111 protein-coding genes and 6 tRNA genes (2 of these 117 only partly in view) are annotated in these 115343 nt (G+C 30.8%); 59 read left to right on the top strand and 58 right to left on the bottom strand.

Annotated elements, in window-relative coordinates:
• The 4 genes from DTL3_RS02395 to DTL3_RS02410 all read right to left on the bottom strand — a co-directional run.
• Positions 1 to 141, bottom strand: the 5' portion of a protein-coding gene (locus DTL3_RS02395) for a ComEC/Rec2 family competence protein (protein ID WP_045087363.1). 1191 nt of this gene lie to the left of the window's left edge; only the first 141 of its 1332 coding nucleotides appear in the window; the start codon lies at positions 139 to 141; its stop codon lies off the left edge, out of view.
• Positions 142 to 158: 17 nt separating this feature from the next.
• Positions 159 to 247 (bottom strand) — tRNA-Leu (locus tag DTL3_RS02400).
• A 215-nt stretch (positions 248 to 462) separates the two neighbouring features.
• On the bottom strand, positions 463 to 900 hold the full coding sequence (locus DTL3_RS02405) for a hypothetical protein (RefSeq protein WP_045087364.1): 438 nt from the start codon (positions 898 to 900) through the stop codon (positions 463 to 465).
• 14 nt (positions 901 to 914) lie between these two features.
• Positions 915 to 1118 (bottom strand): helix-turn-helix transcriptional regulator, encoded by a 204-nt coding sequence (locus tag DTL3_RS02410; RefSeq protein WP_045087365.1) that lies wholly within the window; start codon positions 1116 to 1118, stop codon positions 915 to 917.
• Between the two features lie 212 nt (positions 1119 to 1330).
• Between DTL3_RS02410 and wecB the strand changes: the two genes are divergently transcribed.
• The 4 genes from wecB to DTL3_RS02430 all read left to right on the top strand — a co-directional run bounded on the left by wecB (position 1331) and on the right by DTL3_RS02430 (position 5428).
• Positions 1331 to 2437, top strand: coding sequence for a non-hydrolyzing UDP-N-acetylglucosamine 2-epimerase (gene wecB / locus DTL3_RS02415; protein WP_045087366.1), 1107 nt, complete (start codon positions 1331 to 1333; stop codon positions 2435 to 2437).
• 22 nt (positions 2438 to 2459) lie between these two features.
• A complete protein-coding gene (locus DTL3_RS02420; RefSeq protein WP_045087367.1) occupies positions 2460 to 3140 on the top strand; it encodes a lipid-binding SYLF domain-containing protein in 681 nt (226 codons plus the stop codon).
• Between the two features lie 35 nt (positions 3141 to 3175).
• Positions 3176 to 4114 carry a class II fructose-1,6-bisphosphate aldolase gene (gene fba, locus DTL3_RS02425; RefSeq protein WP_045087368.1) on the top strand — a complete coding sequence of 313 codons (939 nt, stop codon included), beginning with the start codon at positions 3176 to 3178 and terminating at the stop codon, positions 4112 to 4114.
• A gap of 111 nt (positions 4115 to 4225) precedes the next feature.
• Entirely contained in the window at positions 4226 to 5428 is a 1203-nt protein-coding gene (locus DTL3_RS02430; RefSeq protein WP_045087369.1) for an acetate/propionate family kinase, read from the top strand.
• 41 nt (positions 5429 to 5469) lie between these two features.
• On the opposite strand, the gene rpoD is transcribed toward DTL3_RS02430, so the two are convergent.
• The 4 genes from rpoD to nadA form a co-directional block, all read right to left on the bottom strand.
• The gene (gene rpoD / locus DTL3_RS02435; RefSeq protein WP_045087370.1) at positions 5470 to 6741 is read right to left on the bottom strand and encodes an RNA polymerase sigma factor RpoD; all 1272 of its coding nucleotides are present in this window, start codon (positions 6739 to 6741) and stop codon (positions 5470 to 5472) included.
• Between the two features lie 126 nt (positions 6742 to 6867).
• Positions 6868 to 7533, bottom strand: coding sequence for a histidinol phosphate phosphatase domain-containing protein (locus DTL3_RS02440; RefSeq protein WP_045087371.1), 666 nt, complete (start codon positions 7531 to 7533; stop codon positions 6868 to 6870).
• Positions 7534 to 8104: 571 nt separating this feature from the next.
• Complete coding sequence (nadC, locus tag DTL3_RS02445; protein WP_045087372.1) at positions 8105 to 8947, bottom strand: carboxylating nicotinate-nucleotide diphosphorylase; 843 nt, start codon at positions 8945 to 8947, stop codon at positions 8105 to 8107.
• A gap of 76 nt (positions 8948 to 9023) precedes the next feature.
• The gene (nadA, locus tag DTL3_RS02450; protein ID WP_045087373.1) at positions 9024 to 9929 is read right to left on the bottom strand and encodes a quinolinate synthase NadA; all 906 of its coding nucleotides are present in this window, start codon (positions 9927 to 9929) and stop codon (positions 9024 to 9026) included.
• Between the two features lie 225 nt (positions 9930 to 10154).
• On the opposite strand from nadA, the gene ribD reads away from it, so the two are divergent.
• The 5 genes from ribD (at position 10155) to DTL3_RS02475 (ending at position 14354) form a co-directional block, all read left to right on the top strand.
• Positions 10155 to 11246: a bifunctional diaminohydroxyphosphoribosylaminopyrimidine deaminase/5-amino-6-(5-phosphoribosylamino)uracil reductase RibD gene (gene ribD, locus DTL3_RS02455; RefSeq protein WP_045087374.1), complete on the top strand. Its 1092-nt coding sequence runs from the start codon at positions 10155 to 10157 to the stop codon at positions 11244 to 11246.
• Between the two features lie 14 nt (positions 11247 to 11260).
• The gene (gene ribE, locus DTL3_RS02460; protein ID WP_045087375.1) at positions 11261 to 11911 is read left to right on the top strand and encodes a riboflavin synthase; all 651 of its coding nucleotides are present in this window, start codon (positions 11261 to 11263) and stop codon (positions 11909 to 11911) included.
• 11 nt (positions 11912 to 11922) lie between these two features.
• Positions 11923 to 13149 carry a bifunctional 3,4-dihydroxy-2-butanone-4-phosphate synthase/GTP cyclohydrolase II gene (locus DTL3_RS02465; RefSeq protein WP_144403460.1) on the top strand — a complete coding sequence of 409 codons (1227 nt, stop codon included), beginning with the start codon at positions 11923 to 11925 and terminating at the stop codon, positions 13147 to 13149.
• Positions 13150 to 13632 (top strand): 6,7-dimethyl-8-ribityllumazine synthase, encoded by a 483-nt coding sequence (ribH, locus tag DTL3_RS02470; protein ID WP_045087376.1) that lies wholly within the window; start codon positions 13150 to 13152, stop codon positions 13630 to 13632.
• Between the two features lie 221 nt (positions 13633 to 13853).
• The gene (locus tag DTL3_RS02475; protein WP_045087377.1) at positions 13854 to 14354 is read left to right on the top strand and encodes a gamma carbonic anhydrase family protein; all 501 of its coding nucleotides are present in this window, start codon (positions 13854 to 13856) and stop codon (positions 14352 to 14354) included.
• Between the two features lie 131 nt (positions 14355 to 14485).
• Here the strand turns inward: DTL3_RS02475 and sufU are convergent, their stop codons facing one another.
• The 6 genes from sufU to DTL3_RS02505 form a co-directional block, all read right to left on the bottom strand.
• A complete protein-coding gene (gene sufU, locus DTL3_RS02480; protein ID WP_231854034.1) occupies positions 14486 to 14914 on the bottom strand; it encodes a Fe-S cluster assembly sulfur transfer protein SufU in 429 nt (142 codons plus the stop codon).
• Positions 14902 to 16128, bottom strand: a complete 1227-nt coding sequence (locus DTL3_RS02485) for a SufS family cysteine desulfurase (RefSeq protein WP_045087378.1) — start codon at positions 16126 to 16128, stop codon at positions 14902 to 14904. The genes sufU and DTL3_RS02485 overlap by 13 nt, the downstream gene beginning before the upstream one ends.
• A complete protein-coding gene (sufD, locus tag DTL3_RS02490; protein WP_231854035.1) occupies positions 16106 to 17332 on the bottom strand; it encodes a Fe-S cluster assembly protein SufD in 1227 nt (408 codons plus the stop codon). Before sufD ends, DTL3_RS02485 begins: the two co-directional genes overlap by 23 nt.
• Positions 17333 to 17362: 30 nt before the next feature.
• Positions 17363 to 18778 carry a Fe-S cluster assembly protein SufB gene (gene sufB / locus DTL3_RS02495; protein WP_045087380.1) on the bottom strand — a complete coding sequence of 472 codons (1416 nt, stop codon included), beginning with the start codon at positions 18776 to 18778 and terminating at the stop codon, positions 17363 to 17365.
• A gap of 4 nt (positions 18779 to 18782) precedes the next feature.
• Positions 18783 to 19556, bottom strand: a complete 774-nt coding sequence (gene sufC / locus DTL3_RS02500) for a Fe-S cluster assembly ATPase SufC (RefSeq protein ID WP_045087381.1) — start codon at positions 19554 to 19556, stop codon at positions 18783 to 18785.
• Positions 19557 to 19736: 180 nt separating this feature from the next.
• Complete coding sequence (locus DTL3_RS02505; protein ID WP_144403461.1) at positions 19737 to 20156, bottom strand: hypothetical protein; 420 nt, start codon at positions 20154 to 20156, stop codon at positions 19737 to 19739.
• 271 nt (positions 20157 to 20427) lie between these two features.
• On the opposite strand from DTL3_RS02505, the gene DTL3_RS02510 reads away from it, so the two are divergent.
• Positions 20428 to 21579, top strand: coding sequence for a GLUG motif-containing protein (locus DTL3_RS02510; protein ID WP_045087383.1), 1152 nt, complete (start codon positions 20428 to 20430; stop codon positions 21577 to 21579).
• 54 nt (positions 21580 to 21633) lie between these two features.
• On the opposite strand, the gene DTL3_RS02515 is transcribed toward DTL3_RS02510, so the two are convergent.
• The 3 genes from DTL3_RS02515 to DTL3_RS02525 form a co-directional block, all read right to left on the bottom strand.
• Positions 21634 to 22203 (bottom strand): DJ-1 family glyoxalase III, encoded by a 570-nt coding sequence (locus tag DTL3_RS02515; protein ID WP_045087384.1) that lies wholly within the window; start codon positions 22201 to 22203, stop codon positions 21634 to 21636.
• A gap of 180 nt (positions 22204 to 22383) precedes the next feature.
• The gene (locus DTL3_RS02520; protein ID WP_045087385.1) at positions 22384 to 22749 is read right to left on the bottom strand and encodes an HIT family protein; all 366 of its coding nucleotides are present in this window, start codon (positions 22747 to 22749) and stop codon (positions 22384 to 22386) included.
• A 63-nt stretch (positions 22750 to 22812) separates the two neighbouring features.
• Entirely contained in the window at positions 22813 to 24105 is a 1293-nt protein-coding gene (locus DTL3_RS02525) for a D-serine ammonia-lyase (protein ID WP_045087386.1), read from the bottom strand.
• 318 nt (positions 24106 to 24423) lie between these two features.
• On the opposite strand from DTL3_RS02525, the gene DTL3_RS02530 reads away from it, so the two are divergent.
• The 4 genes from DTL3_RS02530 to DTL3_RS02545 all read left to right on the top strand — a co-directional run bounded on the left by DTL3_RS02530 (position 24424) and on the right by DTL3_RS02545 (position 30340).
• A complete protein-coding gene (locus DTL3_RS02530; protein ID WP_052670291.1) occupies positions 24424 to 25305 on the top strand; it encodes a thermonuclease family protein in 882 nt (293 codons plus the stop codon).
• A 127-nt stretch (positions 25306 to 25432) separates the two neighbouring features.
• Positions 25433 to 28360: an Eco57I restriction-modification methylase domain-containing protein gene (locus tag DTL3_RS02535; protein ID WP_045087387.1), complete on the top strand. Its 2928-nt coding sequence runs from the start codon at positions 25433 to 25435 to the stop codon at positions 28358 to 28360.
• Positions 28361 to 28383: 23 nt separating this feature from the next.
• Positions 28384 to 29166 carry a DUF2238 domain-containing protein gene (locus DTL3_RS02540; RefSeq protein WP_052670294.1) on the top strand — a complete coding sequence of 261 codons (783 nt, stop codon included), beginning with the start codon at positions 28384 to 28386 and terminating at the stop codon, positions 29164 to 29166.
• Between the two features lie 94 nt (positions 29167 to 29260).
• On the top strand, positions 29261 to 30340 hold the full coding sequence (locus tag DTL3_RS02545; RefSeq protein WP_231854036.1) for an aldose epimerase family protein: 1080 nt from the start codon (positions 29261 to 29263) through the stop codon (positions 30338 to 30340).
• Positions 30341 to 30406: 66 nt separating this feature from the next.
• Here DTL3_RS02545 and htpG read toward each other — a convergent pair whose 3' ends face one another.
• Complete coding sequence (gene htpG / locus DTL3_RS02550; RefSeq protein WP_045087389.1) at positions 30407 to 32284, bottom strand: molecular chaperone HtpG; 1878 nt, start codon at positions 32282 to 32284, stop codon at positions 30407 to 30409.
• 551 nt (positions 32285 to 32835) lie between these two features.
• Between htpG and DTL3_RS02555 the strand changes: the two genes are divergently transcribed.
• From DTL3_RS02555 to DTL3_RS02565, 3 genes are all read left to right on the top strand, one after another.
• Positions 32836 to 35436, top strand: a complete 2601-nt coding sequence (locus DTL3_RS02555; RefSeq protein ID WP_045087390.1) for an ABC transporter permease — start codon at positions 32836 to 32838, stop codon at positions 35434 to 35436.
• Entirely contained in the window at positions 35437 to 36138 is a 702-nt protein-coding gene (locus DTL3_RS02560; RefSeq protein WP_144403462.1) for an ABC transporter ATP-binding protein, read from the top strand. It begins immediately after the preceding gene.
• Between the two features lie 49 nt (positions 36139 to 36187).
• A tRNA-Ala gene (locus DTL3_RS02565) sits at positions 36188 to 36262 on the top strand.
• A 70-nt stretch (positions 36263 to 36332) separates the two neighbouring features.
• Here the strand turns inward: DTL3_RS02565 and DTL3_RS02570 are convergent.
• The 7 genes from DTL3_RS02570 to mazG form a co-directional block, all read right to left on the bottom strand.
• Positions 36333 to 37622, bottom strand: coding sequence for an ABC transporter substrate-binding protein (locus DTL3_RS02570; RefSeq protein WP_045087391.1), 1290 nt, complete (start codon positions 37620 to 37622; stop codon positions 36333 to 36335).
• Between the two features lie 80 nt (positions 37623 to 37702).
• Positions 37703 to 38290 (bottom strand): dephospho-CoA kinase, encoded by a 588-nt coding sequence (gene coaE, locus DTL3_RS02575; protein WP_045087392.1) that lies wholly within the window; start codon positions 38288 to 38290, stop codon positions 37703 to 37705.
• A gap of 3 nt (positions 38291 to 38293) precedes the next feature.
• Positions 38294 to 39667 (bottom strand): glucose-6-phosphate isomerase, encoded by a 1374-nt coding sequence (locus tag DTL3_RS02580; RefSeq protein ID WP_045087393.1) that lies wholly within the window; start codon positions 39665 to 39667, stop codon positions 38294 to 38296.
• A 245-nt stretch (positions 39668 to 39912) separates the two neighbouring features.
• Positions 39913 to 40440, bottom strand: a complete 528-nt coding sequence (locus DTL3_RS02585; protein ID WP_045087394.1) for an adenine phosphoribosyltransferase — start codon at positions 40438 to 40440, stop codon at positions 39913 to 39915.
• A gap of 40 nt (positions 40441 to 40480) precedes the next feature.
• Positions 40481 to 41467, bottom strand: a complete 987-nt coding sequence (gene galE, locus DTL3_RS02590) for a UDP-glucose 4-epimerase GalE (protein WP_045087395.1) — start codon at positions 41465 to 41467, stop codon at positions 40481 to 40483.
• Between the two features lie 15 nt (positions 41468 to 41482).
• Complete coding sequence (locus DTL3_RS02595; RefSeq protein ID WP_045087396.1) at positions 41483 to 42565, bottom strand: DUF933 domain-containing protein; 1083 nt, start codon at positions 42563 to 42565, stop codon at positions 41483 to 41485.
• Between the two features lie 162 nt (positions 42566 to 42727).
• Positions 42728 to 43489 (bottom strand): nucleoside triphosphate pyrophosphohydrolase, encoded by a 762-nt coding sequence (mazG, locus tag DTL3_RS02600; RefSeq protein WP_045087397.1) that lies wholly within the window; start codon positions 43487 to 43489, stop codon positions 42728 to 42730.
• A 418-nt stretch (positions 43490 to 43907) separates the two neighbouring features.
• Here mazG and DTL3_RS02605 point away from each other — a divergent pair, with 418 nt between their 5' ends.
• The 7 genes from DTL3_RS02605 to fabG are packed head-to-tail and all read left to right on the top strand — an operon-like array spanning position 43908 to position 49695.
• Positions 43908 to 44552, top strand: a complete 645-nt coding sequence (locus DTL3_RS02605) for a TetR/AcrR family transcriptional regulator (RefSeq protein ID WP_045087398.1) — start codon at positions 43908 to 43910, stop codon at positions 44550 to 44552.
• A gap of 16 nt (positions 44553 to 44568) precedes the next feature.
• The gene (gene fabF / locus DTL3_RS02610; protein WP_045087399.1) at positions 44569 to 45801 is read left to right on the top strand and encodes a beta-ketoacyl-ACP synthase II; all 1233 of its coding nucleotides are present in this window, start codon (positions 44569 to 44571) and stop codon (positions 45799 to 45801) included.
• A 15-nt stretch (positions 45802 to 45816) separates the two neighbouring features.
• On the top strand, positions 45817 to 46668 hold the full coding sequence (locus DTL3_RS02615; RefSeq protein WP_045087400.1) for a DegV family protein: 852 nt from the start codon (positions 45817 to 45819) through the stop codon (positions 46666 to 46668).
• Between the two features lie 7 nt (positions 46669 to 46675).
• Positions 46676 to 47104: a 3-hydroxyacyl-ACP dehydratase FabZ gene (gene fabZ / locus DTL3_RS02620; protein WP_045087401.1), complete on the top strand. Its 429-nt coding sequence runs from the start codon at positions 46676 to 46678 to the stop codon at positions 47102 to 47104.
• Between the two features lie 14 nt (positions 47105 to 47118).
• Entirely contained in the window at positions 47119 to 48036 is a 918-nt protein-coding gene (locus DTL3_RS02625) for a nitronate monooxygenase (protein WP_045087402.1), read from the top strand.
• A gap of 14 nt (positions 48037 to 48050) precedes the next feature.
• Positions 48051 to 48926 carry an ACP S-malonyltransferase gene (gene fabD / locus DTL3_RS02630; RefSeq protein ID WP_045087403.1) on the top strand — a complete coding sequence of 292 codons (876 nt, stop codon included), beginning with the start codon at positions 48051 to 48053 and terminating at the stop codon, positions 48924 to 48926.
• 22 nt (positions 48927 to 48948) lie between these two features.
• Complete coding sequence (gene fabG, locus DTL3_RS02635; protein ID WP_045087404.1) at positions 48949 to 49695, top strand: 3-oxoacyl-[acyl-carrier-protein] reductase; 747 nt, start codon at positions 48949 to 48951, stop codon at positions 49693 to 49695.
• 58 nt (positions 49696 to 49753) lie between these two features.
• Here the strand turns inward: fabG and DTL3_RS02640 are convergent, their stop codons facing one another.
• Positions 49754 to 51922 carry a sodium-translocating pyrophosphatase gene (locus DTL3_RS02640; RefSeq protein ID WP_045088566.1) on the bottom strand — a complete coding sequence of 723 codons (2169 nt, stop codon included), beginning with the start codon at positions 51920 to 51922 and terminating at the stop codon, positions 49754 to 49756.
• A 416-nt stretch (positions 51923 to 52338) separates the two neighbouring features.
• On the opposite strand from DTL3_RS02640, the gene DTL3_RS02645 reads away from it, so the two are divergent.
• Together DTL3_RS02645 and DTL3_RS02650 are read left to right on the top strand one after the other, a co-directional pair.
• Positions 52339 to 52956 (top strand): cyclodeaminase/cyclohydrolase family protein, encoded by a 618-nt coding sequence (locus tag DTL3_RS02645; protein ID WP_045087405.1) that lies wholly within the window; start codon positions 52339 to 52341, stop codon positions 52954 to 52956.
• A gap of 360 nt (positions 52957 to 53316) precedes the next feature.
• Complete coding sequence (locus DTL3_RS02650) at positions 53317 to 53505, top strand: hypothetical protein (RefSeq protein WP_045087406.1); 189 nt, start codon at positions 53317 to 53319, stop codon at positions 53503 to 53505.
• A 9-nt stretch (positions 53506 to 53514) separates the two neighbouring features.
• Here DTL3_RS02650 and nadD read toward each other — a convergent pair whose 3' ends face one another.
• Genes nadD through DTL3_RS02665 form a run of 3 tightly spaced genes read right to left on the bottom strand, consistent with a single transcriptional unit; the run spans position 53515 to position 56427 of the window.
• A complete protein-coding gene (gene nadD, locus DTL3_RS02655; protein WP_045087407.1) occupies positions 53515 to 54078 on the bottom strand; it encodes a nicotinate (nicotinamide) nucleotide adenylyltransferase in 564 nt (187 codons plus the stop codon).
• Positions 54079 to 54102: 24 nt separating this feature from the next.
• A complete protein-coding gene (obgE, locus tag DTL3_RS02660) occupies positions 54103 to 55425 on the bottom strand; it encodes a GTPase ObgE (protein ID WP_045087408.1) in 1323 nt (440 codons plus the stop codon).
• Between the two features lie 15 nt (positions 55426 to 55440).
• The gene (locus DTL3_RS02665) at positions 55441 to 56427 is read right to left on the bottom strand and encodes a cation diffusion facilitator family transporter (protein ID WP_052670297.1); all 987 of its coding nucleotides are present in this window, start codon (positions 56425 to 56427) and stop codon (positions 55441 to 55443) included.
• 186 nt (positions 56428 to 56613) lie between these two features.
• Between DTL3_RS02665 and DTL3_RS02670 the strand changes: the two genes are divergently transcribed.
• Positions 56614 to 57660 carry an NAD(P)H-dependent flavin oxidoreductase gene (locus DTL3_RS02670; protein ID WP_231854038.1) on the top strand — a complete coding sequence of 349 codons (1047 nt, stop codon included), beginning with the start codon at positions 56614 to 56616 and terminating at the stop codon, positions 57658 to 57660.
• 51 nt (positions 57661 to 57711) lie between these two features.
• On the opposite strand, the gene DTL3_RS02675 is transcribed toward DTL3_RS02670, so the two are convergent.
• Genes DTL3_RS02675 through DTL3_RS02685 form a run of 3 tightly spaced genes read right to left on the bottom strand, consistent with a single transcriptional unit; the run spans position 57712 to position 60601 of the window.
• A complete protein-coding gene (locus DTL3_RS02675; protein WP_045087409.1) occupies positions 57712 to 58947 on the bottom strand; it encodes a BaiN/RdsA family NAD(P)/FAD-dependent oxidoreductase in 1236 nt (411 codons plus the stop codon).
• 35 nt (positions 58948 to 58982) lie between these two features.
• A complete protein-coding gene (locus tag DTL3_RS02680; protein ID WP_045087410.1) occupies positions 58983 to 59831 on the bottom strand; it encodes a methyl-accepting chemotaxis protein in 849 nt (282 codons plus the stop codon).
• On the bottom strand, positions 59828 to 60601 hold the full coding sequence (locus tag DTL3_RS02685) for an oxygen-binding di-iron domain-containing protein (protein ID WP_045087411.1): 774 nt from the start codon (positions 60599 to 60601) through the stop codon (positions 59828 to 59830). The genes DTL3_RS02680 and DTL3_RS02685 overlap by 4 nt, the downstream gene beginning before the upstream one ends.
• Before the next feature lie 96 nt (positions 60602 to 60697).
• On the opposite strand from DTL3_RS02685, the gene DTL3_RS02690 reads away from it, so the two are divergent.
• Positions 60698 to 60769: transfer RNA gene (locus DTL3_RS02690), tRNA-Arg, on the top strand.
• A 15-nt stretch (positions 60770 to 60784) separates the two neighbouring features.
• Here the strand turns inward: DTL3_RS02690 and DTL3_RS02695 are convergent.
• The 4 genes from DTL3_RS02695 to DTL3_RS02710 form a co-directional block, all read right to left on the bottom strand.
• Positions 60785 to 61123: a YraN family protein gene (locus DTL3_RS02695; RefSeq protein WP_045087412.1), complete on the bottom strand. Its 339-nt coding sequence runs from the start codon at positions 61121 to 61123 to the stop codon at positions 60785 to 60787.
• A gap of 5 nt (positions 61124 to 61128) precedes the next feature.
• The gene (gatC, locus tag DTL3_RS02700) at positions 61129 to 61419 is read right to left on the bottom strand and encodes an Asp-tRNA(Asn)/Glu-tRNA(Gln) amidotransferase subunit GatC (RefSeq protein ID WP_045087413.1); all 291 of its coding nucleotides are present in this window, start codon (positions 61417 to 61419) and stop codon (positions 61129 to 61131) included.
• A gap of 61 nt (positions 61420 to 61480) precedes the next feature.
• On the bottom strand, positions 61481 to 61873 hold the full coding sequence (locus tag DTL3_RS02705; RefSeq protein ID WP_045087414.1) for a hypothetical protein: 393 nt from the start codon (positions 61871 to 61873) through the stop codon (positions 61481 to 61483).
• A gap of 14 nt (positions 61874 to 61887) precedes the next feature.
• Positions 61888 to 62340, bottom strand: coding sequence for a hypothetical protein (locus tag DTL3_RS02710; RefSeq protein WP_045087415.1), 453 nt, complete (start codon positions 62338 to 62340; stop codon positions 61888 to 61890).
• A gap of 239 nt (positions 62341 to 62579) precedes the next feature.
• Between DTL3_RS02710 and DTL3_RS02715 the strand changes: the two genes are divergently transcribed.
• From DTL3_RS02715 to rplT, 7 genes are all read left to right on the top strand, one after another.
• On the top strand, positions 62580 to 63296 hold the full coding sequence (locus tag DTL3_RS02715; protein WP_045087416.1) for a hypothetical protein: 717 nt from the start codon (positions 62580 to 62582) through the stop codon (positions 63294 to 63296).
• 11 nt (positions 63297 to 63307) lie between these two features.
• Positions 63308 to 63955 (top strand): N-glycosylase/DNA lyase, encoded by a 648-nt coding sequence (locus tag DTL3_RS02720; RefSeq protein ID WP_045087417.1) that lies wholly within the window; start codon positions 63308 to 63310, stop codon positions 63953 to 63955.
• Positions 63956 to 64069: 114 nt separating this feature from the next.
• Positions 64070 to 64330, top strand: coding sequence for an FmdB family zinc ribbon protein (locus DTL3_RS02725; RefSeq protein WP_231854039.1), 261 nt, complete (start codon positions 64070 to 64072; stop codon positions 64328 to 64330).
• 104 nt (positions 64331 to 64434) lie between these two features.
• A tRNA-Lys gene (locus tag DTL3_RS02730) sits at positions 64435 to 64510 on the top strand.
• Positions 64511 to 64760: 250 nt separating this feature from the next.
• The gene (gene infC, locus DTL3_RS02735) at positions 64761 to 65270 is read left to right on the top strand and encodes a translation initiation factor IF-3 (protein WP_045087419.1); all 510 of its coding nucleotides are present in this window, start codon (positions 64761 to 64763) and stop codon (positions 65268 to 65270) included.
• Positions 65271 to 65557: 287 nt separating this feature from the next.
• Positions 65558 to 65758 carry a large ribosomal subunit protein bL35 gene (locus DTL3_RS02740; protein WP_045087420.1) on the top strand — a complete coding sequence of 67 codons (201 nt, stop codon included), beginning with the start codon at positions 65558 to 65560 and terminating at the stop codon, positions 65756 to 65758.
• Between the two features lie 43 nt (positions 65759 to 65801).
• Positions 65802 to 66161: a 50S ribosomal protein L20 gene (gene rplT / locus DTL3_RS02745; protein ID WP_045087421.1), complete on the top strand. Its 360-nt coding sequence runs from the start codon at positions 65802 to 65804 to the stop codon at positions 66159 to 66161.
• A gap of 38 nt (positions 66162 to 66199) precedes the next feature.
• On the opposite strand, the gene DTL3_RS02750 is transcribed toward rplT, so the two are convergent.
• Both DTL3_RS02750 and DTL3_RS02755 read right to left on the bottom strand, forming a co-directional pair.
• Positions 66200 to 67534 carry a TldD/PmbA family protein gene (locus DTL3_RS02750; protein WP_045087422.1) on the bottom strand — a complete coding sequence of 445 codons (1335 nt, stop codon included), beginning with the start codon at positions 67532 to 67534 and terminating at the stop codon, positions 66200 to 66202.
• Entirely contained in the window at positions 67534 to 68946 is a 1413-nt protein-coding gene (locus DTL3_RS02755; protein WP_052670301.1) for a TldD/PmbA family protein, read from the bottom strand. The genes DTL3_RS02750 and DTL3_RS02755 overlap by 1 nt, the downstream gene beginning before the upstream one ends.
• A 209-nt stretch (positions 68947 to 69155) precedes the next feature.
• Here DTL3_RS02755 and fsa point away from each other — a divergent pair, with 209 nt between their 5' ends.
• Positions 69156 to 69824, top strand: a complete 669-nt coding sequence (gene fsa / locus DTL3_RS02760; protein WP_045087424.1) for a fructose-6-phosphate aldolase — start codon at positions 69156 to 69158, stop codon at positions 69822 to 69824.
• Positions 69825 to 69868: 44 nt separating this feature from the next.
• Here fsa and groL read toward each other — a convergent pair whose 3' ends face one another.
• A complete protein-coding gene (gene groL, locus DTL3_RS02765; protein WP_045087425.1) occupies positions 69869 to 71494 on the bottom strand; it encodes a chaperonin GroEL in 1626 nt (541 codons plus the stop codon).
• Positions 71495 to 71511: 17 nt separating this feature from the next.
• Positions 71512 to 71781, bottom strand: coding sequence for a co-chaperone GroES (gene groES, locus DTL3_RS02770; RefSeq protein WP_045087426.1), 270 nt, complete (start codon positions 71779 to 71781; stop codon positions 71512 to 71514).
• Positions 71782 to 72203: 422 nt separating this feature from the next.
• Between groES and DTL3_RS02775 the strand changes: the two genes are divergently transcribed.
• The 7 genes from DTL3_RS02775 to DTL3_RS02805 all read left to right on the top strand — a co-directional run bounded on the left by DTL3_RS02775 (position 72204) and on the right by DTL3_RS02805 (position 80733).
• Entirely contained in the window at positions 72204 to 73136 is a 933-nt protein-coding gene (locus tag DTL3_RS02775) for an aldo/keto reductase (protein WP_045087427.1), read from the top strand.
• 293 nt (positions 73137 to 73429) lie between these two features.
• A complete protein-coding gene (locus DTL3_RS02780; RefSeq protein WP_045087428.1) occupies positions 73430 to 74383 on the top strand; it encodes a carbohydrate kinase family protein in 954 nt (317 codons plus the stop codon).
• A 514-nt stretch (positions 74384 to 74897) separates the two neighbouring features.
• A complete protein-coding gene (locus DTL3_RS02785) occupies positions 74898 to 75653 on the top strand; it encodes a copper homeostasis protein CutC (RefSeq protein ID WP_045087429.1) in 756 nt (251 codons plus the stop codon).
• A gap of 37 nt (positions 75654 to 75690) precedes the next feature.
• Positions 75691 to 76971, top strand: a complete 1281-nt coding sequence (locus DTL3_RS02790) for a homoserine dehydrogenase (RefSeq protein ID WP_045087430.1) — start codon at positions 75691 to 75693, stop codon at positions 76969 to 76971.
• Positions 76971 to 78032 carry a threonine synthase gene (gene thrC, locus DTL3_RS02795; RefSeq protein WP_045087431.1) on the top strand — a complete coding sequence of 354 codons (1062 nt, stop codon included), beginning with the start codon at positions 76971 to 76973 and terminating at the stop codon, positions 78030 to 78032. Before DTL3_RS02790 ends, thrC begins: the two co-directional genes overlap by 1 nt.
• Before the next feature lie 76 nt (positions 78033 to 78108).
• Complete coding sequence (locus DTL3_RS02800) at positions 78109 to 79545, top strand: aspartate ammonia-lyase (protein WP_045087432.1); 1437 nt, start codon at positions 78109 to 78111, stop codon at positions 79543 to 79545.
• A gap of 15 nt (positions 79546 to 79560) precedes the next feature.
• Entirely contained in the window at positions 79561 to 80733 is a 1173-nt protein-coding gene (locus tag DTL3_RS02805; RefSeq protein ID WP_045087433.1) for an NAD(P)-dependent malic enzyme, read from the top strand.
• 44 nt (positions 80734 to 80777) lie between these two features.
• Here the strand turns inward: DTL3_RS02805 and DTL3_RS02810 are convergent, their stop codons facing one another.
• The 4 genes from DTL3_RS02810 to DTL3_RS02825 are packed head-to-tail and all read right to left on the bottom strand — an operon-like array spanning position 80778 to position 85122.
• Complete coding sequence (locus DTL3_RS02810) at positions 80778 to 82022, bottom strand: Gfo/Idh/MocA family protein (protein ID WP_045087434.1); 1245 nt, start codon at positions 82020 to 82022, stop codon at positions 80778 to 80780.
• A gap of 23 nt (positions 82023 to 82045) precedes the next feature.
• Positions 82046 to 82873, bottom strand: a complete 828-nt coding sequence (locus tag DTL3_RS02815; RefSeq protein WP_045087435.1) for a sugar phosphate isomerase/epimerase family protein — start codon at positions 82871 to 82873, stop codon at positions 82046 to 82048.
• A gap of 25 nt (positions 82874 to 82898) precedes the next feature.
• Positions 82899 to 83924: a Gfo/Idh/MocA family protein gene (locus DTL3_RS02820; RefSeq protein WP_045087436.1), complete on the bottom strand. Its 1026-nt coding sequence runs from the start codon at positions 83922 to 83924 to the stop codon at positions 82899 to 82901.
• 28 nt (positions 83925 to 83952) lie between these two features.
• On the bottom strand, positions 83953 to 85122 hold the full coding sequence (locus tag DTL3_RS02825; protein ID WP_045087437.1) for an ROK family protein: 1170 nt from the start codon (positions 85120 to 85122) through the stop codon (positions 83953 to 83955).
• A gap of 515 nt (positions 85123 to 85637) precedes the next feature.
• Between DTL3_RS02825 and DTL3_RS02830 the strand changes: the two genes are divergently transcribed.
• From DTL3_RS02830 to DTL3_RS02865, 8 genes are all read left to right on the top strand, one after another.
• A complete protein-coding gene (locus DTL3_RS02830; protein WP_045087438.1) occupies positions 85638 to 86876 on the top strand; it encodes an ABC transporter substrate-binding protein in 1239 nt (412 codons plus the stop codon).
• Between the two features lie 168 nt (positions 86877 to 87044).
• Positions 87045 to 88448: an alkaline phosphatase family protein gene (locus DTL3_RS02835; protein WP_045087439.1), complete on the top strand. Its 1404-nt coding sequence runs from the start codon at positions 87045 to 87047 to the stop codon at positions 88446 to 88448.
• A 217-nt stretch (positions 88449 to 88665) separates the two neighbouring features.
• On the top strand, positions 88666 to 89907 hold the full coding sequence (locus DTL3_RS02840) for a carbohydrate ABC transporter permease (RefSeq protein ID WP_052670303.1): 1242 nt from the start codon (positions 88666 to 88668) through the stop codon (positions 89905 to 89907).
• 2 nt (positions 89908 to 89909) lie between these two features.
• The gene (locus DTL3_RS02845; RefSeq protein WP_045087440.1) at positions 89910 to 90746 is read left to right on the top strand and encodes a carbohydrate ABC transporter permease; all 837 of its coding nucleotides are present in this window, start codon (positions 89910 to 89912) and stop codon (positions 90744 to 90746) included.
• A complete protein-coding gene (locus tag DTL3_RS02850) occupies positions 90747 to 91859 on the top strand; it encodes an alkaline phosphatase (RefSeq protein WP_045087441.1) in 1113 nt (370 codons plus the stop codon).
• Positions 91856 to 92617 (top strand): endonuclease/exonuclease/phosphatase family protein, encoded by a 762-nt coding sequence (locus tag DTL3_RS02855; protein WP_045087442.1) that lies wholly within the window; start codon positions 91856 to 91858, stop codon positions 92615 to 92617. Before DTL3_RS02850 ends, DTL3_RS02855 begins: the two co-directional genes overlap by 4 nt.
• A 30-nt stretch (positions 92618 to 92647) precedes the next feature.
• Entirely contained in the window at positions 92648 to 93754 is a 1107-nt protein-coding gene (locus DTL3_RS02860; protein WP_045087443.1) for an alkaline phosphatase family protein, read from the top strand.
• Positions 93738 to 94499 carry a PHP domain-containing protein gene (locus DTL3_RS02865; RefSeq protein ID WP_045087444.1) on the top strand — a complete coding sequence of 254 codons (762 nt, stop codon included), beginning with the start codon at positions 93738 to 93740 and terminating at the stop codon, positions 94497 to 94499. The genes DTL3_RS02860 and DTL3_RS02865 overlap by 17 nt, the downstream gene beginning before the upstream one ends.
• 59 nt (positions 94500 to 94558) lie before the next feature.
• Here DTL3_RS02865 and DTL3_RS02870 read toward each other — a convergent pair whose 3' ends face one another.
• Positions 94559 to 95734 (bottom strand): type III PLP-dependent enzyme, encoded by a 1176-nt coding sequence (locus DTL3_RS02870; protein WP_084217114.1) that lies wholly within the window; start codon positions 95732 to 95734, stop codon positions 94559 to 94561.
• A 209-nt stretch (positions 95735 to 95943) separates the two neighbouring features.
• Here DTL3_RS02870 and DTL3_RS02875 point away from each other — a divergent pair.
• The 4 genes from DTL3_RS02875 to DTL3_RS02890 all read left to right on the top strand — a co-directional run bounded on the left by DTL3_RS02875 (position 95944) and on the right by DTL3_RS02890 (position 98895).
• Positions 95944 to 96031, top strand: a tRNA-Leu gene (locus DTL3_RS02875).
• Positions 96032 to 96081: 50 nt separating this feature from the next.
• Positions 96082 to 97305: an MFS transporter gene (locus DTL3_RS02880; RefSeq protein ID WP_197539541.1), complete on the top strand. Its 1224-nt coding sequence runs from the start codon at positions 96082 to 96084 to the stop codon at positions 97303 to 97305.
• 21 nt (positions 97306 to 97326) lie between these two features.
• Positions 97327 to 98274, top strand: coding sequence for a GAF domain-containing protein (locus tag DTL3_RS09680; protein WP_045087446.1), 948 nt, complete (start codon positions 97327 to 97329; stop codon positions 98272 to 98274).
• A gap of 12 nt (positions 98275 to 98286) precedes the next feature.
• Positions 98287 to 98895 (top strand): NUDIX hydrolase, encoded by a 609-nt coding sequence (locus tag DTL3_RS02890; protein ID WP_045087447.1) that lies wholly within the window; start codon positions 98287 to 98289, stop codon positions 98893 to 98895.
• Here the strand turns inward: DTL3_RS02890 and DTL3_RS02895 are convergent.
• Together DTL3_RS02895 and DTL3_RS02900 are read right to left on the bottom strand one after the other, a co-directional pair.
• Positions 98892 to 100139 (bottom strand): glycerate kinase type-2 family protein, encoded by a 1248-nt coding sequence (locus tag DTL3_RS02895; protein ID WP_045087448.1) that lies wholly within the window; start codon positions 100137 to 100139, stop codon positions 98892 to 98894. The two genes, DTL3_RS02890 and DTL3_RS02895, sit on opposite strands and share 4 nt — an antisense overlap.
• 16 nt (positions 100140 to 100155) lie before the next feature.
• On the bottom strand, positions 100156 to 101100 hold the full coding sequence (locus DTL3_RS02900; RefSeq protein WP_231854040.1) for a sensor domain-containing diguanylate cyclase: 945 nt from the start codon (positions 101098 to 101100) through the stop codon (positions 100156 to 100158).
• 310 nt (positions 101101 to 101410) lie between these two features.
• Here DTL3_RS02900 and DTL3_RS02905 point away from each other — a divergent pair, with 310 nt between their 5' ends.
• Positions 101411 to 102379, top strand: a complete 969-nt coding sequence (locus DTL3_RS02905; protein WP_045087450.1) for a potassium channel beta subunit family protein — start codon at positions 101411 to 101413, stop codon at positions 102377 to 102379.
• 123 nt (positions 102380 to 102502) lie between these two features.
• Here the strand turns inward: DTL3_RS02905 and DTL3_RS02910 are convergent, their stop codons facing one another.
• Genes DTL3_RS02910 through DTL3_RS02920 form a run of 3 tightly spaced genes read right to left on the bottom strand, consistent with a single transcriptional unit; the run spans position 102503 to position 104620 of the window.
• Positions 102503 to 102868: a DUF4180 domain-containing protein gene (locus tag DTL3_RS02910; RefSeq protein ID WP_045087451.1), complete on the bottom strand. Its 366-nt coding sequence runs from the start codon at positions 102866 to 102868 to the stop codon at positions 102503 to 102505.
• A 47-nt stretch (positions 102869 to 102915) separates the two neighbouring features.
• A complete protein-coding gene (gene lpdA, locus DTL3_RS02915) occupies positions 102916 to 104274 on the bottom strand; it encodes a dihydrolipoyl dehydrogenase (protein WP_045087452.1) in 1359 nt (452 codons plus the stop codon).
• Between the two features lie 4 nt (positions 104275 to 104278).
• Positions 104279 to 104620, bottom strand: a complete 342-nt coding sequence (locus tag DTL3_RS02920) for a carboxymuconolactone decarboxylase family protein (RefSeq protein ID WP_045087453.1) — start codon at positions 104618 to 104620, stop codon at positions 104279 to 104281.
• Between the two features lie 142 nt (positions 104621 to 104762).
• On the opposite strand from DTL3_RS02920, the gene DTL3_RS02925 reads away from it, so the two are divergent.
• A tRNA-Pro gene (locus DTL3_RS02925) sits at positions 104763 to 104838 on the top strand.
• Positions 104839 to 104912: 74 nt separating this feature from the next.
• Here DTL3_RS02925 and DTL3_RS02930 read toward each other — a convergent pair.
• Positions 104913 to 105881 carry an adenine nucleotide alpha hydrolase family protein gene (locus DTL3_RS02930; RefSeq protein WP_144403463.1) on the bottom strand — a complete coding sequence of 323 codons (969 nt, stop codon included), beginning with the start codon at positions 105879 to 105881 and terminating at the stop codon, positions 104913 to 104915.
• 455 nt (positions 105882 to 106336) lie between these two features.
• Here DTL3_RS02930 and DTL3_RS02935 point away from each other — a divergent pair, with 455 nt between their 5' ends.
• Complete coding sequence (locus tag DTL3_RS02935) at positions 106337 to 107227, top strand: AEC family transporter (protein ID WP_052670306.1); 891 nt, start codon at positions 106337 to 106339, stop codon at positions 107225 to 107227.
• Here DTL3_RS02935 and DTL3_RS02940 read toward each other — a convergent pair.
• The 7 genes from DTL3_RS02940 to DTL3_RS02970 form a co-directional block, all read right to left on the bottom strand.
• A complete protein-coding gene (locus DTL3_RS02940; protein ID WP_045087454.1) occupies positions 107224 to 108894 on the bottom strand; it encodes a hypothetical protein in 1671 nt (556 codons plus the stop codon). The genes DTL3_RS02935 and DTL3_RS02940 overlap by 4 nt on opposite strands.
• The gene (locus DTL3_RS02945) at positions 108863 to 109615 is read right to left on the bottom strand and encodes an ABC transporter ATP-binding protein (RefSeq protein ID WP_045087455.1); all 753 of its coding nucleotides are present in this window, start codon (positions 109613 to 109615) and stop codon (positions 108863 to 108865) included. Before DTL3_RS02945 ends, DTL3_RS02940 begins: the two co-directional genes overlap by 32 nt.
• 63 nt (positions 109616 to 109678) lie before the next feature.
• Positions 109679 to 110911 (bottom strand): peptidase U32 family protein, encoded by a 1233-nt coding sequence (locus DTL3_RS02950; protein ID WP_045087456.1) that lies wholly within the window; start codon positions 110909 to 110911, stop codon positions 109679 to 109681.
• Positions 110908 to 112263, bottom strand: coding sequence for a hypothetical protein (locus DTL3_RS02955; protein ID WP_045087457.1), 1356 nt, complete (start codon positions 112261 to 112263; stop codon positions 110908 to 110910). Before DTL3_RS02955 ends, DTL3_RS02950 begins: the two co-directional genes overlap by 4 nt.
• 16 nt (positions 112264 to 112279) lie before the next feature.
• Positions 112280 to 113257 (bottom strand): AI-2E family transporter, encoded by a 978-nt coding sequence (locus DTL3_RS02960; RefSeq protein WP_231854058.1) that lies wholly within the window; start codon positions 113255 to 113257, stop codon positions 112280 to 112282.
• A gap of 47 nt (positions 113258 to 113304) precedes the next feature.
• Positions 113305 to 113859 (bottom strand): DUF4416 family protein, encoded by a 555-nt coding sequence (locus tag DTL3_RS02965; RefSeq protein ID WP_045087459.1) that lies wholly within the window; start codon positions 113857 to 113859, stop codon positions 113305 to 113307.
• The gene (locus DTL3_RS02970) at positions 113846 to 114448 is read right to left on the bottom strand and encodes a hypothetical protein (protein ID WP_045087460.1); all 603 of its coding nucleotides are present in this window, start codon (positions 114446 to 114448) and stop codon (positions 113846 to 113848) included. The genes DTL3_RS02965 and DTL3_RS02970 overlap by 14 nt, the downstream gene beginning before the upstream one ends.
• 175 nt (positions 114449 to 114623) lie before the next feature.
• On the opposite strand from DTL3_RS02970, the gene DTL3_RS02975 reads away from it, so the two are divergent.
• Positions 114624 to 115343 carry the 5' portion of an acyl-CoA mutase large subunit family protein gene (locus DTL3_RS02975; protein WP_045087461.1) on the top strand. It continues 960 nt past the right edge of the window, so the window shows 720 of its 1680 coding nt (coding positions 1-720); the start codon lies at positions 114624 to 114626; its stop codon lies beyond the right edge, outside the window.

Consider the following 115343-nt stretch of genomic DNA (forward strand, 5'->3'; position numbering starts at 1 on the left):
CAAAGCTTTACTTAAATGTGAAAGCACTATTATCAAAGCTGCAATTAAAAATAATTCAATGAAAAAAGGTGGCGTTACACTCTTACTTCTTTCTATATTGATTAACAGCTCCTTTAAAAAATAAAAGGATCGTAATAACACGATCCTCTATCTTTCTTTGGTGCCGGGGGCGGGACTTGAACCCGCACGAGTGCGTATACTCATATGGCCCTCAACCATACGTGTCTGCCAATTCCACCACCCCGGCAATCATTACTGCTAATTAATCAAGTTAATTATACACTACACAATTTCCTTTGTCAAGATTTCACATTAGATAGAATTAAATTCCTTGTATCTCGCTTTGATGCACAATGTTTTTTTCTTTTTTTCTGTACAATAGAAAAAGCCAGCCAAAGAAATCTCTAATGAGTTCATAACCCGCAGATAAACATCTTGCTCTTAGATATTTATCAATGAATATTACATAATTTTCATATATATTAGTTTTATTACCAAAGATACTAACAACTGACACACCGAAGTAATAATCAGTACAGTAAAAATTGTGAAGTTAAAATAACCTGCAATCACTCCTGCAATCATCATAGCTAAAGAAGTTATAAGTAGAATAGGCATACCTGCTTTAGCTTTAATTGCCTTCATTCGTTCATCATTCTCTTTGTTATATTGAATTTTCAATTCCTTTTCGTTGTGTAAAAGTTTCTTATAACGTATAAGAAAAATAGCGGCCAAAATACCCAATGCATCTATAACTCCAGATTGAAAACCATATATTGTGCTTTCTTTCATTTCATCAGACGCCCAGAATACATCAAATATTGCCAATCCTACAGCTAAAATTACTATAAATGACAACATCCATATTCTACTCTTTACAACTTTTTTGTAATTTTCCATTTTATTACCTCCTCTCATCCTAAATATTCAGTCAAATCAAAGACTTCTTCTATGGTCAACCCAAAATAATGTGCTATTTTATAAGCCAACGGTAATGATGCAACGTATTTACCTGTTTCAATAGAAGAAATCGTTTGTCTGGTAGTCCCTACAGCTAAAGCTAATTCCTCTTGTGAAAGTTTCTGTTCTTTTCTAAGTTCTTTAATTCGTGTATACAACTACTATCCTCCTTTGTTAAATTGCAAAGTTTACTTTACTTTTTAAGTATAGCACACTTTGCAAAATATAACAAGCTTACTTTACAATATAAAGATAGAAAATAAGTTATGGATTTTAAAGTTTAATAATAAATACATCTTCATGGTATAATATAATTAATGAAAATTGATTTGTGTAAAATGATTAAATAATCGTTGTTGGGAGGAAAATAATGAGAATTGGATTAATATTTGGCACACGTCCTGAAGCAATAAAAATTGCTCCCATCTATTTAAAACTTAAAGAAATGAATCAAGACACACTTGTTATCATCACTGCTCAACATAGAGAAATTCTCGATCAGGTATTACAATTATTTCAAATTAAACCAAATTATGATTTAAATGTTATGAGCGACTCTCAAACACTACCAATTTTATCTCAAAAACTTATTTACGAACTTGATAATCTCTTACAAAAAGAACCTTTAGATTATATATTAGTTCAAGGAGATACAACTACCGCTTTTATAGGGGCTCTCATAAGCTTTTATTATAAAATTCCAGTTGCTCACATAGAAGCTGGTCTAAGAACAAATGACAGATACAATCCTTTCCCTGAAGAAATAAATAGGCGATTAATCAGCGTTATAGCTTCTCTCCATTTTGCTCCTACTCAAAGAGCAAAAGAAAATCTGATGAAAGAAGGAATTAATGAAACTTTAATAAAAGTAACTGGAAACACAGTCGTGGACGCACTTCACTGGATCATAGATAATAAAAAGGACAACATGCATCAAACAAGAGTAAAATACGATTTAGATAATAAGAGATATATTTTAATGACAATGCATCGGAGAGAAAATTGGGGAGAACCTATGATTAATGTTTTAAAAGCAGTGAGGAGATATCTAAGCGAAAATCCAGATATGTATTTGGTTTTTCCAATACATCCAAATCCCATTGTTAAAAATATAGTTTACGATAATCTTCAAGACCTTGAAAATGCTATTTTATTAGAACCCTTAGAATACTTTGAGTTAATTAGTTTAATGGACGGGTGCATTTATATAATGACTGATTCAGGCGGAATACAAGAAGAAGCTCCTTCTTTTGGCAAACCCGTTTTAATTTTAAGAGACAAAACGGAAAGACCTGAGATTTTAGAAACTAATTTAGCAAAATTAGTGGGTACAAACACTCAAACTGTTTATGAATATATGAAAAAGTTTGAAAACTATAAATTAGAGAATGTTAACTTTCAGAACCCTTTTGGCGACGGTAAGGCAAGTCAAAGAATAACAGAATATTTAATAGAAGCATTATATAGTACCAAATAAAAAGATTGTGGAGGTGAGAATAATGAAAAAAAGTGTGACTATTTTTATATTAGTATTGTTGATATCTTTCAGCGCATTCGCTGCTGTTGCAGATATTATAACCCAATCTAGGATAGCTATAGAAGAACTTCTTTCAAAACAAGATAGTGGTTCTTTCGTGCAATTAGTTGAACAGGGACAAGGGGTTGTGATTTTTCCTACTTTTTATAAACTTGGTTTTGTATTAGGTGGTCAATATGGTGAAGGCATTGTTTTAAGAAAAGATCCACAAACCGGAAAATGGTATGGACCTGCATTTGTAAATATTTACGGTTTAAGTGTTGGGGCTCAAGCAGGTATACAATCAGCCTCGTTAATCTTAGTTGTAATGAATGAAGAAGGTATAAACGGTTTTATGGGGGATAACTTTACGCTAGGAGGTTCTTTAGGTGTAGCTGCTGGACCTTTAGGAAGACAACTTTCTGCAGATGTGGATTACAGACTTAAAGCATCTATATATTCATATTCTGTTGCAAAAGGTTTTTATGCTGGTGCATCTATCGAAGGTGCATATATTAAAACAAATGATCATGCTAACGAAGCTTTTTATAAAGGTCAAATATCTCCCGAAGAGATTTTAAAAGAAAAAACGGTTGAAGGAGAAGCTAAAAAGATAGTTGAGCTCCTTGAAAAAGCCATTGAAAACTTGCATAAAGAAAATTAATTGTTTCAATAACTTTAAAAAAGGAGGTAGTAAATATGCCTTATGTTAACACAAAAGAAATATTAGAAAAGGCTAATAAAGAGTATTATGCAGTTGCAGCATTAAATATTAATAATCTCGAGTTTTTGCAAGCTATATTGGAAGCAGGAATTGAGAAAAAATCTCCACTTATCATCGAAACAAGTGAAGGGGCTATAAAATATGCAGGAACGGGAGATCCTTTACGAGGAGCAAAGTTTTTTGTAGATATGGTTAAAGGATTCGCAGATACATTGGACATCCCCGTTTCTTTACATTTAGATCATGGAAAAGATTTTAAGTATATCGTATCTGCCATAAAAGCAGGATATTCTTCTGTAATGATTGACGCATCTGATAAACCTTTTGAAGAAAACGTTAAAATAACTAAAGAAATAGTAAAAATTGCACATTCTGTTGGGGTATCTGTGGAAGCAGAACTTGGAAAATTAGCGGGTATTGAAGACAATGTTTCTTCTGCAGAAAGTGTGCTTGTAAATCCAGATGAAGCAAAGAAATTTGTTGAAGAAACACAGGTCGATTTTCTTGCTCCAGCAATAGGGACATCTCATGGAGCTTTCAAATTTAAGGGAGAAGCTAAATTAGACTATGATAGGTTAAAACAAGTAAAAGAATTAACAGGCATTCCTTTGGTACTTCACGGGGCTTCTAGTGTAGTTGAAGAAATTGTTGAAATTGCAGAAAAATATGGCGCAGATTTTGGTGGATCAAAGGGAGTTCCTTCTGAGATATTAAAAGAAACTGTTCAATTAGGAATAAACAAAGTCAACACGGATACAGATCTTAGAATGGCATTTGTAGCTGGGCTTCGCGAATACTTACATAATAATCCAAAGGAATTTGATCCCAGAAATTATATGAAAAAAGGAAAGGAATATGTTAAAAAAGTTGTAGCAGATAGATTAGAACTTTTAGGTTCTGCAGGTAAAGCCTAAACTTAATTAAATAATATATTGTTAAGTATAAAAACGCTTAACATATAACAAATAATTTTTTCAACAAAATTATTAATACTTTTAAATAATGCAGGAGGTTAAGCAGCAGAAATGAAAATACTTGTGATAAACTCTGGGAGCTCTTCTTTAAAATATCAAGTTATAAACATGGAAAATGAAAAAATATTGTTGAAAGGTTTAGTAGAAAGAATAGGAGAAAAAAAATCCAGCATTAAACACGAAAACGGAACTTCAAAGTACACAGAAGAATTGAAGATCACAAATCATGAAGAAGCCTTAAAAAAAGTGATGAATTTATTAATTGATCCTCAATATGGGTGTTTTAAAAGTTTGTCTGAAATTGACGCTATTGGACATAGAGTACTTCATTGTGGTGAAAAATATGTTTCATCAGTATTAATAGATGACAACGTTATTAACGCCATAGAAGAACATGCGGTTTTTGGACCTCTTCATAATCCACCTAACCTTACTGGAATATTAGCTGCACAAAAACTCATGCCTGATGTTCCTCAAGTTGCTGTCTTTGATACTTCTTTTCATCAAACAATGCCACCTAAAGCATTTTTATATGGACTTCCATATGAATTCTATGAAAAATACAAAATCAGAAGATACGGTTTTCATGGAACAAGTCATAAATACATAACCATTGAAGCAGCAAAAATGCTTGGTAAAGATATAAAAGAATTAAAATTAATTAGCGCTCATTTAGGGAATGGTGCCTCTCTAGCTGCAGTAAAAGGTGGAAAAGTGGTTGATACTTCAATGGGTCTTACTCCTTTAGAAGGACTTGTTATGGGAGGAAGAAGTGGTGATGTAGACGCCACAGTACCTTTGTTCTTATTGAGACAGGGTTATTCTATAGATGAAGTTGATAATATTTTAAATAAAAAGAGCGGCGTATATGGAATAAGTGGAATAAGCAACGATATGAGAGATATAGAAAAGGCTATAAAAGAGGGACATAAACGAGCTCAATTAGCTTTTGACGTATATACTTATAGAATAGCAAAATACATTGGAAGTTATGCAACAATTTTGAATGGTTTCGATGCATTAGTGTTTACAGCAGGTGTTGGAGAAAATGATCCAGAAGTTAGAAAAACTGTCTGTGACTATTTAGGTATATTTGGAGTAAAATTAGACGATGAAAAAAATATCAGTTTAAACAGAATAGGGGGTATAATATCCTCGGATGACTCCAAAGTTACAGTAATGGTAATAAAGACAAACGAAGAATTAATGATAGCTCGTGATACAAAAGAAATTGTTGAAAACCAAAAAAAATAAGAAAACCGCCTCAAAGAGGCGGTTTTATATATATCTTACTACTATAAACTCTCAACAATATCTCTTAATTGAGCCATCCTGTTTGGATGTCTTAGCTTTCTTAAAGCTTTAGTTTCAATTTGCCTAATTCTTTCTCTAGTGACATTGAAGTACTGGCCAACTTCTTCTAAAGTTTTTTGTTTTCCATCTAAAAGCCCATATCTCATTTTTATAACCAAAGCTTCTTTAGTGCTTAATGTATCTAAAACCTCTTCAATTCTTTCTCTCAATATCATTTTTTGAGCTTCCTCTTCTGGAGTAGTGTCTTCAGAACTTACAAAATCACCAGTTTCTGATTCTTCATCATCACCAGTTCCGCTGGAAATAGGAGAATTAAGGGACAAAACATCCCTAGCACTCATTAATATCTCATTTATTTTTTCCTCTGGTTTCTTCATTATTTTAGCAAGTTCTTCAGTAGATGGATATTCTCCGTGTTCTTGTAAATATTCTCTTATGACTCTATTCATTCTATTTATGGTTTCAACTAAATGTACCGGTATTCTTATAGTTCTAGCTTGATCGGCTATTGCTCTTGTAATTGATTGCCTTATCCACCATGTTGCATACGTGGAAAATTTAAATCCTTTCCTCCAATCAAATTTGTCTACAGCTTTAATTAAACCTATGTTTCCTTCCTGTATTAAATCTAAGAAACTTAATCCTCTACCAGTATATCTTTTTGCAATACTTATTACAAGTCTCAAATTGGCCTTGATTAATTCATCTCTGGCTTTTTTATCTCCTTTTTGAGCCCTCATAGCTAATTGTCTTTCCCTTGAAGGACTTAAAAGCTCAATATTACTTATTTCTTTGAGATATATTTTTATTGGATCACCAAGTGATATATTGTCATACATCTGTAGTTCAGTATCTGCAAATAATTCGTCAAAATCTTCTCCTTCAATTTCTTCTTCTTGGTCTACAAGCACATTTTTAACATTTTCTTCTTCGTTTTCATCTTCTTCTATGATTTCAATACCTTCAGATTCTAAAGCCTCATATATCTTATCTATATACTCATTATCAATTTCGTCTGAAAGTTCAATAGGAATAGCCTGGTCAATATCTGAATATGATAATTTATTATTTTTCTTTTTAGCTTTTGTCTTTAAAGTTTCAATTATTTTGTCTATGGACTGAATATTTTTTTGACTTTTTTTAACTTTTAATTGGACCATTCCTTCTTCTTCTTTTAATTCTTCAAAATCAACGTTCTGTAGACCCTCCATTATTTCGACTTTTTCTTTTTCAGTTATTTTATTTTTATTCATTTAACCCCTCCCTATAATCTGGGTAATTTTTTCTTTTCCAAAAAACCACGCATTAGTTTAGACACCAAAAAACGGATTTGGTTCAAAAAAAGGTATATTTTAGAATAATATTTGGTAAATTTTTTATTAATAACACCTTTTTAATAGAAGTTCTGGGTTTTTCTCTAAAATTTCTATAGCTTCCTCATACTCCACACCACAAGATATAGCAATTTTAAAAGCAAATTCATAATTTAAAAAATCGTCTGGTTCATGTGCATCACTATTTACTAACAACTTCACACCAAATTTTTTGGCTAATTTACATACATGCCCATTTGATAAGCTATGACCATTTCTTGCACTTAATTCTAAGAACACTCCATTACTTGCTGCCTCTTTTACATCTTCTTCTGAAATGATACCTGGATGTGCTAATATATCTACGTATTTAGACCTAACTGCATAGTGATTTGTTCCTTCATAAACTGGCTCTACTATAGTTTCACCATGAACAACTACAATTTTGGCACCTTTTTCTTTTGCATATCTTGCTATATCATTTATAATAACAGGCGGGACATGGGTTACCTCTACTCCAGGAATTATTTCTATATTTTTGAAATATTTTTTTTCAGTATCAATAAACTTATTTAAACTATTTAAAATGAAATCAATATTAGATGCATCAACATGATCTGTTATAGCAATAGCTCCATAATTATTAATTTGCGCATGCCTTATCTGTTCACTACAAATTAATGCTCCATCACTAAGTAAAGTATGGGTGTGAAAATCGTAAACTTTTTTCATTAAATAGTTACCCCCTTACCAATTTATTTTTTGACGCTTGTTGGAATAATAAAATATACATTTTCGAAAACATTTTAGATTTTGATTTATAAATGCTCATTTAGAATTTATTTATGAACACTTCTTAATTATCTATAATTTTTAACTTTTATATTTATCTCAAAAGCAAAGTTGGTTACTTTTCCGAATTACCTTCTAAAATCATCATCGTTTATTTTAAAAGATTTTTTATTATATAAATAATTTGTATATCATATTTATGAATCAACATTGAATGCGGAGACTTTCTTGTTGTTCTGTTACCATATTTATCCAAAAATAATTTTTTAATAACAAAAGTTTTTGAATTTTAACCTAAGTAAATTTAATAGTAACTTATTTGCCTTGAAGATTAACATAATTTGTTTTATAATGGTATTGAAAAAAGAAAGATCCCCCTATCCCCCTGAGATAAACCCAGACATTCTTGCCGGATCCACATGGATCCGGTTTTTTTTATGCTTTCAATCTAAAAAACGTATAAATTGATTTTACCATTTTTTTTATTAATAATACCATATTTATTAAAAAATTATTCAATTATCATATTTATATCTAATGCTTTCACTGAGTGAGTTAATGCTCCACATGATATGATATTAACTCCAGTTTCAGCAAAGGAAACTATATTAGACTCATTTATATTACCTGAGGCTTCTAAAATAACCTTTTCTTGTGCAACTTCTACAGCCTTTCTAATAGAATCAATACTCATATTATCTAAGAGAATAATATCTGCACCATATTTTAAAGCTTCTTGAAATTGATTTAAATTTTGGACTTCTATCTCAATTTTTTGTGTATGAGAAGCTTTCGCTTTTACTTTTATTAACGCTTCTTTTATACCTCCTACTAACTTTATATGATTATCTTTTATTAATATGGAATCAGATAAGTTATAGCGATGATTTACACCTCCACCTATTACAACTGCATAACGGTCAAAATATCTTAATCCTGGTACTGTCTTTCGTGTATCGGTAACTTTAGCTTTATATGGCTTGATTAAATTACAGAGATGTCTAGTATATGTAGCTATGCCACTCATTCTTTGCAGTAAATTCAGACATAATCTTTCTCCCTTTAGAATCTTATTAATAGGACCTTTTACTTCTGCTATAATATCCCCAGACACAACTTCATCTCCATCGTTAATCTTTTTAATAAACGTAATCGATGAATCTAAAAGTTGAAAAATAACATCTAAAACATCAAGACCGGCTATTACACCTTCTTCTTTTGCTTTTATAGAGGCAGTTGTTTTAATATCATGATCTATAAGCAAATCTGTGGTAATATCACCCCATCCAATATCTTCCTCAAGAAAATTTTCGATATATTTTTTAATTACAAACTTATCAACTAAAGGTATCATTTATTTACTCTCCTCTAAAAGAATTTAGCAATTCTACATCTTTAAAGAAATACTAACTATTCAAGTAATTACTTTGTTATATGTTCATCATTCTAGATATAGGGGAAAAAGCCTTAGAACGAATTTCTTCTGATATAGTAATTTTAGGTTCCATTGTCTCTAAAGATATCAATACATCTTCTAAAGACGTTAATTTCATGTTTTTGCAAACAAAATTAGAACATGCACTATAAAATTTTTTTTGGGGACAGATCTTTTTCATTCTATTTATAACTCCACTTTCAGTACAAATAATATATTCTTTGAAAATACTATCTTGTACATAATTTACCATTGAACTTGTGCTTCCCACAAAATCTGCTAATTTAAGAACATCCATTCGGCATTCCGGATGGGCTAATACTAAGGCCTCAGGATGCCTATTTTTAGCGGACTCAACTTCTTCCACAGTTAATCTGTTATGAATAGGACAATAACCATCCCATAAGACAAGATCTCTGCCTGTTTTTTCTTTTATGTATAGCCCTAAATTTTTATCTGGAACAAAAATAATTCTACTATTCGAAGAAATAGAATTAACAACCCTCTGGGCATTTGAAGAAGTACAGCATAAATCGCTAAGAGCTTTAACCTCTGCTGTAGTATTAACGTAGCTTACCACTTTGGCATCAGGATAAAGTTGTTTTAATGATTGAAGTTCATTTGCAGAAATCATATTCGCTAACGGACAGCTAGCGTCTGTTTTTGGCAAAAGAATTGTTTTACTAGGTGACAAAATATAGGCTGTTTGGGCCATAAAATCTACCCCACAAAATACTATAACTTCTTCCTGTGCTTCTGAAGCTATACGAGCTAATTCCAGAGAATCCCCAACAAAATCAGCTACCTCTTGAACCTCTGAACGTTGATAAAAATGGGAAAGTATCAACGCATTTTTTTCATTTTTTAAACGTTTTATTTTATAAAAAACTGATTTTTTCAAATTTACACCTCTTTGTATTTTTGTAAATTAATCAGAATTAGTATTGACTCTATTTTACTACATAGAAATTGAAAAAAACAAATATATCTGAAATTAATATAATTAACCATAAACAATATGTTATAATCAAGTAATATTCTATATAATTCTAAATTTGTGGTTTTAGAAATAAGGATTTTGGAATTTCTAAAGATGTTATAATCCCAAATTTTAAGGAGGCAACTGATGTTACATGAAATATACATGCAACGTGCCTTGGAATTAGCTAGACGCGGATGGGGAACAACTAATCCCAACCCTCTTGTTGGAGCAGTAATAGTAAAAAATGGTGAGATAATAGGAGAAGGATATCACAAAAAACCCGGGGAGCCTCATGCCGAAATAAATGCTCTTGCACAAGCTGGCAAAAAATCAGAAGGTTCGACTTTATATGTCAACCTTGAACCGTGTAGCCATTTTGGAAGAACCGCGCCTTGCACTGACACTTTAATAAAGGCTGGCATAAAAGAAGTCGTTATAGCTATGCAGGACCCTAATCCTGAGGTTTCAGGTAAAGGCATTAAAAAACTTAAGCAAGCTGGTATCAAAGTAATTGAAGGAATACTAGAAGAAGAAGCTAAAAAGCTAAATGAAATTTTTATCAAATATATAACTTCTAAAATGCCTTTTGTAGTCTGGAAATGCGCCATGACTTTAGACGGAAAAGTGGCTACAGCTTCAGGAGATTCAAGATGGATAACAAATGAGGTATCAAGGGAATATACTCACTGGTGGCGATACAGGGTTTCATCAATTATGGCTGGAATAGGAACAGTTCTAGCAGATAATCCTAACCTCACAGTAAGATTACCAAATATAAATGTCGAAAAACAACCTATAAGGGTTATAGTAGATAGTTTTGGAAAAACCCCTTTAAATTTTAATGTATTAGATACAGATCTATCTCCAACTATAATTGTTGCTTCTGAAAACATTGCAAAATCTAAAGTTGAACTTTTCAAATCTAAGGGTGCTGAAGTAATAATTACTAAATCAAAAGATAGGGTAAACTTACCCGAATTAATGGCAGAACTTCATAATCGAGAAATTGATAGTCTGCTTGTAGAAGGGGGACCCACCCTTGCAGCTTCATTTTTGGAAGATAACCTTGTAGACAAAGTGATGATTTTTATAGCCCCTAAAATTGTTGGTGGAAGAAAAGCACCTTCCGCTGTTGGAGGAAAAGGTGTTGATAAACTTGTTAATGCTTGGAATCTCAAAAATATTTCTATTAAACGCTTAGGGGAAGATATATTAATTGAAGGTTATTTTATTTAGTGGAGGAATTAAGATTGTTTACTGGTATCATTCAAGAGATTGGAAAGGTACGAAATATAATTAAAGGTTCAAAATCAATTCGTCTTGCAATAGAGGCTCCTAAATTAGCCCCTAAAATAGCTATAGGGGATAGTATATGTACAAACGGGGTATGTTTAACAGTATCAAAAAAAGAAGATAATATATTTTGGGCAGATGCTACCCCAGAAACAGTAAAACGAACAAATCTTTATGACCTAAAGCAAGGAAATTATGTTAATCTTGAGCCTTCTCTTAAACTCCAAGATTTAATAGGAGGACATTTAGTTAGTGGACACGTTGACGGAATTGGTATAATAAATAGAATATTTCAGGAAGAAAATTCCCTATACATTACAATACATGTTGAACCAATAACACTCTTCTATATTGTCGAAAAGGGGTCTGTTGCCGTCGATGGAATTAGTTTAACCGTTGCTAATATTGATGAAAAAGGATTCACAGTGTCGATTATTCCACACTCCTTACAAAACACCACCTTAAAATATAAAAAAACTGGAAGCAAAGTGAATATAGAATGTGACATGATTGGCAGGTATGTAGCAAAATTTATAGATAATATGGGAAAAAACAATAAAAGTAATATCTTAAACGAAGAATTTTTAAAAAATAACGGATTCATTTAAGGAGGACCTATATGAATCAAATTAAGTTTAACTCAATAGAAGAAGCTCTAGAAGATCTTAAAGAAGGTAAAATGGTAATAGTTGTAGACGATGAAGATAGAGAAAATGAGGGAGATCTCCTAATGGCAGCTGAATTCATAACTCCAGAAGCCGTAAACTTTATGACTAAGTTTGGCCGTGGGCTAATCTGTGCTCCTATGACCTCTCAAAGATTAAAAATGCTTGATATTCCTCAAATGGTTTTAAACAATACCGAACACCAACGTACAGCCTTTGCAGTCTCAGTCGATGCAAAATCTGTTAAAACGGGCATTTCAGCACATGAACGTGCTTTAACCATAAAAACACTGGTTGATCCAAAAACTACCTCAGAAGATTTAATAAAACCCGGCCATATATTTCCCCTTCAAGCAAAAGAAGGCGGAGTATTAATACGAACAGGTCATACTGAAGCAGCTGTAGATCTTGCAAGATTAGCGGGTTTATACCCTGCTGGAGTAATATGTGAAATAATGAACGATGACGGAACTATGGCTCGTTTGCCCCAATTATCAGAATTTGCCAAAAAACATAATTTAAAATTAATTACTATAGCAGATCTTATAACTTACAGAAGAAAAAATGAAAAACTAATAAAACGAGTAACTGAGCCAATAAGCCTGCCAACAAAATATGGAAACTTTGCTGCAGTTGCATATGAAAGTTTAATAAACAAAGACCACCATATTGCTTTAATTAAAGGAAATATTTCAGATGGAAATCCAGTACTAGCTAGAATACATTCAGAATGTTTAACTGGGGATACTTTTGGATCTTTGCGCTGTGATTGTGGTGATCAACTGCATAATTCGATGAGACAAATAGAAAAAGAAGGCAGAGGTGTATTACTTTACATGCGTCAAGAAGGAAGGGGCATAGGTCTTATCAACAAATTAAAGGCTTATAAACTTCAAGAAGAAGGACAAGACACCGTTGAAGCAAATTTAACACTGGGTTTTGATGCTGATTTAAGAGATTACGGTGAAGGTGCTCAAATATTAGTTGATTTAGGGATAAAAAAACTAAGACTATTGACTAATAACCCCAAAAAAATAGTTGGACTAATGGGATATGGGTTAGAAGTTGTTGAGAGAGTACCTATAGAAATACCCCCAAATGAAGTCAATAAGTATTATATGGAGACCAAAAAATCAAAAATGGGTCATATATTAAATTATTTTGATACGGAGGAAAAGTGAATGAAAATATATGAAGGCAATTTAATAGGTACTGGATTGAAAATAGGCATTGTTGTAAGTCGTTTCAATGAATTCATAACTAGCAAATTGTTAAGTGGTTCACTAGACACATTAAAAAGGCATGGAGTAGCTGAAGAAGATATAAAAATATCATGGGTACCAGGTGCCTTTGAAATCCCTTTAATTGCCAAACAAATGGCTCTATCAGGAAAATATAATGCTATTGTTAGTTTAGGTGCAGTAATTCGAGGGGCAACACCTCATTTTGATTACGTAGCATCAGAACTGTCAAAGGGAATTGCCCAAATATCACTACAAACAGGTATACCTATTGCTTTTGGTGTATTAACCACGGATAATATTGAACAAGCCATAGAAAGAGCCGGTACCAAAGCAGGCAACAAAGGTTCGGAGGCAGCAATTACAGCTATTGAAATGGCAAATCTTATAAAAACTGTCAACCACCCACCACTTAAACTCTGACGAATTTTGAAGTGGGAGCTTGTAAAAGCTCTATTTTAAAGGATAGAAGGATGGGGTATCCTGTGCTTAAAATGGATGTATGTTAGGTCTTTAAGAAATGAGGATTTCCTAAAAGTGAGCTTTTGAACTTATAACGGGTCCAGGGCGGAGCCCTCCCCCTTCCATAAGGATTTTGGAATTTCTAAAGTGGGTAAAATAAATATTTTTAGGAGGTTTGATAAATGATTCACGAATTTAAGAATAAAAAACCTATTATTGCAGATGATGTTTTTTTGGCACCAGGATGTCAAATAATAGGAAATGTTAAGATAGCCAAGGGATGCAGCATTTGGCATAATGCAACTTTAAGGGCAGACATTGGGCCCATAACTATTGGTGAATACACTAACATTCAAGATAACGCAGTTGTACATATTGATTATGATTATCCTACTATAATTGGCAATGGCGTTACAATAGGTCATGGTGCAATAATTCATGGTTGTACAATTAATGACAATTGCCTTATTGGTATGGGAGCTATAATTCTAAATGGAGCTGTAATTTCTGAAAACTGTCTTATTGGTGCAGGAGCATTAATAACAGAAAACAAAGAAATTCCACCTAACAGTTTAGTAGTAGGCGTTCCTGGAAAAGTACTACGTAAGTTAACAAAAGAGGAAATTGAAAAACTTAAAGAATCAGCAAAAGAATACTACTATTTATCAAGACAATATTTATAAATGATATACCCTTTGAATAAATAATTAAAAAATGTTCCTAATAAAGGAACATTTTTTAATTTAATGACTAGCTTTTATTCGTCCTTTAAAATTAAACTTTATTTATTATTTAGCATATTATGCCCTGAAATTCAATCTTGATTATTAATAGCTTCTTCTAAAGTATGCCACGAAAGTGTGAAGCATTTTATTCTCATTGGAAAGTTTGAAATATCGGAAAAAACCTCCATACCATCTATTAAATTCTTATCGTACTCTTTTCCTTGAGACATTTTTATGACTTCATTCAAGATCTTTTCTGCCTCTTCAACGGTTTTTCCTTCTATTATTTCACACATCATAGCAGCAGAAGCTTGACTAATAATACAACCATGTCCTAAATACGATGCTTCAACTATTTTACCTTTATCAACTTTTACAAAAATCGTTATTTCGTCTCCACAAGACAAATTCTTCCCTTCTGCCTTTTTACTAGCGGGAATTTCTTTTCTATACTTACTGTTTTTGGCATAGTCTAGAATTATATCTGAATAAAGATCTTCAATTCCTATTTTAACCACTCCCAAACTTTTTTTAAGCCTTCAATTAAAATGTCTATATCTTCATTTTGATTGTAAATATAGAAGCTAACTCTACATGTAGATCTAACTCCAAGTTCAGTCATCATTGGTTGCGCACAATGATGTCCACTACGAATTGCTACTCCAGCTATTTCATTTAATAAATGTGCTACATCATGCGGATGAATACCTTTTACGTTAAAAGAAATGATAGAACTTTGTAGATTATTTTTTGGGCCATAAATCTCTAAAAAATCTAACTTTTTCATCTTTTCTAAGGCATATTGAGTTAATTCATTGTCATGTTGGGCTATATTATTCATGCCAATTTGTTGTAAAAAGTCTACAGCTTTTGCAAGACCAATACTTCCTTCTACGTTGGGAGTACCAGCCTCAAATTTATAAGGGAGTATGGTAAAAGTTGTATCTTCCATACTTACCTTATCAATCATTTCTCCTCCATATAGGAATGGAGACATTCGTTCTAAATACTCTTTTTTCCCATATAATATTCCTATACCTGTAGGTCCTAGCATCTTATGACCAGAAAAAGCTAAAAAATCAATATCTAATGACTTTACATTAACAGAAATGTGAGGTACATATTGTGCACCATCTACAATAATTATTATATCTTTTCTTATTTTTCTTGCTTTTTCTACAATCATATTTATAGGTATAACTTGCCCTGTAACGTTAGATATCCCAGTTATACTGATTATTTTTGTTTTTAAATTTATATATTTTAAATACTCATCTAATTCAAATATACCTTTTCTCAATGGGAAATATTTGATTTTAATATTGAAGATCTTACCAATTTGCTGCCAAGGTACAAAATTCGAATGATGTTCCATGGTAGTAATTAATATTTCTTCATTTGGTTTAACGATCTTAGAGATAGCTAAAGAATAAGCCAATAAATTTAAGGATTCTGTTGTTCCTTTAGTAAAGATAACTTCTTCTTCTTGTGCGTTAATAAATTTAGCTATTTTTTGTCTGGATGACTCAAACATCTCAGTTGCCTCAGAAGCTAATGTATGGGTCGATCTGTGAACATTGGCATGATGATTCAAACTATATTCAGTAACAGCTTCCATAACTTGCTTGGGCCTCAATGATGTAGCAGCGTTATCCAAATAAACTAATCTATGACCATTTATTTTTCTCTTTAATACAGGAAATTCTTCTTCATATTCGTTGGAAGACAACATTTCGTACCTCCTGACTAATGTCTTCCCCATACCTATTTAGCTTATCTACTGCTGGTTCGAAAATTCCATAAGCAATCATTTTTTTGGCAGCTTCTCTAGAAAATCCACGCGTCATTAGATAATATAATTTATCTGATTCTATAGTTCCGATGCTTGCTGCGTGCGATGCAGTCACCTCATTTTCATCCACTGTTAAACTTGGTATTGCTTCGGCTTTGGACTTTTCAGACAAAGTTAAGGTATAGCTTGATTCAGCAGCATTAGTGTCTTTTGCCCCTCTCTTAATATCAAGAAAACCCCTAAATACAGCTTTAGAGTTATCTTTTATAATTCCTTTACCATTAATACTTCCTGTGGTTTTTGGTGCATAAAACCTCATTAAATAAAGCATATCTATAATATTATCATTAGTTGCTAAATAATAAGGATTAACAGTAGCTACTGAATTTTTCCCTGAAAATCTAAAAATAAAATGAGGAGCAGTAATTTTTCCGCCTATATTAATATCTATTACTTCAACTTTTGAATTTTCCTCTAATTCTATAAAGATATTATCTATATTGATATCATTATTTCCGTTTAGATTTATGTTAACTAATTCTAAAGAGGCATTTTTATGGACAATTATTCTATTTGAAGTTGTTCTAAAACCTTTTCCTTGATCATTGGATCTTAAAATTCTTATAACTGTAGCTTTTGAAAAAGGTTTTAAATTGTAAACAGACATTTCATATATTGGAGCTTTCAAATAATAGTTAATTATTATAGGTTCTCGTGTTTCTCCTTCTTCTGTTTTAAGATAAAAACCAGTATTGGAAAATGCTTCTGCCATTAACAAAAACTTCCTATGAGCCCCTTCAAAATCGTATTTTGCAAGGATTTCAATCCCATCTTCATCTATACCATTTATACCAAAAATTTTTCCTTTAACTGCTGTTGGAGCAAAAGATATGTATTTTTCAGGTTCATAGCCATTTAATTTAGTTCGTTTCCATTTAGGAAAACCCCAATTTTTGTATGCTTCAAATCTATAACTTTTAAAAGTTTTTAAGTAATCGTTAGATATATGCTCTAACGAAGATTGAAATTCAAAATCTCCATAATCTTTTTTTGCTTGTATCTGCGGAACTTGCCATTCTACAGCTTTTATATTATTATGTTTCATATCTATTGTTTTTTCAAAAATTGTGTCCAACTTTTCCACCTCTTGTTGTTAAATTGAGTAATTAAGCTTTTAACCTATAGAAGATTCTATTTCTAAATTTATAAGTCTATTTAGCTCTATTGCATATTCAAGTGGAAGCTCTTTTGAAAAAGGTTCGACAAATCCTCTTACAATAAGCGCCTTGGCTTCTGCTTCCTTCAAACCCCGACTCATCAAGTAATATATCTGTTCTTCTCTAATCCTTCCTATCCTAGCTTCATGTCCTATATCGGCTTCATCAGTATATACCTCAATTAATGGAATCGTATCACTTTTTGAAATGTTATCCAACATTAATGCTTGACAAGATACAGAAGCTTTTGCACCTTTGGCATTTCCTCCCACTCTAAGCCAACCTCTATAAAATGCCCAACCTCCACCAATACTTATACTTCTGGCATCAACATTGGCGCTTGTGTAGGGAGCTAACATGAACACCTTAGAACCTGTATCCATATGTTGCTTCGGACCTGCGTAAGTAATTGCTTTAGTTTCAGTTTTTGCACCCTTACCTCTTAAAATAGAAGCTGGGTAAATCATAGATTTCTCACTACCCATCGAACCCGAAGCCCACTCCATTATTCCATCTTCATCAACTATGGCTCGCTTTGTATTTAAATTGTAAGTGTTCTTACTCCAGTTTTGAATAGTAGCATATTTTACTCGTGCACCTTTTTTTACATATATTTCTACCGCCCCTGCATGTAGATTTGTTATTTCATAAAATGGGGCTGAACAGCCTTCAATAAAAACAACTTCACTACCTTCATCTGCAATAATTATAGTATGCTCCATCTGTCCCATACCTGGATTATTCATTCTAAAATAAGCCTGAAGTGGTAAAGGAACTTTTACTCCTTTAGGAACATATAAAAAGGTGCCTCCGCTCCAAACTGCACCATGAAATGCCGCATATTTATGATCTGTAATAGGAATAGCCTTCATAAAATATTCTTTTACTAAGTCAGGATATTCTCGTACGGCACTTTCCATATCCAAAAATATTACCCCTAATTTTTCCATTTCCTTTTTTATGTTCTGATACACAATTTCTGAATCGTATTGAGCACCTACTCCAGCTAAAGCTTTTCTTTCAGCCTCAGGAATCCCCAATTTATCAAAAGTGTCCTTTATCTCTGAGGGAACTTCTTCCCAAGATGTAGCTTTTTTTGCATCGGGTTTAATATACGCAACAATTTTACTAACATCTAAGTCAGATATATCAACACCAAATCTGGGATCCCTCCATGTTTCAAAAACTTCTAAACTTTTTAATCGAAGATCTCTCATCCATTTTGGTTCTTGTTTTTGATCAGAAATTGCTTCTACAACCTGTTTATTTAATCCTGGTATTGTTTTATATGCATATTTGACTTGGCTTTTGAAATCAAACTTACTTTGATCTATTAATAAATCTTCTATATTAAATTCTTTATCTCTAGACATTTTTTCACTCCTCGTTTATATTGATTCCTAGTTCTCTTTCTATTATCGAATACCCCATTTCTTCAATTTCTTCAGCTAATTCCTTTTTACCAGTCATTACTATTCTTCCATCAATATAAACATGAACAAAATCTGGAACAACGTAGTTTAAAATCCTTTGATAATGGGTAATAAGTAAAATCCCCATTTCTTCTGTCCTAAAACTGTTTAAACTTTCGGATACAATTCTTAAAGCATCTATATCTAATCCGGAATCTATTTCATCAAGAATGCATAATTTTGGTTTAAGAAAACCCATCTGTAAGATTTCACTTTTTTTCTTCTCTCCACCAGAAAAACCCGTGTTAATATATCTTTCTAAAAAATCTTGATTTAAATCTAACTTTTGCGTAAGTTCAGATATTGATTTATTCAAATCTAAAAGAGTTCTCTCATCTTTTGAATGAATGTTTCTATATGAATTTATCAAAAATTGTCTCATCTTTATACCTTCAATTTCTTCAGGTATCTGAAAAGATAAAAATAAACCTAATCTCGCCCTTTCGTCAGTTGAAAGATTCAATATTGATTGACCTTCAAATAATATATCTCCTGACGTAACCCTGTACTTTGGATTACCCATTATAACATGAGCCAAAGTAGATTTACCTGAACCGTTAGGACCCATTAAGGCATGTGTCTCGCCTTTATTAATAATTAAATTAACACCTTTTAATATTTCAACCCCTTCTCCTATGACTTCTGCTCTCAAATCACGAATTTCTAACAGTGCTGTCATCAATTCTCCTCCTCAATATCCATTTTAAAAAATTAATTCCTAATTGGTTTTTAAATTCTACCATATTTGTCCACTTTAAGTCAAGGCTAAACAGAGTATCTTAAAAGGCTATTAAAATACCACACAATATTTAAATAATAATGAAAAATACTCACTCAATTCAATAACATAATACCTTTACTAAAAACCTAATGCAAAATGTGTCTTAAATGTTATACTATTTATATCAAAAAGATTTTGAATTTCTTTATTAACCAAAGATACTTCCGTGCTATTTTCAATAATCCTTGTGTTCAAACCAAAACCTAAACTCGCTTTCCAATAACCAAAATTCTTTTCTATACCTAAAGACAATGGCATAAATTCTAATAAAGAAGTTTTTAGCTTTATTCCCCAATTGATCAACTTACTTTCTAAATAAAGTTCTCCATAAGGAATAATATCAATAACTAATACAGGAATCCTAAAAAAGGCTGACAAACCCAGTGGAAAAGAGTATTCTTCTCTAGATAATTCTATAACTCCATTCTCATTAGAAATTGAACCTTTAAAAGTATCCCCTTCAAATTTTAAAGTTTCTTGATGATGTATTTTATACAAATAATGAATTAAAAATTGTATAGTATTGAGAGATATAAAATTAATTAATTGTATCACATACTTATAATATTTATATATATGAATAATAGTTAATTTCTAGATTCAATATAATATAAATTTATAGTTACAAACAAATTTGTAAAAGATGATATAATAAAATTAATTCATAATTAAATTTGAAGCTAATTATACTTAATTAATTTAAGTTAACTTCAACTATTATTAAATTCTTTTTTGTTGTTTTACTATATTATATGTGGGGGGTATTTATATGTTTAGAAGAAAGTTTTTGTTTATAGGTATCTTAATTGCTGTGTCTTTGTTCTCTTTTTCTAATTCAGTAGATTTTGCAGGAGGTTCAGGAAGCAAAGAGGATCCATTTTTAGTATCAAATTCAAACCAGTTATATAACATACGGCATTTTTTAGATAAACATTTCAAACAAATATCTGATATTGATTTAAGTACTTATGAAGATTGGGAACCTATTGGGAACAATACTTCACCGTTTTCAGGGACATATAATGGGAATGGTTATAAGATATTAAATGTGCAAATGAATAAACCAACGGATAAACCAAAAGGAGATATCATAGGGTTGTTTGGATATATGTCCGGTAATTCTAAAATAGAAAATGTATGTCTAGAAAATGTAAATATAGTTGCAAGAGCAGACGTTGGTGGACTAATTGGCTATGTTTATAGTGGTACAATTAGCAACTGTTTTGTAAGCGGTAATATATCTGCGGATAACAACGTAGGTGGTTTAGTAGGTGGGAACTTTACTGGCGTAATAGAATGGAATAGAACAGATGTAACTATTCAAAGAAAATCACATATTGGCGGACTTGTTGGTCATAATAGAGGAAAAATAAGCAATAATTGTGCTTTTGGAGATGTACAAAGTGATATCTATACAGGCGGTTTGGTTGGATATAACAGGGGCGAAATAGAAAACAGTTTTTCATTAGGTAATGTAAAAGGTGAAAATTTTTCTGGAGGTCTCGTTGGATACAATGTTAGTGGTATCATTAAAAATTGTTATTCAATAGGAGAAGTTTCAGGTGTAAGTAAAATAGGTGGACTAGTAGGGGAAAATTCTCTTGGTGGAGTAATAGAAAATTGTTACTCCACAGGAAATGTTTCAGGTATTACATATGTAGGTGGCCTTGTCGGTAACAACAATAGTAGTAAAATAGAAAATTGTTACACATGCGGAAATACCACTGGAAATAATTTAGTGGGTGAGGTTGTAGGATTTGGCTCAGGATCTGAATTTAGAAAAACAGAGATCGAATTAATGACGAAAAAAGATACCTTCAAAGATTGGAATTTTTTAAGTATATGGAGTATTGAGGAAAATATAACTTTTCCTTATTTCAAATGGCAAGATAATATATCACACAATTATTTACCCAAATAGATATTACTCAAAAAAAGGCTACAAAGATGTCAGACTTTTTATCTTATTGTTATTCTAATTGTTAGCCTTAAGATATTGATATAAAATATCTTTTTTTAGTTTCTGGGCTTTTTCTTCTCCTGCCAGATACTTTATTATCTCTATTGCAAAATCTACTGCTAACGCCGGTCCACGTGAGGTAATTATATTTTTATCTCTAACAACTGGTTTTTCTACATATATACCATCCTTCAGTTCATTTTCAAATCCTGGATAAGAAGTTACCTTTTTCCCTTTTATTATTCCAGCTTTTGCAAGAACTATTGGTCCCGCACATATTGCTGCAACTAATTTACTTGATTCGTTCATTTTTTTTACTATATCGATAACTAAATTATTATCTCTTAGTTTTTCTGAGCCAGGCATCCCTCCCGGGATAATAACACCATCATATGAAGATATATCTTTCAATTCATCAATCTTTTTATCTGCTATAACAGTTATTTTATGAGAACCCTTCACTTTGTTATCATTCGTTATTGACACTGTATCAACTTCTATTCCTGCTCTTCTGAGATAATCTACTACTGTTAATGCCTCTACCTCTTCAAATCCTTCAGCTAAAAAAACCAAAGTTTTCATAATACCACCCCCTAGTTTAATAGTAAAGTATTGTTTTGTAGATTCTAATCACCTGTTTTTATCTTCTTCTTTAGTTTGACCTAAAAAGAGAATGAAAGTTCCGCGTTGTACCTAGTTTAAATTGAAAATCTCTGAAAATGAATCCTTTCTAAAATGGGTAGGTTCACAGACATCATATTTCTTTCAATCTTTAATATGTCTTATCCCACTACCAATCGGATGTGTAGTATCCCCTTTGTAACGAGGAATTAAATGTATATGCAAATGAAAAACCGTCTGTCCTGCATCGTATCCAACATTTACCCCAACATTATACCCGCTTGGTTTAAACTGTTCATCTATGATTTTTTTGCATTCATTAATAAGTTGATATAAACGAACTATTTCTTCTTCAGTCGCTTCAAAAAAACTATCAAAGTGTCTTTTTGGAATTACAAGTATATGGCCTTTGCTAACCGGGTGTTTATCGTATATAGCAAAAGCTAATTCATTTTGCACAACTATATTATCTGGATTATCTTTTATATCACAAAAAATACACCGACTCATTAAATCAACTCCTTAACTCATTTTACCACATCAATATAATTATACTATATTTGAAAATTAGCATTATTGACTTTTCAACAAACTTAACGCTTTTTCATAGTCTCTTTTCTTTTCATATGTTGGAACTAAACTTCCTCCTGTAGCCCAGCACATATGACAACAGTTTTCTATATCTGAAAAATAAATTGGACCAAAAAATCCTGCGAAAGCAGAAGGTTCCAAGTATATATTTTCTTCATCAACTGATGCTTTTAAAAATGTGTATAGCCTTTTATCTTCTATTGTAAATACTCCATCAACCACCCTATCCATCATTCTCGTAGCTAGAGAAGAAGCTCTACCAACTGCCAAGCCATCAGCTTCTGTTTTATTATCTAATCCAAAATCGGTTACAGAAATTTTATCAAACAAACCTGTAACTAAAGCAACTAACATTGCTGGGGAATGGGTTGGTTCGGCAAAAAAGCAATGAACATTGTCTCCATAAACAAGCTTCAAACCAAAAGTTATACCTCCAGGAGAACCTCCAACACCACAAGGTAGATATACATACAATGGATGATCTTCGTCAACTCTTACATTTAACTGAGATAATTGTTGTTTAATTCTTATACCTCCAACCGCATATCCTAAAAACAAATCCTTAGAATTTTCATCATCTACAAAATAGCTGTTAGGATCCTCTTTTGAACGTTTCCTTCCTTCTTCTATAGCTACTGAAAAATCCCCATCATACTCAACTACTTCAACTCCTTTACTTCTTAGAAGTTCTTTTTTCCATTGCTTTGCATCTTGAGACATATGTACGATTACCCTAAAACCTATTTTGGCGCTTATAATACCTATACTTAAAGCCAAGTTTCCTGTACTTCCAACTTGCACTGTATAATTTGAAAAGAACTTTTTGTACCTTTCTTCCGATAAAACACTATAATCATCTTCAATAGAAAGCATACTATTTTCTATAGCTAACTTCTCGGCGTGTTTTAACACTTCATATATTCCACCTCTTGCTTTGATTGACCCAGCTATTGGAAGCAAATCGTCTCTTTTTAGAAATAGTTTACCTTTTATTTTTCTTGAATAATCGCATTCAAGCCTCTTCTTCATATTATTAATTTCATAAATTGGAGATTCTATAATGCCGTTCCTAACTTCTGGAAACTCTTTTCTAATATATGGTGCAAATCTTTGTAACCTAGCTTCTGCATCAATAACGTCTTCATATGATATAGGTAAATCATCAAGAATTTCGTTAAACTCCTTTTTATTATCATTTATCCACAAAACTTCTTCCGATGACTTTATTTTAGAAATTAATATAGGATCTTCTCTTGATTTGAAAACATTATTCATCTTTAATCTCCTTTTTAATTTTTTATAAATTGCCTAGCTTCTTTTTTAAATGATTTTAGGTATCACTTAATTCCATTAGGAATGTGAATCTTTCACTTTTAAATTACCATAAATTATTATACCTGGAGGAATTAAACAATCAAAAATACTAATTGTTACAAAAAAATGACCTCATTTCTATAGTTAAACTTCAAGTTGTATTATTCACATTGTGGTATAAGAACAGTCGTGATATAATTTATTTGTATATTAATAAAATATCCATATAACAAATAATTATTAAATAATAATCATAAAGTTTAGGAGTGAGATTATTTTATGAAAAAGTTTATCACTTTTTTCACATTAATAATATTTACCTTCACATTATTTAGTCAATCATTATTTGACATTACTTCCATAGAGTCTAATATAGAAAGATTAAAAGCATATGAGGAAATTGTAGAACAATTAAATGAAATAGAAAGCGAAGAAAATGATTTAAAGAAATTAGACTTGTACGACAAGTTTTTTGAAGAAAAACTTTTGAAAATACCTATTAGCTTGGAAAAAGGTGTCGTTACAAGGGTAATAGATGGAGACACTGTCGAAATTGAAATCGATGGAAAAATATATAAAACAAGATTCATTGGTATAGATACACCTGAAAGCACTACAAAAATTGAACCTTTTGGTCTTGAGGCCTCCCTTTTTACTACCAAAGAATTATTAGGTAAAACTGTATATCTTGAAAAAGATGTTTCAGAAACAGATAGGTATGGAAGACTTTTGAGATATATTTGGCTTGAACCACCAAATGAGATAAATGACTTGGAAATACGTACAAAAATGTTTAATGCTATTCTTCTACTAAACGGATTCGCAAAAATTTCAACTTTTCCACCTGATGTCAAATATGAAGAATATTTTTTAACTTATTCGAAAGAAGCTCAAGATAACAATTTAGGATTGTGGGCTTTAAGCGAAAAATTAACTAGTGATGCTACTAATTTTGCTACATTAACAGATACCTCTACTCCTACTCAAAAGGTTTACGTTGATACTGAAGGAAAAGGGCTCATCAAAGGGAATATTAATTCTAAAGGAGAAAAGATCTATCATATGCCTGGAGGATTATATTATGAACAAACTATTCCTGAAATATGGTTCAAAACGGAACAAGAAGCCCAATCTGCTGGTTTTAGAAAATCAAAAAAATAAATAAATATGAAAAAATTAGTAATTTCATTTTTTATATAATTTCTGGATTTTACCTCTTGTGTAAATTTTGTTTAGTAAAATATCTCATAATTAAAATAATTTTAAAAAATGCCTTGGGGTGACAGTTTTGATTAGTTTAGCCAAAAAGATAACGCCAAAGTTAAAAAATCTTATATTAGAAGAAATTACAAAAGATGAGACTATTTCGCTACAACTATTTCTTAGTTTCATAGTCATTAAGGTTCTAGAGGCAAAAGGCCTAATAAAAAAATCTATGAGGATTTTTGAAGATGACGTCAAAAATCCTAGTCTTTTATCTAAATACCTTTACCTAATTCAAATATTACATAATAATTTTAATAATTTTGATGCAATTTTTTCTATAATTCATAAGATTACAGAAAAAAACCTAAAAAATATAGTTTTTTTATTTAAAGAAACATCCGATGAGAATTGGAATAACGAAGAAATAATATCTTGGTGCTATGAATATTACAACTATCCTTCTGAAAAAAAAGCGGTTGATAATTCACAATTTTATACCCCAGCATGGATAGTAGAATTTCTGATAGAACATACCTTGACTAAAAATTTTGTAGATAAAAATAATATCTCTATCGAAAAAATTAGGATAATAGATCCTGCTTGTGGATGTGGGAACTTTATTATTCAAATATATGATGCATTAAAAAATATATATTTATCTAAAGGTTATGAACCTAAAGAAGCTTCAAAAATGATAATTACTCATAATTTATATGGTGTAGATATAGATGAGATTGCTGTTGAAATAACAAATCTGATTTTAAAAATAAAAGCAATGGAAGACGGTGTATTAAAAATACGGGAGACAAATTTTGTTTCTATTCCAAAATTAAAGTCAGGCCACCCACTCTTTAAAAAATTAGAGGTTATGGGAAGCTTGATTACTCAATCTGATCTTAAAATATTAAAAAAAATGAATATTCAAGATAATTATCTTTCAAAATTAATAAAAATTTTAACTCAAAAGTACGATATTGTTCTAACCAATCCTCCATATCTTGATTCATCTGATTATAAAGATGATCTAAAAAAATATATAAATGAAGACTACAGGGATTTTAGAAAAAATCTATACTCTTGCTTCATAAAAAAGAATTATGAACTGCTGAAAGATAATGGATACATTGGAATGATAACTCCTCAAACATTTATGTTTATTAGTAGCTATGAACAAACACGTAAGTTTATTATAAACAACATGAATATAGAAAAATTGGTTCATTTTGGGTTAGGAGGTGTCTTCGATTCGGCTCTCGTAGATACAGCAATGTATGTTTTAAAAAAAAGTAAGAAAAACAATCCTGGTGAATATATACAACTCACTTCATTTAATGGAAAAGATGAAAAAAAGAAGATTTTAGATGCAATATGGAAAGACCAAAATCAAGACTTAATGAATAGATATGTATACAAAGTTGATAAAACTATTTTCTCAAAAGTTCCTCGATCCCCTTTTATTTATTGGATAAAACAAGACATAATTGATATTTTTGAAAATGCTTGTTTAGAATCATGCGCTGATGTGAGACAGGGAATCGCAACAGGAAATAATAAAAAATTTTTAAGATATTTTTGGGAAGTTAGAAAAGAGGATATCAGCTTTAACCATAAAAAAGATGGTAAAAAGTGGGTTCCTTATACTAAAGGAGGACCTTATAATAAATGGTTTGGCAATTTATGGTGGGTAATTGCCTTTGATGAGGAAAATTATAATATCTTAAAAAACATGGGAAACAATCTTCCTAATAGGAAATATTATTTTAAAAGAGGAATTACCTATACCATGACAACTTCCAAGGGGGCTACTTTTAGATATCTCCCGGAAAATTTTTTATTTGATTGTAAGGGAAGTTCTATATTTTTTCACGAGGATAAGTATATTTTTAGATTTCTAGGTCTGCTAAATAGTGCATTCTTCTCTTATTTAGAGAAATTTGTTGCTGGAAGTGTAGATCTAGAGGTTGGAGATCTAAAAAAATTACCTGTACCCACAAATATATTTATTGATTCTGAAAATATTAAATATCTTGAATTATTATCCAAAGTGAATATAGCAATAAAAAAACATAATACTCAAATTTATCCAACTGAGCTTCATTTTGATGAAACATTATTTTATGAACCTTCTAAATTCCATCTCTATTTACATACCAAGAATGCACTTGATACTTACTTGTTACTATCTAATGGTTTAATAGATATAATTGTGTTTGACTTGTACAATCTATCACCTGATAGTATCAATGAAGTATATCAAAGCGAAGGAATTCCTTCTGCATTTTTTGCTTGTGAAAAAAAAGTTTTTGACAAGCTCCCTCCGTTGGCATCTTTATTAGATGAAAAGGATATCAACGAACTCTTGTTAACTAAAGAAGATCTTAACAGTGTTGAATTTTTTATAAAAAAATTTTATAAAAACAACGTTCATCGTTTTGAAGTTATTTCTTGTGAAAAAAAAGCTCTTCCTGAGGAGTACTATAACAATTATGTCGAAAGTTTGAGCAAAAAAACTTTACAAAACCCTGCATTAATTTTTAATCACATGAAAATTGCTGCGTCTGAATTAAAACAGATGGCTTGTTTAAAAATAGACAATGATATTAAAAATTACCTATTAGAATCCGAAGAAGGCTTTATTAGCTATGGCTTTTCAAACAAAAATGAAGAAATATTATTATCTAAAATTTTCAAAGATCGATTTTTGTTAGAAGATACAATAAATACAGATTTAAAAACTTTTATTAGAAAAGATTATTTTACATTTCATAATAAATTATATAAAAATCGTCCTATAGTGTGGAAGTTAGGAAACAATAATTTTGGTTTTTTAATCCACTATCATAATATAAATGAAAAAACCAAAAAGAACATCCTATCATTTTTAAAAAAACAAAATGATAAATCTAAAGAAATGACAACATTTACAAAAAAAATACAATTGATAGATTTTAATATTAGGATAGATGATGGTATTTTGATTAATAAAGAAATATTCTACAACATTTTTTAAATAATAACTTACTAAATGAGGTGATGAAATTGAATCCACCTGTTTTTTCAAAAACTTTAAAGAAAGCTCAAGCAGAATTCAACAAGATTCATAATTTTTTGATAGGGGATCCTTTAGTAAAAGAAACACTTTTTACTTCTGATTCTAGACTATTTAAGGCTTTAAGAATCATTAATATTTTCTTTTCTTTTGTAGTATTTATTCCCATAATCGCCACTATTTGGGATTTTAACCTTCCTCATTTTCTAGGATATCTGTTATGTGCATTTGGAGTTTACTTAACATGGGTATTTGAATGGACTACAAAGTCTCCCATACTCGAAGAAATAAGAACTTTTACAATTATACAGATTTCTCTCCACGGCGTATTCGGAATGTGGCTTGAATTTTACAACAAATTTGAAATATACGATTTCATCTTACATATAACTGGTGGCATGTGGTTAGTATTTCTAATTTTTCCTTTAGTAATTGGTATTGAATTACTTTCCGCTGATTCAAAAAGCCCATTTTTTTCATTTAAGATTATAATCATAACTTTAACAATCGTAACTACTTTAGGGGTTTTTTGGGAAATTGGAGAATTTATTTCTGATCTAATTTTTAGAAATTACCCTGGATACAGGCTAGCTCAAGAAGATAGTCTTTTTGATACTATGACCGACTTTATAGCTAATCTTATTGGCACGATAACGGGTTTGGGAGTTTTTTGGATGAATCTCAAAAAGCTCAATAAATCCAGGGATATGGACTCATTATTTGAAAGAATGGGAAAAGCCTTAAAAGATTATGTAAACCAAGAATAACTATAATTGAATCGATAAATTTATTATTTTATTAATAATTCCTATAAATATGCTAAAATATACTCAAATCTGCAAAAAATGGAGGCGAATAGAGTTGAACAGTTGGACTTTGGGATTTATTGAAAAATCATCTTGGGGATGTACTAAAGAAGGAATACCTATAGACTTGTTTACTCTTTTAAATGAAAATGGACTTATGATGAAAATTACAAACTATGGAGCAACGATAGTGAGTTTATATGTTCCAGATAAATTTGGATCTTTATCAGATATTGTACTAGGCTTTGACTCTCTTTCTGACTATGAAAAATATTCTCCTCATAACCCCTATTTTGGAGCAACAATAGGTCGTTATGCAAATAGGATAGCTTTAGGACAATTTTCTTTAAATAATAAAATTTATTCTTTAGCTCAAAATGACGGATTAAACCATCTTCATGGAGGAATAAAGGGATTTAACAAACAAGTTTTTACCGCTATTCCAATGAAAACCTCAGAAGGGCCTGCAGTACGCTTAAAACGATTAAGTCACGATGGAGAAGAAGGATATCCGGGTAATTTACAAGTCAGTGTAACTTATACTCTGACTAATAATAATGAAGTCAAAATAGATTATTGCTGTACTACAGATAAGCCTACAATAGTTAATTTAACTAATCATAGTTATTTTAATTTATTGGGAGAAGGAAAAGAAAACATTTTGGATCATGAAATAACTATTTTAGCTAACAGATATACTCCTGTTGGTAAAGATCTAATCCCTACAGGAGAAATCATTGATGTTCGTGGAACCCCTTTTGATCTAACACAACCAGTTACTCTAAGAACTCAGCTTGAAAAGTTTTCTAATATTTCTTTTAAAGGTTATGACCATAATTTTGTTCTAAATAATGACCAAGATGGCAAGTTAATACTTGCAGCAAGAATAAAGGAACCTACCAGTGGAAGAATTATGGAAGTGTATACTACTGAAGTTGGAATTCAACTTTATACAGCTAATTCTGTCAATACTTTCGGAAAGGAAGGAAAACACTACGGCCAATATTCTGGAATGGCTATAGAAACACAGCATTATCCAAATTCTCCTAACAATCCCAATTTCCCTTCTGTTGTTTTAAATCCAGGTGATACTTATTCGTCTACAACTGTCTACAAATTTTTAAAAGAACATTAAAAAATTATTGTGCATTTTCTTAAATAATTTAAGGCCCCTTTCTGCGGGGCCCTAAATTTGTTTATTTCAATTTATAGCTTTTATCATTAATTTATTGATTAACTTTATAAATCTATCTATATCCTCTATTTCCAATCCTTCAATTAATAAAGACTGATCATATAACAATTCAGCATATTCTTTTAATTCTTCTGATTCTGGATTTTCTTGAAAGATTTTTTCCATTACTTTAAAAATTTCATGGTTTGGATTCAATTCCAAAATCTTTTCTGCTCTAAATGGTATTTGCTCAAAATTCTTAAGAGTTTTTTCCATATTTAAAGAAATAATCTCATCTGCACTTACTATACAAGCCGGAGATTCTTTTAACTTATCAGTTAATCTTACTTCTTTAACCTTCTCCCCTAAATGTTCCTTAATTTTATCTAACAAGTTCTTACTTTCTTCTTCTTTTGATTGAAAATCATCGTCTAATTTTATATCTGAACTACTAATAGATTTAAACTCTTTTCCTTCATAATCGTGCATTAATTTAATTAAAAATTCATCTATTTCATCTGTTAAATAAAGAACCTCATAATCTTTGTCTTTATATACCTCCATTTGAGGTAAATTATCAATGGTTTTTTTATCTTTTCCAACAGCGTACAGTATATAATTCCCTTGATCTGCTTTCATTCTATTTACATATTCATTTAGAGTTATCTTATCTTGAGAAGAAGAACATTCAAACAAAAGGAGATCTTGTATTTTTGATTTTTCATGTATATTTTGGTATAATCCCGCTTTTAAAATAGGTCCAAACTCTTTCCAAAATTCCAGATATTTTTGTGGTTCTTTCTCAAGAATTGATTTTAAGGCATCTATAATCTTTTTTTCAATATTCTTTTTAATTATTTCTAACTGTTTGTTTTTCTGAAGTATTTCTCTAGAGATATTTAATGAAAAATCAGGCGAATCTATTAACCCTCGAACAAAAGAAAAATAGTCTGGAAGTAATCCTTCACAATTATCCATTATAAATACATTTTTAGAATATAATTTTAAACCTTTTTTATATTCTTTAGAATAAAATGCAAAAGGAACCTTTGAAGGAATGTATAATAAAGCTGTAAATTGTATTGACGTGCCCTCTGCTTTAAAGTGTATTACTTCTAAAGGATCGTTCCAATCATAAAAATTTTCCCTGTAAAATTGCTTATATTCTTCTTCTGTGATTTCTTCTTTATTCTTGACCCATAAAGGTACCATCGAATTAAGTGTTTTATCGGTGATTTTTATGATTCCTTCCTCGGTCTCTTCTTCCCATTTTATTTTTATAGGATATTTTATATAATTTGAGTATTTTTTAATTAAATTCTGAATTTTATATTGATCTAAATAATTCTCTTCCTCTTCTAAATCTTTCTTCAAAAATAAAATAACCCTAGTTCCTCGTTCTTTTTTATCAATTTCTTCAATTGTATAAGTTCCACTTCCGTCAGATTCCCACCTAACGCCTTTTTCTTTGTCCCATCTTCTTGTTTCTACAGTAACTTTATCAGAAACCATAAAAGATGAATAAAATCCAACTCCAAACTGACCTATAAGACTAATAATCGCATTTTCTGTTTTAGCCTCTTCAAGTTTATCTAGAAAAGCCTTGGTCCCCGATTTAGCTATAGTACCTAAATTCTCTATTACTTCTTCATAAGACATTCCTATTCCATTATCTTCTATAATAAGGCAATTATTATCTTTATCTATATCTATTCTTATTTCTAACTCTCTATCTTCTCCCAAGACACTTGGGTCTTTTAAAGAAATAAATCTCATTTTATCAAGTGCATCAGAAGCGTTTGATATTAATTCTCTTAAAAAAATGTCTCTATGAGTGTATATTGAATTAATCATCAAATTCAATAATTGCTTTGTCTCAGCTTGAAATTCCTTTACTTCAGACATTTTCTCTCCTCCCACTTTTTAATATAATTTTTATTGATTATACAAGCTAGGATTATAGAATTGACAAGTTTGTAAAATCTATCTTTTTAATTATCTAGTTGAAAGACCTTTTAAAACTTGTAAGATAGGTGTTAATTCTATAGTTTATTAGTTAAAATTATTGAGATTTTCCATGATATATCTCTTTTCTACAATTCGTATATAGCAATTTTTGTCTCTTTGCGATATAATATTCAATAAGTCTGATATAATTTCATTGAGAACTACACTTCCTTATCTATACAAAGGAATTCATTGTAAGATTAGGCACACGCAGTATTTGTTTTTGTAGTAAAAAACGTTTAATCACTCTTAACTCTTAATTGCTAATATTATTATAACACACTTTTTGGTACTTTTATAAAATTATTTCATATCGTTTTATTTTTTAATTTTTGTTTTACAAATATTTAATATGAAAAAACCGACTTTTTTGTTTAACATGTAGAATTTTTCCTATTAATTTGATAAAATAAAGAGTAGCAAAATTAATTATCTCAGGAGATGATTCTGTGTTTACGCTGAAATTCGCCTTGCGGAATTTCATAAAGAAGTGGGAACTTACTCTTTTATTGATCATCGGCGCGATAATTCCCTCTCTTTTAACTGTTTCATCCCTCTCGCTTAATGATTCGATTCAAGCTTATAAATATTCTCAAATTGAGAAAAATTTTGGAGAAGTTGACGCTTATATTGCTAATAATAAATCAAGCCTATTTTTTTCTTTTCCCCTATCTCAAATGATTTTAGATAATTTACAAGAAAATAAAAATGTTAATAATATTCTTGCTGTTTCAGAAAATATGGGGAGAATAGAAAAAGATAATAATTTTCTGGAAATTTTAATCATTGCTGCTAAAGAAGAGGACCTTATCTCTTTTGTTGGAAAAGATATAGGTTTAAAACCTGGAAAAGTAGTGATAAGTAACAGTATTGCTGAAAAACTTTCTATTGGTCTAAACGATAATGTAACCGTTCATATGGCTGGCGGAAGTAAAAACTTAGAGGTTGCATATATAGGAGAAAATGGTTTTCTCAATTACAAAGGCGATTTGGGACAATATCCTGGAACAGCTTTTGTTTGTATTGAAGATTATGCCAATAGTCTTATTTTTCCTTCAAAAGCTTACATAGATTTTGTTGACATAGACAAAATCAATGTTGAAGAACTAAGCTTATCACCAAACTTAGAAATAGTATTTTTGAAAGATCATTTTTTAAATTCACCAATAAACGAGGCTCTTGGTTATATAATGTTTTCTTTTAATTCCTTTGCACTTTTAGCAGGTATAATTTTAATAATAGTATTCGGAAACAGTTTAGCTAATGAACAAGAGAAAAATGTAGGTGTGCTTAGAATTTTAGGTTTAAAGAGAAATAAAGTAATGTTTATCTTTTTTATTCAAACGTTATTTTATTTTGGTTTTTCTTCTATAATAGGTTGCATATTAGGAGGTCAAATTGGCGAGCACCTTTTAAATAAATTAGTTGTCATTGCTAATAGTATACCTTATGATTCTAGAGGAGGATTTACTTTGCCTCCATTTGTTGTAAGCTCAAAAACAATTGTTATTGGTATGTTAATAGGCATAATAATTCCTCTTATTATATTTATAAAAAAAGGTATTGAAATTACTTTCAGTTCCCCTATTGATTCTTTAAGAAAAGATATAGAAGAGTTTATTCCCCATCGTTCTATTAACTGGCTAAGTCTAATTTTAACTTTAATCGGTATTATAATTATTATATTGTTTAAAGAACTGGCTATTTTAGGATTGATTTGTGTATCGTTAGGCATAGTAATTTGGTTCAAGAATCCTTATTTGAATGTAAGTATATCTATCTTATTTATGATTCTTAGTAAAACAATATTTAGTATAACTACAAACACACTCTCCCTTATTTTTGTATTTCAAAGGGTAGTGTTACTAATAATTAGTTGTATCTTATTTTTTACTTCAATTATACCTATACTAAAAAAATTATCAAAATCATTTTTCTCAAAAAAATCTTTGCCTTATCTTTTAGGATTCTCTTATGTTGAAAGATTTCCTATAAGGGTCTTGCTTATGTCTCTTATGTTTGGTACTGTAATTTTTGGTTTAATAGTAATTGCGTCGGTACCTTCAAACTTGGTAAAATTTGTTGATTCATATACAAGTCAAGGATTATTTGGATATAATTATATTGTCGTTTCAAATCCCATCAAAAGTTTTGGAGATAGCCAAGAGCTTTATGTTCATGAAGGAATAATTCACCCTTCTAAAGTAAATGTTGCTATGTTAGATTCTGAATTAGTTGTTTTTGTAGACGATACTTTCCTTGAAACTGTGGAACTTCCTTTTGAAGGTAATCCTCAGTGGAGAGAAGAATTAAAAAAACCTGGATCTGTTATTTACGGTAAGTTTGATGCAAATGAAGAAATTCCTGATAAAATAGAGGGGGTGTTAAGCTCAATATTTCCTCTAGGTGGAAATATCAGAGCTTCTTATAATGTAATAGGATACTTTGAGTTAAATGATATTGTAATCCCCATAAAATATGTTACTCATGTCAATAATAAACCAGCAAATATAAAAGGCCTTGAGATACTCTTAGGAAACGTTAATGGCTCGGGTATTGACATAATTAATAAAAGTTATATGTCAAATTTTGATTATCCAATTTATCTAGATGATATTCTTAAAAATGTTTTTAATGGAATTGATAATTTTATTTCTTTAACAAGTAGCATGCTTTATCTTGGTTTAATTAGTGGTTTTTCTGGACTAGCATTATATTCATTTAGGTCTTGTAAACTTAGAAGTCGAGTGATTGGAACTTTGATAGCTATTGGAGCGAATTCTAGAGACATAATTCACGGTTTCATGATTGAAAACTTTACTATAGTATCAATTGGATCTCTAATAGGTTTATTTGGAGGTTATCTGGTTGCTAAGGATCTTGTTTTTTCGATATTCAAATTTATGGGATCTATTACCTTTTATTTTCCTACTGTAAAAGTATTTATTATCATTATTTTAGTTTATTTGATTTCTTTTTTTACTTTATTGATACCCTCTCGACAGGTATCAAAAATATCACCTGCAGAAAGCATGAAGGAGCTTGAATAGATGTATAGTGAAAATTCGGTTCTGATTAAAGCGATTGATTTGAACAAAATTTATAACGATAAACGTGTTAAAGTAGAAGCTTTAAAAAATGTTTCTTTGACTATTCATAAGGGGGAATTTATAGCTATTTTGGGACCTTCAGGATCAGGAAAAACTACTTTATTAAATTGTTTAGCTGCTATAGATTATCCAACAACAGGGGAAATATTTTTCAAAGGAATTCCTTTTCAAAACTTGAAAGAAGAGGAAAGAACTGCTTTCAGGGCTAAAAATATGGGGTTTGTGTTTCAGTTTTTTAACTTGGTACCCGTTTTGACAGTTTTAGAAAATGTTGAATTACCTTTATTGATACTCGGAAACAAGAATAAAGGCGCAAAAGAGAAAGCTTATGAGGTTTTAAAGAAATTGAGACTAGAAAGTAAAGCTGATAGATTTCCCTATGAGCTTTCTGGCGGAGAACAGCAGAGAGTAGCCATAGCAAGAGCAATCATTCATTCCCCGGAAGTTATTTGGGCTGACGAACCTACAGGAAACCTTGATTCTGAAACGGGTGAAAAAATAATTGATCTATTAGAACAAATCCGTGAGGAAAATGGTACAACACTTGTAATTGTTACTCATGACCTGAATATTGCTAAAAAAGCTGATAGGATATTATTTATTAGAGACGGTGTTTTAAAAGAGCATTTTGAGGTGGGCTAGTTATAAATCGTTTTTTCATATTTTTTTATATCAATTGCTTTTTCATTTAGGGGTTGTAGCGCAGCGGGAGCGCGTTGCCTTCGCAAGGCAAAGGCCGTGGGTTCGAATCCCATCAACTCCACCAAAATAAAAAACCTGGGCTATACTATTTTATAAAGTATAGCCCAGGTTTTTATTCTATCTTACAATAGCATTTATTGAGCGAATTCTCCAGATTCTTTGAGTAAAGTTTCCATAACTTCCACCATAGAATCATATGTTTCATCAATAGTTGCATAATCATTTAGGAAATTCGCAAATATCGTACTAATTTTACTTCTTATTTCATCCCAAGCAGCTGGTTTGGGATCGGGAATAGCTGTTTCCAGTTCATTAAGTGCTATGGTTGGTTTTACATCGTTAGCAGTATAAGCTTGCCATTGTGGGACATTTACTACGTCCCTTCTAATAGGAACATATCCCGTATTAATAGACCAATATACAACATTAACCGGATCCATTAAAAACTTAAGAAATCTCCAAGCTGCATCTTTTTGCTCTTGAGTTATCCAACTAAACATTATTAAATCAGTTCCAGCTATAGGAGAATGAGGAACACCATCTACAGAGGGGAGTGGTGCCCAAGATACTCCATGTTTACCCCTTGAAGATTGTTCCGCATATGTCAAACCTGCGACTGTTCCCATATATGCAGCAATTTCTCCAGCGCCAAAAGGTTGGTCTAAATAAGCATTTTGGAAGATAGCATAACCTGAATCTTTAAGATCCTTTATCAATTTTAATACTTCTTTGGTTTTTTGCTCATCCAAAATTATCTTATATTTTCCTTCTCCAACATATTCTAAAAATGTTACGTTGTGAGAATATAAAAATATTTGAAGATCATCAATAAACGTTCTTACTCCTAATCCATAAATATCTACAGTACCATCAAAATCTATATCTAAAGTTAAAGTTTCAGATACCTCCCATAATTCATCTATAGTTTTTGGTGGTTCTAATCCAAATAAATCAAAAAGGTCTGTGTTGTAATAATATGTATACACAGATTTATTAAATGGAACACCATATACTGTGTCTCCCCATGTGACCATATCCTTTAAAACAGAAAATATTTGATTTTCCCATGCATCCTTCATCTCTGGATCGTTTTCTATATATTCATTGAGAGGTTCAACTACATTTGAAAATAGATATTTTGCAGTCCAGTTTGCATAAGCTTGAGAGATTGCAGGAAGATCCGTCTTACTTCCTTGACTGTAAGCTGTTATAGTAGAAAGAAGTTTTTGGTTTAAGGCACTATAGTTCCCAACATAAATAGGGATAACTTGAATATCTGGATTCTCTTTATTAAATGTTTCAACCAAAGAGTTCAAAGTCTCTCCAAGCTGAGCACCCATAGCGTGCCAAAACTCTATCTTAACCTGAGAAACACCAAAAACACATAACGCAAGTACCATCACCATTAATACTACTTTTTTCAACAGACACACCTCCTATAAATGTAGAGTTTGTCTCTTTGTATCATATTTAAAAACTCTATAGTACGCTGTAAAACAAAATTCTATCCCTCTAATATTTCTTTTAAAACCTTAGTAATTTCTTGATTTAATTTATCAAGATCAGAATCATTACATATTTTAAAATCATATGGCCCAAATTCTTCTTCATATTGTGAATTTATAATATTTCTAGCCTTATTTAAGGGTAATCCTCTTTCTTTGTGAAGTCGTTCAATTCTTTTGTCTTTTGAAGCGTCTACATAAATAATTTTATCACACAGGGAATTTAATCCAATTTTGTATAGAAGAGCTGCATCTAGAATAATTATACCATTTTCCTTAGATAATTTCTCTATCTTTTTGCTAATTTGTTCATAAATTACGGGATGGACTATTGAATTTAGCTTATCCAATTTATTTTTATCTGAAAATACAATCTCACCCAATTTGTTTCTAGAAACATTCCCATTTTCGTCAAAAACATATTCACCAAAATTTTCTTTTATCTTATTTTTAATAAAAAAAAGGGTTAGGACTTCATGTCCAACCCTATCAACATCTATAATTTTAACATGTGGCACCATTTTTTTTATTAAATTACAAACAGTACTCTTTCCGGAACCAGCAGGTCCAGTTACACCTATAACCATATGTTAGATAATCACCTGCTTTTTACTTTTAGTTTGTTTTTCTACGTTGTCTCTTAATTCCTCATATCCCAACCTATTCATTAAAGCAAAAGTAACTTTTTTGCCCAACTCAACACCTGGCTGATCATAAGGATTTATCTCTAATAACTTTCCCATAACTACTGTTTGAAATTCATACGAAAAGAAAAATTGACCAATATTATATGGATTAGTTTGAGGAAAAATAACTTTTAAATTAGGTCTATTATTATGAGTTAAAGCATATTCGGTAGCAGCAAGTTCAGCATTTAAAAGTGTAGAAAGAGATTTTCCACCTAAGTAAGACAGTTCGGAAAAATTGTCATGAATTTTTGGAATAACAATATTTCTTTGAAAATTTTCTAATTGTAGAAAAGTTATTATTTTATCATAGGGACCTTCATTATAAAGCTGTACCTGAGAATGTTGATCTGTAGTTCCTAAAGCCTTTATAGGAGTTTGACCTACATTAACTACTTCTCCATTAACATTATATTTCTTACCTAAACTCTCCGCCCACAATTGGCGATACCAATCAGCTAAAAGGAAAAGCTTGTTTGAATACGCCATCATCACAGATATATTGTAACCTCTTTGATAATATAAATAATGAATCAAGGCGTTTAATGCAGCAGGATTTTCCCATAAATTTGGATTAGTTACTTTTTTATGCATATCTTTAGCACCATTGTATAAATCAATTATATCTATTCCACTTGCTAAAGCTGATAGTAAACCTACAGGTGTCAATACACTGAATCTACCGCCTATATGTGGTGGGATATCTAACGTTCGGATGCCCTCTTCTTCAGCTATCTTTTTCAAAACACCTCTTTGGGGATCTGTAGTAAATAAAAAGTGAGATTTTGGATCCAAACCATAACTTTCAACTATCCCTCTTGCAACTAGATAATTAGCCATTGCTTCTGCAGTGGTACCAGATTTTGAAATAACGTTAAAAAGCGTGGTCCTAGGATCTATTTGATCTAAATTAGAAGCAACGAAATCGGGATCAATGTTGTCAATTATGAATATCTTAGGTGTTTTTCGTATTTCTCTTGGCAACACATTATAATTCAAAGGATTAAGAGCTACTTGCAAGGCTTGGTTACCTAAAGCAGATCCTCCGATCCCTAAAACTACCACACTTTCAAAACTTTGAACCCAATTTTTAAGGTCCAAGACCCTGTCTATATATACTCTAGTAAAAGGTAAACTTAAAAATCCTGGATTTTCTTCAATTATTTTATTTACTATTTCTCCTATTATATCTTTATACTGATTTATTTCATCTTCATTTAGACCGTTTTCTATATTTGGCTGAAAAACATTTGAAAAGTCAAATTTTATTCCTTTCATCTTTGAGCACCTCCTCTTGAGTATTTAATACTCATTTTATAAATTATAAAGCCTAGTTTTTATCAATGTTTCAAAACTTATTTTTTAAAAAATAACTCATCATTTCTATTTCTAATTAACTAGTGTTTCCCCCTACTTATTCTAAAAAGAGCGACTAACTTTATTCTGTACCCAATATAATACCTAAACTATATATACACTTTTATATATTATAACACTATCTTTATAAGACTAAAATATTCTTTTTAATATTTTATTACACTCGCTATTTCAAAATTAGTCAAAGTTTGCCTTGGATTCAAATATGTAAGCTCAGCCAAACAAGCAACTCCAACAACAATTCCTCCCGCTTTTTCTACTAGTTCTATAATTGCTTTAGTAGTCCCGCCTGTTGCTAATACATCATCTACTATTATAACTTTTTCACCTTTATCTATAGCATCGACGTGCATCTCCAATGTTGATTTTCCATACTCTAATTCATAAGAAATAGAATACGTTTTATAAGGCAGTTTACCTGGTTTTCTAACTGGTACAAATTCTTTCTCCATTTTATAAGCCAAAGGAGCAGCAAAAATGAATCCTCTTGATTCTGGAGAAACAATACAATCAAAGTCCCATTCATCGATTAAATCTGATATTTTATCCAGCGAGATTCTAAAAACTCTCGGATTTTTTAAAAGAGGGGTAATATCTTTAAAGATAACTCCCTTTTCTGGAAAATCTGGTATATCTCTTATCAACCTCTTGATTTCGTTTATTTCAGTTTGCATTCAGTTTCCTCCTATTTGCTAAATCATAAATTTTAGTATGCTAAAATATTGTTTCTTTCTGCTCAAAATTTTTATGCCATTTCCAAGCATCTGAGATAATTTTCTCTAATTCCGGACTTTTTGGGGTCCATCCTAAAACTTTTTTTGCTTTTTCACATGAAGCCACTAAAACTGCAGGATCCCCTGATCTTCTTGCAGCAATCTCATATTTGATATCTTTCATAGTTACTTTTTTAGCAGTTTCTATTACTTCCAATACAGTAAATCCTTTTCCATTACCTAAATTAAAAACGTCTGATTTATTATTAGATTTCATCCATTGCATTGCTTTGATATGAGCATCTATCAAATCCATGACATGTATATAATCCCTAACAGGTGTCCCATCTTTTGTTGGATAATCGTTTCCATAAATATAAACTTTTTCTCTTTTCCCCAAAGCTGTTTGAAGCACTATTGGAATCAAATGCGTTTCAGGATCATGTGCTTCACCAATGCTTCCATCATAATAGGCACCTGCAGCATTAAAATATCGCAAAGCAACATATCTTATCTTGTTTAATCTAGAAAACCATTCCAAGACATTTTCTATCATAAGTTTCGATTGGCCGTAAACATTTGTTGGATTTTTGGGCTGATCTTCAGTTATTGGTATTTTCTCAGGATTTCCATATACAGCTGCACTAGAAGAGAATACAATATATCTGACATTATTTTCAGTCATAACATCAATCAAATTTAGAGTTCCACAAACATTACCCTTGAAGTATTTCATAGGGTCTTGCATCGATTCTCCAACAAGTGAATATGCAGCAAAATGATACACTTCTTCTATATCAAAATTATTAAAGACCTTTTTGATGTCCTCTTTGTTTCGTAAATCACCTTCAACAACCTCTACGCCTTTTACAGCCCATTTATGACCTCTTTCAAAATTATCAAATACTATGACTTTTTCGCCGTCTTCTTTTAATTTTTTTACAAGATGAGATCCTATGTATCCTCCTCCACCAGTAACAAGAATCATAATTCCACCTCTCTTTTACGCATTAGCTCTAATAGTTAATATGTATCCATCTTCAACAATCTCATCTTTACCAGCTAATTTCCAAAGACCTTTTTCTTTTAATTTATCTTCACTTCTATATTTCACTAAATCTTCGAATTTCATTACTTCTGCTCTAATAAAATTCTTTTCAAAATCTGTATGTATCTTACCTGCTGCTTCCTTCATAGTAACTCCTTTTTTTACCGTCCATGCCCTCACTTCATCTTCTCCTACAGTGAAAAAAGAAATAAGCCCTACATGATTATAAACTATTTTTGCTAACCTTTCAATACCTGGTTCTTCAATAGATAATTCATTCATAAACAATTCTCTCTCTTTTTCGTCTTCTAATTCGTTTATTTCAACTTCCATTTTTCCATCTAACTCCATGTAAGCAAAAAGTTGTTTTGCACATTCATCCATTACTTTTTCCTTACCTTCATATTTCTTTGTCAATAATTGATTATCATCAACATTTACACATACTACTGTTGGCTTTAAAGTAAACAAGGCTAAAGAACCTATTAGCTTTTGTTCTTCATCACTCAGTCCCATTTTTGATACAAATATACCTTTCTCTAAATTATCCTTTATTTTATTTAACAGTTCTTCTTCTTTTTCCTCTAAAAAAGAAACTTTTCCCTTCTTTCTTTGATTATCTAATCTAATCAATCTATTTTCAACAATTTCCAAATCACGAATAATTAATTCTGTTTCTAAAATTTCTAGTTGTTTTACGGGATTATCTGCACCTTCTGGCCACGGAACAGCTGAATTATTAAAAGCTCTCAAAATTATCAACAACGCATCAACATTTTGAATCATTTGAAAAATCCTTGACTTTTCCTTTGGATCGCCTCTATAATCAAAACTTGGTATATCTATAAAATCTAAGGTGGCATATACTATTCTTTTTGGATTATAAATTTTTGCAAGTTCATCCACTCTTTTATCTTTAATTTTTGCGGTCCTTTTCACCGCTTCTCTTTTATAACTTTCTTCAATTTCAGCATTAGTTAGAAGTTTAAAAATAGTCGTTTTTCCTGATAAAGCAAGACCAAACAAACCAATCTCCACTGCTATTCACCTCTTTTGAATTACAAAAAATATTAAAACGATTTTTTCTTCTCAAATAAAAGGAGGCAGAAGACATCTTAGCTTCTGCCAATTTACCTTTTGTTAAATTTATTATAACACAAATAAATCGAAAAAAGAATAAATAATCTAAATTTTATAAATTTATTCTTCTTCTTTTTTCACCATATTCCAAAAATTATCTAATTCTTGTAAATCTAGGTTTTCAAAATCTTCACCAAGACCCTCTATTTTTTCTTCCATTTTCTGAAACCGCCTTACAAATTTTTCTGTCGCCTTTCTCAAGGAAAACTCGGGGTCTATATTCAAAAATCTTGCTAAGTTTACCAAAGCAAATAATAAATCTCCAAACTCCTCCGCTATCTCTTCGTCATTTTTGGCTTCCTTAAGTTCCTTTATTTCTTCCTCAACCTTATTCCAAACATCATTTATGTCATCCCAATCAAAGCCAACTGTAGCTGCATTTTCTTGCACGCGTCTTGCTGAAGACAAAGCTGGTAATGCTTTGTTTATCTTTCCTACACGACTATATTTTTTTTCACCTTTTTCTTTGGCCTTTATTTCTTCCCAACGTGCATAAGAATATCCCTTTTCGTCCCCAAAAACATGTGGATGCCTTCGAATTAACTTTTGAATTAAATTTTCTATTACTTGAATCGTTGTAAATTCCTCATTTTCTTCTGCTATAACTGAATGAAAAATCACTTGTAATAAAATATCACCTAATTCTTCTTTCATTTTTGAATTATCTTTCTCATCTACAGCTTCTACAAATTCATATGCTTCTTCTATTACATACGATTTCAAACTGTCATGCGTCTGAACCTTATCCCATTCACAACCATTAGGCCCTCTTAAATCCTTCATTATTTGATAAAGTTCTTCAAATTTATCTCCTAATTGCATTTCTTTCCTCCTAAATATTATATTATATAATAACTTGAAAAATTATGAAACCAAGATTCTATAGATGTTTTGAATTTTAATTTTTTAAAAATACCTCCATAGTTCTAATACTCACTAATTATCTATACTTTTAACTTCTATGATACATGTAACCAAAAAGAGGAGTGAGGACTCCACCCTAGACCAATTATAAATTCAAAAAAAATTTTGAAAATCCTTTATAAGGATAATTATAGCACAGATACTTTTATTTAAATTTAATCACCTTCATTAATCAAATACAAATACTTTATATGCTACTTTTAATCATGCTTATTGAACTTTATAGTAATACTTGATATATTCTCATATTTATGATATAATTTCTTCAAAGAATAATGACCGACGGTCATTTTTTATTTTATAAGGGTGAATAATAGTGAAATATAATAAAATTGATAATAAAAAAGAAAAAAAGAAAAACTTGATAATGGATGCTGCGGAGAAACTATTTATACAAAAAGGTTATCAAAATACTACAATGACCGAGATAGCTAAGAAATCTAAGTTAGCAAAAGGTACTTTATACCTGTATTTTTCAAGTAAAAAAGATCTCTATTTTACATCTGTTGAGCGAGCTCTTAGAACTCTTAAAGAATTGATAGATGAAGGAATTAATAACTGTAAAAATGGCTTTGAAAAAGTTGTATCTATGGGAAAAACATATGTGAATTTTAGTATTAACTATGAAAATTATTATCGACTCATTTTGGATTACGAAACACAAGAAACAAAATTTGATGAATCAGATCCAAACGTTAAAAAGGCCTACGAAAAAAGCGAAGAAATATTTAATTTATTGGTTTCGTCAGTTACAGAAGGTAAAAATGATGGTTCTATTGATAAAAATTTAGATACAACAAAAATATCTATTGTATTATGGGCTGAAATAACCGGGCTAGTTCAGCAAGTTAGTCTTAGAAGAGATTTATACAAAAAATGGACTGCCTTGAACCCAGGTCAAATATTTGACTATTACATAGAAGTTACTCAGAGAATGTTATCAGCACAGAAATCATATTAATCTTAGGAGGTAGATTATGACTAAAGTTGTTGTAACTGGTATTGGAACAGTAAATCCTATTGCAATGAATACTAATGAATTTGTTGAATCTTTAAAAGAAATGGCTATTGGAATAGACTATATCACTCAATTTGATACATCTGATCAGAAAGTAAAAATTGGTGCAGAAATTAACAATTTTGACCCAGAACAATACCTTGATAAAAGAACAGCGAAAAGATACGATAGATTCCTACAGCTGGCTATAGCGGCAGCAGATGAAGCAATAAAAGATGCAGGTTTATTTGAAGAACAAAAATGGCGTGAAAATGCAGGTGTTGTTATAGGTTCGGGAATAGGGGGGTTCAAGACATTATATAGAGAGTTTCTTGTAATGAATGAAAAAGGTCCAAAATTTGTCAGTCCTTTCTTAATTCCCATGATGATAGCAGATATGGCCAGTGGGGTTGTTGCAATACATTACGGCTTAAAAGGTCCTAATTTTTCTACCGTTAGTGCATGTGCTTCTTCAATTCATTCCTTAATAACTTCTGTAATTCTTATACAAAGCGGAGAAATTGATATTTGTGTGACTGGTGGTTCAGAAGCAGTCATCGATCCTATGCCTATTGCAGCTTTTGCAAATATGATGGCACTTTCGCAAAGAAATGATGAACCAAAAAAAGCTTCACGTCCCTTTGATAAAGATAGAGATGGCTTTGTTATGGGTGAAGGTGCAGGTATTTTAATTCTAGAATCTGAAGAGCATGCAAAGGCACGAGGAGCAAAAATTTATGGTTACATAGAAGGCTTTGGAATGACTGGGGATGCATACCATATAAGTCAATCAGAACCAAATGGTGAAGGAGCTGCTAGGGCCATAAAAAGGGCTCTAGAAATGGCTAATTTAAATCCTTCAGACATAGATTTAGTTAATTGCCATGCAACAAGTACCCCTGTAGGAGACACATCTGAAATAAGAGCGTTAAAAAGTATATTTGGGCAGCAAATTTCTAGACCTTTCATCCAGTCTACTAAGACACTACTAGGTCACACTTTAGGAGCTGCGGGAGCTATTGAATTAATTGCAGCTATTTTGGAGACTCAACATAATTTTATTCATGGAATGCCCAATTTAGATAACCCTGACGAAGAAATGATAAATCTTAACATACCAAAAGAAACAAAAAGTGTTAAAATTAACAGAGTTTTGAAAAATTCTTTTGGTTTTGGAGGCCATAATGCCTCTATCATTTTCGTCAAATATTAAAGGAGGAAGCTAACTATGTCTAAAAAAATAGGATTAGTTACTGATAATACCTGTGACATCGATTTAAAAACATTAAAAGAAATGGATATAGGTTGTGTATCCCTTTACGTAAAGCAACAAAATAAATTTGTAAGAGCTGTAGATATTGACGTAGAAGATTTTTACGATAGTTTGAAACAAAGCAATTATATTCCTGCAACTTCTCAACCATCCACGCAAGACTTTGAAAATGTTTACAAAGAAATGCTAAAAAAATACGATGAATTAATTTCAGTTCATATACCAGCGAAGTTAAGTGGAACTTATAATGCAGCATTATTAGCAGCTAAAAGTGTAAATGAAGAAAGAATCCATGTAGTAGAAGGCTACGAAACGACTTGGGGATTAGGATTTCTGGTCTTAGAGTTAAAAAAACTTATAGATTCCGGAAATTATGAACTTGACGAACTTATTAATTTTACTGAGCACTTCCATGAGAAAGTAAATGTTTATTTCACTGTTGGTGACTTAAACTATTTATATAAAGGAGGAAGAATAGGAAAAGCTTCTGCTTTTTTAGGAAGTATGCTAAACGTTAAACCTTTACTTCAACTTGCAGAAGGTGAGATTATTCCTGTTAAAAGAATAAGAGGATATAACAAAGTTATCAAAGAAATAACAACTGCAGCTATGCAAGAAAAAGGAAATGGTGATTTAAAAAATATTGCTGTAGTACATACTGGAAGTTTAAAAGTCGGTGGAGATTTACTGGATGAAGTAGTAAAACTAGGTATTCCTAGAGAAAAAATAATTTTTGAACCTATGGATATCATAATTGGAATGCACTTGGGCCCAGAATCTGGTGGAATTATAACCACTTGGGAGTGATTATTCTATGAATATTGATACAATACTAAAAATTTTGCCACATAGATACCCTTTTTTACTTGTTGATGGGGTTATCGAATTTAGTGATAATAGCATAAAAGCTTTTAAAAATGTAAGTATAAATGAACCTTTCTTCCAAGGCCATTTCCCAGATTATCCCATTATGCCTGGCGTTTTGATTATTGAAGGAATGGCTCAAACAGCTGGTTTACTTCTTTTAAACCAACAAGATGATCAAAAAGAAGGGTTAATCCCACTATTTGCTGGAATTGATAAAGCAAGATTTAAAAAAGAGGTAAGACCTGGAGATAAATTAATTTATGAATTAGATGTTTTACAAAAAAAAGCTAATATTTATAAATTGAAAGGAACTGCTTTCGTAGAAAACGTAATTTGTGCGCAAGCGGAAATTATGGTGGGAATCAAAAAAAGTTAGCCGGAGGTGCTGAATTGGACTTATCAAACAATCGAGTTACTAAACTTTTAAAAATTAAATACCCTATTCTAGAAGGCGGAATGGCATGGGTAGGGACAGCCAAATTAGCTGCTTGTGTCTCTAATGCTGGTGGTCTAGGTACAATTGGATCTGGAAATATGGAAGCATCAATATTAAAAAAACAAATAGAAACCATAAAGCAATTAACTGATAAACCTTATGCTGTAAATGTAATAATGCTTAATCCCCACATTGATGAAGTAATTGATTTACTAATTGAAGAAAAAGTACCTGTAGTAGTATTAGGAGCTGGGAATTCTAGTAAATATATCACAAAACTTAAGCAAAATGGCATTACAACGCTAGCTGTTGTTTCTTCAGAAAATCTTGCTCTAAGGTTAGAAAATGCTGGTGTCGATGCAATAATTGGAGAAGGAATGGAAAGTGGTGGACACATTGGAGACGTTACAACGATGGTATTAATACCAAAACTTAAAAGTCTGCTAAAAGTTCCAGTAATTGCAGCAGGAGGTATTGCAGAAGGAAGAGGTGCCTTAGCAGCTTTTGCTCTTGGGGCTGAAGCAATCCAAATGGGCACTAGATTTATCGCTACATATGAATGTGAAGCACATGAAAATTATAAAAGAAAAATTATTGAGGCTGGGATAAGAGACACCATAGTTACAGGATTAAAATTTGGCAATCCCGCCAGAATTATAAAAACTCCATTTGGTAAAAAAATTGCAAAATTAGAATCATCTTCACCTGAAGAGGCTGAAGAAGCTCTCGTAGGAAGTTTAAAAAGAGCCTTTCTGTATGGAGATGAGGAAAGCGGATCTTTTATGGCAGGGCAATCTGCTGGCTTGATAAATGAAATTAAAAGTGTCAAAGAAGTCATCGATGAGATAGTTTTTTACCTGGAACAACATTAGCAGGGGGTGAAAAAATGCGCTGTTTTGTCTTTACTGGACAAGGTTCACAATTTTTAGGAATGGGAAAAGACATTCTGGAGCTCAAACCCGAATACAATATTTACTTCGATAAAGTAAAAGAAAAAATAGGTATTGATATTAAACAAATAATTTTTGGTGACGACGAAAAAGAATTAACCCTAACCCAAAATGCTCAAGTAGCAATACTCACCATAAGTTACATGAAATATCTTTACGCACTAAGTCAAGGAATAATTCCTGATGTTGTAGCGGGGCATTCCTTAGGGGAATGGACTGCAATATTAGCTGCAGAAGTAATAAGTTTTGAAGATGCAGTTGAAGCTGTATATTATAGAGGACTGTATATGAGTGAAGCGATTGAACCTGGAAAAGGTGGTATGGCAGCAATTTTAGGTTTGGATTTATCAGAGATTGAAAGAGTTTTAAAAAACTATCCAAACGTCCAAATTGCTAATTACAATTCTCCTGCTCAAATAGTAATTAGTGGAGAAATGGAGGAACTTTTAATATCAATGGAAAAATTGAAAGAAAATGGAGCAAAAAAAGTCATCCCTTTAAATGTTAGCGGACCTTTTCATTCTAAGTTTTTAAAAGAAGCAGAAGACCGACTAAGGAAAAAAATTGAAACATTAACCTTTAATAATCCAAAAATCCCAATAGTCCAAAATGTGAGTGCAAAATTTGAAACGGATCCTGAGGTTATTAAAGAAAATATAATTAAACAAATAACATCTCCTGTGAGATGGATAGAATGTGTGGAAGAATGTATTAAAAATGGTGTTGATGAATTTGTAGAAATTGGTCCAACACAGGTACTAACCAAATTCATTAAACAAATAAATAAAAATGTAAAATTAGTAAACTTTTAAACAAATAATGGGGGTGTACCCTTTGAAATTGGAAGGAAAAGTAGCAATTGTAACTGGTGGTTCTCGAGGCATCGGTAAAGAAATTTCTAGACTTTTCATAAAAGAAGGCGCAACAGTTTTTGCCTTAGCAACAGAAGATGTTCCTCTAATTGATTCCGATGAAATAAAAGATTTTCCTGAAGATAAATACTTTTATTATAAAGCTGACATTACAGATGCAAAATTAGTATCACAAATAGTAAATGAAATATTTGAAAAAACAGATAAAATAGATATTTTAGTTAATAATGCAGGAATAGCAAGAGATAACTTTCTTGTTATAATGAAAGAAGAAGATTTTGATAAAGTTATAGAGGTTAATTTAAAAGGTACTTTCGTTATGACTAAAACAGTAGCTAGATATATGAGAAGGCAGAAATATGGTAATATAATAAATATGGCTAGTGTAGTAGGAATCGAAGGAAACATAGGTCAAACAAATTACGCTGCAGCTAAAGCTGGAATAATAGGAATGACAAAATCTTGGGCTAAAGAATTAACAATGAGGGGAGAAAATATTCGAGTTAATGCTATTGCACCTGGCTTCGTCCGAACAGGTATGACAAAGGATTTAAAGGAAGATCTGATAAAATATGTAATAGAAAATACATGCTTAAAAAGATTGGGTGAACCGGAAGATATTGCAAAACTTGCTTTATTTCTAGCTAGTGATGACTCTTCGTTTATAACAGGACAAGTAATAAGAATCGATGGTGGTTTAAGAATATAAAATCTAAAACAAAATTCCGAGTACTTAATTAAGTACTCGGAATTTTACTTTTTAATCTCTAAAATAAATGAAATACCTTGAATATAGATACAGTTATAACCGAAGTAACTGCCATTATTTTTATCAAAATATCTAATGATGGTCCTACTGTATCTTTTAGAGGATCTCCAACGGTATCTCCAACCACTGCAGCCTTATGGGCCTCTGTTCCTTTAGCTTCACCTTCAATTTCTCCAGCTTCGATTCTTTTTTTAGCATTATCCCAAGCGCCACCAGAATTTGCAGTAAATACTGCTAACATAGCAGCACTCAATGTAGTTCCAATTAATATTCCTCCAACAAAATCTGGTCCAAGGAGAAATCCGGCAATTATAGGAGTTAGAACAGAAATTAATGCTGGAACAGTCATTTGCCTTAAGGCACCCTCACTACTTATTCTGACACATCTTTCATAGTCAGGGTTTGATTTTCCTTCGGCCAATCCTGGGATTTCTTTAAACTGTCGTCTAACTTCATCAACAATCTTATTCGCAGAATTAACCACCGCATTTATCAAATATGCACTAAAAAAGTATGGTAAAGCTGCGCCAAAAAGCGCACCTGCAAGAGTTCGTGAATCAATTATATTTAAAAACATTATTGATGTTAAATGGCCAATTCCAGCGTCGCCTATCCCTGCTTGAGCATATATATATGACGCAAAAAGGGCTAATGCAGCCAATGCTGCTGAACCTATAGCAAAACCCTTTCCAATAGCAGCTGTGGTATTTCCTACAGCATCTAGTTCATCAGTAATCTTTCTAACCTCGTGCGGCAATTTGGCCATCTCACATATTCCACCTGCATTATCTGCAATTGGTCCATAAGAATCAACAGAAACAGTAGTTGCTACAAAAGAAAGCATTCCAATAGCTGCCATAGCAACACCATATAATCCTGAAATTTCAAAAGACAGAAGTATTCCTAACATTAACAGAAAAATCGGGACCAATACACTTTGCATTCCAAGTGCCAAACCCTTAGTAATAATAATAGCTGGTCCACCTTTACTAAACTCAGATAACTCTTTAGTTGGTTTATATTTTTCATTTGTGTAATATTCAGCAACAAAGCCCATAAGAATACCATCTATAATTCCTATAACCGCACCTATCCATGGTGAATAAATGCCTAATTTAAAACCTAAGCTTTGAAACTCATTACTAGGCATACCTTTCAAATAAAAAATAGAAAGGAAAAAAGTAGTGATAATTGTCAAAAATGCAGAGGTCATTAATGAGATATTTAATTCTTTATGAGGATCGTTAGAAACTCTCTTCACCACTACATATAGAATTCCTAAAATAGAAGATATTAATCCTAAAGAAACAAAATATATCGGATAAAAAGTAAGTTTCAACGTAGATTCATAAGATAATGCATTTGAGCCAAGAAGAAAATAGGAATATAAAATGAGAATTACTGAAGATATTATTGCGCCAACATAACTTTCTAAAAGATCTGCTCCAAGCCCTGCTATGTCTCCAACGTTGTCACCAACATTATCTGCAATAGTAGCCGGGTTTCTTGGGTCATCTTCAGGTAAATCTAATTCCGTCTTTCCTACTAAATCTGCTCCCATATCTGCTGCCTTAGTATAAATTCCTCCTCCAACCCTATGAAACATAGCAATTATGGAACATCCAAGAGAATAACCTGATACTGTCATAGTAAATGGAATATAACTTATTCCTAACCAGTTAACCTTGAGGGTTAGATTCTCAAAAGCAAGCTGATTTAACCAATTTCCGAATACTATATACACTATAAATAGTCCTAGAAGACCAAATCCAGCCACTGATAATCCTGTTACACTACCACCTTGAAAAGCAACCTTTAAAGCTTTTCCTATACTCTTTTCTGTTCTAGCTGTGTTACTTACACGTACATTGGCCTGTGTAGCCATCTTCATACCAAATCGTCCTGCCAAAGTACTCATAAAAGCCCCAATTAAAAATGCAACTCCCACATACCACTCTACAACTAAAGTCAAAATAATTGCAATAACTATAGCATAAATAGAAATAACCCTTGTTTCATAGTTCACGAAGGCATCTGCTCCAACTCTAATTGCTTCAGCTATATGCTTCATTTCAGCAGTCCCTTCATCAATTGCCACAACTTGCTTATAATTAATAGATGCAAAGATTAAAGCAACGACCGGAACTATTGCAAAAACCCAAAACATGCCCACTGCGTCACCTCCATTAGATTATTGGTAAAACTTTGTTCTATTTTTTACTTGTTTTTAAATACATGTTTATATTAAAAAAAATAAATATATAAGTATAAGGCTTTGCTTTATCTTTAAAAACAACTTCCATTATATAATATCATATTTTTATAATAAAATCATTCATGAAAGTATTAAATGAAAGGCATTTATAGTTAATTAAATTTGATTATATCAGTTTTTCTTTATAATTCATAGAATTGAAATTTCATTTAAATTTGGTACAATTCTATAAAGCACAAATTATAATCAAAATATTTTTTTCAATTCTTATAATTCTGTTATTCAACGTTTGAAACAACTGAAAGTTATTTTATTAATATTGTTTTTAAATTTATATATAAAAAACTACATAAAAGGGGGAATATTAGTTGTTATCAGAAATGTCCATTAGAGCGTTTTTAGAAAAATTATCTTCTAGTGATCCAGCTCCTGGTGGGGGAAGTGTATCTGCATTATCTGGTGCTTTAGCAGCCAGTTTGGGGAATATGGTATCAAATCTTACAATTGGAAAGAAAAAATATAAAGATGTTGAAGAGGAAATAAAGAAAATAAATGAAACTTTAGAAAAATATCGAGATACATTTTTGGAAGAAATGGAAGAAGATGCAAAAGCATTTAATGAAGTAATTAATGCCTTAAAGCTTCCTCGTAATACGGATGATGAAAAAAAAGTTAGGAATACAGCAATACAAGAAAGTACCAAAAAAGCAACATTGGTTCCGTTAAAAATTGCAAAGAATGCTCTAGAAGTAATGGAATTAATAGAGGTACTAGTTGAAAAGGGAAACAAGCAAGTATTAAGTGATGCAGCAATTGCTGTAATCATGGCTAAATCAGCCATTATGGGTGGTATTTATAATATAAAAATTAATCTTCCTAATATTATGGACGAAGATTTTGTCTCAGATCTGGAAAAACAAATAAGAAATATGGAAATAGAAGCATGCATCTTAGAAGTAAAAATTTTAGATAAAATTAAATTGTGATTTTTATTTAAAATAATAAATTAGCGTCAAAAAAACAGAATAAGAACCGATTATACTACTTTATCTCTTTATTCTTAAGTTTTGAATTTATAATGGATAAAGTTATAATACCAACAGAAGAGCTATTTTTGTAAAGTTTTATGTGAAAAAAAGAACTTAACTGATTTATAATGGCTCAAGGGTGTGACCTTCGCCTCTGCCTCGGTACAAAGTATCAAAAAGTTGAAAAAATTTAGACTTATTGAGGATTAGAAGTAGAAGGTATTTTGTAAAAAAATCAAATACGAAACATATATATAATTGCAAATTTTAGAATTTCTAAAGTAAGTAAAAAATTAAGTAAAAGGAGGTTAATTAGAAATGAAGGAAAAAGAAAAAATAAGAGAAGAATTGTTAAAAAGGAAGCATATACTAGAAGCCCAAAGGAATTCAATTGCTAAGTATATGGGACCTTTTGAACATGATGAATCTTTAAAAAGGGAATGGGAATTAATCAACAAAGAATTACAAGAAATTGAGAACAGACTAAATGAGTTCGAAACTGTTTAAATATTCATATCAAATGACATTTTTATATGTTGCAACAACATCTTCAACAATACTATCATCAACATATCCTTTAACTGTTTTTCCTTTTTCAATGCGATCTCTTACATAAGATGATGATATGTCAATTATTGGGCAATAAAGTCTCACAAACTCCAGCTTGGAACTTTTAAAACCACTCTCATCAAAAAAGCGTGGATAAACTAGCAATCTTGCAAGATTTAAAATTTCTTCCCATTTATACCATTTTTTAAAATCTCTTAGAGAATCTTCGCCTATTAATAGCCAGATATCACTATAATAGTTGCTAAAAAATTGCAAAGTTTGAAAAGTGTAAGAGGGAACTGGCAATTTAGCTTCTATATCACTTACAGTAAAATAGCTTCCCCAAAAAACCCTCTTACACCAATGATATCTTTTATCAAAGCTAACAAGCTGTGTTGCACTTTTATGTGGAGGATTTGGAGTAGGTAAAATAAAAAATTCTTCAGGTTTCATTTCATCATATGCTGACTCTGCAACAATTCTATGACCCACATGTGGAGGATTAAAACTTCCTCCAAATAAAATAATCATATAATCTCCTTTTATTTTTAATTTTTATGGAATATATTCAAATGCAAAGTCACCAATATATACTGTGTCTCCTTCTTTTACACCAGCATTTAAAAGTAATTTGTTTAAACCATTTTTTTCAAGAGTTTTTAAAATCAAAATTCTAGAATCCTTTTGATAAATATCATACCTAGACAATAATTTGTCTACACTGTCTCCAATAACTTCATACGTATCATCTTCCCATTTAATAACACTCATGTTAAAGTAGAAATCTGGTTCGAATTTTATCGGTTCTATCTTTATCTTAGGTTTTTCCTGCTTTTTTAACTTTTTAGATAACATATTTAGATATTCTATCTTTTCTTCTTTTATTAAATCCCACATTTTATTTACAAGATATTCCAAATTTTCGCCTGTATACGCTGAAATAGGAATAATTTCTTTATTTGTTCTTTTTTTAAAATCAGCTACTCTTTTTTGAATCTCTTCCTGGCTTAAAAGATCTATTTTATTTGCAACTACAATTTCTTTTTTTTGAGAAAGAGAAGGAGAAAATTTTTCTAATTCTTTCCTAATAATATAATAATCGTCAACAGGGTCTTTTCTTTCTAATCCTGATATATCAATAAGATGAACTATTGCATAGCATCTTTCTATATGTTTTAAAAACTTATCTCCTAATCCTTTTCCATCGTGAGCTCCTTCTATCAAACCAGGTATATCTGCAACTACAAAAGAATTTCCATCTTTATATTTTACAACACCTAAATTTGGTATTATTGTGGTAAAAGGATAGTCAGCTATTTCAACTTTGGCTGCTGAGATCTTTGATATTAATGTTGATTTCCCAACATTAGGATATCCGACTAATCCTACATCCGCAACCATTTTTAACACTAACTTCAAAGTTTTAGATTCTCCTTGGACTCCTTTTTCTGAAACCCTAGGTGCTTGCAAAGTAGAGGTAGCAAACCTTGCATTTCCCTTCCCCCCTTTTCCGCCCGCAGCAACAACTATATATTGTTCTGGATATTTTAAATCTGATATCAATTCACCACTCTTACTATCATAAATACATGTTCCTACTGGAACTTCTATGATAATATTATTTCCAGATTTTCCAGTTCGTTTTTTATTTTTTCCATGTTCACCATTTTCTGCTTTGTATATTTTTTTATATCTGAAATCTATTAATGTATTTTTATTAATTGTCGACTTAACAATGACCGATCCGCCATTTCCTCCGTCTCCTCCATCAGGTCCACCTCTTTCTACAAACTTTTCTCTTCTAAAACTAATTGCACCATCCCCACCTTTTCCGCCTTCCACTTTTATAATCGCTTCATCTAAAAAATCTCCTGTCAAAAAAAACACCTCCGCTTACTTATTACCAAAAATTCTTTTAATACTTTTTTCATCTAGTCCGTAACCCTCTTTTTCTTTATTTCCTAAGGGTTCTACATGTATTATCACATCTTTTATGTACGGATTAACTTTTTTTATTTCTTTTTCAACCTGAGAAGCTATGTCATTAGCCTCTCTGATTGTCATTTTTTCATCAACCTCAATGTGCATTTCTACAAAATACACATATCCTGCCTTTCTAACCCTGATTTTATGAGGATTAAAAACATTATCAAATTTCTTCGTTGCCTCTAATATATTTGAATAAATTTCACCTAATTCACGAGAACTACCCATAAACTCGTCAGACGTTTCAATAAACATCCTAATACCTACTCTAAATATAAACATAGAAACTATAATAGCTACCAAAGGATCTACCCAAGTAATATCAAAAAGCAAATAAAAAATTATTCCTATAAAAACCGAGAATGAAGTTAATATATCATTTCTCATATTTAAAGCATCTGCAATAAAAGAGGAACTTTTTATTCTCTTACCTACTCTATATTTGTATTTATATAAACCATATTTAGTAAAAATAGAAATTAAAGATATCCAAAGTACTAACTTGGCATTTTCAATCATATAATTGCCTATAATAAGGCTTTGAATTGCATTTTTTAAAACCTGTATTCCAGCATATATTATAACTAAAGACAGAACTTTAGTCACTATTGTTTCTGCAGGTTCATGCCCAAATGGATGACTTTCATCTGCAGGTTTATTGGATATTTTTGACGCAATCAATGTAAGCAGAGAGGTAATTATATCAGTTGCAGTATCAATTCCATCAGCTAAAATGGCGATGCTTCCTGTAATAATCGCTATGAAGATTTTGAAAAAAGAAAGAGCTCCATTTACAATCATACCAATCATTGATGCCTTGATCGCCATTTGTTCTCTATTTTGTAATTCGTTTATTGCAAGTTCTCTATCGGAGTTTTTGCTTGAACGATCCATAAAAAATGTCCTCCCTTTAGTATACATTCGGGTATATATTATATCATAAGTACTTAATTTTTTATTTTATCTATATTAAAATATAAGGCTTATTTGTTATTTTTATTAATTTCATCATAAAATATCTTTGTGGTATAATTAATAATATTTCACAATGAGAAAAAGGAGTTGGTTTTTATAAAGACATTGAACATTGATGGACTAATACCCAAAATTCCGTTAATTCAAGGTGGAATGTCTGTAGGCATATCTTTAGACAACCTTGCTTCTGCAGTTGCAAACGAGGGTGCAATTGGAATAATTGGAACAGCAGGAATAGGACTTCTTGAAAACGATAAAGTAAAAAATGTAAAGGAAGCAAATATTGAAGGTTTGAAGAAAATTATAAGAAAAACAAAAGAAAAAACAAAAGGGATAATTGGAGTTAATATAATGGTAGCACTAAGCGATTACGCAGAACTGGTAAAAACAGCTATAAAGGAAGAAATTGATTTGATAATTTCAGGTGCAGGACTACCTTTAAATTTACCTTCTTTTTTAGAAAAAGATTCTAAGACAAAACTGGTTCCCATTGTTTCATCTTTGAAAGCTGCCCAAGTAATCGTTAAAAGATGGTGGCAACATTATAAATATCTTCCAGATGCCATAATTGTTGAAGGTCCAGATGCTGGAGGACATTTAGGATACAAAAAAGAAGATTTGCAAAAAGAAGAAGTTCAACTTGAACACACACTACCACAAGTAGTAAAATTTGCTGAAGAATTAAAAAAAGAGCACAACAAAGATATTCCTATTATTGCAGCAGGGGGTATTAATTCCCCAGAAAAAGTAAAAAAAATGTTTTCGTTAGGAGCCAGTGGCATACAAGTAGGCACTCCTTTTATTGCTACACATGAATGTGACGCAGATATTAAATTCAAACAAGCTCTAATCGATGCAAAAGAAGAAGATATAATAATTATTGATAGCCCTGTAGGTCTTCCAGGACGAGCTATCAAAAATAAGTTCTTAGAAGAGGTTGAAAAAGGAGAGAGAAAACCTTTTATTTGCAACTTTCACTGTATTAAAACTTGTAATTTTGTAGATGCCCCTTATTGTATAGCTCAAGCTCTTTTAAATGCTGCTAGAGGAAATTTAGATGAAGGTTTTGTTTTTGTAGGAAAATACGGATATAAAATAGACAAGATTACCTCAGTTAAAGAAGTAATTAATAACTTATTTCAAGACATATAAGGTGGGATGATATTTTCATCCTACCTTTATGTCAATATTAATTGTATTGTCTTACTTATGGGAGGAGGCACTTTCTCCTGCAATATATCCTGTCGACCAAGCCCACTGTAAGTTGTATCCACCACTTTCACCAGCAACATCCATGACTTCACCTGCAAAAAATAATCCTGGTATTATTTTGGATTCTAAAGTGAGCGATTCTATCTCTTTAGTATTAATTCCTCCTATACTAACTTGTGAAGATTCCCATTCAGCTGTAGTGATGATTTCAAATTTCCAGTATTTTAATCTGTTTGCAATTAGCGCTATATTACTTGTCTTGAGAGAATCACTAGGTTCCATCAGATCATTAATTCCAAGACTATTTAAAAAAGAAGGGATTAACTTTTCATCGATCATGCTAGTAAATAGTAAATAAATTGGTTTTTTGGGCCTAAGATTAATCTTTTTTAATATAATTTCTTCTAATTGATTTTCTGTATAAGAAGGAAAAGGATCAATATGAAGATATATTGGAATCTTTTCATCTAAATACCTATGAACAAAATTACTAATTTGGAAGATTGGAATTCCTGTAAGCATTTCATTTTTAAAAATAATTTCTCCAAAATATTTTTTAGACATTTCTATTCCCTGGGCATTTTCTAATACAACTGTCCCTGATAATTTTGCCCCTAAATTATCCACAGAAAAAAAATCATCGTTTATAATAATGGGAACTAGCCCGGGCTTTAACTCTATCAGGCTATGACCTAAAGTACAAAGTGATTGAAAAATACTTCCATTGGATCCAAATTGGGGTGCAGACATCCCGCCTGTAGCAACTATAACCTTTTCTGATTCAAAGGTTTTATATTCACTCTTTAAATAAAATAATTTGTTTGAGTTTGAATATACAATATCATTTATTTGATAGTTAAGAACAATTTCTACATTGTTATTTTCTAATTCATGTATAAAACATGTCAAAATATCCTTTGACCTTTCGGTATAAGGAAATAATTTGGAATCAAAATTCTTAACCATTAACCCTATCTCTTCAAAAACACTCAAGGTTTGAAAAATCCCACACCTGTCAAGAACTTTTTTTACAAAAGATGTATCATTAGTAAAATAATGGGTTTCATCTAATTTAAGATTAGAAAAGTTTCCTCGTCCATTACTAGCTGCTAGTAATTTTTTCCCTAATTTTCCTTTTCTCTCAACTATTCTTACTTCAGCTCCATTCCACGAAGCTATCATTGCTGCCATTAATCCTGAAGGTCCTCCACCAATAATAGTAATCATTGGACAACCTCTTTCCTAACTTTATTATATAATTACTATATTTTGATCTCTTTGATTTTATTTTGCATCTCCAAAATCGCATATAAAACCTTTTGAAGAGAATTAATATCCATCATTAGTCTATTAATCTCAACCTTTGAATTTTCCAAGTTTTCAACATTAAATTTTAACTTTTCTTTTTCTGTTAATAAATCTTGTGTCATCTTTTTCATGAAAACTAAATTCTCATTGAGCATTTTCATTGCATCTTCAATCGACCCTGTAATCATTTCAAATATTGTATTTAAATTATCTATAACAATCTTAACTTCTTCAACTTCTTTTTCAATTCTAGCAACTTTATTTGAAATTTTGTCTGATGCATTGTTGGTCTCTGAAGAAAGTTTCTTTATTTCTTCTGCAACTACTGCGAAACCTCTTCCTTGCTCTCCGGCTCTAGCAGCCTCAATAGAGGCGTTTATTGATAAAATGTTAGTTTGCTTGGCTACATTCTTTATGATACTTGTAAGTTCATCTATCTCCTTAAAACTGCCTATTATATTACTTACTGTTTTCAATGATTTTTCAACATTTTTCTCTAATTCATCAAAATCCTTCCCAACAAAGCTTAATCTAGATACTATTTCTTGATTTTTTTTTGAAATACTCTCAATTTCGTTATTTCCGTTATTAACTGTTTTTTCCAATGTTTCAGAAGATTTTTTTATACTACTTATTAAATTTACAATATTTTCCCCTACTACTTTTGTTGACTCGTTTGATTTCTTAAATCTTTCACCCAATACTTCTTCTAATCTATCAACAAAGGACACCAATAGGTTTTCATGATATACACTTTGGGATAAATTATTTATTGTCTTTTTATATCTTTCATGATTATTCATTTTCTTTCATCCCATCCATATATTTTATCTATTAAATCAATCCCACATTGTAAGTTATCAAACCATTTTAAAAACTCTTTAAATTCGTTCTTCTCATATATAGCTCCATGTTGAGGAGCCATTTGTTCTATTTCATAATTATTAATAATATTTACCCATTTTTTACAAGCTTTATTTGAAGCCATGTATCTTTTATGAAAATCTTCAATATATTTAATATGTTTTGAAAAATTATCTACATAGAGTTTTTCTTCATTTTTTGGAAATACAGAAACTCCTATATCTCCAGAAAATAGTATTTTAGATATAGGATCATACAGAGTAAAATTGCCAGTAGAATGTAAAAAATGCGCAGGTATTATCTTTAATTCAACCCCATCTCTAAACCTTATTGTTCCACCTTTATCTTCTATTACAACCATTTTTGAATTATCAAAAACACCAAAGTGCGGTAAAAATCTTTCCCAAAGTTTTGAAATATAAAAACGTGCATCTAACACACTATCCCACAAACTTATACCAGATGATACATCAGGATCCTGATGAGTATAAAATACATATTTTATAGAATCCAAATCAATAAACTCAACTACATTAGCTAGCACTTTAGGAAAAACATGTACTCCTCCGGGATCTAATAATACCCCTTCGTTTTTATGAATAATCAAAAATTGATTTGTGGGTATACTTTCAATATCTTTCTTTTCAGAACCTAAAAAAATAAATTTATGTTCTCCATTATCAAATAGAACCTGAGTATCGTTATACATAAGTATTCATCCCCTTATTCTGAACTTATATGATTTATTAATTGTTGACACAAATTAAAAATTTTGTTATAATAAAAGTTGTAATAATCATGAATAGCCCCTGTAGTTCAACGGATAGAACGGCGGATTCCTAATCCGCAAATGAAGGTTCGACTCCTTCCAGGGGCACTATTTATTTTTTCCTTATAATCTTTGTGATGGATAATAATTTATTTTTCCATCATCGGTAATTGAAATAACATCAATTTGAACCTCTTCAAAGGAAAGTTGTTTATTAATAGAAATGAAGAAATCTCCTACCTTCATTATTTTTTCTAGTTTTTTATAATTAACTCGGTATGCGGGATCTCCAAAGGTATCTTTTCCACCTTTAACCTCTATAAAATGCAAGATTCCTCCTTTGAGTGCAATTATATCTATTTCGCCGAGTTTGCACGAAAAGTTCCTTGAAATTATTTTGTAACCCTTTATATTAAGAACGTTGGCTGCAATATCTTCATATTTTTTTCCTTTTGTATTCATCTTTTCTAAATGTGAATACCTGGTATCCTCAATAGGTTATCTTTACTTTCAGGGAAATTTTTTATTATATCTTCAATGTTTTCAAATTTTTTAACTTGATCCTGTCTTAAAATAGAACTGTTTACTTTAATTGGTGATACCATTTCTTCTATCCCTTCAGTATCCACATTTTCCAATATTTCCATGTATTTTAATAAATCGTTTAAATCATTTTTTATTAATTCCTTTTCACTATCTTTTAAATCTATGTTAGATAGTTTTTCTAATCTAATTAACAATTTCTCGTCTATTTCCACAAAAAATTACCTCCTATTCAAAAGTTTTGTGATAATTACTGATTAAGATCCGGTTTAATAATTAGTCTATAATACCCAATTTTATTCTTAAAATCCCATTTTCAATTTTAAACTCGTTAATGTGAATATTTTTCAATATATTGTTAGTAGGTATCTTAACTAAAATTAGGTTATCTTCAATTTCTACAAATTCTGGAAATTCTTGATCTTTTAGCATTTTAACCGGAATGTTATGCTCGAATACATAAACTCCTGAAATAGTCTCTGGATAAGATTTGATCTTTACATTGAAACTAAATAAAAGAATATCTAATATAATTTTATTATCTTTAAATTTGAAAGAAGAAATATGCTTAAATAAGTTTTTTAAGAAAGGTATTTTGCTGGTAGCTAACACTTTTATAAGTAAATCTTTCGCCATATCCTCGTCTAGTTCAAAAATAAATTCACCCATTATTATATTATCTCCTATTTCATTAGTTCTAAAGATAATTCAAATCTGCCTTCTTTCAGTATTAGTTCAGTTATTTTAATAGATTTTAAGATTGAATCTATAATTGGGTTTATTCTCATTTTACTAAAATCGATCAATATCTCAAAATCTTTTGCAGAAAAAGCCTCACTATATTCTGAAATTATAAAGAAAACGCCTTCTAATATTTTTCTAACTCCTTCATTACCGCTTAATAATAGCCTCAATTTCCCATGTTCTAAATCTTCAGGCTTTTCTAGAATTTTGATAAGAGATTCAAGAGTAGTCGTTTTTCCTAGTAATTCTAATTCCATCTGAAATTTTATCCCATCTTCTCTTAATTGTACATTTAAATTTTTTAATCCTTGAATTTGCGCTTTTTCTTCAATTGTCTTATCTATTAACTTGTTTATAAACTCCTCATCGACATGAATTTTTAGATTTCCCATCCTTATACCTCCATAATAGTAAAAGACCATGAATTTCATTAATTTATTATATCATAAACAAATCAATTTATTTTGATGTGTATGTGTTAAAATATCTAAGTAACTTGTGTAGTGAAAATTTTTATTGTCTTTATTATATGAGAATAATTATCAGAAACTTTATAAATGATGTTTAACGAAAATCAAGTTTTTTAATTTTTTAATGAAGTTATATCTTTAACCAAAGGGAGGTTGAGGTAATGTATATTCAAGATTTTGATTTTAACAATGTCTTTGCAAATCTTTATTATTTACTTACTAATTCTATATATATTATTTTGCCTATTTCAATATTTCTTCTATTTTTTTCAAAAGTCTCGTCTAAAATATCCATATTTTTAATTGGGGTTTACGCTTCTTATTCTGTCCTGATACCGTATTTATTAAAAATTGAGTTTGTTGGTAATTTTATTAACAATTTTTATGATTATTCTTTTTTTATTTACTTAATTCTAAGTGTTCTTTTTGGATTTATATTTTATCAGTTATTTAAGATAGGATTTTTCATTGGAGGCTTTTTATTAGGAGGTTTAGCGGGATATTCTATAGGAACATTAATTATTTCAACCAACAACGAGTGGTTAAAAAATATTCCTTTCCCCATTTCATATATTCCTTGGATCATTTTTTTAATATTAGGTTTTGTAATAGCTTTCGTTTTCGCAAAAAACTATGAGATAATTCTTGCAGTACTTTCTGTATTATTTGGTGCATTTATACTATCGTTTTATATAATATATTTGTTAGAAAAATATGCAGGGATCATTATTGGAAATAACTCCTTAATTAAAAGTTTCACAGAATTGAGTCAACCTGAATTTTTAAGTATGTTAATTATATTCATTATTTTAATATCTGTTGGCTTTTATATTATATATAAAACAAATCAAAAAGCCCACAATAAATATGCAAAGTAAGGAGTTTTTTAATGGAAAAGTTATTGACAGAACACAATTTAATAATAGAGGTAGAAAAACTAAAAAAAATCATAAAAGATAAAGTAGAGCAACGATTTCTAGAATTTAAGAAGTTAGGTGAAGAAGGAGATGAACTAGATTTATATAGTGAGTTATGTTTTTGTATTTTAACTGCAAATTGGAAAGCCAAAGGAGGAATTAAAGCTCAAAAGCTAATTACAAAAGTTGGTTTTGCCGAATACCCCGAAGAACAACTAGTATCTTTATTAAAAAAAATAGGACACAGATTCCCAAATACAAGAGCAAAATATATAATTGAAAACAGATGGATTATAGGCGATTTAAAAAGCCTTATTCAGCAACATTATGTAAATGCAAGAACTTTTCTTGTTGACAAAATTAAAGGCATCGGATGGAAAGAATCAAGTCATTTCCTTAGAAATACAGGAGTTGAAGATGTAGCCATTTTAGATAAGCATATTCTAAAAATTATGAAAACTTATCAACTTATTGAAGACTTTCCAAAACCGGGTTGGAACAAAAGTAGTTACTTAAAGCTAGAAAAAATTCTTAAAGATTTTGCAGAAAAAGTTAAAGAACCTGTGGGAAAATTAGATCTTTATCTGTGGTACCTTGAAACTAATAGTATAGACAAATAATAAAATGTTAACACACATATTATAATTAAATTCATAAAAGTTTTGTATTATTTTCATTAGAAAAATAAATTGTAAACAGTATAGTTCTTACAATAGTAAATAAAGCTTAGGAGGATGATGACATTGCCAATGTACAGGTATAAATGTAAAAAGTGTGGTCACGAATTTACTGTTTTACACTCCATGAATGAAAATCCCGAAATTCACTGTGAACTCTGTAATGGAGCTGCTCAAAGGGTTCTTAGTAGAGTTGCTGTTATTTTTAAAGGTGATGGTTATTATATAACAGATTCAAAAAAAGAACATAATCACTTAAGCAGTGAAGAAAATAATTCTCATAATAATTGCATGAATTGTGAACATGTTGTAGATTAATATAATAAACTAGAAATAACGCTAAAGCAAGTATATTTTGAGCTTTAAACATCGTTTACCTTGACAAAACGGCCTGTGTCATGTATAATATAGGTTAGAGCCTAGGGCCATTAGCTCAGTCGGTAGAGCGACTGACTCTTAATCAGTAGGTCGTGGGTTCGAATCCCGCATGGCCCACCAAAAAATAAAGATTTAAGTTATATAAAGAGGAAGTCACCCTTTAGACACTTCCCACCTCGGGCAATTAAGCCGACAGGGGTTAAAGAAAATAGATTTATAAATATTATAGTGCTTGTAAAAAAGCATAATTTTATATTAACTAATAAAAAAGGGTGACAGAAATGTCATCCTTTTTTATTGAATGGTAAAAAGGAAAAATTAGAAATTGTTGTAAAATCTAAAAGGATGGTGATACTGTATAAGCGATAAAATCGCTAAAAATGAAGAGATAAAAGTCAAGAAAGTTTTATTAATTGATCAAGATGGAAACAAAATTGGAGAAGTCAGTACAAAAGAAGCTTTAAAATTAGCTCAAGAAGCTGGACTTGATTTGGTTCTAGTTGCCCCTAATGCGAGACCTCCTGTTGCTAGAATGATGGATTACGGAAAGTATCTTTACGAAAAAGAAAAAAAGGAAAAACAAGCTAAGAAAAAACAAAAAAAGCAAGTTGTTAAAGAAATGAAGTTTAGATTGAGGATCGACGATCATGATTTCAACACTAAATTAAAGAAAATTAGAGAATTTCTAGAAGATGGTTATAAAGTTAGAGTTGTTGTGATGTTTTTGGGAAGAGATATTATGTTTAAAGAACAAGGTACCGAGTTATTGAATAGAATTATAGCCCAAACATCAGATTTAGCAACTGTAGCGCGTGGGCCAAAGTTGTTAGGTAAAGATATGGATATAATTTTAGAACCTTCAAAAGATCCAAAAAAATAAAATAATATCAATAATATTTTCCTTTTTACTATAACAATATATTAATATACTTTATAGAATTATTGATCAGATAATTGGGTTAAGGGCAAAGCCCTTTCCCAGTGTCTTTACTGGAATATATTGTTATTTTTATTAAAAAAGTTTTTAATTTAAGGTTATAAACTACGTTATAAACACTAAATCAAGTCCTTATAACTTTTTGTTATTTACTAATATAAAACTTTAGTACAACATAAGTTTTTATAATCTAAAATGACTAAATAAATCCAATTTAGGAGGAATTTTACATGGCTAAAATAAAAACAAAAAGTTCTGCCAAAAAAAGATTTAAAGTTACAAAAAGCGGTAAAATACTAAGACATAGAAATAATGTTGGCCATAACACTGGTTCAAAAAGAAGCAAACACATGAATAGACTTACTAAAGAAGTTGAGGTTCCAAAATCCCTAAAGAAAAAAGTTGAAAAAGCTTTGGGATTAAAAGGTTAACTACATACAAAATTTGACTTTGTTGAAGAGGGAGTGAATACAAATGAGAGTTAAAAGGTCTCTAAATGCCCGAAAAAAGCGAAAAATGTACCTAAAAGCAGCAAAAGGGTATAGGGGTTCATTAAGCAGAAGATACAAACTTGCAAGACAACAATATTATAGATCAGGGCAATATGCTTACAGCGGAAGAAAACAGAAGAAAAGTGATTACAGAAAACTGTGGATTACTAGAATAAATGCAGCCTCTCGGGCTCAGGGATTAAAATATAACGAGTTCATTCATGGCTTAAAGTTAGCTAATATTAATATCAACAGGAAAATGCTCTCAGAACTTGCTATTAATGATCCTGATAGTTTCAACGAGTATATGAAGATTGCAAAACAAACCCTTGCAACCAAATAATATTAATTAATATAAAAAGGGCGTTTCACGCCCTTTTTTTATTTTCCACCTACACTTAAATTCCTTATAAGTGTTGTAGAGCCTGCTACGTTTCCGAAATATTTAAAATCCGACCCAACTGACTCAAGATTGTTTAATAATTCCTGTAGTGTCCCTGCTAAAGTCATTCCTCTAAAACTACCTACAAATTCTCCATTTTCAATAACTCTTCCACTAATCTGAACTGAAAATCTACCTGAAATAGGATCCGCTGTATGTAAACCCATTATATTTGTAACATAAAGAGCTTTCGGGACATTTATGATTTCTTTTCTTGTCTTATTAGATATAAGATGCATATTAATGGTTCCTATAGAAGGATTAGGACTCTCAATATACGCAAATGAATTACCTGTTGGTTTGGTGTTAAATTTATTTGCAGAATAAATACTGTGTAAATAACTCTTTAAAACTCCGTTTTCAATAATATTAAAGCGAGATGTATTTGTTCCTTCATTATCAAAAGAAGCTATGAGAGGCGCAGAACCATTCATAGGATCGTGTATTAAGTTTACAACGTTATTTGCAACTTTCTCTCCCAGACGGTCTTTTAAAAACGATTTACCCTTATATACATTTTCTCCTGATAGAGGAGTAGTTAGCGTTGAGATTAACATTCCAGCTGCAACTGGGCTTAGAATTATATCGTATCTACCGGACCTTAATACTTCTGCACTTAACCCAGAGATTGCCAAATCGACAGAATTTCTTACTATTCTATCTATTTCTATTAATCTGGCGCTTTGAGCCACCTCAAAATCAAATCCCATAGCAGAATTCTGATCATCTATTGCAGCCAAACTAATAGAAGCGCCTGCGTTTGTAAACAAAGCATTTTTATATAAACCGTTGGTATTTGCAAAATATATTCTTGTAAGAGAGGTTTCATAACTTGCCCCACGAACAAATTTAATTCTTGGATCGCTTTTTTTTGCTTTCTGTTCAAGGTTTTGAGCTAATTCCATAACTTCGTTTAAGCTCATATTTTTGGTATCTACATCAAAAGCCCAATCAATATAAGTAAATTCTTCTTCATCAGAAACATCATGAGCTTCATCTGGTTGAGTATATTTAACCATTTGTATAGCCTTTTCTACAGCTTGGTTAATCCCTTTTTCCGATAAAATATTTGTTGTTGATGTTGCTATTTTTCCTTCTTTACTAATAATTTTAATTCCAACAGATCCTTGTTCTCCTTCAGAAAGTTGTTCGAGTTTTCCACTGCTAAAAGAAGCATTTTTATTCTCTACAGAAAAAACATTAATCTGACCTTTACAATCATTATTTTTTATAAGTAATAAAGCCTTTTCTAAAATTTGTTGTATATTATTCATCATTCATTTCCTCCTTTAACTATTCCCCCAACAACCATTTTTGGAATTCTAATGGTTGGCTGAGCGTCTGAAACAGGTGCTGCTTGACCATCTTTTCCGCACGTACCTACCCCATAACCAAGATCATTTCCAACCATATCTATACTTTCAAGTACTTTAAGACCATTACCAACCAAACTTGCTCCTCTAATTGGTTTTGTTATCTCACCATTTTTTATAATATATCCTTCGTTGATTCCAAACTGAAAATCACCGCTTATAACGTCTACTTGTCCTCCACCCATTTTTCTTACAAAAATACCGTAATCTACGGACTTTATAATATCTTCAGGATTATCCTCTCCAGGTAAAATCAAGGTATTTCTCATTCTAACTATTGGTAAAACCATATAAGATTCCCTTCTCCCATTTCCTGTTGGTTCAGCAGAAAACTTTTTAGCAGTTATTTTTGAATGCATGTATCCTTTTAAAACACCTTTATCAATTAATACTGTTCTTTTTGTAGGTGTACCTTCATCATCATAATTTAGAGTACCTCTTTTATTCATAATTGTTCCGTCATCTACAACTGTAATTTTCTCAGATGCAATCTTTTGACCAATCTTATCTCTATATACAGAACCTGATAAAACTAAGTCTGCCTCCATACCATGTCCACATGCCTCGTGTATCATAGTACCTCCTGCTTCGGATGAAATTACAACTGTAAATTCTCCTGCTGGAGCGTCTTCTCCTTCAATCTGTGCTATAACTTGTCTTACAGCGTCTTCTACAACTATTCTAATCATTTCATCTGTGAAAAATTCAAATCCTGCATTTGCTGCGTCTCCTGCATATCCCATAAATAGGTTACCTTCTTCATCTTCACCTATAACCGTGACTCCATAACGAGGATAATTTCTAATATCTTCTGCTATAATTCCTTCTGAATTAATAACTTTTACTTTTCTGCTGCTATCTGAATATGAAACTGTAATTTGTTTTATCCTACTATCTGCATCTTTTAATAAATTAACACCTTTTAGAACTTTTTCAACCTTTTTATCTATTTCAACTTGATCAAAAGGAATTTGAAAAGGGGAAAAATCTCTTTTTTCACACTCTTTTAATTCTTTAACTTTTAATATTTCGCGATTATCGAATCTTTCTGAGGCTATTTTTTTCAAGGTTTTTGCAAGATCCATAAGGTTTTCAAAAGTAGGTTCGTTTGTGTGAGCAAATATAGTTTCTTCTTTGGATACAACTCTCAAACTAGCCCCACTACTACTAGAGAAATTGACTTTTTCAATTTTTCCATTATCGTACAAAATATTTGTTCCATAACTGTTTTCTAAAAAGATCTCTGAATATTCACCCCCACTAGAGAGAGAATGATTTAATATTTCTATGTACTGTTCTTTGCTTAATTCCACTTTAATCCCTCCTATAAATTTCTAATTAGAACCCTCTTTACAATTATACACATATAAATATCTAAATTTCAAAATTTTTATAAAAAATCATAAAATGTTACTTATCTTTGTTTTTTGAATTTAAACATATCTGAGATATAATTAAAGAGATTGTTTTTAATCTAAATATAATCTATAATCTTACAAAATAATCATTAGGAGGGAATACTATGGAAATATTTTTAGACACAGCAAATATTGACGAAATTAAAAAAGGTGTTGACTGGGGCATAGTTGATGGTGTAACTACAAATCCAACCTTAGTTTCAAAAGAACAAGCTCTATTTGAAGAAAGGATTAAAGAAATATGTGATGTTGTTCAGGGTCCAGTTAGTGCAGAGGTAGTTTCAACAAAATATGAAGGAATGGTTGAAGAGGCACAAAAATTAGCTAAATTAAGCGAACATGTTGTAGTTAAAATTCCATTGATACCGGATGGAATAAAAGCTATCCGAACTTTATCTAGAAAAGGCATTAAAACTAATGCTACTCTTGTTTTTAGCCCTTTACAAGCTTTACTTGCTGCAAAAGCGGGAGCTAGTTATGTTAGTCCTTTTATAGGAAGAATGGATGATATAGGTAATACTGGCATGACTATTGTAGAAGAAATAATGGACATTTTTATTAATTATGGTTACGATACTAAAGTAATAGTTGCTAGTGTCAGACATCCACAACATGTATTAGAAGCGGCTTTAATTGGAGCAGATGTTGTTACTATGCCATTTGGTGTTTTAGAAAAAATGTTTAAGCATCCTATGACAGATATTGGTCTTGAAAATTTTCTTAAAGACTGGGAAAAATATCAGGAATATCTCAAGAATAAAGATAAGAATTGAACAAAAAAACGTGCCTTTCGGCACGTTTTTTATTATTTCTGTGATTAATACATCATATCTGGAGACTCTGGCATCGCAGGTGCGGTTTCTTCTTTAGGTTCTTCTACTACCAAAACTTCGGTTGTAATTAACATTGACGCAATAGATGATGCATTTTGTAGTGCACTTCTTGTAACTTTTGTAGGATCAATTATACCTGCTTCATACATGTTAACATATTTCTCTTTCAAGGCATCAAAACCAAATGCAATGTCGTTGTTTTCTAATATTTTCTGTAAAATAGGCGCAGGTTCCAATCCAGCATTAATTATAATCTGTCTGATAGGAGCATCCAAAGCTTTAGCCACTACCAAAGCACCTACTTTTTCATCTCCAGATAGTTGGTTAGCAAACTCCTCAACTACTTTGCGCGCTCTTAGTAAAGTTACTCCACCACCAGCAACAATACCTTCTTCAACAGCAGCTCTTGTTGCAGATAAAGCGTCTTCTATTCGATGTTTCTTTTCTTTTAATTCTGTCTCTGTTGCAGCACCAACTTTAATGACAGCTACTCCTCCAGACAATTTTGCTAATCTTTCTTGTAAAGTTTCTTTTTCATAATCAGATGTCGTATTCTCAATTTGTGCTCGAATTTGTTTAATTCTATCTTTTATATCCTCTGAATTCCCTTTTCCACCAACAATTATAGTGTCTTCCTTACCAACTCTAACAAGATCAGCTTGTCCAAGATCATTCAAAGTGATATTTTCAAATGTAAGTCCAAGCTCTTCTGTTACAACTGTTCCACCTGTTAGTATAGCTATATCTCGCAGCATTTCTTTTCTTCTATCTCCAAAACCAGGAGCTTTCACAGCAACCGATTCTAAAGTTCCTCTTAACTTATTTAATACTAGGGTAGATAGCGCTTCTCCTTCCACATCTTCAGCTATTATTACTAAAGGTTTCCTGGTTTGAGCAACTTTTTCTAGAAGAGGTATTAACTCTTTAACAGCAGATATTTTTTGTTCGGTTATTAAAATATATGGTTCTTTTAATTCAGCTTCCATTTTTTCAGCATTTGTTACAAAATATGGAGATATATATCCTCTATCAAACTGCATACCTTCTGTAAATTCAACGTAGGTATCCAATGTTTTTGAATCTTCAACAGTAATAACTCCATCTTCCCCAACTTTATCCATAGCTTCTGCAATTAAACTTCCAATTTCTTCACTATCTGCAGAAATTGCAGCAACATGAGCAATTTCATCTTTACTTGAAAGTTTTCTACTTGAGTTGCGAATGTGTTCGACAGCTTTATCAGTAGCTTTTGCAATACCATTCTTCATTAAGATCGGGTTTGCCCCTGCAGCAACGTTTTTTAACCCTTCTTTAATCATTGCTTGAGCTAAAACTGTGGCGGTAGTTGTTCCGTCTCCTGCTACATCGTTTGTTTTAGAAGCAACTTCTTTTAATAGCTCTGCACCTAACGCTTCAAATTTATCCTTAAGTTCAATTTCTTTAGCAATTGAAACTCCATCATTTGTTATTGTTGGTGATCCCCAACTTTTTTCAAGTACCACATTTCTTCCTTTTGGACCTAAAGTTATCTTTACAGCATCTGCTACTACGCTAGCTCCTTTTTCCAAGGCTCTCCTAGCTTCTTCATTGAATTTTAACATTTTTGCCATTACCTACACCTCCCACTTTATTCTTCTATTTTTGCTAGTACATCGTCGACGTCAATAATAATATATTCTACGTCATCAATTTTAATTTCTGTACCTGCGTACTTTGAAAATATCACTTTGTCTCCAACCTTTAAATCAAAATCTTCTTCTAATTTACCAATTTCTATGATTTCAGCTTTCTGAGGCTTTTCTTTTGCAGAATCTGGAAGTACTATTCCACCTTCAGTCTTTTTTTCTTCCTTTACTGGTTTGATAAGTAATCTGTTTCCTAATGGTTTTACATTCATTTGCTAATACCCCCTTTATGTATTTTGTTAAAATATTTTTTGTTTTTTTAGCAATCAAACGTTAAGAGTGCTAATCCTTTAATATGATAACATTTCTAGACAAAATAGGCAAGATTGAAAAAAGCCGATTATTGACGAATAAATACAAATAAAACGAATTAAAAACGATTATAAGCAAAAATCTTTAATTTTCTCGGTTTTTCTCGTTTTTCCTATCTGTATATCCTGTTTTTAAATGAAAAGTAGATAAAATGATTTAAGATATTAACATAATTCCCACTATTTGTAACTATATAATTCTTTGTATATTTAAAAATTGATATAATTATATTGATTTTATTTATACAAATATCTTCTAACTGTTTATAATTTTAAATATTCAACACACTTGATAATAATCTTTTGAAAAAGGGGTGAGTATCTTGAAATACAAGCAATTTGGTAGAACTAACATGAATGTTTCTGTTGTTGGTTTAGGTGCATGGGAAATTGGAGGAAACTGGGGCCCAATAGAAGAAGAACATGCTTTAAAATTGTTGAATTTAGCTTATATTAATGGAGTTAATTTTTTTGATACTGCTCCTGTATACGGCTTTGGTAAATCAGAAGAGGTAATAGGAAAGTTTTTAAATCAAATACCTCGGGATAAAGTTTACATTGCTACTAAGTGTGGTTTAGAATGGGACAGCAGGGGTAGAATTAGAAACAACTTAAAAAAAGATAGAGTGTTGAAAGAAATTGATGACTCTTTAACTCGGTTAAATACAGATTATATTGATCTTTATCAAATTCATTGGCCGGATCCGAATACTTCACTAGAAGAAACTTCAGAAGCTCTTCAAAAAATATTAGATGACGGAAAAGCAAGATATATAGGTGTATCGAATCTAAATGCTCATCAAATAGAAGAATTATGTGAATACATAGATATAGTTTCTACACAAAATTACTATAACATGTTAGTTAGAAATGTTGAAAAAGAACTGTTCCCTATTATTAACAAATTCAACCTAACTCTCATTCCCTATAGTCCTTTAGCTAAAGGACTACTTACCGGGAAAATGACCGAAGATTTTGAACCTTCAAAAAATGATCCAAGGTCAGGAGATAGAATATTTTGGGATAAAAAATTGTTCTTAGAAAATCTTGATAAGGTTGAAAAAATAAAAGAAATTTCTAATAGACTTGGAAAACCACTCTCGCAAATTGCTATAAATTGGCTATTATTTCATGAAGAAGTAAGTACTGTTATAGCAGGAACCAAAAATGAAAAACATTTGATTGAAAATATCAAAGCTAGTGATTGGGAAATGACTAAAGATTTAATTGAAGAAATAAATAAAATTTTGTTTTGATTTTGTATTTGTAATGGTTACAGTAGTTCAAAGAGTGACTTTAGAATTTAAGATTTTTAAAAAATGTAATTTTGAATTAATATTGGGCCTAAAACGATACCTTCCTTCTTTCTTAGCTATAAGTACTAAAATGTTGAAATAGTTGATTCGTGTTTTTGAATTTAAAAGGGTAACAGGGCGCAGCCCCCCTCTTTACCAGTTACAAGTGCCTAAAAGTTAAATGAAACATATATATAATACTGATTTTAGAATTTCTAAAGTGGATCTGAAATCACATCTTAGGAGGAAAAAATATGGCTATTCTCTGTGCAGGTGAAATCCTTTATGATTTTATATCTCAATCTCCAAATAAGGGATTGGGGGAGACCAAAATATTTGAGAAAAGGCCGGGTGGTTCTCCTTTTAACGTTGCTGTAGGTTTAGCAAAATTAGGAGCGGACGTTTCTTTTTTGAGTAAAATAGGTTCTGATGAATTTGGAAAATCACTTTTAAAATACATTAAAGAAAATCATATAAATACTGATTGTATTATTTCTCAGAATGGGTGTAAAACCACTCTAGCATTTGCTGCTGTTGATAAGTACGGGAAAGCTGAATATGAGTTTTATCGGGATAATGCTGCGGATGTTAATCTAAAAATGGAGGATTTGAATAATTTACAACTCGATAAATTTTCAATTTTTCACTTTGGTTCTATAGCTTTGTTGGAAAACCCAACATCTCTGACTTTAAAAAGTTTGTTTGAAGAATTTGTTTCTAAGAAGAAAATTACTTCTTTTGATCCAAATATCAGAAAATCTATGATAAAAAACGAAGAAATATATTTGAGACTTATTAATCAAATAATCAAGAAAGTTGATATCTTAAAATTGAGTGACGATGATCTTTATTATATTACAAAAGAAAAGAATGTTGAGAAAGCTGTTTCTAGTTTAAATGTGAAAGATGGTTGTGGAATTTTCTTAACTTTAGGAAGTGAGGGTTCAATGGTATTTAAAGACAATAAATTTGAGTTTGTTCCTGCTTATAAGGTTAATGTTGTAGATACAGTTGGTTGTGGAGATTCTTTTATGGCTTCTATTTTGTATAAATTAAAAGATTATTCTTATAATGAATTAAAAAATATTTCATTCTCTGCTTTAAGAGATTATGCGGATTTTGCTAATAAGTGTGCAGCTATAGTCGCTTCTAAACCAGGTGCAGCAGATGCTATGCCAAGTTTAGAAGAAGTAATAAATTTCTTTTGATTTTTGTGTTGATATTTTTTATTATATACTATTATTTAAATAGTAGTGGTAGTGATAGGATAATGTTGATAGTTTAGAAGTTGTATAAATGTTTATTTATAAGGGTTTAGTTAAGTTGAAAAGTCTTAAAAATTTTCAAATACTTTATGAACATCTAAGTTGATAAATGAATAAATGAAAAAAAATCATAATTTTTGTTTATAAGTAAAATTTTCAACTATGTATTGAACTAAGTTATAAACTTTAAAGTTTAAACTTTAATTATCAACGTAAAAAAGTTCATAATTTTGTTTATAAAGAAGTTGAAAAAAATTATTATTTGATTGCTTATTCGCTAAAGGCGTTATTAATAATGTTTAGGAATATATAAGGAATCGACTAGAACTATGTTGATAAAGTTATCAACATAGATAACTAATTAAAATACTCGTTGGTAATTTAGAAATCAAAATATTTAAAAATTTAGCCTTCTAAAAGTACATAATTAGAAAAAATGAAGTATGAGGAGGAATTTATGTCAAGTATAATATTAGAAATTTGTTGTGCCTCAGCTAGGGATGTAGTCGAAGCAGAGAAAGGTGGAGCAGATAGAGTTGAATTGAATTCAGGAATGGTATATGGAGGATTGACTCCAAGTATAGGCGAAGTAGAAGAAGCAAAAAGAATAACGAATATTCCAATAATCGTTATGATAAGGCCTCGTAGTGGAGGATTTTGTTACACAGATATCGAATTTGAAGTAATGAAAAAGGATGCCCAAGCTGCTATTAGTGCGGGAGCAGATGGTTTGGCTTTTGGGATATTAAATGCAGATGGGACTATTGATATAAAAAGGAATAAAATATTAAAAGAAATAGCCGGCGATAAAGAAACAGTTTTTCATCGAGCATTTGATGTGGTTCCAAATCCAATTAAAAGCATAGATATTCTTATTGAAATAGGTATAAATAGAATATTAACTAGTGGACAAGAATCTACAGTTGAAAAAGGTATTAATAATTGTAGAGACATTATTGATCATTCTGGTGGTAGAATAGAAATATTACTCGGGGGTGGGATTAGGGATTACAATGTTAAAAAAATAATAGAAGAAACAGGTACCAAACAGGTTCATTTATCTGCGTTTAAAGAAGAATATGATAACTCAACGGTTCATCAAAATAAAGTTAGATTCAATAAATATGAGGAAATGCCTGAAAACATTTATCAAGTTACAGATTGTAATAAGGTAAGATTAGTCAGAAATATTATTGATAATATAGCATTATAAACTTCTAACGGGGAGAATTTTTAAGGAGGGTAACAGTATGATAGGAGTAGGACTTTTGGGATTCGGCACTGTAGGTGGAGGAGTTTATCAGATTTTGAAAAGTAAAAAAGATTACATTAAACGAAAATTAGGGGAAGATATAGTAATCAAAAAAATCTTAGTTACTGATATAAACAAAAAAAGAAAATATTGTGTTGATAAATTTCTTTTAACGGATAAATTTGAAGATATAGTGAATGATTCTAGTATTCATGTTGTAGTTGAACTTATAGGTGGAGAAGAACCTTCTTTTAGTTATATTAAAGCTGCTATAAAAAATAAAAAACATATAGTTACTGCTAACAAGTTGATAATGGCTAAGCATGGAGAAGAGATATTCCGTTTAGCTGAAGAAAATGGAGTAAAAATTTATTATGAAGGAAGCGTTGGAGGAGGCATCCCTATAATAAAAACTTTAAATGAATCATTGGTAGCAAATAAGATAGAAAAAATATATGGAATATTAAACGGAACAACAAATTATATTTTAACTCAAATGACCGAGAAAAAGATGGATTTTAAAGAGGCTCTAAAAGAAGCTCAAGATTTAGGATATGCAGAAAGTGATCCTTACTTTGATGTTAGTGGATTGGACTCTGCATATAAGATATCTATTTTATCTTCTCTATCGTATGAAACTTTTATTGATGTTGATTCTTTGTATGTAGAAGGTGTAGAGAAAATTGAACTAGAAGATATAGAAATTGCAGACGAACTAGGTTATGTAATTAAGTTGTTGGCTATTGGTAAAAGGTTAGAAGATGAGAGTTTAGATATAAGGGTTCATCCAACGTTTGTCCCTAAAAATAATCCAATATCCAGAATTAATGGAGTATATAATGTTGTTCAAATTCATGGAGATAATGTAGGAGAAATTATGATGTATGGTCAAGGAGCCGGAGAGATGCCTACAGCTAGCGCAGTAGTAGCAGATATTATAGAAGTTGCTAAGAATATTAAGTACAATATAAGTAATGGGTTAATTAATAATCTACAAGACCATAGGTTGATAAGTATAGAAGAAGTAGAAAATCCTTTTTATATAAGATTGATGGTTAATGATAAGCCTGGTGTTTTTGCAAAGATAGCTAAGGTTCTTGGAGATAATAATGTAAGTATTGCCTCAGTTATTCAGAAACACAGATTAACCCCGGTAGTTCCCATATTTCTCAGGACACACCCTGTTAAAGAAAAATATATGAATCAGGCAGCTGATGAGTTAAAAAATATTGATGATGTGATAGAGATAAAAAATATAATTAGGGTGGAGGAATTATGATGGTTAATCGAAAGTTATGGGAAGGTATTATAAATGAATATAAAGAATTTATGCCTGTAAGAGAAAATACAAAAATAATTACTTTGCAAGAAGGGAACACTCCTCTTATATTTGCAGAAAAATTGAGTAACAAATTGGATATAGAGTTATATTTAAAATATGAAGGAGTAAATCCAACAGGATCTTTTAAAGACAGAGGCATGACTTTAGCAGTGACAAAAGCTGTTGAAAATGGAGATAAAGCCATAATTTGTGCCTCCACAGGTAATACTTCGGCATCTGCAGCTGCCTATGGGAGTAAAGCCGGATTAAAAACGGTAGTAATAATTCCTGAAGGTAAGATAGCTTTAGGTAAACTCACCCAAGCTTTGATGCATGGCTCAATAGTAATTCCTATAAAAGGCAATTTTGATAATGCTTTAGATATAACAAGAAAAATAGCTGCTAATTACCCAATAACTTTAGTTAACTCATTGAATCCATATAGAATAGAAGGACAGAAAAGTGCAGCGTTTGAAGTATGTGATCAACTTGGTGGAGTTTCCCCTGACATACTTGCTATACCTGTAGGAAATGCTGGTAATATAACGGCTTATTGGAAAGGTTTTAAAGAGTATTATCAAGCCCAAAGAACAAACAAGTTACCAAAAATGCTAGGGTTTGAAGCAGAAGGATCTGCGGCTATTGTTAAAAAACAAGTTATTAACAGTCCAGAAACAATAGCTACAGCTATACGGATAGGTAATCCTGTGAATTGGGAAAAAGCGGTTGATGCAGCAACAGAATCTAAAGGAAGTATTGATTTTGTTACAGATGAAGAGATTTTAGATGCTTATAAAGAATTAGCTTTAGAGGGAGTTTTTGCAGAACCTGCATCTGCTGCTTCAGTCGCTGGTATTAAAAAGTATGTGAAATTGAATAAAATTGGGAAAGGTAGTAAGGTAGTCGCTGTTTTAACAGGTCATGGGTTAAAAGATCCTGATACAGCTCTAAGCACCATTCAAACCCCAGAAGCCGTTGAACCTAATTTAGACAAGATTCTAAATTTGATTGGTTTATAATGTTTAAGCGCATTCTTTAAATCTACTAGCAGCTATATATTAGTGAAAAAAATAATTATGAAAGGGGTAAAAATAATTGTCAAGAGTTGAAAGAGATTCTTTAGGTGAAAAGGAAATCGATAACGATAGGTATTATGGAATTCAAACATTAAGAGCAAAAGAAAATTTTTCTATTAGTGGTCAAAGAGTACACCCTTTACTCATAAAAAATCTAGGATATATTAAAAAAGCCGCAGCTTTGATGAATTATGAAGTTGGTTTGTTAGAAAAATCGATAGCGGAAGTTATTGTAAAAGCAGCAAATGAAATAATAGAAGGCAAATTTCAAGATGATTTTATAGTAGATGCAATTCAAGGTGGCGCAGGTACTTCTATAAATATGAATGTTAATGAAGTAATTGCTAATAGGGCGATTGAATTATTGGGGGGCAAGAAAGGAGATTACACAATTGTTCATCCTAATAATCATGTAAACATGAGTCAATCAACAAATGATGTTGTTCCAACTGCAATAAAAATGACAACAATTAATCTGTTAGCTGAACTTATAGAAGAGTTGAATGAATTAAGAGATAGCTTAAAAGAAAAATCTTTAGAATTTGATGATGTGGTAAAAGTTGGAAGAACCCAACTTCAAGATGCAGTACCTATTCGCTTAGGTCAAGAATTCAAAGCATACGCTCTTGTTATAGATAGGGATATAGGTAGAATTCAATCTTCTATAGATAGTGTTAGGGTTGTTAATATGGGTGGTACGGCTATCGGAACTTGTTTAAATGCTGATGAATTATATACAAAAGGTATAGTTAACAAAATAAATGAGATATCAGGATTTAAACTTTTGCAAGCGAAAGATCTTATAGACGCCACACAAAATAATGATAGTCTACTTGAAGTTTCTTCACATTTAAAAACTTGTGCAGTTAACCTATCCAAAATAGCAAATGATTTAAGACTACTTTCATCTGGTCCTCGTGCGGGCATTGGTGAGATCAATTTACCAGCGGTTCAGCCAGGTTCTTCAATTATGCCGGGTAAAATTAATCCCGTAATCCCAGAAGTAGTAAATCAAGTATCTTTTCAGATTATAGGTAACGATTTAACAATCACTATGGCTATTGAAGCAGGGCAATTAGAGTTAAATGCTATGCTTCCGATTGTGGCTTATAATTTGTTTGAATCAATTAAAATTTTGAAAAATGCTGTTAACACTTTCACAAATAATGCTATAAAGGGTATCACTGCAAACGAGCTACGTTGTAAAAATTTAGTAGAAAATAGTTTAAGCTTAATAACCGTTTTAACCCCACACCTTGGCTATGAAGTTTGTTCCATTATCGCACAAAAGGCTTTAAAGAGTGGGAAAAATATTCGAGAGATCATTTTAGAAGAAGGATACTTATTAAAAGATGAATTGGATAAGATTTTAAATCCTTATGAAATGACTAAAGGTGGAATTGTTGCAAAAGAATTATTGATCAATAAAAGAAAGAATCAAAGTATTTCTGATTGAAGGAGGTAATCTAATTTGGACATATATGAAGAATCTCTTAGAATGCACGAAAAGAAAAAGGGAAAAATATCTATTACTAGTAAAGTTGCTATAAAGAATCAACATGATTTAAGTATTGCTTATACTCCTGGAGTAGCAGAACCATGCCGAATGATTCATAAAAATGTTGATGATGTATATAAATATACATCAAAAGGAAATTTAGTAGCTGTTGTTACCGATGGAACAGCGGTTTTAGGTTTAGGAGATATAGGTCCAGAAGCAGCAATGCCTGTGATGGAGGGGAAATGCATTCTTTTTAAAGAATTTGGTGGAGTAGATGCTGTACCAATTTGTTTGGATACGAAAGATGTAGACGAAATAGTAGAAACAGTAGAAAGAATTGCTCCAACATTCGGAGGGATAAATTTAGAGGATATTTCCGCCCCTAGATGTGTAGAAATTGAAAATAGGTTAAAGAAGGAGTTAGATATACCTATTTTTCATGATGATCAGCATGGAACTGCTGTTGTAGTAAGTGCTGGCCTGATAAATGCTTTAAAAATTGTAGGAAAGAGCTTTAGTGAAATTAAGGTTGTTATAAATGGTGCTGGAGCTGCAGGAAGTGCAATTGTAAAAATGCTCCTAAGCCTTGGAGTAAAAGATATATTAATATGTGATTCTAAAGGGATTATTTATAAAGGATTACCTACAAACAATTGGTTAAAAGAAGAATTAGCAATGCTAACAAATAAAAATGGTGTAAAAGGTTCTTTGTATGATGCGATGATTGGAGCAGATGTGTTTATAGGTGTTTCTGTAGGAGATGTGGTTAAAAAGGAAATGGTTAAAAATATGAAAAAAGATGCTATTGTTTTTGCGTTAGCAAACCCCATTCCAGAAATTTTTCCTGATGATGCCAAAGAAGCGGGGGCAAGAATAGTGGCAACAGGACGATCGGATTATCAAAATCAGATTAATAATGTTCTTGCGTTTCCGGGAATATTTAGAGGTGCATTAGATGCCCGAGCAAGTGATATTAATGATGAAATGAAGATAGCTGCAGCATATGCAATTGCTGGGGTAATTAACGATACAGAATTAAATGAAGAAAATATAATTCCAAATGTTTTTAATGATAAAGTATCAAAGAAAGTTGCAACAGCTGTCAAAGAAGCAGCAGTAAAAAGTGGGGTAGCAAGAATATAATATAAAAGATAAAAGCCCGCTATATTAAAAGCGGGCTTTTTAGGTTATCTGATTTTCTCTTCTTTATATCTTTGATAATCTACAATAGTATTATTGATTCTGGAATACTCTGATGCAAATGCCATAAAGTGGCTTTCAATAAAATTATAATAATCAACAGGTTTTTTAGAGTCAAGAGTTTCCAAGAATTCATCCAATAAATTAAAATCTGAGCCTTGATGGCTACTTTTATACTTAGGATTGAGCTCAATAACTTCTTTTTTGTCGTTACTGAAAGTATTTATTTCAATATAATTTTTTGCAAAATTTCCAAATAGCTCGCCTTTTGAACCAGTTATTTTGATGATTCTTGTTTTATCATGTGTGAAGGCATCGAGTGTAAATATGACATCTATACTATCATCGAATTTCATTAATACTTTTTGATTATCAAGCACATCATTATCAAGTTTATAAACGCATTTACCAAAATTAGTAGTTCTTAATGCATTAATTCGACCTTCATAACTTAGATCATTGGTAATGGTGTTTACGGGCCAACCATTATTTTCCATATTTAGATATATTTTTGTTGCAGAATATGGACAAGAATTCTTTAATTTACAATCTAAACAATTATCTGAAGCTTGATTAGGGCAATTTTCTTTTCTAAAATGCTTTAGGCTTCCAGTTGAATAAATTTGCAAACATTTTTTCCCCAGTATCCATTGAAGAATATCAAGGTCGTGACAACTTTTAGTAAGAATGATAGGACCCACATCTTTTGACTTTCTCCATCTTCCTCGAACGTAACTGTGAGCCATGTGCCAATATCCAATGTGCTCTTCTTGGATAACAGATACTATCTCTCCTAGTAAATGCAAATCTATAATCTCTCTGATTTTTTTATAAAAATCAGAGAATCTTAATACGTATGCAGGCATAATGTATTTGTCTTTTTCTATTGCTTTTTTTATTATTTGAACCGAATCTTCTATAGTTGGAGCAACAGGTTTTTCTATTAATATGTTGTATCCTAGATCCAAAAAGGCTAAAGCAGGTTCTTTATGCAAGTTTTCTAATGTTGCAATAATAGCAATATCAGCAATCTTTGGGAATTTTAAAAGGTCTTTCCAATCTCTTACACAATATTTATCTTCTATATTATGGTTCTCTTTAAAGTAGTTTCGTCTGTAATCGTCAGGTTCAGCTACAGCTACAAATTTTAGTTTGTCTTTGTATTTAAGGGCATAAGCTCCATATGTATTTAAACCTCTTTCTCCCGCTCCTATTAATATTGCGGTTTTCATACTTTTTAATTCCTCCTAGGAGATTAATATTTTTTTAGTATATCCTCCAACATTTTTTTGGCTTTTAGAATATCTTTTTTCTGTTCAGGACCAGATATTTCCCTTTCTATGATGAGAGGACCTTTATAATCATATTTTATTAACCTATCTAAAAGGACTGGGAAATTAACCAGACCTTCTCCCACAGGGGTTTCTTCTCCAAGATCCCTACCGTTTGTAGGATATCTTCCATCTTTTACGTGTACACTTCTAATTAGGCCTTTGTATAAATCTACTGCGTCAACTGGATTAGCTTTTCCATACATTAATAGATTAGCAGGATCGAGGTTTATTCCAAGGTTATCTAAACCAACATCTTCGATAGTTCTCAATAAAGTAATAGGTGTTTCCTGACCTGTCTCAAAATTAAAATATATTCCAAGTTTTTGTGCTTCTAATGCTACATGCTTGATTGTTGTTACCGTTTCTAAATATTCTGTGGTTGAAGGATTTTCTGGTATGAATCCAACGTGAGTTACTATATCTTTAACACCTATTTCTTTAGCAAATTTTGCACCTAATTTTAATGCTTCCATTCTTACATACCTAAATTCTTTTGGAACTAATCCTAGAGTAGCAGGTCCTTCAATGAAATCCCATACCCGTGGTCCTGGCCAACCAACCCACAGACTGCTTATTTTAATTTTCCCCTTTGTAATTTCTAAAAGTTTTTCTGCATTTTCTTTTGTTAGATTTTCCACATGCCAGGCATTAACTTGACAAACGTTTAATCCTAACTCCTCTAAGTTTTTTGTTCCATGTTCAAGTAATTCTTCTAAAGGAATAATTACCCCTATGTCTAAATTGTACATATTTTATCCTCCTCTTTTTCAACTTTTATATTAAATTTACTGTTTTTCCTTTATTATCTGCAGATTCCATCTCTGCCAAAGCAATTTTTATTGTTTCCATAGAACTACTTGGAGGGCATACTTCTATTGGTAAATCATTTAGTACAGCGTTGGCGAAATACTTTATTTCTTTGTAATATGCATTTTCATTTGACAACTCGGGTATAAATGGTTTGCCTTCATTTGGAGTTACTTTTAATTGTCCTTTTTCGAAGATAAGATTTCCTTTTTCGAAGTTTATTCTATAACGCATTTCAAAAGGGAATTCTCCATTTAATAACCAGTCATCTTCTGCAGTTAGTATTTTTTTATCGTTAAAAAAGTATCTTGTTGACACTACATCATACCCTGTGGTTGGTAATATATTAGTAGATATGGTAGAAACCGCATGAGGCAAGCCAAAAAACCAGTTTACTACATCTATATCATGTATATGTTGATCTAATAGTACACCACCACTTTTATCTTTTTGTAGGTACCAGTTTTGATAAGACCATTTTGGGGTATTTCCACCTCTGAAAAAGTATGCTTCAATTACGTCACCGTACTTTTTAGAGTCTATTAATTCTTTGGCATATTCATAAGCGGGCCAAAAACGCAAACAATGTCCAATCATCAATTTTTTGTTGTTCTTTTTAGCGGCATCTATCATTGCTTGGCATTGTTCCAAATTGAGAGCCATAGGTTTTTCACACAATACGTTTATTCCTGCATTTAATGCTTTAACAGTTGCTTGGGAATGTAAATAAGTTGGTAGTGCAATGTCAACATAATCAAGTTTTTCATTTTCTAACATTTTGTCGATACTTGTGTATAATCTATATTTTGAAAAATCAAACTTCTTTTCTCCTATCTTTATATTACCTGGAGTGAACTTATTTTCAAATTTTTCAGGATCTATGTCACAAATAGCTACTAGTTTTAAAGGGAAACCTTCACTTTCTAACTTGATGTAATTTTCTAAATGACCTCTTCCCATAAATCCTATACCTATTAATCCAACCTTCAACATCTTACCCTCATCTCCTGTATTTATTATATTAAAGTACCTTTAATGTTTTGATTTCATTGAAGCCTAATACATTATCTAGAACTTCCCAAAAACTACCTTTTATGATTAATAAGTTTTCTTCTCTGTTGATTTCAAAAATTCCATTTTTTTCGATTAACTTTTCTAATTTGTTTACTATATTCTCAGTGAGTGAAGGACAGCTTCGAGTAACAGTTCCGTTGAATATCACGATTTCTGGGTCTAATACCATTATTACTGGTGCAAATACATCTGCGATCTTCTTTGAAATATATTCGAACTCTTTATTTACGATAGACAATTGATTATTTCGTTCTAGTTCTACAAGAATTTGTTCACTATCTTCATAGGTTAAGTTTAATTTATTTTTAGCAAATTCAATAAGAGATCTTTCTGAAATTATTTTTTCTAATTCTTCATACTCTCCTTTATATTCTACTTTTAATTGACCTATTTCTCCAGCATTTCCCTCTTTTCCTGTATAAAGGTCTCCATTTATTATTATTCCCATTCCTATGCCCATGCTAAAATAAATAGCAAGCACATTATCGTATCGAGAATTACTTTCGTAGAATCCTTTAGCTAACAAATTAGCATCATTTTCCCAAAAAACGGGTATCTTTTTATCTTCTAATGTAATATATTCATATATGGGTTCATCTTTCCATCCATAAAATCTACTTTTGATAATTTTTTTATTTTTTTTATCAATTGGGGTGGGAATAGCTACACAAATACCTAAGACCTCACATTGATTTTCTGATAATAAATCTCCTAATATTGTTTTAATTTCATTTTCTAATAGTTTCCATAAATCATGAAATTTGATATTTCGTTCAAAGGTCATCTTTTTATGCCGTAAATTATTTTGATGATTGTCTAAAAAGAATATATTTGCATTTTGATACTCAATATGAACCACTATCGTTATTTTTGAATCAGGATTCAAAAATATTTTTTTTGATCTTCTTCCTAAACTACTTGAAGTATCTAGTTCCTCTAGAATAAACCCTTCTTCTATTAATTGAGCGACATTATTACTTACTGCGGGAAAACTAATATTTAAATCTTTAGATATGTTCGTTCTAGTTGTGAAGGTGTTATAATTTTTAAAGAGATAATACAAAATTCTTTTTTTGTTGGTTTCACTGATTTTTTCAGAAATTCTACTTTTAGCCACGTTGACTCACTCCCCCAAACTTTAACATGGAAATATACGAACATGCATATAACATATTTATATTTTCACATGTTTTAATTATAGTACAAAAATATAGTTTTTAAGTTAATATATTTTTATCTTAAAAAATTATATTATATTTTTTAATTTATTAAAAATAGTATTACCACTATTTAAAAGGAAATAATGGTAAATAAACCCATTTAAAGCCGTTTGTACTAAAAATCCCCATTAATTTAAATTAATAATTATAAAAAGTCTTTTGATTTCTAAGAATTTTCAACTTAATTAGTCTTAAAATTGCCTAATCGTATGTCAACAGGTATAAACAGAGATAGTATGATTTTGAAAAAAAGGTGAAGTTGATTATAATATTTTTAGTTTAAAAATATGATTTTCTACTCTTCAATTATTTTCAGTCCAAAAAAATTAAATTTAAAAATTCTACTTTTAGTTTTTTCCTGGATTTAAAGAAAGTAAATCTAAACTTTTATGGATGAAGGAGGTTATTGAGAATGAAAAAGTTTCTTAGTGTGTTATTTTTAGTTACTTTATGTGTTGTGGGATTTTCTAAAACGACTATTGTTCACTGGATGCATCATTCGCCTGCAAGATTAGAATTTGTTGATAAGATGGCCAAGCAGTTTATGGAGGAAAATCCAGATGTTGAAATAGTTATTCAGTCAATCCCTTTAAGTGAATATAAAACAAAATTGCTTGCAGCAGTAGCAGCTGGAAGTGGACCTGACGTCGCACAAGTTCCAGGCGAGGCAATGCTTGAACTTTACTATTATCAGGTTATTCAACCATTTCCAACTACAGTTATGTCAATTGAAAAACTTCAAAAAGATTATATAGAACCTACCGTAAGAAATCTTATTATCGATGGTGAACTTTATGGTTTACCTACAGATGTTCAAACAATTGTTTTATTCTATAACCCTGTGTTATTTGAACAAGCGGGTTTGGATCCTAATAGACCACCAGAAGACTGGAATGAATTGATAGAATACGCAAAGAAGTTAACAAAATGGGAAGATGGAAAAATGGTTCAAAGTGGTTGGGCATTTGAAGGTTATGATAGAGAATTAGAGACTATGATGAGATGTGCAGGAGCTACATTCTGGGAAGATGAAAAACAGACTAAAGTTAAGTTAGAGCCAGCAATCCTTGAAACCTATGAATTTTATAAAAAGGCTATTGAAGAACACAAGGTATACACACCAGAATTTGGTTCAAGATGGACAGGTTTTAGACAAATTAAAGAAGGTATGGTGCTAGGTCATGGGGCAATGGTTGGTTCTTTTATGGTTGGAAGTCATCCTGATTTAGTTTTTAGAACAGCCCCTGTTCCAAAACATCCGGTAACTGGAAAAAGAATTACAGCACTTACATCTTGGTCGCTGTCTATAATGGAAGGATGTAAAGATCCAGAGGCAGCAGCAAAGTGGTTGTTATATATAACCTCAGAAGATGCACAGAGAAAGTGGTTGGAAGAAACTGGAGAATTACCTTCTCTAAAAGTTGTTGCAAATGATCCAAAATATAAAGATGATCCTCTTTTAGGTGCTGTAGTTGATTCTTTAAATTATGCTGAACCAACATTTTCAAAAGGTTGGGCCAACCCATCTTCTATGTTACGTGATGCATACAACGAGATAATAAAGAAAGGTGTTCCTATTGAGGAAGCTGCCTCAAAAGCAATAAAAGAGATAAATAAATATCTAGAAGAGACTTTTGGACAATTTGAATAATATTTATAACTCTCAATTAAATTCCTAATTAAAATGCCCCCTTATGGGGGCCCTTTTAGAATATAGTTAAAAATCCGTCTTTTTAAAACGTAACTTTAATCAATAATGCAAATCATAAAGCATAGTTGAATTGTGATAGATTATATTTCACTGACGGGAGGTAGAGTGTTGAAAAAAACTTATTCAAATAAAATACTTTTTTATTCATTATTATTTGTGTTTATTTTTAGTAATGTAATTTGTTATGGAGCTCTGACTAAAGGTCAAATAGAATCTGAAGAGAAGGGTTATTTTATTTATATTATTTGGGATGCCTTTAGATATGATTATTATGAGTGGGCAAACAGCGGGCAATATCCAGGAACACCTGCACTTAACGAACTTATCGAGAATGGCGTTTTATTTACAGACGCAAGTACTGGCATACCTTCAATTACTAATCCAATGCAAGCTGTATTAGTAACAGGGGCTTATCCCAGAACAACTGGAAATATTTATAGATATTTTGATAAAGAGGATCAAATTGTAAAGCAAACTCGTAGAGATAATTCCGCAGAAACATTAGCAGAAGCTGCATCAAAACAAGGATTAAAAGTAGCGTCGGTTCAGCAATTTATGGTTCAAGATAGAGGAACGAGTTATGAAGATCCTTCTCATCTATATATTCAACCGTCTGGAAGTTTTCAGAAAAGAGTCGATGAGTCAATCAAAATCTTGAAAGGACAACCTGTTGTAACTCAAGGCGATACTGAAGTAGTATTTGAAGGTATACCAGATATTATGTTCATATACTCAGATGATTTAGATACAGTTGGTCATAACGAAAAACCTTCATATGGTTATTATGATTCAATACCCGCTGATAGAGAAGAAGAAAGAATTGAAAGGTGCGTTGAGGTTTTAATTCAAATGGATAGTGAATTAGCAAGATTAATAGATACTTTAAAAGAGATAGGAATTTACGAAAAAACCTCATTTGTTATAGCGGCAGATCACGGAATGACACCTTATTCAGGAACATCTAGTCTTAATGATTTAATAGAAATATTGGAAAATTGTTTAGAAGCGTTAGGACACCGGGTTAATAATGATACTGTGGTATTTTTGGCTAAAGATCAAGCAGCTAATGAAGCTAATAAAATCGTTATTGTTAGTGTTGGTCTTCAAGCTCAAATCTATTTAAACTGGGATTTTACGCAAGAAGAGTATGATTTTATTGTAAATGAGTTGAAATCTAGTTTATATAGCGAATTCATAGGAGGTGTTTTAACCTTCGATGAACTTCAAGCAAGAGGATCTCATCCGAAAACAGGAGATATGTTAGTATGGCCCAAACCACCGCATCATTTTAAAGATAGTAAGACAAATTATAAAGCTCCTGGAGGGCATGATACAATAGATGAAAGTAGTCAGCACGTGTTTTTGTTGATGAGTGGAGCAGGTTTTAAAAAGGGAACCACAATAAATAAGAAGGTTTATAATTGGGATATTGTTCCGACAATTTCAAAGGTGCTCAAAATAGAACCTCCAGAAAATGCGGATGGCAAAGTTGTTATTGAAGCAATTCAATAAAATGTAATTATTGTATTAAACCTGTAATAGATTAAGGGGCGAAAAATTTTTCTTATAGATAAACATTGGCCAAAAATTATATTGTTTATTTTAAAGTAATTTAGGAGAATATATCAGAGCTATTTTCGCTCCTTTTTCTAGTTAGAACCATGGTGGTGTTTTTATTTTAAAGTGATGGATAACAATTTAATGTTTACTGCGTGAGGGGAGGAATTAGATGAATTCCTATAATAAGAACTTGAATATCTTATTTATTCCAGGTATTTTGATATCGACTATAGGTCTATTTTTGCCTATAATTGCAGATAAAGGAATCATGTTTATAAAAGATTTTAATTTTTTTGGTATACCACTTTTATATATTTTTATTATACTAATAGCAATCAATTTTTTGTTAAACTTTACCAAAAAAAGAAAATTATTGCTCTTAACATCTTTTATTCAACTATTTTTCGTGCTTTCCTTACCTTTTCTTAGGAATCAATGGAAACAAGTTTATCGAGCAAAATTTATCCTATATTTTTTCAAAAAGGCTTCATTTGGTTGGTATTTTTTGGCAATTGGGAGTATTTTCTTATTAATTTATGCGTTTAAACTATATTCTAAGAAAAAGACTATACCTTATCTGTTTGTTACACCGACACTCGCTGGAGTTGGTTTTTTAACCTTTTTCCCAGCTATATTTGCTATATTTATTAGTTTTAGAAAATGGAATTTGCTGGTTCCTGTAAAACCTTTTGTGGGATTGTCAAACTATGCGCAAGCGATAACCGATGAGTATTTTTTAAGGTCTTTGTGGATCAGTTTTAAATATGCTTTAGGTGTAGTTCCGAGTCGTATTATATTTGGTTTCATTTTTGCATATTTAATATACTCTATTCCTAAGTTTAAAAGCTTTTTTAGGGTTGTTTATTTTTTACCAGTAGTTACTTCAACAGTTGCAGTAAGTGTTATCTGGAAATGGATTTATCATCCATACTATGGATTAGCAAATTATGTAGTTAGTCTATTTGGAATGAATCCTATAGACTGGTTAGGAAATCCGTCAATAGCCATTTGGGCAGTCGCAGCAGTTTCTGTATGGAGATCTTTAGGATATGATATTATTATTTTCCTATCGGGGTTAAATGACATACCTGATACGGTTTTAGAGGCATCACAAATAGATGGAGCAACAAGATGGCAACAATTTTGGAAGATTATTGTTCCATTAATTAAACCTTCACTTGTGTTGATATTTATAACTTCAACAATTAGCGCAATACAGGTGTTTACAGAAATTTATATGATGACCGGAGGTAACGCAGACACCAAAACTGCTGTCTATTATATTTGGGAGTATGGTTTTAGTAGACTACAAATGGGATATGCATGTGCGATGTCTATGATATTATTTGGTATAATTTTAATTATTTCACTTATTCAAATGAGAGTTACAAACCTTTTCAAGGAGGAGTAACTATGAAATCTAAGAAGAAAACTGATAGAATTTTTTATACATTTTGTTATATTATTCTTTTGGCAGTCGCTGTCATAATGATAGTTCCATTTTTATGGATGATTTTATCAACATTTAAGCCTTTACATGAGTTGTATCAATTTCCACCAACTTTTTTACCGAAAAATTTCACTTTTGAAAATTATAAAGAGGTATTTACAACAGTACCTTTCTTTAAATACTATATAAATTCTTTTATAGTTACCATTTGTTCAGTAGCATTAACTTTATTCACATCTTCTACTGCAGGGTTTGCATTTGCAAAGTATCATTTTAAAGGAAGAAATGCGATATTCAAGATGCTTTTAAGTGCAATGATGATTCCTTTTCCTGTAACAATTATTCCTTTATATATTATGGTATATGAATTGGGCTTGGTAGATACCTATGCAGCTTTGATCGTAACGGGTTCTATAAGTATCTTTGGAACTTTTTTGATGCGGCAGTTTATACATGGAATACCGGATGATCTTTTAGATGCGGCCCGTATTGACGGAGCCAGTGAATGGTTGATATATAGAAAGGTTATTTTGCCCAATATAAAACCAGTTTTATCAGCCCTAGCAATTTTATCGTTTATGGGAAGCTGGAACGCATTCTTATGGCCTTTGTTAGTAGTAAATACAGACAAACATAAAACCATTCAATTAGGCGTTCAATACTTTTCACAGCAGTATGGAGATTTAGTACATTTACAATTAACTGCTGCAGCCATGGCAATTTTACCTATTATAATTGTATATTTATTCCTACAAGAACAATTTATCAAAGGAATTACTATGAGTGGGGTGAAAGGATAAGTGATAAAAATAAAAAAACACCTAACTATATTGCTCGTTCTTATTTCAGCGATAATATTAATTGCACATCCAAAAAATGTAGTGATAATAATGGGAGATGGAATGGGTTATAATCATTTACTTTTGTCAGAATTTTTGGCAGAAATAAATGATTTAGAGATTGCAACAAACAAGTTTCAAGTAGCTTCTTTAGTTAGAAACGAAACAGTTGATAATATTGTGACTGATTCTGCAGCGGCTGCAACCGCTTTTTTATGTGGACAAAAAACTAAGCTAGGATATTTAGGAATGGATAAGGATCAAAATCCTATTAATTCTATAGCTACTATTTTGAAAAAAGAAGGATATAAAATAGGTTTAATAACTAACACAAAATTTTCTGATGCAACACCCGCTGCAATGTATGCTCATACATTTCGAGATGACAAAAATAAGATAATAGAAGATCTTATAGACTCAGATTTTTTAGACTTTTTTGTAGCAGGAGGTTTAGAAGACTTAGGAGTGAATCCCTTTACATTAAAACCAACCTCTAAGTCACCATTAAAAAAAATAAACGAAAAAGGATATAAAATATATGGCATTAATTATGAGCCTTTATTTGATTCGTCTGATGATAAATTCATGGCGTTTGTTTCACTGGGGCATAAAAGTTTTGAAAATCAATTGAATGCCGGAGAACCCACTTATCTTGAGATTATAGAAAAAACAATTTCAAAAATAAATTTTAACGATCCTTTATTTCTTTTTGTTGAATGTGGAAGGATAGATCATGCATCTCATATAAACGACGAAAAAGCACTTAAAGCTGAATTGGTAATGTTTCAGAAAATAGTAGATTATCTTACAAACGTTTTCTCACCAGAAGATACCTTGTTTATAATTTTTGCAGATCATGAAACAGGAGGTCTTTCGCTTCTGTCGTCTCCCACAAAAAGTGATGATATTTCTATAAAATGGAATGCTACAGATCATACAGCTACTTATATACCCTTTCTAACTTATGGAAATTCAAAAGATATTTTTCCAAAACATATGCATCATGAAGACGTGAAGAATACTTTATTAAAAATATTAGAAATAGAAATTTCTGAAGGAGTGTACGCAAGATGAAAAAAAAGCTTGTATTTATTATGTTTGTATTAATATTAACATCTTTTTCTTTTGCTGCGATAAAGGTGATGACATATAATATTCAACATGGATTAGGAATGGATGAGGTATTTGATTTTCAAAGAACTATTGATGTATTAAAGGAAGAGAACCCAGATATATTAATGGTTCAAGAGGTAGATCAAGGTAGATCTAGAAGTTTAAATCTAAAACAAGCTGAAATTATAGCAGACGAACTAGGAATGGATTATTATTTTTATCCAACTGAAGGAAAGGATAATTATGGGGTAGCTATTTTTAGTAAATTTAAAGCTATTGAAAAATTTGGATTTGATTTGCCCCAACCCAAATGGATGTTAGCTACACAAAGAGGGGCAGCAGCTATGGTGATTGAAGTTGATGGAAAGCAAATGCTTGTAATTAGTACTCACCTAGGTCTTGGAGGTTTGCAGGAAATACAAACAGAGGTTATGGAATTATTAAACGTTTCAGAAAAATATGGGTTACCTACACTAATAGGTGGAGATTTTAATATATCATATTTTGAATTATCCTATGGTGTTAAAGAATTTCTACATAAATTTGAATCTGTTAATCAAGAACTTAAAAAAGAAATTAAGACTTTTCAATCAGATTTTCCAGGTTCACAAATAGATTTTATATTTTTTACAAGAGGAGATTTTAAAATTATGGATGCATATACTGTAAATTCGTTTGCTTCAGATCATTTACCTCTGATTTCTTTAATAGAGTTTTAATAATTACTAATATCATAGAGGGTGTTTAAGATGAAGAAACTATTGTTTATTACAATTGATTCATTGGGGCAAGATCTTGTAGACAAGTCAAATGCAGTATTTATTAAAAGTATTTTGAGAATGGGAAATACAATTGAGAATCTAAAAACAGCTTTTCCTTCTTTAACAACTCCAATGATGACAACTATATTAACCGGGCAATATCCAGAAACACACGGAATTTATTCTAATTCTATCTACAACTATGAACAAAACGAAGTAATTGGAAAGTTAAGAGGAGTAAAAGTTCCCACAATATCGGAAATACTAATGAATAAAGGATATAAAACATTATCAGTTCAACACTTTATGCTTGAGAATAGATGCAATAAATATGTTCAGGTAGATGGTTCCAATCCGGAAAATAATACTAATACTATCATAAATGAATTAGAAAATGTTGACTATGATGCTGTGTTTACTATCTATCAAAGTGTTGATTCAATAGGTCATAAGTATGGTGCTTTACATTCAAAGAGAATTGAAGAATTAGAAAAAGTAGATCAACAAATTGAGAAATTGTACAATTATATTAACAAGAAATGGAAAGATTTTTTGTTGGTAATAAATTCAGATCATTCTATGAGTACTTATAAAAAACATAGCAACTTCTCTATAATCAAATTATTAAATGGATATGGATTAAAAGGCAATTTTTATAATCCTGGCGAAAAAATTCCAAATGATGTCGATTTTGTCCTAATTAGGCAACCAACTGTTCAAATTTATCTTAAAAGCAAAAAAGCCCAAAATAAAAAGAATGAAATAATTTATGATTTAGAAAGCGAAACAGATGTTGCTAAAGTGTATGATGAATATGAATTGACAAAATTACACAATCCTTATTTATGTGATATTGCATATACACTAAAAAAAGGTTATACAGACAATATTAGCAGCTTGTTATTATCAGTTAAAGGTTTTGGATATCACGGAACTTTTGAGGAGAGTGATGCTATAGCTACTTTTTATGGAGGAAACATAAAGCAGGAAAAATTAAAAGATTTTGATTTAACCGTAATAACCCCTAAAACTTTAAAATATTTAGGGATAGATATAAATCTGGAATCAGGTGAAAAAAATGTTACCAAAATATGATTTACACATACACACGAATTATTCAGATGGTTCACAAACTTTTGAAGAAATTCTAATAAAAATTGAAGAGGTAGATTTAAAATGCTTTGGAATTAGTGACCATTTTGAGAAAGGTCATAATCATAGTGTCAGCACAAGTGCTAATGAATATTATAATCATTTCTTGAAAATTAAAAATATAGCCAAAGAAAAAGGTATAATAATGCTTTTAGGTGCAGAAGTAGGCTTTAATGACAAAGAAATTTTAATTCCAGAAAATATTCCCAATGTTGATTATATAATAGGAAGCATTCATCAAATGCCTCAAAATTTAGAAGAAGAAGATTATTGGGACTTATATAAAAAGTATGTAGAGAAAGCAGTTTCAGAATATTCTTTTCAAATACTTGGCCATGTTGAAGGATATTTGCCAGTAAATAAGTTTATGAAACCAGATAGCACTTTTGAAGATAGAAGAAGTTTTGAAAAATTAGTAGCAATAAAATATTTAAACTTAGAATGGTACAAAGAAATCGCTAAAGAGATGGCAAAAAACAAAATAGCTTTGGAAATTCACGAAATGTCGGAATCACCAAGGAAAGAGGTAATAAAGATTATGATTGAAAATGGTGTAAAACTCTCATATGGGACAGATTCTCATGCTTTACATCAATTATCTAAAAGAAACTATTTTAGTGAAGTAACTGAACAGTTAGGATTGAAAGAGAAAGAGTTTTTAAAAATAGAAGATCTTTTTAATTGTTAACATGTTCAAAAAATAAAAGCAGGTGCTTAAGCACCTGCTTTTATAATATTGTATGAACTTTAATATAACGAGTTTTCGTTAATTGGTGAAAATTCTCCTTGTAGCATATGTTCTAATTCTTCAATAGTATAAACTTTTATTGGTTCAATACCATTAAAATATGTTGCATATTCGCTAGTATAGGCCCCTGTATTTATAAAATAAACAATGTCGTTATAATCTATATTGATAGGTAATTCAATTTCATCATAAATAGTATCAACACTGTCACAAGTTGGGCCTGCAAGTGTCATCGTCATTTTTTTAGTGTCTTCTTTTCCTTCCACAATTACTTCATACCTAAAATTTTCAATAGTTTCCATCAAACCATGAAAAACTCCAGCGTCTAGGAAAACCCAGGTTTGAGTACCTTTTTTGCTTCTTAATATTACTCTTGAAGCGATTATGCCAGCATTTCCAACCATAGATCTGCCAGGTTCTGAAATAATCCTTAATCCTTTTACCCAACCGAGATATTCATTTACAGCCTCATTTATAACCTCGCCAATCTCTTCAACACTGGGAACAGGTTTGGTGTGTTGAACGGGGATTCCACCACCAAGATTCAATAATTTTAGATTAATTTTCTCCTTATGAAGTTTTTCAAAAACCTCGCTAGCGGTTAATATTGCCTCTTTCCATTTATATTTATTGTATGATTGAGAACCAACATGAAAAGATACTCCGTATGGAACTAGTCCTTTTCTTTTGGCATACTTCAAGATATGTATTAGATGATCAACGTCAGTTCCAAATTTTCCTGAAAGTGGCCAATCAGAATCATTTGAACTCATAGCTAGTCGCCCATATACTTTTGCACCAGGGGCATTTCTCGCTATTTTTTCGACTTCCATCTCAGCATCAACAGCAAAATATTCAACACCATTTTCCCATGCAAACTTTATATCTTTTTCCTTTTTGATAGTATTACCAAAGCTCATTCTTTTCGTAGGTATTCCTAAGTCCATCAATTTTACAATTTCACCCTTGGAAGCAACATCAAAAGATGATCCGAGGTCCCTCAAAGTTTCAAGAATACTAGGGTGTGAATTAGCTTTAACTGCATAAAAAATTTCCACGTTATTTATAGAATTCTTGAGCCTTAAATAATTTTCTCTTACGTAAGCATTATCTAGCACTAAAAATGGTGTTTCTAAAACCTGAGCTGCCCTTCTAATGAGAGGCGTCAATTCCAATTCTTTCATCCTCCTAAAATATTGTTTTATTTTTTAAATTATATTTATCGGTAGTATATTTAATACTTTTTAAGTAACGCTATTACATTACTTACGTTAATATATAATTATGAAAAGTTAAATTTTTCAAATACGCAGTAGTTCTAAATATTCACTTGATTTATTTTTATATTTTATATTTTTATTATATAATATATTGTAAGTAAAAAGCCGAGATGGCGGAACTGGTAGACGCGTAAGATTCAGGATCTTATGGGTTTTATACCCGTGCGGGTTCAAGTCCCGCTCTCGGCACCATATCTTATCCAAACATATAAGGGTGAGATAGAATTTCTATAATAAAAAACTTGAAAAAGAGGCGTATACATACGAACCAACTTACTTCCGATCGAAAATTAGCTTATAAGTTTATCTTATTAATGGGAATCATTAGTTTATTAGGAGATATTGTTTATGAGGGTGCAAGAAGTATCTCAGGACCATATTTAGCCTTTTTAGGAGCTGGAGCAAGTATCATTGGAATTGTTGGTGGGATAGGCGAATTTGTAGGGTATGCATTGAGGTTGGTTTTTGGATATTTTGCCGATAAAACTAAAGCTTATTGGACTTTAACTATCATTGGTTATGGATTGCTTTTATCTATTCCTCTTTTAGCATTTTCGAATAGTTGGCAAATAGCTGCTTTTCTTTTAATAATGGAACGAATGGGAAAAGCTATTAGGAGTCCTGCCAGAGATGCAATTCTTTCTCATGCTACAAAGCAAGTTGGAAGAGGATGGGGATTTGGTATACATGAAGCTCTTGATCAAATAGGTGCAATAATAGGTCCTTTGATTTTTAGTGCAGTTTTTTTGTTGAATTCACAATACAAAACTGGATTTGGAATTTTGATTATCCCTGTTGTTATTTTGTTAATGCTTCTATTTTTTGCTAGATCTAAAGTTCCTTCTCCTCAAAAGCTAGAAGTGTCTATCGAATCTGATAAACAAATAAATAGTTATGATAATAAAAATAAATGGTCTAAGACATTTTGGTTATATACTTTCTTTACATTATTAAGTGTGATGGGTTTTGTTCAATATCCGATAATTGCGTATCATCTTAATGTAAACTCTATAATTTCTAACGTATGGATACCAATTTTTTATGCAATTGCAATGGGAATAGATGGAATAACAGCTCTTATTATTGGAAGAACATATGATAATATAGGCTTAAAAACTTTGCTGATTATCCCAATAGCGACTTTAGTTATACCTTTTTTTGCTTTCTCTTACTCAAAAATATTTATTTTATTCAGTATAATAATTTGGGGAATTGTAATGGGTATACATGAAACAATTATGAGAGCAGCTATAGCTGATTTGATACCTCTAGAAAGAAGAGGGACAGCTTATGGAATATTTAATACAGTTTATGGCTTATCAATGTTTATTGGGGGAACCTCAATAGGGTTTTTATACGAGATTTCTCTATCATATGTGGTAACTTTTGTTGTTATCATTGAAATAATTTCCTTAATTTTTTTATACAGTCTTATAAGAAACGTTAATCAGCGTGCAAATGCTTAGAAGGAGGAATATGATTCAAATATGAGAAGTGTTTTTAGAGATTTCACAGATGAATTTTTTCAAATTTTAACTTATCCTAAAGAACAATGGAACGTTTTTTGGCAAAAATATAAACAGTCAATAGATGTTATAGAACCGTTGATGAAAAAACAAGGTCTATCGGATGAAGAAGTTATAAATATTTTTAGAAAAATGGGTAGAAAAGAGTTAGATAAGGCTTACTGGTATAGACAAGAGATTATTAGGGAGTTTAAGAGCGAGATAATAGGTGAGTTGACAAAAAATCCTGATAAATTACAAGTAAATAGAGGAGATTATGCCGTTTATCTTGTATGTTTTTTAGGGCAGAAACCGTATGAATTTTTGGATTCTTTCAAAGGAACAGTAATAGCGGTTGACTTTTTATACATTTATCTAAACAAAGATAGGATTAATCCTAAAGATTTAGTAGTAGAAGCTATTTTAAATTTTGTTTCAACAGTTCCCCAAAACACGAAGAAAGCCGATTTTTGGGTTTTATATGATAAAATTCTAACTATTGTTACAAATAGTAATTATAAGACAAAAGAAGAAGTTATGCAGAGAATTGTGGAGCTTTTAAGTGAAAGAATTGATTATTATAATTGGGTTGGATTTTACCTTGTAGATAATAAAGATAAAGGCTTGTTAACTTTAGGTCCTTTTGTTGGAGAACCAACCGAACATGAGAAAATTAAGTTTGGCCAAGGTATCTGTGGACAAGCGGCAAGTTCAAAAAAAACTTTTATTGTTGGAGATGTTACAAAAGAAGAAAACTATCTTTCTTGTAGCCCTAAAACAAAATCTGAGATAGTTGTTCCTATTTTTGATAAGAAAGGTAACATTGTTGGAGAAATAGATATAGATAGTCATCAAAAAGATGCTTTCGATCAGGATGATAAATTATTTTTAGAAGAAATTGCAAGATTAATTACTGATAGATTCTATTGAAAAGGTGATTTAGTGTATAAAGATAAAATAGTTAGAGTTTATGAAAATTATCTTCCCAAAGCTTTAGGAATTGAGTCTTATTTTTCTGTTCTTATTTCTTTAATTGAAGTGGAAGGTTCTACACATTTGCTTTTTGAACAAAGATCTAATCATTTAACCAGACAACCCGGTGAAATTTCTTTTCCAGGGGGTAAAGTAGAACCAGGAGAAACTCCTGAATATGCAGCTTTAAGAGAAGCTCAAGAAGAACTTAATTTAGAGCCTAATTTTGTGAAAATTATAGGCCCAAGTGATTATCTTGTAACTCCTTTCAATGACCTTATTTATTCTTTTGTTGGGTTCTTAGAAGTAGATCTTGAAGAAATAAAACCAAATGATGAGGTTGAAAGTATATTTACAGTTCCATTAGAATATTTTTTAATCCATGAGCCTATAAAATATGAAGCGTATATAATTCATGAAATAAATGATGATTTTCCATATGAACTCATACCTAAAGGAAAAGATTATGAATGGAGAATTGGTAAATACCCCATTTATTTTTACATTTACGAAAATCATGTAATATGGGGTATTACAGCTAGATTTACTTATGAGTTTGTAAAAAAACTAAAACTTTAAGCCCCACATAGGATAAATATCAGATCGTTTACATTGGTACCTGTAGGTCCTGTTCTTATTAACCCGCCTATTGCATCGAGAGCAGTATAAGAATCATTATTTTTAAGAGCGAATTCAACATCTATGTTTTGTTTTATAAGTTTATTTATAGTTTGACCATCTACTATTCCACCAGCTGCATCTGTAGGACCGTCTGTTCCATCTGTGCCAACCGAGACAATAATAACATCTTCATAATTATAAATTCCTCTGGCAGCTGACAGAGCTAATTCTTGATTCCTCCCTCCAAGGCCATTTCCTTGAACTTTAACTACTGTTTCACCGCCGAGAATAACAGCGCAAGGTTTATTTATAGGTCTATCCTTTTCAATTAATTCTCGGGCTATAGAAGCTAAGAATAAACCTGCTTCTTTCGCTTCACAATCAAGTGTAGTAGTTAAAATAATAGAATTATAACCTAATTGTTCAGCAATTAATTTTGCATTTTCACATACCTTATTTACACTCCCAATTATATAAGTATCTACATTTCTTAAGGATTTTGGTGTTTCACTAAACGCATGTAATAGATTTTCTGGGAGACTCAAATTGTACTTACTAATAATCTTTTTAACATCTTCTAAAGTTGTAGAATCAGGATAAGCAGGACCAGATGCGATGCTGTCTAATCTGTCTCCAATTACATCTGACAAGATTAAAGCGTAAATTTTAGCAGGTTCCGCTATTTTAGCAAATTGTCCACCTTTTACTTGAGATATATGTTTTCTAATTGTATTTATTTCAACTATATTTGCCCCGGATTTTAATAGATCATTATTTAACTTTTGCAAATCTTCTAATTCTATACCTTCATTTGGAAGTTCAAATAAAGAAGAACCTCCTCCAGAAACTAAAAATAATACTTCATCATCTTTACCAAGATTTTTAATCATTTCTATAACTTTCCTTGTAGCCTTTAGAGTATTTTCGTCAGGAATAGGATGACCAGCTTCATATATTTGTAGACCTTCAATAATTCCTTGAGAATGTTCATATTTTGTTATAACTATGCCATTTTTTATTTTTTCTTTTAAAAAGTCTTTTGCAGCCTTTGCCATTCTCCAAGCTGCTTTACCTATAGCGACTAAATAAATGTTTTCTCCTAAACTCATACTAGATAATTGTGATTTTACAGCATGTTCAGGTAATACTGAATCTATAGAATTGTTGATTATTCTTAAAGCATCTTCCCTTAATTTATTCAAAACATCAACTCCTAAATTAATGATTTAAATTACTTTTTTGTAAGTACATTTTTTTATCTGCAATTTCTATAGCTCGTTGAATATTATTAGTTTCTAGAGGCAATAGACAATACCCCATACTACATGAAGATTTAATTATATAATCATCAATTATTATTGTATCACTAACTATAGATTGTAGCCTAGTTATTATCTTTTTGATATCTTCATGATTGTTTATATTTTTAAGGATTAATATAAATTCATCGCCACCGTATCTAAAAAAGTAATCTTCGACTCTAAGCACGTTTTTTATCCTTTTAACAATTGTTTTAAGTATTTGATCTCCGACTGTATGACCGAAAGTATCATTTATTTTTTTGAAACCATCGATGTCTATAAACACTAAAGCAATATTGTCGGTGATTATCTGACGATTTTTCATATAATCTTCAAGGGCTTTTCTGTTATAAATTTCAGTTAGAGGATCCAAATGAAAATTTAAAAATAATTCATTTAACTTAAATACTTTTGTTAATACATTTTCAATTTCGATTTTAAAACTCCTGGCAAGCTCCTTTTCAATTTTTGTAAATTTTTTAGTTTTGAACCAATCGATATTTAATACCCCAACAATTTCATCGCCAATCTTAATTGGAATACCCAACCAAGAAACGGTTAAAGGATTTTCTTGTTTCCAGGTAACGTTTTCTTTTACATTTTTGATAAAAAGAGAGCTATTAGACTCTAGCACGTTTCTAATGTTTTCACCTTCATTTTCTAATTCATATGCAATATCTTCTAAAGGTAAAAAATCTAAATTCTTAGACCATGTCAAAAATGTCCAATGTGCTTTAGTTGGTGTTAATAAAAAACTCCAAGAGTCAGATTTTAAAAAATCAGGCAAATGCTCAATAAAGATTCTTAAAATGTCACTTTTTTCTTTTTCATCTTCTAGACAATAGAGTGCCGTTTCATACAATATGCTTTTAAACCTATTAATAACAGTTTTTTTGGGTGAAGGAGGAATGAAAATGAAGAACCTCTCTTTATTGGAGGTTAATCTCTTAATGTATTTAACTGTTTGAATGCCACGAAATAGAATTAATGCTAATAAAAACGTAACAAAGGTTAAGTAAATTAATACTAAATACATAAAATCACCAAAATTCTTTTAATTTTTACTTAAAATCTGTCAAAAAATTATATCACAAGCAAAAATTAAAAAGAACTATTTTATGATATAATTAAGTTAGTTAAGTAAACCATTTAACTGCACAAGGAGGGATATTGTGAAATATAACAATCTTGGTAAAGCAGGAATAAAAGTAAGTGAAATTTCGTTGGGTTCTTGGTTAACTTTTGGAAATCAACTAGACACTGAAGGTGTAAAGCAAACAATGAGAACGGCTTATGAACATGGCATAAACTTCTTTGATAACGCCGAAGCTTATGCAAATGGGCTTTCTGAATCATTAATGGGAATGGCAATAAAAGAGTATCGTCGAGAAGATCTTGTTATTTCAACAAAAATATTTTGGGGTGGAAAAGGACCTAATGATTTAGGTGTGTCAAGAAAACATCTCTTAGAAGGAATATGGAATTCATTGAAACGATTGCAACTTGACTATGTAGATCTAATCTTTTGTCACAGACCTGATCCAACTACCCCTATAGAAGAAACAGTGTTTGCGATGGATTATATAATAAGGAATGGGTTGGCCTTGTATTGGGGTACCTCTGAATGGTCCGCAAAACAGTTGGAAGAAGCATACACTATTGCTGATAAAAGAAATTTAATACCTCCTTCAATGGAACAGCCTCAATATAACATGTTTGTTAGAGAAAAGGTTGAAAAAGAATTTTTACCTCTTTATCAGAAATATGGATTAGGGTTAACTACGTTTAGTCCTTTAGCTAGCGGACTATTAACTGGAAAATATAACGAAGGGATACCAGAAAATAGTAGATTGGCTAAATTTAAGGGTTTAAAAGATGATTTGGAGAAAGATGGTCTGCTCTCTTCAAAAAATATAGAAAAGGTAAAAAGGTTATCTAAAATTGCAAATGATCTTGGCGCAACTATGGCCCAACTTGCAATAGCCTGGATACTTAAAAATCCGCATGTAAGCACAGTTATTATAGGCGCAAGTAGACCTGAACAGGTCATAGAAAATGTAAAAGCAACAGAAGTTAAAGATAAATTGACAGAGGATGTAATGCTAGAAATAGAAAATATATTAGATAACAAACCGTTATAAAAACCCTAAAGGTAGTGTGTGTTTAACTCTTTGACCACATCTTGAAAGATTACCTTTAAAAAACAACCCTGCATTTTGTCAGGGTTGTTAATTTGATAACTTAATATAATAAATCAAATAACTTTAAAATGAACTTAATTTTCTAACAGCTGTTAACTCATCTGGTAAAAAGAAAAAGTGGTTTCCGTTGTTACTTTCATAGATGAAATCTTTTAGACTTTTACTTGAGTATTTAGAAAAATCTCCAACAATTGCTATTTTCACTTGGTAATTTACAAATTTTTGCAATATTTCACCCGCAATTTTAGTCTTTAAATCAAAAAAGTCTTCACAAATAGCTTCCTTATTTATTATAATTCTATCGCATCCTGTTTTATACAACATAGTCATCATGAAATCAAGCGCTGATTGTACATCTTTGATTATTACTTCTTGGCTATTAACAATAGCAATTTTGATATTATTCTCTTTTACAATGTTAATTGTCATATTTGTTTATAAGGGTATTTCACCTCCCTATTGTTTGTTAGGTAAAATTATATGTGAATAGCTTTTCCTTCTACTCCTTCAACAGCTTCTAGTATTATTTCACTTAAAGTTGGATGAGGATGGATTGCATCTGTAAGTTGATTAGTGGTCATTCCATACTTGACAGCTAATACGCCTTCCATGATCATCTCTGTTGCATTCTGGGAAACTATGGAAATACCGATTATTTTTTTTGATCTTTTGTCTGCGATTACCTTAACAAAACCATTTTTTTCATTTATAGTTCTGGCTCTTGCATTAGCAGAAACAGGGAACTTAGATACAATTACTTCTTCTGGATTGGCATCTTTTTCTTTTATACCTACAGTTGCAATTTCAGGATTAGAAAAAATGACATTTGGTACTGCATTGTAATCCATTATTTTCTTCTCTCCTGCAATATTATGAGCGGCAACAATTCCTTCATACATTGCAACATGAGCTAACATAATATCTGCTCTAATATCTCCTATCGCATAGATATTTGAGATATTTGTTCTCATATTAAGATCAGTTTTTATACCTTTGTTTATTTCTATCCCTATTTTTTTTACGTCTTCAGGAATTACCGGCTTTCTTCCCACTGCTAACAGAATTTTTTCGCTGTTAATTTCTGTTATTTTTCCATTTTCTTCTATCTTTGAAATATACATTTTACCGTCTTTTTCGACATTGATAACCTTATTTTTTTCGTAGATTTCAACGCCTTTTCTCAAAAGACTTCTTTTAATTTCTTGAGAAACATCTAAATCTTCAGTTGGCAATATATGATCCATCAATTCTACAATATATACCTTTTTCCCTAAACTTGCCAGAAAAGTTGCAAATTCTACTCCAATTACACCTCCACCAACTATAAGAATTGAATTAGGAATATCTTTTAAATTGATGAAAAAATCATCGCTAGTCCAAATTCCTTCTATGCTATTAAATGGAGGAAATACAGCCGGTTCTGAGCCATGGGCTAATATTATGTTTTTGGTTTCTAGAATGTTATTACCTGTTTTCACATGATTTGTATCAACTATTTCAGCAGTGGCATTTATAAAATCGATTTTATTTTTTTTGATTAAATACTCAATTCCTTTTCTTGTTTGAGTGACTACTGTTGTTAAATAATTATCCATTTTGTTTAAATCATAAGATACCGAATTAATATTTATTCCAAATTTATTAGATTTAGAAATTATTTCGTCATACAAGTGAGCGCAAGAGAGTAAAGTTTTAGTAGGAATACATCCTTTGTTAGTACATGTTCCGCCCAAATATTCTTTTTCAATTATTGCCACTTTTTTTCCTAACTGAGATAATCTAATTGCCGAAACATACCCAGCAGGCCCTGCTCCAATAATAATAACATCGTACATTAAATTACCCCCTAAATTCTTTTAATGCATCTAGAACCAATCCCGCATGCATTAATGCTGGGCCACCACCCATTAGGATAGCCATCCATGCAGCTTCTAGTATCTCTTCTTCTGATGCACCTTCATTTATAGCTTCTTTAACATGAAAGGCTATACACCATTCACAATCTCTTGCAATTGATAACGCTACTGCTATAAGTTCTTTAGTTTTTTTGTCTAAAGATTCACCTTCTTCTTTTTCAATAGCTTCTACCATTTTTTGAAAAGCCTGCATTTTCTCTGGGCTTTTTTTAGCAAATTCTGACATCCATTTTTGAGCTTGAGAATATGCTTCTTTCATACTCATAAAAATCACCCCTTATTTAGATAAATTTTTTGTGTACCTTATGAACATATGCAATTGTAACTATACTAATTATACAATTATTTGAATAATAAAACTAAAAAATTATGAAATGTGATAGAATATCTATGATAAATTTGATTTTCGGGGCGTAGCGCAGATGGAAGCGCGTTGGTTTCGGGAACCAAAGGTCGCTGGTTCAAATCCAGTCGTCCCGACCATAGATTAAAAGTCTCTTCTTATACAAATAAGAAGAGACTTTTTTCTTATCCATGAGCAAATAATTCAATTTGATTTAAATTTTTTCATAACCATAGACAGAAAAGGTCCAAAGCTTTTGATTTGAGCTCTTTTTCCATTCTGCGGTTAAGGGCATAGCAAATTCAGGAGCTAATCTTCCATTTAATATCCAATGCCTTGATTCCTCGTTGTTATAAATTCCGGGATTTGCAAGGATTTTTAGTTTCAAAGGTCTATCTACTACATCAATTTTATCTATACTTTTTTCTTTTTCTAAATTATAAACAACTTCATTAATAATGTAATTTTCTGGAAGGGGTCTTATATTAATCAAAGCGATATTTTGTGAAAGAGGTCCAATTATTTTTACATTTGCAATTTCTCGTTTAATATCATAAAAATCTAAAATATCAATTAAAACCTCATTTGCTATTACCGCTGACCTTGAATGATATTGCGAATTAACGGCCATTTTCAAAAGATGTTTAAATTTGCATCCTTCTCTTATGCTGTTTTCCCCTATTTTAGGTATTGTAAAATTATAGAAATTTAAAATCTCTTTGATTTCATTTTTATTTAAATTTATTAAAGGGGAATAAATTCCATCCATAAATTTGATGCCAGTTTTTCCCCATGAATCAGACATATTGGCTCCAGATGCTATAATCCCGTTATGAGCAAATTCTTTCACTTTTCTTATTTTTACTTCTCTTGTGCATTGATTACAGTTTGGTCCATGATACATTATAATTTCTTGTTCGTTGTTACTGCTTATAAAGTTTAGTTTTAATTTAAGCTCTTTAGATAAAAGCAAGACAGCTTCAATAGCTTTAGAGTAAGAATATGCTCCAAAGCAAACGTTTACCAAAGTTATTTGATCGTTGGGTAAAGCATCTCGTGCAAGTAAAGCAACAACTGTGCTATCCATTCCACCAGAAAAAGCAATGTAAAGGGGTTGGTTCCCCACGATTTGTTTGATTTCCTCTTTTATATTATTAATTGTGTCATTTATATTTCTAGACAAAATGCATATACCTCCAAAATAGCGTTATGTTAGTTACTTTAGAAATTCTAGAATCCGTATTATATTAATGTAGATTTCATATTTGCTTTTTTACAAAATACCTCGCTATTTTCTTAATTTTTTTACTTTTAGGTACTTGTAGGTAGGAAGGGCGGAGGGCTTCGCCCTAAACCCTTTATAAATTCAAATGCTTACTTTTAGAAAATCTTCATTTTTTAATTTTTTTACTTTTAAGTACTTGTAGGTAGGAAAGGGCGGAGGGCTTCGCCCTAAACCCATTATAAATTCAAAGGTTATAAAAAAGTATATTAATCAGCATGGTAATTTTACAAAAAAAATGTTAAAAATAATAAAACTATACAAAAAAAGAGAGTTTAATACGTATAAGATCATAAACAATAATGTTATAATTATAGCAATTGTCTAAAAAATAATAGTTTATAGGGGTGTATAGCGTGACAGCTCTAATTAATTTTGTTGTAATAGTTTTGATGGGGTATATGTTTAAAAAACTATTTCCCAAAAACACAGGAGAAATATTGTCAACGTTGATTGTGAACTTCACACTTCCAATGACTGTATTTATAGGTATTAGTTCATCTAAAGTGTTATTATCAGATTTATACTTTATTTTAATAGGTTTTTTAGGTTGTTTGTTAACTTTTTTTGGAGGTAAGATATTAGTTAATTTATTAAATATAGAAGATAAAAATGTGAGTACTGTGATATTATTATCTTTTTGTGGATTAAATATAGGGCTTTTTATGTATCCTTTAGCAGAAATGCTATGGGGAATCAATGCTATTACGTATTTTGCATTGTATGATTTAGGAAATAGTATTATTTTATACGGAATAGGAAAATCTGTAGCAGAAGGTAAAAAAGGTGGATTTAGAATATTAGACTTGTTAAAATTTCCCCCATTCATTGCATTGATATTGGGTTTGGTTTTTAATTTATTTGGAGTTACTTTGCCAGACTTGATAATGTCTCCAATCAAAATAATTAAGGATGCAAATAATTTTTTAATAATGTTTCTTGTTGGATTTTATTTTAGTGTTTCAACAATCAAAAAACATAGTAAAATTTTAACTATTACTTTAAGCACCAAATATCTAATAGGATTGGCTATTTCTTTATTAACCTTGCTAATTCCTGTAAGAAATCAACTAGAGAGAGTATCTCTTTTTATATCTCCCATGCTTCCTACAGCCATGATGGTCATAGTTTATTCGATAGAGAATAACTATGATTCAGAATTAGCAAGTAGTATTGTAAGTTTGACAGCCATAATATCATTTATTCTAGTTTTTTTAGCCTCAGCAATGTTTAATTTTGGTATTTAATCTTCTTTCAAAAGTTTAGTAGTTCTATTTTTTAGGAGCTTGTATAATAAGATGTCAAATATTACAAAAATACAGCTCGATATTATTAAAACAAAGTGTAAATCAAAATAAATAGAAATATAGTAATATAAAAAACCTAGAAGGATAAGAATTCCAAAAATAACCAATATTGAAAATAAACCGTTTGCATTTTGTTTCATAGCTTTCTGAGGATTATCCCAATCAAAGGTTGGTTTAAAAGCGTCTATCAACATTTGTAGCAGATTAAAGAAAATGCTAATGATAATAGAAAAAGTTAAAACATTTATGAACTCTAAAAAGTTTAGATTGAATAAGATGTATCCAATTAAAGCACCGGAAATTATGCCTATACTACTAAGTTGCATTATATGAAGAAATTTGCTTATTACTATTTGAGAACTAGTTATAGGTAACACTTTTAATTCTTTGATAAATTTGCCTTCTCTTGAAAAGCAAGAATAAGACAAGCCGCTTAGTGAACCAGCTATAGCAGAAATGAAAACTACTAAGAACATTTTTATTTTTATGAGTGGACCCACTAACTCTTTTTGTAAATTAATACCAATTCCAGCATCTATTATTGCTAAAAGTATGCATAAACCTGGAAATATTAATACATTAGTGAATCCATTTACTGAAAAAGAGGGTGTTTTTAAAAAATATAGCCATTCTCTTTTTAATAAAGCTTTATTTGGAGATAAAGCTTTATTAAACAACAAGTCAATATTCTTTGAGGCTTTTTTTTCTGCAGAAGTAGAGGCTTCTAGAAAATTAACATATGTTGAATAATATAATTTTTCTCCAATATACAAACTTAAAGTTAATAGAATAATATGAAACCCTATAAAAGCAATTGTCCACGTAAATCTATATATATTAGTATTTATTAAAGATTTAGCTCCCAAAAAAGCTGGAGGATAGATCCAAGCAAGTCTTGAAAAAATGCCTTGAGGATTAATGTAAATATCAGGCATATCTTGGGGATTTGTTGCCACAATAAAAAAGATATCTTTAGATGAAAAAATATATATTAGAGCAAGTACCATTAAAAGAGAAGTTAAGATATAAAGAATAAGTTCTTTGTTCTTAAGCTTTTTAAATAAATGAGAAATCGGTAGAATAAATACTAATACCAACAAAACCGGAAAAATTTGTGAAAATAAGACAACTAAAATCATAGATAAATAATATCCGATTGATAAGTGATTATAAATTCCGAAGTAAATTAGAGCCGGTAACAGGAATATGAGCGAAATAATCATTTGATCGCACAAAACTACAGATAATTTTCCTAAAATAACCTCTGATGGTTTTAAAGGCAAAGTTATCAGTAGCTTCATATCTTTTTTTAGGAAAAATTCACCTATCAATACAAATGCTCCTAAGAAAAAACCGATAAAACCGGTTATCATAATAAATTCTGCTATAAATAAAGGTTCAATATTCTTTAAAGAATAGTATTCAAGATTTACCCTTATAAAATCTAAATAGAAAGGAAAATAAATTATAATCAAGGTTGCAAGAACAGCTATTAATGCAAAGAATGGAATAGTTTCATCTTTTGTATGTTTTAAAAGATATTTATTCTTTGAGATTTTATAGTGCTGATCAAGTTCAATCAAGGAAAGAGAAGTCAATTTCTTCATTCTCACTTTTAGTCACCTCTAAGAATAATTGTTCTAGGCTTTTATCTCCTTTTAATTGGCGGAGTTCATTGATAGTTCCTTGAAAGACGATTTTTCCTTTGTCGATTATAGCGATTTCATCACAGATTTTTTCAGCAATTTCCATAATATGAGTCGTAAAAAACACTAAATTTCCATTAGAAGCGTGTCTTTTCATGATTTGTTTTAATATAGATGCTGATTCTGGATCTAATCCGACTATAGGTTCATCTAATATTAAGATCTTAGGTTTGTGAATTAAAGCGGATATAAGGGCTAATTTTTGTCTCATACCATGAGAATACGTCGATATAGGATCTTTTATTGCATCAAGGAGTTTAAAAGCTTGTAATAACCACCCTCCTCTTTTTCTTCTTTCTTCCAAGGGTACTTCAAAAATGTCACAAATAAAGTTTAAATAGGAAATACCAGTAATTTTTTCAAATAATAAAGGTTCATCTGGGACAAAGCCTATAACTTTTTTAACTTTTTCTGGTTCTTCTCGGACATCTATACCATTTATAAAAATTTTTCCAGATGTCGGCTTACATAGTCCAACAATCATATTGAGTGTTGTTGTTTTCCCTGCGCCATTAGGTCCTAGAAATCCGACTACCTTACCTTCATTTATTTTGAGATCAATATTGTCTACAGCAATAATTTTTTCAGAAAAAACTTTTGTAAGGCCTACTATTTCTATCATAGATTTCAACCTCCTTTGTAGAAACTATACGACTAATCTTAAATGAAAAAAGCGAACTATTTTCTAGTTCGCAGTGGCGTTAGTTTTCAAAGACCTTATTAAATCCCCACTTTGAATAGAACTACCTACTTCTAAAATAATTTTTTGATTAGGATTAGCTTCTTCTATTATATCATTATTCTCATAGTTAATTATTTCACTTAATAATATACTTATCTTTTCACCTTTTGACCGTATTATTTCTATCGTTTCTCCACGTTTAATCTTATTTTTTACTTCAATTAAATAAGAATTTTCAGAAATTTTTTCTTTTACAATGCCCACATAATTATATTTTCTAATATAAGAAGAAGTCTCATAGTTTTGAGAATTGTAGTTGGTTTTATCAAGATAAAAGCCAGAAGTGTATGGTCTATGACTTACATTTTTAAGTTCATTTTTCCATTCTTTAATTTTATCTTCACTGTAAGTCCCTTCAAAATAACTATCAATAGCTTCTCTGTATATTTTTGTTGTAATACCAGCGTAATAACTACTTTTCATTCTTCCTTCTATTTTAAGAGAATCTACCCCTGTTTCAATTATTTTATCAAGAAATTCTATTGTGCAAAGGTCCTTTGAGTTCATTATATAACTACCTCTTTCATCTTCAAAAACCTGAAAATATTCTCCTGGCCTTTTTTCTTCCATGAGATAATATTTCCATCTACAAGGTTGTGTACATTCACCTCGGTTGGCATCTCTTGCGGTTAAATAATTACTTAATAGACATCTGCCTGATATAGAAATACACATAGCACCATGTATAAACACTTCTAATTCTATATCAGTTACTTTTTGTCGAATTTCATTAATCTCTCTCAAAGATAGTTCTCGAGCTAAGATTACGCGTTTAGCGCCTAACTCCTTCCACATTTTAACACTTGCCCAATTCATGTTATTTGCTTGTGTGCTTATTGTTATTGGAATGTCTGAATATTGTTTTGCTAAATTAAAAACACCTAAATCAGAAACTATAATTGAATCTACCTTTATGCTTTCTAAGTACTGTATATAATCTGGTAACAACTCTAATTCAGAATTATTAGGGATAGCATTTAATGTGACAAATATTTTTTTACCAAGTTTGTGAGCTAGTTTTACAGCCTTTTTTAATTCATCATTGTCGAAGTTTTTTGAAAACGCCCGCAAATTGAGAAATTTTCCGCCTATATAAGCGGCATCAGCACCATAATGAAAAACTGTTTCCAATTTTTCTAAATCGCCTGCAGGAGAAAGTAATTCTATTTTCTTTATTTTGGTAATCTTATATTCACCTCGAAAAGATATTTTAAGTTAAATGTTTCAAATTCATTTTCAGCATTTTTTAGATGCATCCAATCTATCCCTATTTTTCCTATCTTTGTATTCCAAAGAAAAGAAATATTATGATTATTTAGTTTTCCAAAGGAGTTAGTTCCATTGTCCCATATATAACTAATAGAAGCTTTTTCAAAAGCTAAAATTAATTCAAGACTACCTATTTTAGAATTTTCACCATATTTAAATCCAAAAGGATAATCAAAAAAAATTCTAGCGCCTGGTTCATTAGACAAAGCAATAGTTCTATAATATAAATTTTGATAAGGTTTTTCATTCGAAAAAAAGTTATCTTCAATCCAGTATCTTTCATAACCTACTTTAAATCTGGAAGATTTAGTTCTAAAAGTTTTTGATACCCCAAGGCCATAACTACTTTTTAATGTATTATAATTAATTGCATATTCTCCATTAAAGTTTATATCATAAAAAGGTATTAATTTCAAATACCCTCCATATATACCAACATCTGATTTAACAAATATATTTATTGGATTAGGTAATTTTCCTGCAACCTGATTTAAAGAGCTGAGCCCAAAGAATAGATTTTCATTGAATTTGTAGTTGATTCCGTTATAAAATGCATTTCTAGAAGCAATATACTTTTCCTCCATTTTTTCTTGCTCATCCTTTGAAAGTTGAGGAACCATGGATAGTATAGCAAAATCATAACTAAGATTATCTGAAAAACTGTAAGATATGTTCATTGTATCATAATAGGGAGAATTATCTGACAAAACTAGATTGTACTTCATAGGGCCATAAGAAAGGGGTATTCGGCCAATTAAAAAGTCCATTTTGTCTTTTTTGTACGATAAATAAGAAAAAGTAGGGAAATCTAAAGAAATATAATCAATTCTAGGTATATTAAAGATATTGTAATTCCCATATTTAAAATATGTTGTATCGCCAAGTCTAAAATCAGCAATAAATTGAGCAAAAAAATTGTTTCCATAATAAGTTTTAAAACCAAAATTAAATAAATTCCCATTTTTGAGTACAAAATCTCTAAAAAGAATATCAGTTAGATTAGAAGGTCTATACCATCCTCCCTCAAGTGTGTAAGAACCTATAATTCTATTTTCATATTTTAAATCTATAGAGGTATGTATATAATTTCTATATTCTTTTGGAATATTTTCAGATTCATAATAAATTGGATATTTTAAATTTACACCGTTTAATACTTGATAGTAATATTCCGGATCATTTTTACTTAGCAATCTTGCGGATGCGAACCCACTTATAAAAATAGCAGATAAATATAAAAAAAGAGTAATTTTTTTCATTAAACACACCTGCTTGTTATTTTATTCGCACAACCCAATATTCCCAAAAATTAATAACATAAATTACCAACGGAAGAGCGATGAGAACACCGATAAAACCGAATAATTCTCCAAATAACAAAGACGATATGAGGATTATAAACCAATGTAAATCTAGTACCTTGCTTTGAATTTTAGGATATAGAAACCACATTTCTATTTGGTTACTAATTAAAGCAATCAATAAACCAATTATTAATCCCATCAATCCTTTTTCTGTAAAACCTAAAATAGCTAGAAGAATACCTGCAGCAATAGAACCTAAATAAGGTATGAAATCTCCTATCCATGCTACTATTGCTATAAATAGTGAATTAGGTATACCTGCTATGTAAGTAGCTAACCCTATAACAAACCCTACAATAGTTGCGGATAAGAATCTACCATGTACAAATTTTTCAACTTCTCCATAAAAAGATTTTAAAAATTTAACACCTTTATCTCTTTCATTTGCAGGATATAATTTCCATGAGTTGTCTTTCATCAATGATTTCAAAGAGCCTATAGCAACTGTAGTTACAATAAGAACAATTATTGACATCAATAAAGAGGGAGTTACAGAAATTAGTTTGTTTATCAAGTTGAAACCAAAGTTAGATATATTTTTTGAAAATTCATCTATCACATCTAAAATCCAACTAGGAAAATTATCTATTTCTCCAGACTTTGGAAAAGCAAAGGTTGAAAGTACGGAAAACAATTTTTTACCTTCATTTATTACCAAAGGAAAAAATGAAATAGCAGCATAAAAAAATGCCCCTAAAACCAACAAATGTGATAAAATCGAAGCTACTTTATCATTCATTATTTTTGAAAACAAATTAGTAGGTACATTTATTAACAACGACAAAAAAAAGCCTAATATTAAAGCACCCATAACATAAGGAGCAAAATGAGACAAAAATAGAAAAATAATTAGATAAGTTAAACTTAACCAGCCGCCTAAAGACATCATTTTGTTCACCGTCCATTTTAGAATAGCAAGACCATAAACCTTGTTGTTCAAGAATCAAACTTTTTTCTTTTCTTTAAATAATTGTTTCTTATAATTTCTAATTCTTTTAGGTAGTTTGGATCTCGAAAATTAGCATAAGTATATTCCAAAGGTTCCCATTTACCAAAATTGTACATTAAGGTTATTTCTGCATATATGTTTTTTCCTATATAAATTCTGTTTCCCCAATGTTTTGTACTTGCTAAAACAAATTGAGTGTGGTGAATATATCCAATGTCTATATTGACTTTTCTTTTATTGTTTACAGAAAATCTTCGTTCAATATCATTTGTGATTAACTTTGCATTTGAGAGAAAAGCTGGTGAACTCAAATATTCAAAACTTATCATTCTTGCTTCAATCAAGATATTTTTTCCCATTTCTTCATTGTAAAAGTAAGTGAATCTTTGAAAGTCAAGTACAGGAGATACATAATCAATAGGGCCAAAGTTCTCTTCTAAAATGCCTTTTAATCCCATTTTGTATAACCATAGGTCTGAATCTCCAGCGGTAAAAATATGAGCTACATAATTTACAAAATCAGGAGGTTTAGGATTTCCCATTTGATAAGATCACCTCAAAATTCTCAAGATTTATAGTATAAATGGCGTTTGGTGTAGTAACAACAATTTCCTCATTATTTTTGTTTCCTTTAACTTTTATACTTTGTCCAGGTGTGAGTTCCATTTTTATAGAATCTTGTGGTGCTAGTTTAGTTTCGTTAACCATTACTTCTGTTGAAGCATGGTTTGAAATAGTAAGAGTGTAAAGATTTTTGTACAGTAAACCAATGTAAAAATTTAAATCTTTGACTAAAAAGTAAAGAAAAACCAGGTTAATTATTAAAAATGTAGAGATAATTAACTTAAAACTGATCGACTTGTTGAAAATTTTTTTATTCATGCTTTGAACAGGTTTGGTTGTTTCATCATCTTCACAAATTAAGAGTATTTCTTCATTTAATAAATGACTAAGTCGATTTGCTATATCTTTTAATGAAACTACAGAAAAGCCTTCAAGTTTTCCCTCTAGTATTTTTTCTAAACTAGAAAGCGGAATTTTTAAGTTTAAAGAGACTTCTTTTAATGAATAATTAGAGTTTTCTATAAGGGTTTTTATATTTTTATTAAAATATATTTTTATACGCTTCACCCCAATCTAATGTTTGTTAAATAATCCATAAAAAACATATTTATATTATATCATAGCACAATTATAGGTTAGATTTAAAAAATATTTTGATTGTAAATTTAAAAACAATAAGGTAAAATAGCTATAAGAGATACATAATGAAATTTTTTTCAAAAAATTTCGGGAGGTCATACTGATGTTTGATAAAAATAAGCTTGAAGAAATTGAAAACAAAAAAAACGAATGGAAAGAAAAGACACTAAAAAAAACGATTCAACGTTTTCCTGAGAGAAAACAATCATTTTTAACAACCTATGATGAAAATATAGACGTGGTATATACTCCAAAAGATATAGAAAACATAAATTATTTAGAAGATGTTGGATTCCCCGGTGAATATCCTTTTACAAGAGGGGTACAGCCCACCATGTATAGGGGGAAATTATGGACAATGAGGCAATATGCTGGATTTGGAACTGCCGAGGAGTCAAATGAGCGATATAAGTATTTATTAGAACAAGGCCAAACTGGCCTTTCTATTGCTTTTGATTTGCCTACCCAGATAGGATATGATTCTGATGATTCTATATCAGAAGGCGAAGTAGGTAAAGTAGGTGTTGCAGTAGATTCTTTAATGGATATGGAAATTCTTTTTGACGGAATACCTCTTGATGAAGTGAGTGTTTCAATGACAATTAATTCTACTGCTATTATTCTTTTAGCCATGCTTGTTGTTGTAGCTAATAAGCAAGGAGTGCCTTTAGAGAAATTAAGAGGTACCATCCAAAATGATATACTGAAGGAATATATTGCCAGAGGAACGTACATATTTCCTCCTCAAGAATCTATGAAGATAATAGTTGACATTTTTGATTACGGAAGCAAACATCTTCCAAAATTTAACCTTATAAGTATT

It is taken from the genome of Defluviitoga tunisiensis, from assembly GCF_000953715.1.
Lineage (GTDB): Bacteria > Thermotogota > Thermotogae > Petrotogales > Petrotogaceae > Defluviitoga > Defluviitoga tunisiensis.

What these genes read in the sequence shown, in the direction of transcription:
- DTL3_RS02640 (WP_045088566.1), bottom strand. Translation starts at nt 51,922, where the DNA reads ATGTTTTGGGTTTTTGCAATAGTTCCGGTCGTTGCTTTAATCTTTGCA.
- DTL3_RS02955 (WP_045087457.1), bottom strand. Translation starts at nt 112,263, where the DNA reads ATGAAAAAAATTACTCTTTTTTTATATTTATCTGCTATTTTTATAAGT.
- DTL3_RS02750 (WP_045087422.1), bottom strand. Translation starts at nt 67,534, where the DNA reads ATGAATAATATACAACAAATTTTAGAAAAGGCTTTATTACTTATAAAA.
- groL (WP_045087425.1), bottom strand. Translation starts at nt 71,494, where the DNA reads ATGGCAAAAATGTTAAAATTCAATGAAGAAGCTAGGAGAGCCTTGGAA.
- DTL3_RS02525 (WP_045087386.1), bottom strand. Translation starts at nt 24,105, where the DNA reads ATGAATAATGTTTTCAAATCAAGAGAAGATCCTATATTAATTTCTAAA.
- DTL3_RS02665 (WP_052670297.1), bottom strand. Translation starts at nt 56,427, where the DNA reads ATGGATCGTTCAAGCAAAAACTCCGATAGAGAACTTGCAATAAACGAA.
- DTL3_RS02720 (WP_045087417.1), top strand. Translation starts at nt 63,308, where the DNA reads ATGGAAAAGTTATTGACAGAACACAATTTAATAATAGAGGTAGAAAAA.
- DTL3_RS02680 (WP_045087410.1), bottom strand. Translation starts at nt 59,831, where the DNA reads ATGAATAATCATGAAAGATATAAAAAGACAATAAATAATTTATCCCAA.
- wecB (WP_045087366.1), top strand. Translation starts at nt 1,331, where the DNA reads ATGAGAATTGGATTAATATTTGGCACACGTCCTGAAGCAATAAAAATT.
- rpoD (WP_045087370.1), bottom strand. Translation starts at nt 6,741, where the DNA reads ATGAATAAAAATAAAATAACTGAAAAAGAAAAAGTCGAAATAATGGAG.
- DTL3_RS02585 (WP_045087394.1), bottom strand. Translation starts at nt 40,440, where the DNA reads ATGCAAACTGAAATAAACGAAATCAAGAGGTTGATAAGAGATATACCA.
- DTL3_RS02945 (WP_045087455.1), bottom strand. Translation starts at nt 109,615, where the DNA reads ATGATAGAAATAGTAGGCCTTACAAAAGTTTTTTCTGAAAAAATTATT.
- DTL3_RS02845 (WP_045087440.1), top strand. Translation starts at nt 89,910, where the DNA reads ATGAAATCTAAGAAGAAAACTGATAGAATTTTTTATACATTTTGTTAT.
- DTL3_RS02810 (WP_045087434.1), bottom strand. Translation starts at nt 82,022, where the DNA reads ATGAAAACCGCAATATTAATAGGAGCGGGAGAAAGAGGTTTAAATACA.
- DTL3_RS09680 (WP_045087446.1), top strand. Translation starts at nt 97,327, where the DNA reads ATGAGAAGTGTTTTTAGAGATTTCACAGATGAATTTTTTCAAATTTTA.
- DTL3_RS02740 (WP_045087420.1), top strand. Translation starts at nt 65,558, where the DNA reads ATGGCTAAAATAAAAACAAAAAGTTCTGCCAAAAAAAGATTTAAAGTT.
- DTL3_RS02855 (WP_045087442.1), top strand. Translation starts at nt 91,856, where the DNA reads ATGAAAAAAAAGCTTGTATTTATTATGTTTGTATTAATATTAACATCT.
- lpdA (WP_045087452.1), bottom strand. Translation starts at nt 104,274, where the DNA reads ATGTACGATGTTATTATTATTGGAGCAGGGCCTGCTGGGTATGTTTCG.
- fsa (WP_045087424.1), top strand. Translation starts at nt 69,156, where the DNA reads ATGGAAATATTTTTAGACACAGCAAATATTGACGAAATTAAAAAAGGT.
- fabZ (WP_045087401.1), top strand. Translation starts at nt 46,676, where the DNA reads ATGAATATTGATACAATACTAAAAATTTTGCCACATAGATACCCTTTT.
- DTL3_RS02530 (WP_052670291.1), top strand. Translation starts at nt 24,424, where the DNA reads ATGAAAAAGTTTATCACTTTTTTCACATTAATAATATTTACCTTCACA.
- fabD (WP_045087403.1), top strand. Translation starts at nt 48,051, where the DNA reads ATGCGCTGTTTTGTCTTTACTGGACAAGGTTCACAATTTTTAGGAATG.
- DTL3_RS02540 (WP_052670294.1), top strand. Translation starts at nt 28,384, where the DNA reads ATGAAATTGAATCCACCTGTTTTTTCAAAAACTTTAAAGAAAGCTCAA.
- DTL3_RS02440 (WP_045087371.1), bottom strand. Translation starts at nt 7,533, where the DNA reads ATGAAAAAAGTTTACGATTTTCACACCCATACTTTACTTAGTGATGGA.
- fba (WP_045087368.1), top strand. Translation starts at nt 3,176, where the DNA reads ATGCCTTATGTTAACACAAAAGAAATATTAGAAAAGGCTAATAAAGAG.
- DTL3_RS02615 (WP_045087400.1), top strand. Translation starts at nt 45,817, where the DNA reads ATGTCTAAAAAAATAGGATTAGTTACTGATAATACCTGTGACATCGAT.
- DTL3_RS02510 (WP_045087383.1), top strand. Translation starts at nt 20,428, where the DNA reads ATGTTTAGAAGAAAGTTTTTGTTTATAGGTATCTTAATTGCTGTGTCT.
- nadD (WP_045087407.1), bottom strand. Translation starts at nt 54,078, where the DNA reads ATGATTATTTTATTTGGAGGAAGTTTTAATCCTCCACATGTGGGTCAT.
- DTL3_RS02405 (WP_045087364.1), bottom strand. Translation starts at nt 900, where the DNA reads ATGGAAAATTACAAAAAAGTTGTAAAGAGTAGAATATGGATGTTGTCA.
- thrC (WP_045087431.1), top strand. Translation starts at nt 76,971, where the DNA reads ATGGTTAATCGAAAGTTATGGGAAGGTATTATAAATGAATATAAAGAA.
- DTL3_RS02685 (WP_045087411.1), bottom strand. Translation starts at nt 60,601, where the DNA reads ATGTATAACGATACTCAGGTTCTATTTGATAATGGAGAACATAAATTT.
- DTL3_RS02695 (WP_045087412.1), bottom strand. Translation starts at nt 61,123, where the DNA reads ATGAATACAAAAGGAAAAAAATATGAAGATATTGCAGCCAACGTTCTT.
- DTL3_RS02965 (WP_045087459.1), bottom strand. Translation starts at nt 113,859, where the DNA reads ATGGGAAATCCTAAACCTCCTGATTTTGTAAATTATGTAGCTCATATT.
- DTL3_RS02580 (WP_045087393.1), bottom strand. Translation starts at nt 39,667, where the DNA reads ATGAAAGGAATAAAATTTGACTTTTCAAATGTTTTTCAGCCAAATATA.
- DTL3_RS02780 (WP_045087428.1), top strand. Translation starts at nt 73,430, where the DNA reads ATGGCTATTCTCTGTGCAGGTGAAATCCTTTATGATTTTATATCTCAA.
- DTL3_RS02650 (WP_045087406.1), top strand. Translation starts at nt 53,317, where the DNA reads ATGAAGGAAAAAGAAAAAATAAGAGAAGAATTGTTAAAAAGGAAGCAT.
- DTL3_RS02840 (WP_052670303.1), top strand. Translation starts at nt 88,666, where the DNA reads ATGAATTCCTATAATAAGAACTTGAATATCTTATTTATTCCAGGTATT.
- DTL3_RS02815 (WP_045087435.1), bottom strand. Translation starts at nt 82,873, where the DNA reads ATGTACAATTTAGACATAGGGGTAATTATTCCTTTAGAAGAATTACTT.
- htpG (WP_045087389.1), bottom strand. Translation starts at nt 32,284, where the DNA reads ATGTCTGAAGTAAAGGAATTTCAAGCTGAGACAAAGCAATTATTGAAT.
- DTL3_RS02715 (WP_045087416.1), top strand. Translation starts at nt 62,580, where the DNA reads ATGTATATTCAAGATTTTGATTTTAACAATGTCTTTGCAAATCTTTAT.
- DTL3_RS02725 (WP_231854039.1), top strand. Translation starts at nt 64,070, where the DNA reads ATGATGACATTGCCAATGTACAGGTATAAATGTAAAAAGTGTGGTCAC.
- DTL3_RS02860 (WP_045087443.1), top strand. Translation starts at nt 92,648, where the DNA reads ATGAAGAAACTATTGTTTATTACAATTGATTCATTGGGGCAAGATCTT.
- DTL3_RS02830 (WP_045087438.1), top strand. Translation starts at nt 85,638, where the DNA reads ATGAAAAAGTTTCTTAGTGTGTTATTTTTAGTTACTTTATGTGTTGTG.
- DTL3_RS02560 (WP_144403462.1), top strand. Translation starts at nt 35,437, where the DNA reads ATGTATAGTGAAAATTCGGTTCTGATTAAAGCGATTGATTTGAACAAA.
- coaE (WP_045087392.1), bottom strand. Translation starts at nt 38,290, where the DNA reads ATGGTTATAGGTGTAACTGGACCTGCTGGTTCCGGAAAGAGTACTGTT.
- DTL3_RS02475 (WP_045087377.1), top strand. Translation starts at nt 13,854, where the DNA reads ATGATTCACGAATTTAAGAATAAAAAACCTATTATTGCAGATGATGTT.
- ribD (WP_045087374.1), top strand. Translation starts at nt 10,155, where the DNA reads ATGTTACATGAAATATACATGCAACGTGCCTTGGAATTAGCTAGACGC.
- DTL3_RS02820 (WP_045087436.1), bottom strand. Translation starts at nt 83,924, where the DNA reads ATGTTGAAGGTTGGATTAATAGGTATAGGATTTATGGGAAGAGGTCAT.
- sufB (WP_045087380.1), bottom strand. Translation starts at nt 18,778, where the DNA reads ATGTCTAGAGATAAAGAATTTAATATAGAAGATTTATTAATAGATCAA.
- DTL3_RS02420 (WP_045087367.1), top strand. Translation starts at nt 2,460, where the DNA reads ATGAAAAAAAGTGTGACTATTTTTATATTAGTATTGTTGATATCTTTC.
- DTL3_RS02785 (WP_045087429.1), top strand. Translation starts at nt 74,898, where the DNA reads ATGTCAAGTATAATATTAGAAATTTGTTGTGCCTCAGCTAGGGATGTA.
- DTL3_RS02910 (WP_045087451.1), bottom strand. Translation starts at nt 102,868, where the DNA reads ATGACAATTAACATTGTAAAAGAGAATAATATCAAAATTGCTATTGTT.
- sufC (WP_045087381.1), bottom strand. Translation starts at nt 19,556, where the DNA reads ATGACAGCACTGTTAGAAATTCGTGATTTGAGAGCAGAAGTCATAGGA.
- DTL3_RS02940 (WP_045087454.1), bottom strand. Translation starts at nt 108,894, where the DNA reads ATGAAGAAATTGACTTCTCTTTCCTTGATTGAACTTGATCAGCACTAT.
- DTL3_RS02430 (WP_045087369.1), top strand. Translation starts at nt 4,226, where the DNA reads ATGAAAATACTTGTGATAAACTCTGGGAGCTCTTCTTTAAAATATCAA.
- DTL3_RS02485 (WP_045087378.1), bottom strand. Translation starts at nt 16,128, where the DNA reads ATGTTGTCTTCCAACGAATATGAAGAAGAATTTCCTGTATTAAAGAGA.
- DTL3_RS02675 (WP_045087409.1), bottom strand. Translation starts at nt 58,947, where the DNA reads ATGATTACTATTATTGGTGGAGGACCTTCAGGATTAATGGCAGCAATG.
- fabF (WP_045087399.1), top strand. Translation starts at nt 44,569, where the DNA reads ATGACTAAAGTTGTTGTAACTGGTATTGGAACAGTAAATCCTATTGCA.
- DTL3_RS02465 (WP_144403460.1), top strand. Translation starts at nt 11,923, where the DNA reads ATGAATCAAATTAAGTTTAACTCAATAGAAGAAGCTCTAGAAGATCTT.
- DTL3_RS02960 (WP_231854058.1), bottom strand. Translation starts at nt 113,257, where the DNA reads ATGATGTCTTTAGGCGGCTGGTTAAGTTTAACTTATCTAATTATTTTT.
- DTL3_RS02710 (WP_045087415.1), bottom strand. Translation starts at nt 62,340, where the DNA reads ATGGGAAATCTAAAAATTCATGTCGATGAGGAGTTTATAAACAAGTTA.
- nadC (WP_045087372.1), bottom strand. Translation starts at nt 8,947, where the DNA reads ATGATACCTTTAGTTGATAAGTTTGTAATTAAAAAATATATCGAAAAT.
- DTL3_RS02705 (WP_045087414.1), bottom strand. Translation starts at nt 61,873, where the DNA reads ATGGGTGAATTTATTTTTGAACTAGACGAGGATATGGCGAAAGATTTA.
- rplT (WP_045087421.1), top strand. Translation starts at nt 65,802, where the DNA reads ATGAGAGTTAAAAGGTCTCTAAATGCCCGAAAAAAGCGAAAAATGTAC.
- DTL3_RS02520 (WP_045087385.1), bottom strand. Translation starts at nt 22,749, where the DNA reads ATGAGTCGGTGTATTTTTTGTGATATAAAAGATAATCCAGATAATATA.
- galE (WP_045087395.1), bottom strand. Translation starts at nt 41,467, where the DNA reads ATGATTCTTGTTACTGGTGGAGGAGGATACATAGGATCTCATCTTGTA.
- ribH (WP_045087376.1), top strand. Translation starts at nt 13,150, where the DNA reads ATGAAAATATATGAAGGCAATTTAATAGGTACTGGATTGAAAATAGGC.
- groES (WP_045087426.1), bottom strand. Translation starts at nt 71,781, where the DNA reads ATGAATGTAAAACCATTAGGAAACAGATTACTTATCAAACCAGTAAAG.
- DTL3_RS02865 (WP_045087444.1), top strand. Translation starts at nt 93,738, where the DNA reads ATGTTACCAAAATATGATTTACACATACACACGAATTATTCAGATGGT.
- DTL3_RS02790 (WP_045087430.1), top strand. Translation starts at nt 75,691, where the DNA reads ATGATAGGAGTAGGACTTTTGGGATTCGGCACTGTAGGTGGAGGAGTT.
- DTL3_RS02920 (WP_045087453.1), bottom strand. Translation starts at nt 104,620, where the DNA reads ATGAGTATGAAAGAAGCATATTCTCAAGCTCAAAAATGGATGTCAGAA.
- mazG (WP_045087397.1), bottom strand. Translation starts at nt 43,489, where the DNA reads ATGCAATTAGGAGATAAATTTGAAGAACTTTATCAAATAATGAAGGAT.